The organism is Pseudomonas pseudonitroreducens (assembly GCF_021603645.1).
Lineage (GTDB): Bacteria > Pseudomonadota > Gammaproteobacteria > Pseudomonadales > Pseudomonadaceae > Pseudomonas > Pseudomonas pseudonitroreducens.
Genome location: NZ_BQHJ01000005.1, coordinates 171,487 through 286,829 on the forward strand (window position 1 = coordinate 171,487; position 115,343 = coordinate 286,829).

The 115,343-nt window shown below is 65.9% G+C and carries 83 protein-coding genes and 1 pseudogene (1 of these 84 running past the window's edge); 48 read left to right on the forward strand and 36 right to left on the reverse strand.

The window, feature by feature from the left end; all coding sequences use genetic code 11:
* Positions 1-170: 170 nt before the first annotated feature.
* The 3 genes from L6D89_RS13885 to L6D89_RS13895 all read right to left on the reverse strand — a co-directional run bounded on the left by L6D89_RS13885 (position 171) and on the right by L6D89_RS13895 (position 2,269).
* Positions 171-419: a hypothetical protein gene (locus L6D89_RS13885; RefSeq protein ID WP_236200121.1), complete on the reverse strand. Its 249-nt coding sequence runs from the start codon at positions 417-419 to the stop codon at positions 171-173.
* A 372-nt stretch (positions 420-791) separates the two neighbouring features.
* A complete protein-coding gene (locus L6D89_RS13890) occupies positions 792-1,232 on the reverse strand; it encodes a GNAT family N-acetyltransferase (RefSeq protein ID WP_236200122.1) in 441 nt (146 codons plus the stop codon).
* 119 nt (positions 1,233-1,351) lie between these two features.
* Complete coding sequence (locus tag L6D89_RS13895; protein ID WP_236200123.1) at positions 1,352-2,269, reverse strand: LysR family transcriptional regulator; 918 nt, start codon at positions 2,267-2,269, stop codon at positions 1,352-1,354.
* Positions 2,270-2,351: 82 nt separating this feature from the next.
* Here L6D89_RS13895 and L6D89_RS13900 point away from each other — a divergent pair, with 82 nt between their 5' ends.
* The 9 genes from L6D89_RS13900 (at position 2,352) to L6D89_RS13940 (ending at position 14,272) form a co-directional block, all read left to right on the forward strand.
* On the forward strand, positions 2,352-3,413 hold the full coding sequence (locus tag L6D89_RS13900; RefSeq protein WP_236173521.1) for an LLM class flavin-dependent oxidoreductase: 1,062 nt from the start codon (positions 2,352-2,354) through the stop codon (positions 3,411-3,413).
* A 64-nt stretch (positions 3,414-3,477) separates the two neighbouring features.
* Positions 3,478-4,476, forward strand: a complete 999-nt coding sequence (locus L6D89_RS13905; protein WP_236200124.1) for a flavin reductase family protein — start codon at positions 3,478-3,480, stop codon at positions 4,474-4,476.
* A gap of 69 nt (positions 4,477-4,545) precedes the next feature.
* Positions 4,546-5,961: an MFS transporter gene (locus L6D89_RS13910; RefSeq protein WP_236200125.1), complete on the forward strand. Its 1,416-nt coding sequence runs from the start codon at positions 4,546-4,548 to the stop codon at positions 5,959-5,961.
* A complete protein-coding gene (locus L6D89_RS13915; RefSeq protein WP_236200126.1) occupies positions 5,958-6,371 on the forward strand; it encodes a GFA family protein in 414 nt (137 codons plus the stop codon). The genes L6D89_RS13910 and L6D89_RS13915 overlap by 4 nt, the downstream gene beginning before the upstream one ends.
* A gap of 219 nt (positions 6,372-6,590) precedes the next feature.
* Positions 6,591-8,195 (forward strand): response regulator, encoded by a 1,605-nt coding sequence (locus L6D89_RS13920; protein ID WP_236200127.1) that lies wholly within the window; start codon positions 6,591-6,593, stop codon positions 8,193-8,195.
* Positions 8,196-8,297: 102 nt separating this feature from the next.
* The gene (locus tag L6D89_RS13925) at positions 8,298-9,128 is read left to right on the forward strand and encodes a hypothetical protein (protein ID WP_236200128.1); all 831 of its coding nucleotides are present in this window, start codon (positions 8,298-8,300) and stop codon (positions 9,126-9,128) included.
* Between the two features lie 45 nt (positions 9,129-9,173).
* Entirely contained in the window at positions 9,174-12,530 is a 3,357-nt protein-coding gene (locus L6D89_RS13930; RefSeq protein ID WP_236200129.1) for a YadA-like family protein, read from the forward strand.
* Positions 12,531-12,580: 50 nt separating this feature from the next.
* On the forward strand, positions 12,581-13,411 hold the full coding sequence (locus L6D89_RS13935) for an OmpA family protein (protein ID WP_236200130.1): 831 nt from the start codon (positions 12,581-12,583) through the stop codon (positions 13,409-13,411).
* Between the two features lie 3 nt (positions 13,412-13,414).
* The gene (locus tag L6D89_RS13940) at positions 13,415-14,272 is read left to right on the forward strand and encodes a hypothetical protein (protein WP_236200131.1); all 858 of its coding nucleotides are present in this window, start codon (positions 13,415-13,417) and stop codon (positions 14,270-14,272) included.
* A gap of 132 nt (positions 14,273-14,404) precedes the next feature.
* Here L6D89_RS13940 and L6D89_RS13945 read toward each other — a convergent pair whose 3' ends face one another.
* Complete coding sequence (locus L6D89_RS13945) at positions 14,405-14,833, reverse strand: hypothetical protein (protein ID WP_236200132.1); 429 nt, start codon at positions 14,831-14,833, stop codon at positions 14,405-14,407.
* 600 nt (positions 14,834-15,433) lie between these two features.
* Here L6D89_RS13945 and L6D89_RS13950 point away from each other — a divergent pair.
* Positions 15,434-16,342 (forward strand): alpha/beta fold hydrolase, encoded by a 909-nt coding sequence (locus L6D89_RS13950; RefSeq protein ID WP_236173511.1) that lies wholly within the window; start codon positions 15,434-15,436, stop codon positions 16,340-16,342.
* 66 nt (positions 16,343-16,408) lie between these two features.
* Here the strand turns inward: L6D89_RS13950 and L6D89_RS13955 are convergent, their stop codons facing one another.
* The 3 genes from L6D89_RS13955 to L6D89_RS13965 form a co-directional block, all read right to left on the reverse strand.
* The gene (locus L6D89_RS13955) at positions 16,409-17,593 is read right to left on the reverse strand and encodes a GGDEF domain-containing protein (protein WP_236200134.1); all 1,185 of its coding nucleotides are present in this window, start codon (positions 17,591-17,593) and stop codon (positions 16,409-16,411) included.
* A gap of 227 nt (positions 17,594-17,820) precedes the next feature.
* Positions 17,821-18,855 (reverse strand): AraC family transcriptional regulator, encoded by a 1,035-nt coding sequence (locus L6D89_RS13960; protein ID WP_236200135.1) that lies wholly within the window; start codon positions 18,853-18,855, stop codon positions 17,821-17,823.
* A gap of 97 nt (positions 18,856-18,952) precedes the next feature.
* Complete coding sequence (locus L6D89_RS13965; protein WP_236200136.1) at positions 18,953-19,888, reverse strand: LysR family transcriptional regulator; 936 nt, start codon at positions 19,886-19,888, stop codon at positions 18,953-18,955.
* A 97-nt stretch (positions 19,889-19,985) separates the two neighbouring features.
* Here L6D89_RS13965 and L6D89_RS13970 point away from each other — a divergent pair, with 97 nt between their 5' ends.
* The 5 genes from L6D89_RS13970 (at position 19,986) to L6D89_RS13990 (ending at position 27,073) form a co-directional block, all read left to right on the forward strand.
* Positions 19,986-20,831 (forward strand): AraC family transcriptional regulator, encoded by an 846-nt coding sequence (locus L6D89_RS13970; RefSeq protein ID WP_236200137.1) that lies wholly within the window; start codon positions 19,986-19,988, stop codon positions 20,829-20,831.
* A gap of 84 nt (positions 20,832-20,915) precedes the next feature.
* A complete protein-coding gene (locus L6D89_RS13975; RefSeq protein WP_236200138.1) occupies positions 20,916-22,745 on the forward strand; it encodes a DUF1302 domain-containing protein in 1,830 nt (609 codons plus the stop codon).
* A gap of 11 nt (positions 22,746-22,756) precedes the next feature.
* The gene (locus L6D89_RS13980; protein WP_236200139.1) at positions 22,757-24,094 is read left to right on the forward strand and encodes a DUF1329 domain-containing protein; all 1,338 of its coding nucleotides are present in this window, start codon (positions 22,757-22,759) and stop codon (positions 24,092-24,094) included.
* 225 nt (positions 24,095-24,319) lie between these two features.
* Complete coding sequence (locus L6D89_RS13985) at positions 24,320-25,663, forward strand: DUF1254 domain-containing protein (RefSeq protein ID WP_236200140.1); 1,344 nt, start codon at positions 24,320-24,322, stop codon at positions 25,661-25,663.
* Between the two features lie 3 nt (positions 25,664-25,666).
* Positions 25,667-27,073 carry a DUF1254 domain-containing protein gene (locus tag L6D89_RS13990; RefSeq protein WP_236200141.1) on the forward strand — a complete coding sequence of 469 codons (1,407 nt, stop codon included), beginning with the start codon at positions 25,667-25,669 and terminating at the stop codon, positions 27,071-27,073.
* 37 nt (positions 27,074-27,110) lie between these two features.
* Here L6D89_RS13990 and L6D89_RS13995 read toward each other — a convergent pair whose 3' ends face one another.
* From L6D89_RS13995 to L6D89_RS14005, 3 genes are all read right to left on the reverse strand, one after another.
* Positions 27,111-27,653, reverse strand: a complete 543-nt coding sequence (locus tag L6D89_RS13995; RefSeq protein WP_236200142.1) for a GNAT family N-acetyltransferase — start codon at positions 27,651-27,653, stop codon at positions 27,111-27,113.
* A gap of 93 nt (positions 27,654-27,746) precedes the next feature.
* Entirely contained in the window at positions 27,747-29,033 is a 1,287-nt protein-coding gene (locus L6D89_RS14000; RefSeq protein ID WP_236200143.1) for a glycosyltransferase, read from the reverse strand.
* 86 nt (positions 29,034-29,119) lie between these two features.
* A complete protein-coding gene (locus L6D89_RS14005; protein ID WP_236173500.1) occupies positions 29,120-30,052 on the reverse strand; it encodes a GntR family transcriptional regulator in 933 nt (310 codons plus the stop codon).
* 212 nt (positions 30,053-30,264) lie between these two features.
* On the opposite strand from L6D89_RS14005, the gene L6D89_RS14010 reads away from it, so the two are divergent.
* From L6D89_RS14010 to L6D89_RS14050, 9 genes and pseudogenes are all read left to right on the forward strand, one after another.
* A complete protein-coding gene (locus L6D89_RS14010) occupies positions 30,265-31,314 on the forward strand; it encodes a polyamine ABC transporter substrate-binding protein (RefSeq protein WP_236200144.1) in 1,050 nt (349 codons plus the stop codon).
* 109 nt (positions 31,315-31,423) lie between these two features.
* Entirely contained in the window at positions 31,424-32,296 is an 873-nt protein-coding gene (locus tag L6D89_RS14015; RefSeq protein ID WP_236200145.1) for an ABC transporter permease, read from the forward strand.
* The gene (locus L6D89_RS14020) at positions 32,289-33,092 is read left to right on the forward strand and encodes an ABC transporter permease (RefSeq protein WP_024762784.1); all 804 of its coding nucleotides are present in this window, start codon (positions 32,289-32,291) and stop codon (positions 33,090-33,092) included. Before L6D89_RS14015 ends, L6D89_RS14020 begins: the two co-directional genes overlap by 8 nt.
* Positions 33,085-34,083 (forward strand): annotated as a pseudogene (locus tag L6D89_RS14025) (ABC transporter ATP-binding protein); the annotation flags it as partial. The gene L6D89_RS14020 and the pseudogene L6D89_RS14025, both read left to right, overlap by 8 nt.
* 58 nt (positions 34,084-34,141) lie before the next feature.
* The gene (locus L6D89_RS14030) at positions 34,142-35,395 is read left to right on the forward strand and encodes a glycosyltransferase (protein WP_236200146.1); all 1,254 of its coding nucleotides are present in this window, start codon (positions 34,142-34,144) and stop codon (positions 35,393-35,395) included.
* On the forward strand, positions 35,388-35,768 hold the full coding sequence (locus L6D89_RS14035) for a cupin domain-containing protein (RefSeq protein ID WP_236200147.1): 381 nt from the start codon (positions 35,388-35,390) through the stop codon (positions 35,766-35,768). The genes L6D89_RS14030 and L6D89_RS14035 overlap by 8 nt, the downstream gene beginning before the upstream one ends.
* 265 nt (positions 35,769-36,033) lie before the next feature.
* On the forward strand, positions 36,034-36,378 hold the full coding sequence (locus L6D89_RS14040) for a cupin domain-containing protein (protein WP_017519228.1): 345 nt from the start codon (positions 36,034-36,036) through the stop codon (positions 36,376-36,378).
* A gap of 4 nt (positions 36,379-36,382) precedes the next feature.
* The gene (locus L6D89_RS14045) at positions 36,383-37,435 is read left to right on the forward strand and encodes an aminoglycoside phosphotransferase family protein (RefSeq protein WP_236200148.1); all 1,053 of its coding nucleotides are present in this window, start codon (positions 36,383-36,385) and stop codon (positions 37,433-37,435) included.
* On the forward strand, positions 37,432-38,934 hold the full coding sequence (locus L6D89_RS14050) for an aldehyde dehydrogenase family protein (protein ID WP_236200149.1): 1,503 nt from the start codon (positions 37,432-37,434) through the stop codon (positions 38,932-38,934). Before L6D89_RS14045 ends, L6D89_RS14050 begins: the two co-directional genes overlap by 4 nt.
* Before the next feature lie 7 nt (positions 38,935-38,941).
* Here L6D89_RS14050 and L6D89_RS14055 read toward each other — a convergent pair whose 3' ends face one another.
* Both L6D89_RS14055 and L6D89_RS14060 read right to left on the reverse strand, forming a co-directional pair.
* Positions 38,942-39,538, reverse strand: coding sequence for a GNAT family N-acetyltransferase (locus L6D89_RS14055; RefSeq protein WP_236200150.1), 597 nt, complete (start codon positions 39,536-39,538; stop codon positions 38,942-38,944).
* A 435-nt stretch (positions 39,539-39,973) separates the two neighbouring features.
* Complete coding sequence (locus tag L6D89_RS14060) at positions 39,974-41,296, reverse strand: CapA family protein (RefSeq protein ID WP_236200151.1); 1,323 nt, start codon at positions 41,294-41,296, stop codon at positions 39,974-39,976.
* 283 nt (positions 41,297-41,579) lie between these two features.
* Here L6D89_RS14060 and L6D89_RS14065 point away from each other — a divergent pair, with 283 nt between their 5' ends.
* The 6 genes from L6D89_RS14065 to L6D89_RS14090 all read left to right on the forward strand — a co-directional run bounded on the left by L6D89_RS14065 (position 41,580) and on the right by L6D89_RS14090 (position 49,886).
* Entirely contained in the window at positions 41,580-43,433 is a 1,854-nt protein-coding gene (locus L6D89_RS14065; RefSeq protein WP_236200152.1) for a DUF1302 domain-containing protein, read from the forward strand.
* Positions 43,434-43,473: 40 nt separating this feature from the next.
* Positions 43,474-44,832, forward strand: coding sequence for a DUF1329 domain-containing protein (locus L6D89_RS14070; RefSeq protein WP_236200153.1), 1,359 nt, complete (start codon positions 43,474-43,476; stop codon positions 44,830-44,832).
* A 388-nt stretch (positions 44,833-45,220) separates the two neighbouring features.
* The gene (locus L6D89_RS14075) at positions 45,221-46,126 is read left to right on the forward strand and encodes a LysR family transcriptional regulator (RefSeq protein WP_236173488.1); all 906 of its coding nucleotides are present in this window, start codon (positions 45,221-45,223) and stop codon (positions 46,124-46,126) included.
* A gap of 106 nt (positions 46,127-46,232) precedes the next feature.
* The gene (locus L6D89_RS14080) at positions 46,233-47,438 is read left to right on the forward strand and encodes a M20 aminoacylase family protein (RefSeq protein ID WP_236200154.1); all 1,206 of its coding nucleotides are present in this window, start codon (positions 46,233-46,235) and stop codon (positions 47,436-47,438) included.
* The gene (locus L6D89_RS14085) at positions 47,435-48,709 is read left to right on the forward strand and encodes an MFS transporter (protein WP_236200155.1); all 1,275 of its coding nucleotides are present in this window, start codon (positions 47,435-47,437) and stop codon (positions 48,707-48,709) included. The genes L6D89_RS14080 and L6D89_RS14085 overlap by 4 nt, the downstream gene beginning before the upstream one ends.
* A 67-nt stretch (positions 48,710-48,776) precedes the next feature.
* The gene (locus tag L6D89_RS14090; protein WP_236200156.1) at positions 48,777-49,886 is read left to right on the forward strand and encodes a M14 family metallopeptidase; all 1,110 of its coding nucleotides are present in this window, start codon (positions 48,777-48,779) and stop codon (positions 49,884-49,886) included.
* On the opposite strand, the gene L6D89_RS14095 is transcribed toward L6D89_RS14090, so the two are convergent.
* From L6D89_RS14095 to L6D89_RS14115, 5 genes are all read right to left on the reverse strand, one after another.
* A complete protein-coding gene (locus L6D89_RS14095; RefSeq protein ID WP_236200157.1) occupies positions 49,856-50,371 on the reverse strand; it encodes a GNAT family N-acetyltransferase in 516 nt (171 codons plus the stop codon). The two genes, L6D89_RS14090 and L6D89_RS14095, sit on opposite strands and share 31 nt — an antisense overlap.
* Before the next feature lie 107 nt (positions 50,372-50,478).
* The gene (locus L6D89_RS14100) at positions 50,479-50,658 is read right to left on the reverse strand and encodes a hypothetical protein (RefSeq protein ID WP_024762799.1); all 180 of its coding nucleotides are present in this window, start codon (positions 50,656-50,658) and stop codon (positions 50,479-50,481) included.
* Between the two features lie 165 nt (positions 50,659-50,823).
* Complete coding sequence (locus L6D89_RS14105) at positions 50,824-51,270, reverse strand: hypothetical protein (RefSeq protein WP_236173483.1); 447 nt, start codon at positions 51,268-51,270, stop codon at positions 50,824-50,826.
* Between the two features lie 367 nt (positions 51,271-51,637).
* A complete protein-coding gene (locus L6D89_RS14110) occupies positions 51,638-52,987 on the reverse strand; it encodes an OmpA family protein (RefSeq protein WP_236200158.1) in 1,350 nt (449 codons plus the stop codon).
* Positions 52,988-53,190: 203 nt separating this feature from the next.
* Positions 53,191-53,535, reverse strand: coding sequence for a hypothetical protein (locus tag L6D89_RS14115; protein WP_236173481.1), 345 nt, complete (start codon positions 53,533-53,535; stop codon positions 53,191-53,193).
* Positions 53,536-53,655: 120 nt separating this feature from the next.
* Between L6D89_RS14115 and L6D89_RS14120 the strand changes: the two genes are divergently transcribed.
* On the forward strand, positions 53,656-54,429 hold the full coding sequence (locus L6D89_RS14120; RefSeq protein WP_236200159.1) for an ABC transporter ATP-binding protein: 774 nt from the start codon (positions 53,656-53,658) through the stop codon (positions 54,427-54,429).
* Between the two features lie 331 nt (positions 54,430-54,760).
* Here L6D89_RS14120 and L6D89_RS14125 read toward each other — a convergent pair whose 3' ends face one another.
* The 7 genes from L6D89_RS14125 to L6D89_RS14155 form a co-directional block, all read right to left on the reverse strand.
* Positions 54,761-56,386, reverse strand: a complete 1,626-nt coding sequence (locus L6D89_RS14125) for an alpha/beta hydrolase family protein (protein WP_236200160.1) — start codon at positions 56,384-56,386, stop codon at positions 54,761-54,763.
* Complete coding sequence (locus tag L6D89_RS14130; protein ID WP_236200161.1) at positions 56,383-57,579, reverse strand: MFS transporter; 1,197 nt, start codon at positions 57,577-57,579, stop codon at positions 56,383-56,385. The genes L6D89_RS14125 and L6D89_RS14130 overlap by 4 nt, the downstream gene beginning before the upstream one ends.
* A gap of 1 nt (position 57,580) precedes the next feature.
* Positions 57,581-57,772 (reverse strand): hypothetical protein, encoded by a 192-nt coding sequence (locus L6D89_RS14135; protein WP_054909294.1) that lies wholly within the window; start codon positions 57,770-57,772, stop codon positions 57,581-57,583.
* On the reverse strand, positions 57,769-58,920 hold the full coding sequence (locus L6D89_RS14140; RefSeq protein WP_236200162.1) for a PepSY-associated TM helix domain-containing protein: 1,152 nt from the start codon (positions 58,918-58,920) through the stop codon (positions 57,769-57,771). The genes L6D89_RS14135 and L6D89_RS14140 overlap by 4 nt, the downstream gene beginning before the upstream one ends.
* 18 nt (positions 58,921-58,938) lie before the next feature.
* A complete protein-coding gene (locus L6D89_RS14145; RefSeq protein ID WP_236200163.1) occupies positions 58,939-61,347 on the reverse strand; it encodes a TonB-dependent receptor in 2,409 nt (802 codons plus the stop codon).
* A gap of 124 nt (positions 61,348-61,471) precedes the next feature.
* Complete coding sequence (locus L6D89_RS14150) at positions 61,472-62,410, reverse strand: FecR domain-containing protein (protein WP_236200164.1); 939 nt, start codon at positions 62,408-62,410, stop codon at positions 61,472-61,474.
* Positions 62,407-62,913, reverse strand: a complete 507-nt coding sequence (locus tag L6D89_RS14155; protein WP_236173474.1) for a sigma-70 family RNA polymerase sigma factor — start codon at positions 62,911-62,913, stop codon at positions 62,407-62,409. Before L6D89_RS14155 ends, L6D89_RS14150 begins: the two co-directional genes overlap by 4 nt.
* 473 nt (positions 62,914-63,386) lie before the next feature.
* Between L6D89_RS14155 and L6D89_RS14160 the strand changes: the two genes are divergently transcribed.
* Together L6D89_RS14160 and L6D89_RS14165 are read left to right on the forward strand one after the other, a co-directional pair.
* The gene (locus L6D89_RS14160) at positions 63,387-63,743 is read left to right on the forward strand and encodes a type VI secretion system contractile sheath small subunit (RefSeq protein ID WP_236200165.1); all 357 of its coding nucleotides are present in this window, start codon (positions 63,387-63,389) and stop codon (positions 63,741-63,743) included.
* Entirely contained in the window at positions 63,743-64,975 is a 1,233-nt protein-coding gene (locus tag L6D89_RS14165; RefSeq protein ID WP_236200166.1) for an OmpA family protein, read from the forward strand. The genes L6D89_RS14160 and L6D89_RS14165 overlap by 1 nt, the downstream gene beginning before the upstream one ends.
* Before the next feature lie 58 nt (positions 64,976-65,033).
* Here L6D89_RS14165 and L6D89_RS14170 read toward each other — a convergent pair whose 3' ends face one another.
* The 6 genes from L6D89_RS14170 to L6D89_RS14195 form a co-directional block, all read right to left on the reverse strand.
* Positions 65,034-66,650 (reverse strand): gamma-glutamyltransferase family protein, encoded by a 1,617-nt coding sequence (locus L6D89_RS14170; protein ID WP_236200167.1) that lies wholly within the window; start codon positions 66,648-66,650, stop codon positions 65,034-65,036.
* A 17-nt stretch (positions 66,651-66,667) separates the two neighbouring features.
* Positions 66,668-67,753: a polyamine ABC transporter substrate-binding protein gene (locus L6D89_RS14175; RefSeq protein ID WP_236200168.1), complete on the reverse strand. Its 1,086-nt coding sequence runs from the start codon at positions 67,751-67,753 to the stop codon at positions 66,668-66,670.
* Between the two features lie 21 nt (positions 67,754-67,774).
* Complete coding sequence (locus L6D89_RS14180; RefSeq protein WP_236200169.1) at positions 67,775-68,554, reverse strand: amino acid ABC transporter ATP-binding protein; 780 nt, start codon at positions 68,552-68,554, stop codon at positions 67,775-67,777.
* A 1-nt stretch (position 68,555) separates the two neighbouring features.
* Positions 68,556-69,323: an amino acid ABC transporter permease gene (locus L6D89_RS14185; RefSeq protein WP_236173445.1), complete on the reverse strand. Its 768-nt coding sequence runs from the start codon at positions 69,321-69,323 to the stop codon at positions 68,556-68,558.
* Between the two features lie 11 nt (positions 69,324-69,334).
* On the reverse strand, positions 69,335-70,141 hold the full coding sequence (locus L6D89_RS14190) for an ABC transporter substrate-binding protein (RefSeq protein ID WP_236200170.1): 807 nt from the start codon (positions 70,139-70,141) through the stop codon (positions 69,335-69,337).
* Positions 70,142-70,267: 126 nt separating this feature from the next.
* Positions 70,268-70,933, reverse strand: coding sequence for a GntR family transcriptional regulator (locus L6D89_RS14195; RefSeq protein ID WP_236200171.1), 666 nt, complete (start codon positions 70,931-70,933; stop codon positions 70,268-70,270).
* A gap of 730 nt (positions 70,934-71,663) precedes the next feature.
* Between L6D89_RS14195 and mqo the strand changes: the two genes are divergently transcribed.
* From mqo to L6D89_RS14220, 5 genes are all read left to right on the forward strand, one after another.
* A complete protein-coding gene (mqo, locus tag L6D89_RS14200; RefSeq protein ID WP_236200172.1) occupies positions 71,664-73,298 on the forward strand; it encodes a malate dehydrogenase (quinone) in 1,635 nt (544 codons plus the stop codon).
* A gap of 823 nt (positions 73,299-74,121) precedes the next feature.
* Positions 74,122-85,707 (forward strand): Ig-like domain-containing protein, encoded by an 11,586-nt coding sequence (locus tag L6D89_RS14205; protein ID WP_236200173.1) that lies wholly within the window; start codon positions 74,122-74,124, stop codon positions 85,705-85,707.
* A gap of 15 nt (positions 85,708-85,722) precedes the next feature.
* Positions 85,723-86,967, forward strand: coding sequence for a TolC family protein (locus L6D89_RS14210; protein ID WP_373874950.1), 1,245 nt, complete (start codon positions 85,723-85,725; stop codon positions 86,965-86,967).
* Complete coding sequence (locus L6D89_RS14215) at positions 86,967-89,126, forward strand: type I secretion system permease/ATPase (RefSeq protein ID WP_236200174.1); 2,160 nt, start codon at positions 86,967-86,969, stop codon at positions 89,124-89,126. Before L6D89_RS14210 ends, L6D89_RS14215 begins: the two co-directional genes overlap by 1 nt.
* Positions 89,116-90,306 (forward strand): beta-barrel domain-containing protein, encoded by a 1,191-nt coding sequence (locus L6D89_RS14220; protein WP_236200175.1) that lies wholly within the window; start codon positions 89,116-89,118, stop codon positions 90,304-90,306. Before L6D89_RS14215 ends, L6D89_RS14220 begins: the two co-directional genes overlap by 11 nt.
* Positions 90,307-91,227: 921 nt before the next feature.
* Here L6D89_RS14220 and L6D89_RS14225 read toward each other — a convergent pair.
* A complete protein-coding gene (locus tag L6D89_RS14225; RefSeq protein WP_236200176.1) occupies positions 91,228-93,939 on the reverse strand; it encodes a cation-transporting P-type ATPase in 2,712 nt (903 codons plus the stop codon).
* Between the two features lie 242 nt (positions 93,940-94,181).
* Positions 94,182-94,739: an AraC family transcriptional regulator gene (locus L6D89_RS14230; protein WP_236200177.1), complete on the reverse strand. Its 558-nt coding sequence runs from the start codon at positions 94,737-94,739 to the stop codon at positions 94,182-94,184.
* A 233-nt stretch (positions 94,740-94,972) separates the two neighbouring features.
* Here L6D89_RS14230 and L6D89_RS14235 point away from each other — a divergent pair, with 233 nt between their 5' ends.
* Positions 94,973-95,884, forward strand: coding sequence for a LysR substrate-binding domain-containing protein (locus L6D89_RS14235; RefSeq protein ID WP_236173437.1), 912 nt, complete (start codon positions 94,973-94,975; stop codon positions 95,882-95,884).
* A gap of 165 nt (positions 95,885-96,049) precedes the next feature.
* Here L6D89_RS14235 and L6D89_RS14240 read toward each other — a convergent pair whose 3' ends face one another.
* From L6D89_RS14240 to L6D89_RS14250, 3 genes are read right to left on the reverse strand one after another with little or no spacing between them, the layout of a single operon-like run.
* Positions 96,050-97,315 carry an OprD family porin gene (locus L6D89_RS14240; protein WP_373874951.1) on the reverse strand — a complete coding sequence of 422 codons (1,266 nt, stop codon included), beginning with the start codon at positions 97,313-97,315 and terminating at the stop codon, positions 96,050-96,052.
* 2 nt (positions 97,316-97,317) lie between these two features.
* Entirely contained in the window at positions 97,318-97,728 is a 411-nt protein-coding gene (locus tag L6D89_RS14245; protein ID WP_236200178.1) for a DoxX family protein, read from the reverse strand.
* A 60-nt stretch (positions 97,729-97,788) separates the two neighbouring features.
* Positions 97,789-98,445, reverse strand: coding sequence for a hydrolase (locus L6D89_RS14250; RefSeq protein ID WP_236173435.1), 657 nt, complete (start codon positions 98,443-98,445; stop codon positions 97,789-97,791).
* Between the two features lie 346 nt (positions 98,446-98,791).
* Here L6D89_RS14250 and L6D89_RS14255 point away from each other — a divergent pair, with 346 nt between their 5' ends.
* From L6D89_RS14255 to L6D89_RS14285, 7 genes are all read left to right on the forward strand, one after another.
* Positions 98,792-99,748 carry a GlxA family transcriptional regulator gene (locus tag L6D89_RS14255; protein WP_236200179.1) on the forward strand — a complete coding sequence of 319 codons (957 nt, stop codon included), beginning with the start codon at positions 98,792-98,794 and terminating at the stop codon, positions 99,746-99,748.
* A 204-nt stretch (positions 99,749-99,952) separates the two neighbouring features.
* Positions 99,953-101,323 (forward strand): ATP-binding protein, encoded by a 1,371-nt coding sequence (locus L6D89_RS14260; protein WP_236200180.1) that lies wholly within the window; start codon positions 99,953-99,955, stop codon positions 101,321-101,323.
* A gap of 735 nt (positions 101,324-102,058) precedes the next feature.
* Positions 102,059-102,628 carry a putative antibiotic biosynthesis monooxygenase gene (locus L6D89_RS14265; protein WP_236173432.1) on the forward strand — a complete coding sequence of 190 codons (570 nt, stop codon included), beginning with the start codon at positions 102,059-102,061 and terminating at the stop codon, positions 102,626-102,628.
* A 72-nt stretch (positions 102,629-102,700) separates the two neighbouring features.
* Entirely contained in the window at positions 102,701-103,519 is an 819-nt protein-coding gene (locus tag L6D89_RS14270) for an alpha/beta fold hydrolase (protein ID WP_236200181.1), read from the forward strand.
* An 11-nt stretch (positions 103,520-103,530) separates the two neighbouring features.
* A complete protein-coding gene (locus tag L6D89_RS14275; protein WP_236200182.1) occupies positions 103,531-105,372 on the forward strand; it encodes an amidohydrolase in 1,842 nt (613 codons plus the stop codon).
* A gap of 328 nt (positions 105,373-105,700) precedes the next feature.
* A complete protein-coding gene (katG, locus tag L6D89_RS14280; RefSeq protein ID WP_236200183.1) occupies positions 105,701-107,893 on the forward strand; it encodes a catalase/peroxidase HPI in 2,193 nt (730 codons plus the stop codon).
* A gap of 313 nt (positions 107,894-108,206) precedes the next feature.
* Positions 108,207-109,295, forward strand: coding sequence for a glycerophosphodiester phosphodiesterase (locus L6D89_RS14285; protein ID WP_236200184.1), 1,089 nt, complete (start codon positions 108,207-108,209; stop codon positions 109,293-109,295).
* A 242-nt stretch (positions 109,296-109,537) separates the two neighbouring features.
* Here L6D89_RS14285 and L6D89_RS14290 read toward each other — a convergent pair whose 3' ends face one another.
* On the reverse strand, positions 109,538-111,349 hold the full coding sequence (locus tag L6D89_RS14290; RefSeq protein WP_236200185.1) for a response regulator: 1,812 nt from the start codon (positions 111,347-111,349) through the stop codon (positions 109,538-109,540).
* Positions 111,350-111,535: 186 nt separating this feature from the next.
* On the opposite strand from L6D89_RS14290, the gene L6D89_RS14295 reads away from it, so the two are divergent.
* Positions 111,536-114,610, forward strand: coding sequence for an autotransporter family protein (locus L6D89_RS14295; RefSeq protein WP_236200186.1), 3,075 nt, complete (start codon positions 111,536-111,538; stop codon positions 114,608-114,610).
* A gap of 91 nt (positions 114,611-114,701) precedes the next feature.
* Positions 114,702-115,343 carry the 5' portion of an aquaporin Z gene (aqpZ, locus tag L6D89_RS14300; RefSeq protein WP_236200187.1) on the forward strand. 45 nt of this gene lie beyond the right edge of the window, so the window shows 642 of its 687 coding nt (coding positions 1-642); it begins with the start codon at positions 114,702-114,704; its stop codon lies off the right edge, out of view.

Here is a 115,343-nt window from a genome sequence, read left to right on the forward strand (position 1 = left end):
AGTCCGTGCTATATGAAACCAGAAATATACGACGTGGTCTGATCGGAAACGACGCGTGTACGACCGCAATTCCATCCGGTCACGCTCGATTCTAGCCGCGTTCTGCCGAGCAGAACCAGTTAAAGTCGACTCAGGCGGACGTTCACAAGCATCATTGGGCACTTGTCGAGCTAGCAGGCAATGCGCCTCAGAAGTTGAGAAAAGCGGTAGATAGCCGTGTTGATGTCATCCCTCGTTTCACCGTCCCAATCTTCAATTTTTTCGAGTTCGGCTTTGAGAAACACTATCCGCTCCCTGATTTCAGCTGCCTCTGCAGCCCCGCATTGTGAGGCAATCGCCTCCCATTTTTCCTCAGGGATCCGCTCCTGGATCGAAATTCCGGCCTGAGCTTCTGCAATTAGTGCGGCGAGTTTGCTCATCGATTCACGCTCCGAGTAAGACTATGTCAGCGCTATAGCTTTCCAGATTTTATATGTCCGCTTCTGGCCGAAAGCTGCCTGCAGGCAATGCCAAACGCCGGCGCGGCATGTGGTGCGGACGGCCTCGCCTTCGACGCCGCGTGCTATTCAAGTGCGTAAATCTCCAGGAGAAAGGGTTCTGTCACAACCCGATACTGGGCATCCGCACTGAACGTCGCGACAAAGCAGTTTTCTGAGAAGGTCCTGAAATTCAGCGTCTCGTTTCCTGAGGCTGATCGGAGGGTGATTTGCTGAAAATCTCGTCTTCAAGGGCAAGCACAAATGATCCGTACGGTCTGCTCCGTGCCAGTTGTCTGCGCTCCTGCAGCGATGTCAGTAGCGGAGTTTCACCAATACCAGCTCGGGATCGCCCTCATCGAGATTCTCGATCTGACCACTGGCGATGAAACCGTGCTTGTCGAGCAGCCTGCGCATGGGCTCATTCGAGGCATTCGTCGACGTGAACAATTTCGCGGCTCCGCACTGAGACTCCAGCGCGAGGAGGATTGCGGATCCGATTCCGCGGCGTCGCGCCGAATCCCTCACCACGATGAGCGGGATGAAGGCTTGTTCGAAGAACGAGTCGTTCAACACGCCATAGCCGAGCAACATCGAGGCATCACGTGGCTCCACGGCGACCCAGCATTGGCCGGCCGAGACGGCTTGTGCGATGAACTCCCGGCGGCGCGCTTCACGTCTGGCGATGGCGTCCAGTTCAATCAGCGAATCGAGGTCGCTGCTGACGGCGAGGCGCACGTTTGATTGTGCAGTCATTGTTGTACCGGGTCATGAGCTGGAAGTGGCCAGTGTAATCGCCTGTTCGACGTCCAGCGCACAGCACGAGGGCGACTCCCGGCTGCAATGACTCACGGGGTGTTTGGCTGAGCTTCCGGCTAGAGCGGAAGAGCGTGCTGCTTCACCTGTTCGCGCAGCCACAGCATTCCCGGGCCGGCATCGAACCGCGAGTGCCAGTACGCCACCAGCTCCGGTGCCGGGAAGTCGACTGGCGGTTCATGACAACTCAGGCCGAAGGTTGCAGCGAACGTCTCTGCGATCGGCCCTGGCAGGTTGCAGATGTAGCCGGTTTGCGAGGCAATCACCGGCATTGCCATGAAGTTCTGCACCAGTACCCCGATGCGTCTGGCCAGGCCCCGAGCCCGCAGCGCCTGGTCGATGAGGTTGATATCGCGCTGATGGGTTTCGATCACCACATGGGGCCGTTGCAGATAAAGCTCCAGCGGGAATGGGCCAGGCAGCAGACCTTCGCGCTGCCAGATCAGGGTGCGCAAGGGAACAGTGGTGATCAGCTCATGGCGCAAGCCTGCTCCAAATGTCATTGGCGCGCTGATGACCAGGTCGATCTCGCCGCTTTCGAGCAGCGCCGAAACCGCGCTGTTGGGGGGCAGGGGGACCACCTCGATCATCACCCCCGGCGCCGCGCGCGCGATGTGCTGGATCAGCCGCGGCAGGATCAGGAACTCGACGAAATCGCCGGAAGCGATGCGGAACTTGCGCTGTGCCGCCGTGGGCACGAAGGGCGCGGCTCCCTCCAGAGCCTCGTCGAGGCGGGCCAGCGCATCGCGCACCGGGCCAATCAGCTCGATGGCGCGTGCCGTCGGGACCAGGCCGCCACGGCCGATGACGAACAGTTCGTCGCCCAGCCGCTCGCGCAAGCGGCGCAATGCATGGCTGACGGCTGACTGGCTGAGTGACAGGCGCTCGCTGGCGCGGGTGACATTCTGGGTTTCCCACAGCGTGGTGAAAACCACCAGCAAGTTCAGGTCGAGGTTTCTGGTATTAATTTTGTGCATTCGTGGAATTCTAGATATTCACTTCCTTCATCGCAAAGGCTTTGTTGTAGTCGCGTCCAGGTCCACTGCGTGAGAGTCCAACATGAATAACAAGAAACCCCTGCAGATGGGTTGGTTCATCCCGACCATCGGCGACACCACGGCCTTCAGCGATCCGAACAAGAGCATTGCCCAGTCTCTCGAGCATTTCGAGCGAGTGGCGGTGGCTGCCGAAGAGGCCGGTTTCGATTACGTCCTGGTCCCCGTTACGCCATTCTGCTGGGATGCCTGGGTAACCGCTTCGTTCCTGATCGCCCGTACCCGCAAGCTCAAGGCGCTGGTGGCGGTGAAGCCTGGCTTCATACATCCGGTTGCACAGGCCAAGATGTTCGCCACTTTCGACCAGTTATCCCAGGGGCGGGTGTACATCAACCTGATTGCTGGCCTCAGCGAGAAAGACGCCTATGCCGAGGGGCAGATCGTCTCGAAGGAAAGTCGTTACGAGCAGCTCGAGGAAGAAGTCGAGCTGATGAAACGCCTGTGGACGGAGGAGGGCGTGGAGTACCAGGGCAGGTACCACCAGGCGCATGCGCCAAAAGTCATCCCGGCGCCATTCCAGCAGCCGCATCCGCCGTTCTTCCTCGGCGGCGGTTCGGAGCATGCGGCGGAGATTTCCGCGAAGCACTCCTCCGTGCACCTGTTCTGGGGCGATTACCCGGAGCGCATTGCCGAGCAGATCGGCGAGATGCGCGAGCGCGCTGGCAAATATGGCCGCGGCGATGAAATCGAGTTTGCGATGCGCCTGCAGATCATCTGCCGGGAAACCGAGGAGGAAGCCTGGGCAGCGGCCGATACGCTGGTCAACGGGGCGGACCCGGGCTGGGTCGATCAGGTCAGGGACATGATGGCCGAGTCGGTTGCAAACCAGCGGATGAAGGAGCTCTCCCGTACCGTTGGGCGCAAGATGACCCCCCATCTGTGGACGGGCATCACCGAGGTTCGACCCGGTGCCGGTATCGCCGTGGTGGGCAATCCGCAACAGGTCGCCGATCAGTTGCTGGCATTCGTCGATGCTGGCTGCAGCGGATTCTGCCTCTCCGGATACCCGCACCACGAGGAGGCCGAACGCTTCGGCCGCCTGGTCATGCCGCTGCTCAAGCGCTGAGCCGCCCCGCCCTGAATGCAAGCAACCGCTGCCTGCCCGGCAGGCAGCGGTGGAGTCGTAATCGATGAATACTTCCAACTTCGATCCCAGGCATTTTCGCCAGGCGCTGGGCTGTTTCACGACTGGCGTGACCATCGTTACCACCCGTGGCGCGGATGGCCAGGACTACGGGTTGACCGCCAACAGCTTCAGCTCGGTGTCGATCGATCCGCCGATGGTGTTGTGGAGCATCAACCGCACGTCCTCTTCTGCGTCGGCCTTCACTGAAGGCGCCTACTTTGCCGTGCATATCCTCGCCACTGATCAGGAGCCCCTGTCCAACCGCTTCGCCAGGAGCGGCCGCGACAAGTTCGCTGAGCTCGAGGTGCAACGCGGGCCCGCTGATATTCCGCTACTCGCTGGCTGCGCAGCACGTTTTCAGTGCAGGACGACCTATCAGTACGAAGGGGGCGACCACATCATCCTGGTGGGCGAGGTGCTCGCATTCGATCGCTTCGAAAAGCCTCCCCTGGTGTTTCATGGCGGCAGTTATCGACGCCTGTTGCCAGCCACCGCTGCCGACACGCCGAGCGTGACCTACGGCGAAAGCTGGCTTGGATTCCTCCTCGGGCGTGCCTACTACCAGCTGCAATTGCCGATCCGCGAGCTGCTGAAGACGATGGGGGTACAGGATCAGGACTTCGAGCTGCTGGGCATTCTCAGCTTCAGCGAAGGACGGACGCTCGATGAGCTGCGCCGTGTCTTCGAGTTCACCGGCAAGACGTTGTCGGATGCACAGCTGCAGGCCTGGCAGGAAAAGGACTTGCTGACGCTGCAGGACCGGCGAGTGCTGTTCACCGAGCGAGGTCGGCAACTGGCTATCCAGTGGCTTGCCTGCGCCAAGGCGGCAGAAATCGGCGCCCTGGAGACGCTGACCGGCGATCAGGCGCAACAGCTCAAGCAATTGATCGGCGGCGTCATCCAGCGCACCGGAGCGGAGTTGCCGGCTCACTGGCGCAAGGAAAATCTCTGGCAGGACAACAACCTCTGGCAGCAGCCCGCCATGACCCCGGCAGCGAGCTGACCCAACGCCGCGGCGGCGGACTGCCGCCCGGCCTCGACTACAAGAACAAGCCAGCGAGGCGAAGCGTCGATGTCCAGCACAACGACTATCCAGACGACGGATACACCCTACCGCGTGCGCGCGTTACCCAGTCGACGCAGAGCCAATTACGCTCTCGGCGTACTGGTGCTCGCCTATGTTTTCTCGATCATGGACCGACAGGTTCTCAGCCTGCTGGTCGGCCCGATCCAGCAATCACTTCAGGTCAACGATGCCTGGATGGGGCTGCTGCATGGCTTCACCTTCGCTGCCTTCTACTCGCTGGCCGGCTTGCCGATCGCGCGCTTGATCGACCGCGGCAACCGCCGCCGGGTGATCATCGTCGGTATCGGCCTGTGGTGCCTGGCCACGGCTGCCAGCGGGCTGGCCACGCAGTTCTGGCATCTGCTCCTGGCGCGAGTCGGGGTGGCTGTGGGGGAGGCGGTTTTGCTGCCCGGTGCCGTATCGCTGCTCAGCGATCTGTTCGCTGCGGAACGTCGCGGGCGCGCGCTCGGCATGTTTGGCGCCGGCGGGCCAGTCGGCGTCGGCGCTGGCCTGCTCGCCACCGGCCTGGTGCTCGGCTACTTCAACGCCCATCCCCTGAGCCTTCCCCTGATTGGCGCTCTGCAACCCTGGCAGAGCACGCTGATGTCGATCGGGCTGCCAGGCCTGGTTGTGCTGGTGCTGATGTTCGGCGTACCGGAGCCGCGACGTGAGCGCGGGGCAGGGGGCATGCCGGCGCCGCGGGTGCCGGGTGTGCCACTGGCTGAGGTGCTGGCTTTCCTGCGCGCCAACCGCCGCACCTTCGTGGCGGTCGTCGCCGGCATCGGCTTCTACAACGCCGCCGTGTATGGAAGCGGTGCCTGGGTTCCCACTTACCTGGTCCGCGAGTTTGCCTGGAGCTATGCCGAAGCCGGCATGGCGATGGGACTGGTCATGTGCGTCAGCTCACCGCTGGGCGTGATCGCCGCCAGCTGGCTGGGCGAATACTGGCGCCGGCATGGGGTGGCCAATGGCAATCTGCGTGTGGCGATCATCGCCAGCCTGCTGCTGCCGCTATGCGCCACACCGCTGCTGCTGGCGCCCAGCGGCGCATTGGCCTTGCCGTTCCTGGCGCTTTCCGCAGCCTTGTGGGTCTGCCTGTTCGGCATCGGTCCGGCACTGATCGTCGAGATCGCTCCCGCGCCCATGCGCGGGCAGTTCATCGCGCTGTTCACCGGTGCGCTCAACCTGCTCGGTGTCGGCATAGGCCCCTTGGCTATAGGCATTATCACCGACTACGTACTGGCCGACCCTGGCGCCATTCGCTACTCCATTCTGATGGTCACGCTTGCTGCCTGCGCACTGGCATGCCCACTCCTGCTGCGTGCACGCAAGACCTTCCAGGCCACGGCAGTGCAGGCGCGGGAGTGGGATTCCTGCCGCAACGCCACTATCACCCCTTGCAATCCACGAGAGCACTCATGAGCACTATCCAGGGTAACTGCCTGTGCGGCAGCGTTCGTTATTCCAGCTCCCAGCGTCCCAGCATGACGGCCGTCTGCCACTGCAGCGATTGCCAGAAACAGTCCGGTAGTGCTTTTTCAGTCAACCTCATGCTACCGGCCGAGGGCTTCCAGGTAGATGGGCTGACCCTCGCCAGCTACCGGGTCCGCGGTGGCAGCGGTATGCCGGTGCGTCGGTTCTTCTGCAGCCACTGCGGTTCGCCGCTGTACACCGAAATGGCGGCCCTGCCGGGCATGCTGGCAGTCAAGGCCGGCACGTTGGCGGACCCCGCGAGCATCGCGCCGAATCTGCACCTGTGGTGCGCCTCCGCGCAGCCCTGGGTAGCCATTGACCCCAGCCTGCCGCGCTTCGACCAGCAGGTACCGGACTGATGCGCGCGGGCACCCCGAAGGAGTGAAGGGTTTCAGGGGCTGACAGCGCCTGCTGGCGTCGAACCGGCTGCCCCGGACGCCGGTGAAAGCAGGCGCGCTTGAGTGAACGGCTGCTCCCTGCACTGGCCGTTTCCGGGGCTGCCCAGCAATGCTGGGTTGCCAATCGTGGCGCTCGCCTATGCTCATCTGTCGAAGGACGCGTCAGGACGGAGGTAGGGAATGATCACGGTGCTCCTTGTCGACCCGACAACCATCGTGCGCAGCGCATTGCGCGACCTGCTGGAGAGCATGGGCCTCGCCAGCGTCGCCGAGGCGACCGACGTGCCTTCGGCACTCCTGCTTGCCCGCGAGCACCGACCAGGGCTGGTCATCCTCGAGATGGCGCTGCCGGGGGCGGGCGGTCTCGATCTGTTGCGCCGGCTGCGCGCACGCGATCCATTGCAGAAGCTGCTGGTGTATAGCCGGCAGAACCCGGCGCATTTTGCGCCGTTGTGCTTCCAGGCCGGCGCCAGCGGTTTCGTCAGCAAGGACGAAGACCTTGCCGGCCTGCGCAAGGCCATCGCCGACGTCCTGGCCGGCCGCGCCCACTTCGCACGGGAATACATGCAGCCGGGGAATGGTGGAGAGCTGGCGAGCCTGACGCCCCGCGAACTGGCGGTACTGCAGTTGATCGCCGAGGGTCACACCAATCTGCGCATAGCCGAACAGTTGCGGATCAGCTTCAAGACGGTGAGTACCTACAAGGGCCACCTGCTGGAGAAACTGCATGTGGGCTCCAGTGTGGAGCTGGCCGAAATCGCGCGACGCAATGGTCTGGTGGCGGGGCAGGAGAGCCACGTCGGCGCTCTTTCGGCAGAGGCCCTGCCCCTGGAACTGGGCATGTTGCGCGGCCTGGTGGATGCCGCGCCGAATCCGATGTTCGTGCGCACCATTGATGGCAGGTTGCTGTTCTGCAACCAGCGCTTTCTCGATTACTACCACATCACCGCGGAAGAGGCGTTGAACTCGGGGCTTGCCGATGCGCGCTGGTTTCCGCCCGCAGTACGCAAGACGATTCCCGAGGCGTTTCGGCGACTGGTCAACGATGGCGTGCCCATTGCCATAACCAATCGGGTCGAGATATTCGGCGTGCCGCGCGTGCTGCATTACTGGATGGTGCCTTATCGCGATTCCAGCGGTCAGCCGGCGGGCATGCTCGGCGGACTGCAGGACATCACCTCCAGCGAAGAGCATCTGATCGAACTGCGTGACCGGGCGCTCGGCGCCGAGGCGCGCCTGCGCCAACGCAGCGAGTTCTACCTGTCATCGCTCTCCGAACTGGCCGGGCGCCTGGAGGGCATGGGATTGCATCCGGCTACCCCCGGCCTGGCGGACCTGACCGCGCGTCTGGCGCGGCTTCGGCGCATCTGCAACCTGGAGGATGGTCAGGTGCCTTCGATGCCGGTGGCCTGTGAGTTGCGCGCCTTGATCGGGCGTTGCCTGGCCGGGCAGCCAGCGAGCCTCTTCGGTGCCCCCGACATCGATGTCGACCGGGTCTGGCTCGACGTGAAAGTGTTTTCCGAATGGATGGCGAGCGCCCTGGCTCTGGTCCAGGCGGACAGCGACACACCAGTCACCCTGCGCCTGGGCATGTCCGCGCGGGATCATGGACGGCTTGGCGCTCAGCTGACAATTCACGGCCGGATGGCTCCGCAGAGCATCATCGATCGCTGTCACGCCGAGCGGCTCGCCGAGCATCTCAACGGGCGTTTCAGCTATGCGAGCGAAGGCGATGACGTCACCGTTACCCTCGAACTCGAACTGCTCATGGCCAGCCTGGAGTGACTATCGAAGAAGTCTGATGGCGCTGCCTGAAGGACTCTGAGTTCGCTCCGACTCCAGCCTTCCTAGCATGTGCGCAACCCGATCACTTCCGGAGTTGCCACCATGAAGTCCAGCTCGAAAATCAATGCCCAGCGCCGTGCCGGCGCACTCTCAACGCTTGCCATTGCCCTGCTGATCGCCAGCGGTTCTGCTCTGGCCGCACCAGCGCCGACGCCGCAGAAACCTGCCCAGCCGCTGGTGATGCTGGCCCATCAACAATTGCTCGAAGGCGATCTCGCCGCTGCCCAGGCTTTGCTCCGCGAAGCCGGAGCCAAAGGGCAGGGCGGTACCCGTGCGCTGGCCGAGCAGGCCTTCCTGGAAGACGCCAACGGCCGTCATATGCGCGCCCGGCAGTTCTACGATGCGCTCAAGGACAGCGACCAGGCAGCGGTCATCGCCGTGCCGTCGGCGGTGAACCTGACGGCACTGGGGCGATTCGACCAGGCCCAGAGGGCCTTTGCCGATCTGCAGAAGCGCTCGCCCAGCCCGCAGGTGAAGGCCTATGCCGGGCTGTGGAGCCTCTGGCTTGGCGCGCGTGGCGCCAGTGACAGCGGGCTCAAGCCTGAGGCGGCCAAGGCGCGGGTGCAGAAGCTCGCCCGCGCTATCAAACCGGTCACGCCACAGCAAAGTGCGCTGGTCGCTCTCTACCTGGGCAAGACCGACAGCGCGGCGGTGTTCGCCGAGATCGATGCGCTGCAGGTCCCCGAGGCCGTCAAGCGCGACCTGCGCAGTGAAGCCGGATTGTTCGCCGGCGCCTACCTCGACTACGTCCGCCAGGACCACCAGGGCGCCCTGCGCACCTACCAACTGGCCCTGGGGCAATCGCGCCCAGCAGCCATGGAGCGCCAGCTGCTGATCCAGTCCAGCCGCGCCCTGGAACTTTCTTCTCGCTGATTTCCCCTACCCATGCCAGGGCCAGTCCCTGGAAGGAGTCCCCTCGTGAACAGGATTTATCGTCTCGTCTGGTCGAGAGCACAGCATTGCTGGTGCGTGGCCTGTGAGTTCGCCCGAAAATCGGGCAAGGGCGGCCGCGCGCTGGCGGTCCTCGGGCTGGGCGCCCTGGGCGGCCTTTTCTTCGGCGACGCCTTCGCTGCCGGCGGCTCGGCCTATGAGAAAGGTATCGCCGGTAACGCCGGTATCTACGTCAACGACAGCACCGACTCAGGCTGCGTGTTTGTCCACGACACCGGCGTAAGCGGCGACCAGGGCTGGAAGTACGACGGCAACAACAGCAATTGCAAATCCTCCGACAAGTCCACTCAGACCGGCCGGGTGCTCTTCTACGGAACCGGTACCCAGAGTGATGGCACCAACTCGCTGACGCTGGGCAACGAGCTGTACGTGAACGGGGGCCGCATCGGCCTGAACAACAAGATCGATGGCACCAACTCTCTGGCCATCGGCAACGTCGGCACCGATGCCGCGGGCGCTGCTACCGGCACCCAGGCGATTGCCGTGGACTCGGTGGCTATCGGCAACAACGCCATAGCCAGCAAGCAGAATGCGCTGGCTCTCGGGACCGCAGCGCAGGCGCTGGCCCAGGACAGCGTTGCGCTGGGTTCGGGTTCGGTGGCCGGGAAATCGGCCGGAGTGCCCGGATTTGTTCCCGGTGGTGCCAGCCAGGCGCAGGCCGCCGCGATTGGCGCCACCACCAGCACCCTCGGGGCGATTGCCGTCGGCGACGCCGCTACCGGCAAGTTCCGCCAGATCACCAGCCTCGCCGCCGGCACCCAGGACAGCGACGCGGTCAACGTCGCGCAGCTCAAAGGCGTGGTCGGTAGTGCTACCGCCGATGCGGTGATGTACGACAACAGCACCCACAACAGCATCACCCTCGGTGGTGACAGCTACGACAACAGCACGCACACCGGCGGCACCACCATCACCAACGTGGCCAATGGCGTAAACAACAGTGATGCGGTCAACGTCGCGCAGCTCAACGACCTGGCCAACACGCCGATCACCTTCGTCGGCAACTCCGGCGCAGTGGACAAGAAACTGGGCGACACCTTCGTTATCGAAGGGGCTGCCACCACTGGCGGCACCTACTCTGGCTCGAACCTGAAAACCGAGGTGGATGCCGACGGCAACCTGCAGTTGCAGATGGCCGACAACCCGCTGTTCGACTCGGTGACCACCGGCAACACCACGATCAGCAATGACGGCCTGACCATCATTGGCGGCCCGAGCGTGACCACGGTCGGCATCGATGCCGGCAATCAGAAGATCACTAACGTGGCGCCGGGCGATGTCAGCGCCGGCTCCACCGACGCGATCAACGGTTCACAGCTGAACGCGACCAATCAGCAGGTGGAGCAGAACACCACCGATATCAGCAACTTCAACACCAACATCAGCAACGGCACGGTGGGTCCGGTGCAGCGTACCGGCACCGATCAGCTGTCGTTGATCGCCGCCGGTGGCGATGCCTACGCACCGGGCGCGGCGCAAGTGCTGACCAACGTGGCGGCGGGTTCGATCACGGCCACCTCCACGGATGCGATCAATGGTTCGCAGCTGCACGAGACCAATCAGCAGGTGGACGCCAACACCACCCACATCACCAACCTCGATGGCCGTGTGACCAACGTGGAGGGCGATGTCACCACCCTGCAAGGTGACGTGACCAACCTCGGCGACCACGTCGAGAACATCTACAGCACCGGCACCAAGTACTTCCATGCCAACTCCACCGGTGTCGACTCTTCCGCCACGGGCGTGGATTCGGTGGCCATCGGCATGGGCGCAGTTTCCAGCCATGACGGCAGCGTCGCCCTGGGCGCTGGCTCCGTCGCCGATGGCAGCACCCTTGGCCACCAGGCCTACCTGGTAGGAGGCACGGCCACGGGCGAAGTGAATATCGGCGAGCGCCGCGTGACCGGGTTGGCTGCCGGTGCCGACGATACCGATGCGGTGAACGTCGCCCAGCTCAAGCAGGTATCGGGCGCCGCTACCGAAGGCTCGGTCAAGTACGACCTGAATGGCGATGGCAGCATCAACTACAACAGCGTGACCATGGGGGGAACCACCTACAACAGCGTCACCAGGACTGGCGGCACCAAGATCACCAACGTCGCGCGCGGCGAGAACGACAGCGATGCGGTGAACATGTCCCAGCTCAACGAGACCAACGCCCAGGTCACCAACATCGACGGCCGCGTCACCACCGTCGAGGGCAGCATCAGCAACATCAACAATGGCGGGGGCATCAAGTACTTCCACGCCAACTCGAGCAAGGCCGACTCGGTCGCCAGCGGTGCCGACTCGGTGGCCGTAGGGCCGAACGCCCAGGCCAGCGGCAAGGGCGCCATGGCCATGGGCGACGGCGCCAGTGCCGCGGCCGACGGCAGCGTCGCCCTCGGGCAAGGTGCCAGCGACGGCGGACGCGGTGCGGAAAGCTACACCGGCAAGTACTCCAACGCGGAGAACGCCAGCGTTGGCACTGTCTCGGTGGGCAACGCCGCAACCGGCGAAACCCGTACCCTCAGCAACGTCGCCGACGGCAAGGAGGCCACCGACGCGGTCAACCTGCGCCAACTCGATGGTGCCGTGACGGAGTCCAAGCAGTACACCGACGACTCCATCCACAACGTCAACACCGAAGTCGCCAACGTCACCACCAATGTCAACAACCTCGACAACCGGGTGACCCATGTCGAAGGCGACGTGAGCAACGTGCAGAACGGTACCGACGGCATGTTCCAGGTGAACAACAGCAGCCACCTGCCCAAGCCGAAGGCGGCCGGCGCCGACTCGGTGGCCGGCGGTGCCGGCGCCGAAGCGCTGGCCGACAACAGCACGGCGGTGGGCTCCAACGCCAAGGCCAGGGGGCGCAACTCGGTGGCCATCGGCGCCAACTCGGTGGCCGAGCGCGACAACAGTGTGTCGGTCGGCAGCGTCGGGGCTGAGCGGCAGATCACCAACGTCGCCGCCGGGACCGCGTCGACCGATGCGGTGAACCTCGGCCAGCTGAACAAGAGCATGGGCGACATCTCCAACCAGTTCTACGACTACACCGACTCCCGCTACAACGCGCTGCGTCACGACCTGAAGAAACAGGACGACATCCTCAGCTCGGGCATCGCCGGCGCCATGGCCATGGCGACCCTGCCGCAGCCGTACTCGCCTGGCGCGAGCATGACCAACGTCGGGCTGGGCAACTTCCGCGGCCAGGGGGCGCTGGCAGTGGGCGTGTCGAAAATTTCCGACAACGGCAAGTGGGTCACCAAGCTGCAGGGCAGCACCACCAGCCAGGGTGAAACCGGCGTTGCCGTCGGCGTCGGTTACCAGTGGTGAGTCATTCCATCCAGGCCCGGCTATGGCCGGGCCAGTTCCAGGAGATCAACATGAATACGTTCAATTCCGTCGTGCTGCGCCTGCTGACCCTCTCGTGTGCGGGGCTGCTGCTGTCAGCCTGCGGCTCGCTCAGCCAGGTGGATGATCAAGGCCACAGCAGCGAACCCAGATTCCCCGCCGTCAGCGAGTCCTACCGTCCGCAGGGCAGCTACGCGAATCTTGAAAACCTGGCGAAGATCCAGCCGGGCATGAGCAAGGCGCAGCTCTACGAGCTGATCGGCGCACCGCACTTCCATGAAGGGATGTTCGCCGTTCGCGAATGGGACTACATCCTGCGCTTCCGCCGTGCCGGCCAGGCCGATCTGGTCTGCCAGTACAAGGTGCTGTTCGACAAGGACCTGCAAGCCCAGAGCTTCCTGTTCTCGCCGGCCAATTGCCTGGATCAGCTCAAGCCGGTGGCCAGTCCTGTTGTCCAGCCTGCCCCGTCGGTGCAGCAGGTAACGCTGTCCGCCGATGCCAGCTTCGCCTTCGACCGGGCGGACCTGAGCGCTGCCGGTCGCGGCAACTTGGATCGCCTGGCTGCGCAGATTCGCCGTGCACAGCCGCAACGCATTGCGGTTACCGGGCACTCCGACCGCCTTGGCTCGCGCGCCCACAATCTCGACCTCTCGCGACGCCGCGCCGAAGCGGTGCGCGATTACCTGGCCGCGCTGGGCGTACCGGCGGGGCTGATGCAGGTGCGTGGGGTCGGTGCCGCCGAGCCGCTGGTGAGCTGCCCGGATGCACCGCGGGAGCAGTTGATCCAGTGTCTGGCGAATAACCGCCGGGTCGTCGTCGAACTCGCCGCCAGCGCGGCTCAGCCCATCTCGAGTGAGGAATGAATCATGAGCATTTCCAGCAAGTGGCTGGTCGCCAGCCTGTTGCCGCTTTGCCTGCTGGCCGGCTGCAATGACAGTGCGCGCAACGCCAGCAGTACCCAGGTGAAGGACCAGGCCCTCGGTACCCTCGAGTATCCTGCGCTGCCGGTAATCCGCAATGCGGTCTTCAGCATGTCGCCGCTGGTGGACGGCAAGCGCAACCCGGCAGTGATGCAGCACATCTGCGGGCTGGCCCGTGGCGAGCTGAAGCAGGCCGATGTCGACCGCTTCGTCAGTGCCAGTGGTGAGACCGCCGAGACCCTGAAGCAGAAGGGCGGGGTGACCGCGCTGCTGGTCAACGGCAATCACCAGGCCCAGGAGATCGCCTGCGCCGCGTTCCTGGCGACAGCACCGCTGATCCAGGCCAACAGCCAGGACTTCGTCGCTGCGCAGAAGACGGCCGATGGCAAGCTGCAGGTCGATCCGCGTCGTCTGGGCGAAGTCATGGCAGTGCGCATGGCCCTGGCGCGCACCGATGCCGAGTACTTCACGCTGATCGCCGAAAAGCTCCAGCGGACTCCCGGCCTGACGTCTGCCCAGTACCAGAGCAAAGCCCGCGAGCTGTTCTCCGAGCTGGCGCCGGCCTACCTCAAACGGGCCAAGGAGCAGATGCCGTTGCCCGGCACGCGCTATCAGATCAGGCGCCTGGACGATCAACGCTTCGCCTTCAGCACCTCCAACGGCGGTGAGTACGAGTATGGCAACGATGGCATGACCCTGCGCCAGGACAACATCACCTGGTATGGGGAAGGTCACTTGATGGGGCTGCGTCGGACCCTGCAGATCGCCTATTACCCGGATGGCGTGGTCAAGCGTATTGACTAGGTGCGGCGACGCTGGAGGCGTCGATAGCCAGGCCTCGACGAGGACTTGTTTCACTGCAGGAAAAGCGCTGAATCCGCTGGCCCGTACCCCATGCAAGTGGAGTGCGGGCTCCCGGCTATCCGGGGCGTGCGGCTACTTTTTCGGGTAGGAGAACGAGTAGGAGTTACAGGCGTCGCCCACGCTTTTCCAGGTCTTGAAATCGGTAATGACGTTCTGCGAATTGAAGGTCAGCTCCAGACGGCATTCCTTGCCGTAGGACTCCTGGTAGGAGTGCGGCGTAACCATCACGCTCCCGGCTGTCGGGCCGGCTGACAGTTCGTTATAGCCCTGCGTACGGGTGAATTGTTCACTGTAGATCCAGCGGGCAACCGAGTTGTTCTGCTCATCCTTAACGACATCGGTGGGCTTGCCGAAGGTATCGATGGCCTCCTGCAGGGGCCGTCCTTCCCAGTCACTCGCCGCCATGATGTCCGGGATGCTCTGGAAGTAGTGGGAGCACCCGGCGAGTGCGGTGAGGCCGAAGCCGAGCGCGCCGATGCGCAGAAGCGCTTTTGCAGACATGAACGATCCTTCGTCAGTGGTGATTTCTCTCGGTGGCAGGACGTGGAGTCTATCGGCTACGGGCTTTGCGGATAACCCGTGGCGTCTGGCCCCCACGCCCTCCGTGCACCGACATGCGGAAGCCTGTCCTCGTCAAGGTTCCACCTGAAGTGGCATATGCACCGATGATATTGCCCGCCTCAGGCTGGAGTCAGGCACCGGCTTCAAGCGAGCCGTCTGCCCGTGGTCCCTGCGGGTTCTCGATTGGCGAGATGAACCCGTTCAGGTTGCAGTACGTGCGGCCAGGCCTCATGTGCGGCAGAGGCCTTGCCAGGCTTCAGCGTGGTATGGATGTCCCGGCCAGTCGCTGCCGGTGATCCATAGCCACGGCAGCGACAGTCATGAGGATGGCGAGTGTGTAGGCGAATAACCCCAGATTGACGCCGAGGATCAGTTTCTCCGATCTGTCGCTGAGTGCCATCGATCCGCCGTAGTCTTGGCTGGACGCGCTGGTCGATCGCCTGTTGTCCGCCGGCCTGACACCGAACCGGCAGGGCGAGCCCGCATGGGATTGGCAAACCGGACTACGCTCCTCCAGTCGATACCCCTGGAGAGAACATGATGATCCGCATTCTGCTGGCCGCTTCTCTGCTGTTGACTCTGAGCATCCCCGCCCAGGCCGGGGTGGTGGCGTTCCCGGCCGCCTTCCGTACACAGGAGGTCGCCGTGGACGGTGGCACCATTCACGTGCGCGTTGGCGGAAGTGGGCCGGCGGTGGTGCTGCTGCACGGGTTTGGCGATACCGGCGACATGTGGGCGCCACTGGCCACGGACCTCGCCAGGGACCACACCGTGGTGGTGCCGGACCTGCGTGGCATGGGCTTGTCATCGATCCCGGCCGGTGGTTACGACAAGAAGACCCAGGCCGGCGATATCCGCGCGGTGCTGGCGTCGCTGGGTATCGAGCATTCGGTGGTGGTCGGCCACGATATCGGCACCATGGTGGCCTACGCCTATGCGGCGCGTTATCCGCAGCAGACCGAGCGCCTGGTGGTCATGGACGCTCCGGTACCCGGAATTCCGCCGTGGAATGAAATCGTCCGTTCCCCGCTGCTCTGGCACTTCGACTTTGGCGGGCCGGATATGGAACGGCTGGTGGCAGGGCGCGAACGCATCTACCTGGACCGCTTCTGGAACGAATTCGCCGGCGACCCGCGCAAGGTCGACGAGGCGACTCGCCAACACTACGCCAAGCTCTACGCCCGCCCTGGAGCGATGCACGCGGCCTTCCTGCAGTTCCGCAGCATTCGCCAGGATGCCGTGGACAATGAAGCGTCGAACAAGACTCGCCTGACGATGCCGGTGCTCGCCGTCGGCGGCGAGAAGTCGTTCGGCGCCAACGAAGCCATCGTCATGCGCAATGCCGCCGACAACGTCACCGAAGTGGTGGTGCCGGGTGCCGGGCACTGGCTGATGGAAGAAGCGCCGGCGCAGACGATCCAGGCGGTTCGCCAGTTCATTTCGCCCTGACGCGCAGTTCCATGTTCGGCCTCGGCCGCCTTCTGTCGTGGCGGCCTGCGGTCGGGCGGCGGCTGGTCATGTCCTGGCGCCCTGGGCCTCCTGTGCGCTGGCGCACTCGACGCGGTTACGCCCGGCCGTCTTGCCCCGATAGAGCGCGGCATCCGCCTGCTGCATGCAGGCATCGAGAGCCTGGGTGCTGCTGAACGCTTCCGAGACCCCGATGGTTACGCTGCAGCGGATCGGCTGCTTCAAGTGGAGGCCAGGCACCTCGCTGTGCTCGATCGCGGCGCGGGTGCGCTCGGCCAGTTGCACGGCTCCGGCCCTGTCGGTATTGAGGCCGACGAGCACGAACTCCTCGCCGCCGAGCCGGCAGGTCAGATCGCCTTTGCGCGCAGTGGCCTTGAGGATATTGGCGACGTGGCAGAGCACCAGATCGCCCACCTTGTGGCCGTGGCTATCGTTGATCTGCTTGAAGTGATCGATATCCACGATCAGCAGGTAGGCGGGCCCGGCAGAGCGGGATCGGAAATGCCCATCCAGCCCCTCGATCAGCCCACGCCGGTTCAGCAGTTGGGTGAGCGGGTCGTGGGCCGCCATGGTCCGCAGTTCGTCCGTGAGGCGGCGCAGCACCAGCCAGACGGCGCAGGGGGGAAGCACGGTGCCGAGGAACGACATGTAGATGTAGAAGACCTTCTGGAAGCCGCTGTTCATGTCGAGGGCGGCCAGCCCGCCCTGGACAATCATCAGCAGTTTGGCGGCGTTCAGCGCGCAGATGCCGCCGATCAGGATGGCGCACACGATCATCTCGACGCGCAGGTCCCGGGCGACGGTTCGCCGGGCGTACAGCACGGCCAGCGTCATGAGCAGGAAGAGCAGGGCGCACGAGCCTGCCAGTAGCGCATGACGTGCCTCGGTCCCGAGTGTCGCTTGCACCACCAGTTGCAGCGCCGTGTAGAGCGCCGCCAGTGCCAGCAAGGGGCGCCACACCCGGGTCGGGCGGTCGAAGAAGCGCATGGCGCCCAGCACGTAGGCGAACGGAGCGCAGAGCGTCAGCGTGTGATTGACGATACTCATCGCCGTGCCGTTCGCCGGTCCGCCGAGCAACTGCAGGATGTACGCCATGCCCAGCAGGAAATTGCCCAGGGCGAAGACTTCCATGCCCATTTTCTTGCCATTCAGCCGTGTGCTGATCAGCAGGAACATCACGCAGAAACACAACAGGTGCACGCAGAGCATGCTGAGGATGACAGTGGTGACCATGGGCTCGCGTCAGGGAAGGTGCAGCCAAGGGAGTCGAGCACGGTCGGCGGGGTGAATGCGCGGCGGGGTTCCCGGCTGCACCTGGCGTGCTCGACGAAGTTGTTCGGGGTCGCGGAACCTAACCATATGCGCTGCGGGAAGGCAATCCGCCAGTACGTCTGCCAGCGTAGCGCAAGGTTGCGTGGCAACCTGCTTGCGCTGCCGTCACCGGGCTTGGCCGTGAAGGTTCAGCGCAGCTGAGCTTCGCGCCAGGCCCCCGGGCTGCTGTCGTACCAGCGGCCGAAGGCGCGGGAGAAACTCTGCAGGTCGCCGTAGCCGAGCAGGTCGGTGATCTGTGCCAGCGACAGCTCGGCGACACCCAGCAGGTCGAGCGCCTTGTAGCGGCGCTGCTCGTCGAGCAGCTCGCTGTAGCGCCAGCCCTGGCTGAGCAGCCGGCGTGCGGCGGTGCGCTCGGTCAGGTGGCGCGTCCTGCAGAAGGACTGGAAGCTCGCGCCTTCCGCCAGGGTGCTGGCGATATGCTCGGTGGCTTCGTCGAGCAGGGTTCGCTGGGTCTGCCCGCGCGCGGCCTCGACGATGCCGACCAGGATCGCCTCCAGCTCGGGGTTGGCCGGCGACAGCGGCTGGCGAAACAGCGCCGGTTGCAGGTGCAGCACGACCTCGGTGGTATCGCTGCGCCAGTGCAGCGGCGCGCGCAGGGCCTGTGCGTAGAGTTCGGTGTGCGCTGGCGCGTGGCCGGGCAACTGGATGCCGAGCAGCGCGTCCTGGGCAACGCCGCTGGCCAGCAGCTTGCGCCGCAGCAGGCTGCAGATGCCGACCACGGTGTACTCGCGGCTCTGCCGACCGGACAGCAGGGCACCGCACTCGGAGAGAACCAGGGCAACCTGCTCACCCTGGGCGCGCAGTTCGACGCGCAGTGATCCGTTGAAGTAGGGAAAGTACTCGGCGAAATAGGTGCAGGCGGCTTCCAGGGTCGGTGCCACGTCGAACAGGTAGGTCAGGCCGTTGGTCAGGGTCGACACGAAGCGCTTGCCCGCCAGCAGGCCGATGGCGGTTTCGCCGCTGGCTCGCTCGGCGAGGTCCCAGAAGCGCCGGGAGAGGAACAGCGGCACGCGCACCAGCGGCGTGCGCAACTCCAGCAGGGGCCGGCGCATGCAGGCTTCCAGCTCCGCGGCGGCAATACCGCGCGCCAGCAGCTCTTCCACGGCCGGCAGTAGCGTCGGGGCGTAGAAGGCGTTGGACGGAGGGGCGGCAGCTGGGCTCATTGCGGACCATGACTCGGCGGGGCTGGCGGACGACCATACGCATTGCGCCTGGCAGCGACAAGGGAGTCGCGGCGAGTGTGCTCAAGTACGCAGGTTGCTAGGGCGCAATGGTCCGTCCGAGCACGCGCGGCAGGCGCTCATCCGCCGCGAAGATGGCCTCGATCATGGCCTGCGCCGCCGGCGACAGGCCGAAGCCGGCACGACTGACGATACCGTAGTGCAGGCGCAGCTCGGTGCGGTCCTGGGGAATGTCGGCGATCTGCAGCAAGGCGACTTCGCCGCGCTGCACCGGCGCGTGCAGCGCCTCCACCGCCGCGAGGCCGACCGCGTCGGAACGCGCGACGATATGCAGGATCGCCGCGAACTGTGCGCATTCGATGTTCATGTGGAAGTCGCGCTCGCCGATCACTTCGGCCAGCACCTTGCGCAGCGGTGGCGGAATGCGCGTACCCACGCGCGGGTAGTCGAGCAGGTCGGCCAGTTGCAGATGCTCAGCGGCCGCCAGCGGATGGCCGGAGCGGCAGAAGAAGCGCCCGGGGCGGAATTCCATCCAGCGCACCTGGTAATCAGGGTCGCCGGCGAATTCGCGGGCGTCGCCGACGAAGAATTCCACCTGTTCTTCCTTGAGCAACTGCGCCATCTGTTCCCAGTCGCCCATCAGGAAGCCGACATGGATAGCCGGGTGGGCGCGGATGAAGTCAGCCATGGCTTCGGGCACCAGCAGTTGCGCCGGATAAGGCCCGCAGCCAAAACGCAGCTCGCCGGCATCCAGGCCGTTGTACTGCTGCAGTTCGTTGCGCAGCGAACGGGTACCGGCGAGCAGGCGCCGCGCATGCTGCAGCACCAGTTCGCCCTGGCCGGTCAGGCGGAAGTCGCGGCTCTGGCGGTCCACCAGCAGGCAGTCGAGGTCGCGCTCCAGGGACTGGATGCTGCGGCTCAGCGCCGACTGGCTGAGACCGATGGCGTCGGCGGCGCGCTGGTAGTTCTGGAAGTCCGCGAGGGCGGCCAGGTGGCGGAGCTGTCTGAGTTCCATGATGCGTCCTGCGCATAGAAGTGTTGAGTCGAATGAATTTGATGGATAGCAGAGGTGGCTGGTCTAGTAAACAGCCCGTCGAGCCGGAACCCGCCCCATGTCGCCCTTGCTTTTCGCTTCCAGCGCCTTCGCCAGTACCATCCTCCTGCACGCCGCCCGCGTCGGACTGTGCGCCGCAGAATTGCGCCTGCGCGCTGGCATTGCCGAAGCGCAACTGGCGGACCATCGGGCGCGCATCCCGGCGGAACAGGTGGAGCGCCTGTGGAGCGAGTGCGAGCGTGCCAGCGGCAATCCGCGGTTCGGCTGCGAGCTGCTCAACAGCATGGCGACCCATTGCCTGCAGGGCTTGAACATCCTGCTGGACTCCGCCCCGGACCTGGGCACCAGCCTGGCTGCGTTCTGCCAATACCTGCCGACGGTGACCAACTGCGTGCAAGCGCGCCTGGAGGAAGAGGGCGACGTCACACGCCTGACCCTGCAACTGGTCCGCGATGACCTGCATCACTTCGGCCTGGATGCCGCGGTGCTGACCCTGATCCGCAATATTGCCCGGCGCGTCGGGCTGCCGGCGGCGCTGGTGTGCCAAGAAGTCGGCATCGCTGCGCAACAACGCTGCACGACGACGCTGGGCGAGTGGGGCGTGCCCTGGCGGGTGGCGCCTTCGCCCTTCCTGCTGCTGCCCACGGCACTGCTGGCGACGCCGTTGGCGGGAGCCAACGAGTTCCTCTACCAGAGCCTGCGGCGCCAATGGGGTGATGCGGCGCAGACCGGCAATGGTGATGGCCTGAACCTGGCGCGCATCTGGCTGCGCTCTTCCGACCAGCCGATCGAACGCATCGCCGAGCGTATCGGCTACCGGCAGAGCGGCAACTTCATCCGCGCCTTCCGCAAGCGTTTTGGGGTCACGCCCAAGCAGTTCCGTCTCGGCCAATACTCGACATGATCGAAAATTGTCGGCCCCGGCTTGTGGTCGCCGTGCTCGTCCCCCTCAAGGTTGAGCGGCGGTACCACCCATCCGGAGCCAATAATGACAAGAATCCATCTGGCCCCCGCTCCCCATGCATACATGGGGCGGCGCCAGCACTGCATCGCCAGACCTCTCCTGCTTGCCCTCGCGGTCGCTGGCGCGTTCGACGCGCAGGCCACCACCTTTGAGCTGAACGACGACTGGAACCTGTCGACCAAGACCACCCTCAGCCTGGGGGCGAGCTGGTCGGCGCAGGACCCCGATCGCCATCTGATGACCCACGCCAACGCCGTCCAGGCGCAGCACATCGGCAATGCCGATGGCACCAGCGTGAGCGCCGACGACAACCGCCTGAACTTCAAGAAGGGCGATCCGATCTCGCAGATGTTCAAGGGCCTTACCGATTTCAGCCTGGAGGGCGACGGGCAGGGCGCCTTCGTTCGCTTCAAGTACTGGTACGACCACGCCTACGAGACTGGCGATGGCCGCTTCAAGGACTTCGACGACGACGGCTGGCCGACCCTGGCGCGCTTCCATGGCTTCGACACGCTCGATGCCTATGTGTGGAAGGACTTCGACGTTGCCGAACACCCGCTGAACCTGAAACTCGGCAAGCAGGTGATGTCCTGGGGCGAGGCGGTACTGATCCAGAACGGCATCAACGTGATCAACCCGCTGGACTACAGCGCCTTCAACAAGCCCGGCGTGGACATCAAGGAAGGCCAGTTGCCGGTCGAAATGCTCTCGTTCAACCTCGGCCTGACCGACAAGGTGAACCTGGAAGGCTTCTACCAGTACAACTGGCGGCCCAGCGTGCTCGACGGCTGCGGCACCTTCTTCGCCACCAGCGACGCCGTCCAGCCCGGTTGCGGCCCGCTGTACCTGAGCCAGGTGCAGACCGACGCGCAGATGCAGGCCAGCGGCCTGTATGCGTCCCACGGCGACGACCAGGACCCGTCCGACCAGGGCCAGTGGGGCGTTGCCCTGCGTACGCTGATCAGCTCGCTGAACGATGCCGAGGCGGCGTTCTACTACGTCAATTACCACGCGCGCCTGCCTTACCTGCAGCTCACCGCGCGCGACGCCAGCAAGCCCGGCAGCTTCCCCATCGGCCGCGTACAGGGGCCGGTTTACGCCGCTGCCTTCCCGGAGAACATCCACCTCTACGGCATGAGCATCAACGGTGCGCTGCCCGGCTGGGGCACCTCGCTGGCAGCGGAGCTGAGCTACCGGCCGAACATGCCGGTGGCCTACAACGGCCCCGACATGAACGTGGCGATGATCACCGGCCCATCCGGCAGTTCGGCCATCGAGGGGATTCCGGCCAGCGCCACCACCACCGGCCAGACCCTGGACGGTTGGGTGCGCAAGCCGGCCTGGCAGATGACCGCCTCCGCCACCCAGATCGTCGACAACGTCCTCGGTGCCACCCGCCTGACCCTGCTCGGCGAGGCGGGCGTGGTGCACGTGGGCGATGTCGGCGACGAGCGCCTGGGGCGCAACTCCGCCTTCGGCCGCAGCGCGCCGCTCAACGGCACGCAGTGCAACACCGTGGCCAGCGGCGTGACCAACCGCTACTGCACCGATGACGGATTCACCACGCCCTGGTCCTGGGGCTATCGCCTGCGCGCCGGCCTGGAGTACAGCGATGTGCTGCCGGGGGTGAACATGCTGCCCAGCCTGAACTTCCGCCACGACGTCGAGGGTTACTCCTACGATCCGGGCGGCCCGTTCCAGGAGGGGCAGATGGCGGCCGGCCTGTCGCTGGCCTTCAACTACCTCAACGATTACAGCCTGGAGTTCGGCTACAACAGCTTCTTCGGCTCCAACAAGTACAGCACGCTCGACGACCGCGACTTCTACAGCGTCAGCGCCAAGGTCGACTTCTGAGGAACCGCACCATGCATTTCATGAAATTTTCTGCCCTGGCGCTGGCCATGGGCCTGGCGTTCTGCGCCCATGCCACCACCCCGGCCGACCTCGGCAACAGCCTGACGCCGGTCGGTGCCGAGAAAGCCGGCAACGCCGACGGCAGCATTCCGGCCTGGACCGGAGGCCTCAAGCCCGACGCCGGGCAGGTTGACGCCAAGGGCGGTTATGCCGACCCCTACGCCGCCGAAAAGCCGTTGTTCACCGTCACTCCGGCCAACGCCGCGCAGTACAGCCAGTGGCTCAGCCCCGGTGAGCAGGCGATGCTCAAGCGCTACCCCAATACCTACAAGATCAACGTCTACCCCAGCCACCGCAGCGCACGGCTGCCCGACGAGATCAACGCCGAGACCCGCAAAAACGTCGAGCAGAGCAAGCTCGCCGACGGCGGCAACGGCGTGCTGAATTACCATCGTGGCGTGCCATTCCCGCTGCCCAAGGCGGGCGTCGAGGCGATCTGGAACCACATCACGCGCTACCGTGGCGGCAGCCTGGAGCGCACGTTCAGTTCGGCCAACGTGAAGGAGAATGGCGTCTACAGCCTGGTCCGCTCGCAGACCGAGATGAACTACGCGGAGACCGTCGACGACCTGCCGCAGAACGCCAACCTGCTCTTCATGTTCAAGACCCGTGTGCTGGAGCCGGCCCGGCTTTCCGGCGAAGCGGTGCTGACCCACGAGCCGATGGACCAGGTTGCCGAGCCGCGCGCGGCCTGGCAGTACATCCCTGGCCAGCGCCGGGTACGCCGGGCGCCGCTGATTGCCTATGACAACAGTGCGCGCTACAGCGATGGCATGGTCACCGCCGACAGCCTCGATGGCTTCAATGGCGCACCGGACCGTTACGACTGGAAACTGGTGGGCAAGCAGGAGCTGCTCGTCCCCTACAACAGTTTCCGCCTCTACGATCGCTCGGTGAAATATGCCGACATCCTCAAGACCGGCCACCTCAATCCGGACCTGATGCGCTTCGAGAAACACCGCGTCTGGGTCGTCGAGGCAACCCTCAAGCCCGGCGCGCGGCATGTCTACAGCAAGCGCCGCTACTACCTTGACGAGGACAGCTGGAACATCCTGCTCGGCGAGCTCTACGACAGCCGTGGCGAGCTTTGGCGCAACTACCAGTCCCACGCCATGCCCTACTACGACAAGCAGTTCACCTACGAGGCGCTGGCAGCGGCCTACGACCTGATCAGCGGGCGTTACTTCGTCAATGGCCTGATGAACGAAGAGAACAGCGCCCTGAAGACCGGGCAGCGCGCCAAGATGAGCGACTACACTCCATCCGACCTGCGTCGCTGGGCCAAGTAACCTTGCGCTCACCCCCCGACCACTGTGGCCGGGGCTACAGCGCCATCCCGGCAAGGCCGGGGTGGCGTTGTCGTTTCTGCGCTGGCCGTCAGGCGCGGGGGCGCCCTGATCGCTTTTTGTCCGCTGGCGCTAACCAGCGCCAGCCGGAGATGCCGCACTCTGCTCCAGCACCCGCTCTCGGCGCCGCATGGCCGGGCGGTCCAACAAGAAGAACGAGGAACTCCCATGCGTCATTGGCTGCCTGCACTCGCCATCCTGCCGCTGTTCGCCGGTCATGCCTGGGCCGCCGCGCCCACTGCGCAAGACGCCCGCGAGCTGGCCGAGCAGGCCTACCTGTTTGCCTTCGCCACGGCCGAGCACGGCAAGACCCTGCAAGCCATCGCCGCCAAGCTGCCGGTCAACTACCTCTACAACAAGACCACGCTGCTCGGCCCGGAAGACCGCACCGTGGTCTCGCCGAACAACGACACGCTTTACTCCTACGCGCTGCTCGATCTGCGCGAGCACCCGGTGGTTCTCGACGTACCGGCGGTGCCGCAGCGTTACTACAGCTTCCAGCTGATCGACATGCGTACCAACAACCTCGACTACATCGGCACCCGCGCCACCGGGCGGGCGGCCGGCAGCTTCCTGATCGCCGGCCCCGACTGGGATGGCCAGGCGCCTGAGGGCTTCCACGGCAAGGTGATTCGCTCGCCCAGCCGTATCGTCTTCCTGCTCGGCCGCACCGCGGTTGACGGCGAAGCCGACCTCGATGCCGCCAAGGCCGTAATGGACGGCTACAAGCTGCGCAGCACCAAGCCCACGCTGCTGCCGCACAAGATCGAGGTGCCGGCGTATCTGCCAACCAAGGAAGGCCCGGCGGAGAACGCCTTCATCGACTTCAACGGCCTCTCCGCCTGGCATGCCTGGAGTGCCGACGAGCAGGAACGTCTGAAGCAGTTCGCGCAGATCGGCGTGGGCACCGGCAAGCCGTTCGACGCTCGGCAATTGCCGGCGGATATCGCCCAGGCAGTGGAGCAGGGCGCCGAGGCCGGGCGAGAGAAGATTCGCGCCGCCACCGAGCGTTTCGCTGCACCGGTCAATGGCTGGCAGAACTCGCCGATCAACATCGGCCACTACGGCAACGATGACCTGACGCGGGCGGCGGTCGCCTGGAAGTACATCTACGCCAACGACCCGGCGGAGGCGATGTACCCGCTCACGCGCGTCGATGCCAGCGGCCAGGCGCTCGACGGCAGCCGGTCCTACACCCTGCATTTCGCGCCCGGCGAGTTGCCGCCCGTGGATGCGTTCTGGTCGGTCACGCTCTACGACGGCAAGACCCAGATGCTTTCTGCCAATGAGCTGAACCGCTACGCCATCAACAGCGCGAGCAACCTGAAGAAGGATGCCGATGGCGGCCTGACCCTGAGCATCCAGCATGCCCGTCCGGCCAGCAGCGACAACTGGCTGCCGGCGCCGCAGGGAGCGTTCAACCTGATCCTGCGCATGTACCTGCCGCAGGCAAAGGCCCTCAAGGGCGACTACCAGCCGCCGGCCGTTCAGCCCGTTTCCAGCCAGGAGTAAGCCATGTCCGCGATTCTCACCCGCCGCCGTTTCCTCGGCGCCAGCGGTGCGCTCGGCTTCGGCCTGGGCTGCGCGCCGAGCTGGTTGCTGGCCGCCCCCGTCGCGCTGGAAAGCGACCCCGTGGCGTTCCAGGATATCGTTCGCCAGGCATGGATCTATGCCTACCCGATGCTGATGCACTACCAGACGATGCAGAAGCAGGCGCTCGATTCCGCCTCGCCCGAGTACGTCGGCGGCTTCGGCGTATTCCGCCACTACAGCGAACTCTTCACCCCGAAGAACCGCGACGTGGTAACGCCCAACAACGACACGCCGTACTCCTGGGCCTGGCTCGACCTGCGCGCCGAGCCCTGGGTGCTCAGCGTGCCGGCGGTGGCCGAGGACCGTTACTACGTGCACCAGTTGGTGGACCAGTACACCTTCAACTTCGGCTATGTCGGCGTGCTCAGCACCGGCCGCGAGGCGGGCGACTACCTGATTGCCGGGCCCGACTGGAACGGCGCGACGCCCGCCGGCATCCGCCAGGTGCTGCGCAGTGAAACGCAGATCGCCATGCTCCTGGGTCGCACCGGCCTGCGCAGCGCCGCCGACCTGCCGGCGGTGCGCGAACTCCAGCAACAGTACCGTCTGTGCCCGCTGCATGAGTTCGCTGGCGGCTCGGCGCCGGCTGCCGCGCCAGCGGTGCAATGGCTGCCCTGGGAGCTGCCGCGCGATCTCGGCGCGGGATTCATTGCGCACCTGAACCAGATCCTCGCGTTCTGCCCGACGGACCCGAGCGAGGTGGAGTTGCGCCAGCGTTTTGCTGGCGCCGGCATCGGTGCCGGGCTCCTGTTCAACCCCGCGGCGCTGAGCCCGGCCCAGCGCCAGGCGCTGGCCGCCGGCATCCAGCAGGGCGTCGAGGAGCTGAAGGCCAAGGGCGCCACGCTGCGCTCATCCGCCGGCCTGTTCGGCACCCGCGCCGCGATGCACAACGACTACCTGAGCCGCGCCGCAGCGGCGGCCAGCGGCATCTATGGCAACAGCGTGGAAGAGGCGATCTACCTGGGCAGCCGCAAGGACAGCAGGCAACAGCCGTTACAGGGCGGGCAGCGCTATCGCCTGCGTTTCGCTCCCGGCCAGTTGCCGCCAGCCAGGGAATTCTGGTCGCTGACCCTGTACGACCTGCCTGACCGACAGCTGGTCGACAATCCGATCCAGCGTTACTGCCTGAGCAGCCGTGACCCGCTGGTGCGCGATGCCGACGGCGGGGTGACGCTGTACATCCAGGCCGATGCTCCCGCGACGGCAGAGCAGCCGAACTGGCTGCCGTCGACGCGGCAGGGGCCGTTCAACGTCATCCTGCGGATCTACGGGCCGGAGCAGCCGGTGGTGGCCGGGCAGTGGACGCTGCCGTCCATCGAGCGGGTCTGACCTCGGCCAACTGGGCGAGCCGGCTCCGCGGGCTTGCCTAGCTGGCCGCGACGCTTGCCCAGCGCTCGCGCGGCAGTGCGTAGCACAGCCATTGCGCGGGCGTGCCGGAGAGGTCCAGCGTGGCCTCGTAGGCCAGTACTGCCCCCAGCTTCGCGGTACCTTTCTGCGAGCGGATATTGCTCGGCGCGATGTGGAACCAGACGCGCTCGAAGTGCCCGAAGGCGTGGCCGAGCATCAGCGTCTTCAGCTCGCGATTGGTCGCGCCGCCCCAGTAACGGTGGTGGATGAAGGTGAAGCCGATGCCGATGTCGTCCGGCTGGTCCGGCACCGGGTAATAGCGTGAGCAGCCAATGGCCTTGCCGCTTGCCCGGTCGAGGATCAGCAGGCAGCCGCCGGCCTGCACCAGGAACTGGAAGTAGGGCTCGAAGACTTCGCGGCGATAGCGGTCCTTCGCCGGGTGGCCGGCCCAGGTTTCCGGCGAGCCGGCGGCGGCGAACAGTGCCTCGAAATCATCGGCGCGCAGTGGGCGCAATTGCAGGTTTTCGCCGAGCAGGCTCGGCTGGTCATCGAAGGCGGTCATGCCGGGCTCCAGGTTGCTGCAGACCAGCTTACGGACGCGGCGTCGCCTTGCAGAGAGCCAATGCGCGGCGCTTCGAAGGTGCCATTGCCACCCTCAGTCGGCACAGACTTCCAGGATCGCCCGTGCCGCTGTCTCGGTGCCACGCGATGCCTGCATCTGTTCGCGCACGGCGGTCAGGCGTTGCTGCATGGCTGTGTCCGCAAGCAGTTCGGCGAGGGCAGTGGGCAGCGCCGCCAGCGGGTTCTCGAAGCGTGGCAGGTAGCGCGCCACGCCGACTTCCTCGGCGCGCCGGGCGTTGTCGTGGCCGTCCCAGCAGTAGGGGATGATCACCGATGGCAAGCCGAAGTACAGCGCTTCGCAGAAGCTGTTGTTGCCGCCGTGGTGGATGAACAACTGGCACTCGCGGAGCACCGCCGGCTGTGGGTACCAGCTGTCGAGGTAGACGTTGTCCGGCACCGTGTCGTAGTGCTCGCGGTAGGCGCCGACGTTGATCAGGAAGCGGTAGGGCAGTTGCGCCACGGCGTCGATCAAGCGGCGCATCATCGCCACGTCGGCAGCGCCCAGGCTGCCAAAGCTCACGTAGATCAGCGGTGCGTCGTCATGCCGGGGGAACTGCGGCGCAATGTACGGTGCCTCGCTGCGCACGCAGCCATCGAGGTACAGGTAGCGCTCGGCCGGCAGGGGGGTCTTGCGCTCGTAGCGCACCGGCGTCGGCGACAGCAGCAGGTTCAGCCAGGGCGAGTCCTCGAGGAACTGGCCGGCGGGCAGGGCCGGGTGGCCGCATTCGGCGAGGAAGCGGGCAAAGCGCTCATGGGCCGGTCTGGTTGCCTGCAGGTAGTGTTCGCGGAAGCTCGTGCAGGCCTGCGCATCGCTGCTGCTGGCGCCGGACAGGTAGGGCGGCACGGCGGCGTCGGGCAGTTCGGTTTCCGCACAGGAGACCATGCGCACCCAGGGGCAGCCGGCGGCGGTGATAGCCGGGAAGGTGACCACGTTGTCCAGCACGATGGCGTCCGGCTTGAGCCGGGCAAGCAGCTGCTGCAGCGGCTTTTCCGACTCGATGGCGGTGTCGATGATGGCTTCCCAGGCCGGCGCCACGTAGCTGTCGATCTGCGCCAGGGGCGGTTGGTCGAAGTAGGGCACGTTGCGCTCGATGAAGCGCTCCCAGTAGTGCTGGTGATCGGCGGCGGAGAGTGGCGAGTCCAGTTGCAGCGGGTATTCGGCGAATCCGTATTCAGCAAAGATGCCCTGGAAGTGCGCATGGCAGATGAACACCGGGCGTGCGCCGAGTTCGCGCAGGGCCTGGGCGATGCCGATGCAGTTCAGCGCGGCGCCGAAGCTGGCCTCGGGGAAGAAGGCGATGGTTCTTGTTCTTTGCGTCATGGGCACATCCGGGTGTTGCTCACGGGCACTGGGTGAAACTGATACTGCATTTTTTCGTTAAAAAAAACACCGTGAGTGAAAAATACTTAGCGGCGCGTCCCGCCGAATGACTGTGGAATCCCGCGGTTGGCGGTCTGCGGACGCTGCGCGAAGGACAGCCGCAGGTGCAGGCGCATCAGGTCGGCGGCGACTTCCAGCTGGCCGCGCTCGATCTGCTCGATGATCCGCAGGTGCTCGCGCAGGGCTTCCTGCAGGCGGTGCACGCTGACCATCGGCAGCAGGTTGGGCAGGCGGCGCAGGCGCTGGTGCTGCAGCAGGGCATCAGCGACGAAGCGATTGCTGCAGGCCTGGGCGATCAGCTCGTGGAAGCCGATGTCCAGTTCGCGGAACTGCGCTACGTCGAAGCGTTCGATGGGCGCGCCGAGCAGTTCCTCCATGGCGCCGCGGAGCAGGGCAAGGCGCGCCAGGTCCGGGTCGAAGCCTGGGGCCAGGAGGGCTTCGGGCTCGAGAATGAGGCGATAGCGCAGGCTGTCTTCCAGCGCCGCGAGGTTGTTCAGCAAGGGGCGGAACGACCAGCTCTGCCCGGCGCCGCGCTCCAGTACCTGATCCTCGCTGAGCTGCGCGAGCACCTTCTGCGCAGCGGCGCGGCCGATGTCGTAGCGACGCATCAGCTCGCTGGCGCTGAGGCTGTTGCCGAGCCTTCCGGCCATGCGGTCACGCAGCACCGAGGCGGCCAGCGCCTGTTCCTCGGCCTGGGGCAGGGCGGGCCCAAGCACCTGGGCGGCGGGGTCGGCGGCGAGACGGTAGCCCTTGCCCGGCTCGTGGGCGACCAGTTGCTGCTCCAGCAACAGGTCCAGGCCGGCGCGGATCAGTGTGCGCGAGACGCCGAAGGTGCGCGCCAGTTGCTGCTCTGACAGCCCGTCGCCATCCCCGAGGCCGCTGTCCTGGGCGTGCTCGATGATCCGCCGGGCCAGCTCCAGGTGGTTGGTGCGGGGTTTTTTCTCGGTGTCCTTGTTCAAGCGGCTTCTCTCCGGCAGGCCCCGGCGGGCTGGTGGTCGCGGGGCGAACCCTTATGCCACAGCGAGGGTGGTCCAACAAGAATGTGGGAAATGGTTGTAGGAAATTGTTGACTTCGCCATCGGTTCGGTTTTTATTTTGAAAAAAAGACATGTAGTACGCTTTTCGTTCCGCTGCCGTCGACACAACAACAACCAATCGTCAGGTGCGCAAGATGAAGCTGAAGACCATGCTCTACGCAGGGGCGACCCTCGCGCTCACGCTGTCCGCGACCACGGCCAGCGCCAAGGATCTGGTGATCTCCATCTGGGACGGCTACATGGCCCCGGATAACCTGGAGAAGTTCCAGAAGGCGACTGGCCTCGAAGCCGACAAGTCGCTCCACGCCACCAACGAAGAGATCATGGGCAAGCTCATGGCCTCCGGCGGCGAAGGCTACGACGTGGTGTTCGTCTCTTCTCCCTTCGCCGAGATCCTGCACAAGCAGGGCCTGCTCGCCGACATCGATCCGGCCAAGGTGCCGAACCTGAAGAATCTCTACCCCGAGGCGCAGAAGCTCGAGTACGACCCGGGCAACCACTTCTCCGTGCCCTACACCTGGGGCACCACCGGTATCTGCTACCGCTCGGACAAGGTCAGCCCGGCGCCCTCCAGCTGGAGCGACCTGCTCAAGCCTTCCGACGCCCTCAAGGGCAAGACCACCATGCTCGCCACCGACCGCTGGCTGCTCGGCGCCGGCTTCCTGGCCAATGGCTGGTCGGTCAACGACGGCAACCCGAACCAGATCAACGCGGTGCGCGACCAACTGATCGCCACCAAGAAGCGCCTGCTGTCCTTCGACGACACCACCTTCTACTCCAAGCTGGCTTCGGGCGAGGCGCTGATGGCCCACGCCTGGGACGGCTGGTGCAACTACGGTACCCAGGCCAACGACGCGATCAAGTTCGTCGTGCCCAAGGAAGGTTCCGACCTCTGGGTGGACACCATGGTCGTGCTGAAGAGCTCGAAGAATCCCGACGCCGCCTACCGCTTCATCAACTACATGCTGGAGCCGGCGAACCACGCCTGGGTTGCCGAGAACATCCTCTACAAGGTGCCCAACCAGGCGGCGATGGCGACCCTGAAGCCGGACCTGCTGGCCAAGTATCCCAACCTCACCACCACACCGGCCGAGCTGGTCAAGCAACAGCAGCTGCGTGACGTAGGCGGTTCGACGCAGAAGGCCTATACCCGCGCGGTAACGGAAATCATGGCTGCGCAATAAGTCGCGCCAACGGGGCGCTGCGATGGCGCCCCGGTGATTCAGCGAAGAATCGCACCGAAGACAACCACCCTGAAGCACCCCGCCTGGCGTGGGGTTGGGGGAACTACACATGACCGCTTTATCCGCCGACCGCAAATTGTCGGCCTGGCTGCTCGCGCCCGGTCTGGGCTGGCTGGCCCTGTTCCTGTTGCTGCCGTGCCTGCTGGTGCTGGTCTACAGCTTTCTCGAGCGCGGTGCCTATGGTGGCATCGACTATGTGTTCACCTGGGAAAACTACCGTCGCGCGGTCGACCCGCTGTACCTCGACATTCTTCTGCGCTCGGCGAAGATCGCCGGTCTTGCCATGCTCTTCGCGGTGCTCATCGGCTACCCGGCGGCCTACGCCATCACCCGCACCACGCCGCGCCGGCAGGCGGTGTACCTGTTCCTGGTGATGCTGCCGTTCTGGAGCAACTACCTGATCCGCACCTACGCCTGGATCGTCCTGCTCAACCGCGAAGGCCTGCTCAACCGCCTGTTCAGCCTGCTGGGCTACAGCGGCGAGCCGATCAACCTGTTGTACACCGACGCCACCGTGGTACTGGGGCTGGTCTACAACTACATCCCCTTCGTCATCCTCGCCATCTACAGCTCGCTGTCGCGCATCGACAACGAACTATGGGAAGCCTCGCGCGACCTCGGCGCGTCCGGTTGGACCACCTTCCGCCGGGTGATCCTGCCGCTGTCGGTGCCCGGTGTGGCGGCCGGCGCGGTGTTCGTCTTCGTCCTGTCCATCGGCAACTTCATCACCGCCGACCTGCTGGGCGGCAAGCAGGTGCAGATGGTCGGCAACCTGATCTACGCGCAGTTCCTCACCGCGCGGGACTGGCCGTTCGGCGCGGCGCTGAGCTTCTTCCTGATCGGCATCATGCTGCTGCTGTTGTTCATCCAGGCCATGGTCTCGCGCCGGGCCCAGGGCGCGGAGGGCGAACGCCATGCGTAATCCGTCCGGCATCGCCCTCGGCACGCACCTGTGGCTGGTGTACGCCTTCCTCTATGTACCGATCCTGGTGCTGATCCTGCTGTCGTTCAACGCCAGCGGCCTGCCCACCGCGTGGGGCGGCGCATCGCTGAAGTGGTACGCCAAGCTGCTGGCCAATGCCTCGATCCAGCACGCGGCGCTGAACACCCTGATCGTCGCACTGACCTCCACCTTTATCGCCTGCGTGCTTGGCACCTTGCTTGCGCTGGGCGTGGAGATGCGCGCGCGCAGCAGCGGCAAGAAAGGCAGCAACATTGCCGACACCCTGCTGATGGCGCCGATGATCATCCCCGACATCGTCCTGGCCATCGCGCTGCTGAGCTTCTTCAACCTGCTGAAGATGAGCCTGGGGCTGCACTCGATCATCCTCAGCCACGTGGTGTTCAACATCGCCTTCGTCTGCGCGGTGGTGCGCACGCGCCTCAAGCACTTCGACTATTCGATCCTCGAAGCGTCCATCGACCTCGGTGCCGGCTGGTTCACCACCGCGCGCCGCGTGCTGCTGCCGGCGATCTTCCCCGGCGTACTGGCCGGCGGGCTGCTGGCGTTCACCCTGTCGGTGGACGAATTCATCATCGCCTTCTTTAACTCCGGCTCCGGCAGTGCCTCCACCACGCTGCCGATGCAGATCTACTCGATGATCCGCTTCGGTGTGACCCCGGAAATCAACGCCCTCGCCACCCTGGTGATGCTGGTCAGCTTCACCGCGCTGTTCGCCTCCCAACGTCTGAACAAGGTGCCCAAAGCCCATGACTAAGTCTTCCGACCTGCTGGTGCTGGACCAGGTCAGCAAATCCTATGGCGAGGGCCTGACGGCGGTGGACCAGGTGTCGCTGGCGATCCGCGAGAACGAGTTCTTCGCTCTGCTCGGCCCGTCTGGCTGCGGCAAGACCACGCTGATGCGGATGATCGCCGGCTTCGAGACGCCCAGCTCCGGCGCCATCTACCTGGGCGGCCAGGACATCTCGCCGCTACCGCCGAACAAGCGCCCGCTGAACCTGATGTTCCAGTCCTACGCGCTGTTCCCCAACATGACCGTGCGCAACAACATCGCCTACGGCCTGGAGATGGAGAAGCTGCCCGCCGGCGAGATCCGCCAGCGCGTGGATGCAGTGCTGGAAACTGCGCAGCTCGGCGCGCTGGCCAACCGTCGCCCGGACCAACTCTCCGGCGGCCAGCGCCAGCGTGTCGCCCTGGCCCGCGCGCTGGTCAAGCGCCCGCGCGTGCTGCTGCTGGACGAACCGCTCGGCGCGCTGGACAAGAAGCTACGCGAGAAGATGCAGCTGGAACTCAAGCGCCTGCAGCACGAGAGCGGCATCACTTTCATCATGGTCACCCACGACCAGGAAGAAGCCCTGGTGATGTCCGACCGCATGGCCGTGCTGCGTGACGGCAAGGTCTGCCAGTGCGGCAGCCCCAGCGAACTCTACGAGAACCCGGGCAGCCGTTTCGTCGCCGATTTCATCGGCGTCAGCAACCTGATCGAGGGTCGTCGCCTGGGCACCAATCGCCTGCAGGCGGGCGACCAGGTGCTGAATATCGAGACTACCGCCGAGTCCAGCCCCGAAAGCGTGACCCTGGCGCTGCGCCCGGAACGCCTGCGGGTGCTCACCGACGCCACGCCGGCCACCGACAACCAGATCCATGGCGAGGTGGCGGAGGTCGCCTACCACGGCCTGGACACCAACCTGCACGTGAACACGGCGCTGTCCAGCAAGCCGCTGATCGTCCGCGTGCCGTCCTCGGACTACGACTTCTTGCGCCTGGCCGCCGGCATGCCGGTGCGCCTGGGCTGGGATGCGCGGCATGGCCCTGAACTCCGTGGGTATTGCCCAGGCCTGCGAGGCGCTGGGGCACAAGGCGGTGTTCCTCACCGATCCGGGGATGACCGGGGTGTACTCGGCCTACGGCTTCGAGGAGCACTACGTGAACATGTCCGAGCCGATGCCGGCGGAGGAGATGGCGCGCTACTGGACCGATTTCATCAACGGCCACATCCCGAACTTCCGCAAGGCGCCGATCGACCAGCTCGACAACTACGTGAAGGAGTGCTGGGAGGCCATCGTCTCCACCTCCAAGTGGGCGCAGAAGGAGCTGCCGGCGATCCTCGACAAGATCAAGCCGGACCTGATCTGCGTGGACAACGTGATCCTCTTCCCGGCCATCAAGCATTACGGCAAGCCGTGGGTGCGGATCATCTCCTGTTCGGAGAACGAAGTGCACGACCCGGACATCCCGCCGTACCTGTCGGGCATGAGCGTGGAAGACAAGGAGGGCCACGCGCGCTTCCAGAAACGCTTCGAGGAAGTGATCGCGCCGATTCACGCCGACTTCAACGACTTCCTCGCCGAGTGCGGCGAGCGGCCGTACCCGCTGGGCACCTTCTTCGAGGAGTCGCCCTACATGAACCTGCTGCTCTATCCGGACCCGGTGAAGTTCCAGCGCCGCCATGCGCTGCCGGCGCGGCAGTTCCACTACCTGCAGGGCTGCGTGCGCAGCGACAAGCCCTACGAGATTCCGCAGTTCAAGGCGCACAACGACAAGCCGCTGCTCTACGTCAGCTTCGGCAGCCTGGGCTCGGGCGACGTCGACCTGCTCAAGCGCCTGGTCACCACCATCGGCAAGTTGCCGTACCGCGCGCTGTTCAATGTCGGCGAGCACGTGGAGAAGTACACCGACCTGCCGGACAACGTGATCGTCTCCAACTGGTACCCGCAGCCCTCGGTGATCGCCCAGGTCGACGGGGTGATCCACCACGGCGGCAACAACAGCTTCACCGAGTGCCTGTTCTTCGGCAAACCGGCGATCGTCATGCCCTACGTCTGGGACGGCCACGACAATGCCATGCGTGCCCAGGAGAGTGGTCATGGCCTGCGCATGGACCGCTACGACTGGAGCGAGGAAGACCTGGCGCGCAACATCGCTCAACTGTTGGGCGACGAGTTGATGCAGGGGCGACTGGCGCGTACCAGCGACTACATGCGCTCGCGCAAGGGGCCGGAAGATGCCGCACGGATTCTCGACCAGCTCGTCCAGGGCAAGGCGGTGAACCATGCCTGAGTTCAAGGGCTCCTTCTTCAATGGAGCGGCCAGTGCGCCGCACATCCGCGGCGCACGTGACTACGACGACCTGGTGGACTGGGGCGTGCAGTCCGACGCCCTCGAAGGTGTCTCGCACTCCAGCGGCCGCCTGCTGTTCAAGGGTCCGAACAACAGCCCCGAGACCGGCCTGTGGGTCTGCACCCCCGGCCGCTGGCGGCTGTCGATCCCGCGCGACGAGCTCTGCCACTTCGTGTCTGGCCGGGCCACTTACCGCTCGGACGAAGGCGAGGTGACCGAGGTCGAGCCCGACACCCTGGTGCTGTTCCCCGCCGGCTGGACTGGCGAGTGCACCGTGCACACCACGCTGCGCAACCTCTACATGCTGGCCTGAACCCGTAGGGCGCATAACGCCCCAAGCGTTATCTGCCCTCGAGATTTGCGCCGAACCCATCGGCGGATAACCGCAAGCGGCTATTCGCCCTACGCCATAGCCGGCCGCCTGTGCAGGCGGCCACCGCAGTTCGTAGGGCGCATAACGCCTCAAGCGTTATCCGCCATCGACCTTGCGCCGAACCTGTCGGCGGATAACCGCAAGCGGTTATTCGCCCTACGCCTTAACCGGCCGCCCGAGAGGGTGGCCATTGTTGGAGAAAGACATGAAGACCCCCGTTATTCATCGCCCGCTGCAAGTCACCGAACTCAAGGACTGGGGCGTGATCCCGACCATGCTCGAGGGCGAGTCCCACGTCAGTGGCGTGGTCCTGCACAAGGGCCCCGAAGGCCAGTCCGAATGCGGCATCTGGCACTGCACGCCGGGCAAGTGGTTCTGCCATGTGACCAGCGACGAGTTCTGCCACTTCCTCGAAGGCCGCTGCACCTACGTGCACGAGTCCGGCGAGGTAATCGAGATCGAGCCGGACACTGCGGCCTTCTTCCCCAAGGACTGGAAGGGCGTGTGCACCGTGCACGAGACCATCAAGAAGGTCTACATGATCCGGTGATGCCATGAACCTGCCTTGCGAAACCACCCGCGCCGCCGCCCGCGAGACCTTCCTCGCCGGTAGCGGCCTGGCCGCCGCGCCAATCACGGCGCTGCCGGCGGATGCCTCGGCGCGGCGCTATTTCCGCGTCGACGGCAAGGGCCTGCTGCTGATGGATTCGCCGCCCGGCGCCGAGCCGCTGGCGCCGTACCTGCGGGTGGCGCAGTTGCTGCGCGACTGCGGGCTTTCGGCGCCGAATGTGCTGGCTGCCGACCGCGAGCTGGGCCTGGCGCTGATCGAGGACTTCGGCGACGCCACCTACACCCGGTTGTTGGCCGCCGGCCACGACGAGGTGGCGCTGTATCGCATCGCCGTGGAAGCCCTGGTGCGCCTGCACCGCGCCGGCCCCCAGGGCGCGGAAGGCGTGCCGGCGTATGACGGGCAGAAGCTGGCTGACGAGGCTGCCCTGTTCATCGACTGGTATGCACCGCTGCTGGTGGGCGAGACGTCCGCTGCGCAGATACGCGAGCGTTATCTGGCGGAATTCGCCGCACTCTGGCGCGCTGTGTCCCTGCGCCGGGAGGTGCTGGTTCTGCGCGACTACCACGTCGACAACCTGATGCTGCTGGAGGGCAGGGCGGGTGTCGCGGCATGTGGGCTGCTGGATTTCCAGGACGCCCTGTTCGGTGCACCAGCCTACGACCTCATGTCCCTGCTCGAAGACGCGCGCCGCGACATTCCCGAAACACTGCGCGTGACCCTGCTCAGCCAATACCTCAGCCAGCGCCCGGAAGTGGACGGCCGGCGCTTCATGGCTGATTTCCAGGTGCTCGCCGCGCAGCGCCACGCCAAGGTGCTGGGCATCTTCGTGCGCCTGGCGAAGCGCGATGGCAAGCACGGCTACCTCAAGCACCTGCCACGCGTCCTGCGGCTGTTCCAGCGCGCGCTCGACAGCGAGCAACTGCGCCCGCTGGCAGCGCTGCTCGACGCCCATCTGCCGAATTGGCGCCAGCCGCTGGAGAGCGACGTGATCGCCCAGCGCCTGGCTTCTTCCGAATCCCTGCGGAGCATTCCATGACCGACTTCCTCAGCGACGTGCCCCTGCGTTTCATCGGCCCGCACTACCAAAGTGTGGCCACGCAGCGCCGGCGCGACATCTTCAACCCCGCCGACCTCACGCCCGTGGGCCAGATTGCCCTGTGCGATGCGGAGGACGTGGACGCCGCCATCGATGCCGCCAACGCCGCCCAGCGCGAGTGGAAGCGCGTCGACGCGAAATCCCGCGCGGCGATCCTGCACCAGTTGGCCAATGCCATCGAGACCGACCAGGCGACCCAGCGCGAAGTGGCGCGGCTGATGACGCTGGAGATGGGCAAGCCGTTCCCCGAGGCCATGGGCGAGTTGGCCAACTGCGCGCCGATCTTCCGCTACTACGCCGAGATGGCCCGCGATGAAGCGGGCAAGGTGGCCGGCACCACCCAGCTCGGCTCGTTCCAGCATGTGCGCTACGAGCCCTATGGCGTCAGCGTGCACATCATGCCGTTCAACTTCCCGATCCTGCTGATGTGCTGGACCCTGGCCGCTTCACTGTCCGCAGGCAACGCCTGCATCGTCAAGCCGGCGGAAAGCACCACGCTGTGCACGCTGAAATTCATGGAGCACTTCAAGGTGCTGCCAGCCGGGATGGTCAGTTGCGTACCGGGTGATGCCGGCACCGCACAACGCCTGGTGCAGTCCGAACGCACCCACGCCGTGGCCTTTACCGGTAGCGTCGCCGCCGGCAAGGCCGTCGCCGTGGCCTGCGCCGAACGGATGAAACCGGCGGTGATCGAGGCAGGCGGCAGCGACCCGATGATCATCTCCCGCCATGCGCCACTGGAAGTCGCGGCGGCCGGCGCAGTGACCGCCGCCTTCCACCTGAGCGGGCAGATCTGCACCTCGGCCGAGCGCTTCTATGTGGTCGACGAAGTGCATGATGAGTTTGTCGCCCGCTTCGCCGAACGCACCCGTGCGCTGCGTATAGGCCATGGCCTGGAGCGCTCCGAGATCGGCCCGATGGTCAGCGAGGCGGCGCGCGCCAAGGTCATCCGCCTGGTGGACGACGCCATCGCCAAGGGTGCCACGCTGGTCTGCGGCGGGCGCATCCCGGCGCAATTCCCGGTGGGCTGGTACTACGAGCCGACCATCCTCACCGACGTCACCCCGGCCATGGCGATCTTCCACGAGGAATGCTTCGGCCCGGTGGCGGCGATCTGCAAGGTGAAGGACTTCGACGAGGCCGTGCGCCTGGCCAACGACTCGCCCTTCGGCCTGGGCGCCTCGCTGTTCTCCACTGACCTGGCCGAAGCCATGGAAGCGGCGGACCGCCTGGAGGCGGGCATGGTCTGGGTGAACAACCCGCTGATCGACAACGATGCGCTGCCGTTTGGCGGCTGGAAGATGTCCGGCATGGGCCGCGAACTGGGCCGTCAGGGCCTGGATGCGTTCCGCCGCTCGAAGATGGTGATCATCGATCACCAGCCGCAGATCCACTCCTGGTGGTATCCGTACAGCGACGAGGTGTTCTACCAGGGCTGAGTGGCTCTCAGGTCGGGGCGCGGCCCAGCCTTTGCTGCAGCCGCGCCTTCACCTCGGGCCATTCGCTGTCGATGATGCTGAAGCGCACCGAGTTGCGCTTGCGGCCGTCGGGCATGATGCGTTCGTGGCGGACGATGCCTTCCTGCACGGCGCCCAGGCGCAGGATGGCGGCGCGGGACTTCTCGTTCAGCTCGTCGGTGGTGAACTGCACGCGCACGCAGTCGAGTTGCTCGAAGGCGTAGCTGAGCAGCAGGAGCTTGGCCTCGGTGTTGATCGGCGTGCGCTGCGCCGACAGGGCGAGCCAGGTGTGGCCGATTTCCAGCTTGCGGTTGGCGCGGTCGACCTTCCATAAACGGGTGCTGCCGACGATCTGGTCGGTGCGCCGGTCGAGGATGGCGAAGGGCAGGACGGTGCCTTCCTCCAGGCCCTTTCCGGCCTTGGCGAGGTAACTGTCCACGGTGTCCGGGCCGGGCACGACCGTGACCTTGAGGTTCCACAGTTCGCCGTCGGTGGCTGCGGCGAGCAGTGCGTCGCGGTGTTCCGCGCGCAGGGGAATGAGTTCGACGTGCTGGCCGATGAGGTGGGGGCAGGTGAGGGCGGGCATTTTCCTGGGCTCTGCGTGGAACGAGCCCAAAGCGTACCGGATGCGGGAGGCTTTTCGTAGGAGCGAAGTTTCGCCGCGAAGCTTTTGGGTTTTCGTGTTTCTGCGCCGCTTCGGTGCGTGCGGATGTATTGGGTTTCGCCCCCTCGGGCGAGTCACTTCTTCCAAACGCCGAAGAAGTAACCAAGAAGGCTTGCCCCTCCATCCGGTTTTTCGCTTAGGCGAAAAATTCCCTCGTTGAAAGGGGCGGTCCGGAGCGTGCGGACGTTTCTCTGGAAGTCCAAATAGCCAGAGCCAGAGCCGGGATTGCGATGGAGAACGTCGTAGTTATTGCTGGAGTAGGAGCGAGCTTGCTCGCGAACCGCACGGCAGAGACTCATCGGCGAAGAGCTGTTCGCGAGCAAGCTCGCTCCTACAAGTGGAAGTGCGCGACGGCGATCAGAGCGCCACGCGAGCGACGTTCCCCTCCAGCACCAGGCGCGTACCGTAGGGCTCCGACAGCGCGGCGAAGCGCTGCAGGATCGCCTGTGCGTGCTCGCCTTCGGCCAGGCGCGGGCGGCCACGGCGGTGGACCGCCTCGCCCAGGCCCAGGCTTACCGGATGCAGCTCGATGCCGGTCAGACGGCGGCCATCGAACTGGCAGACCGGCACCAGGCTTTCCCAGAAGCGCGCATCGGACGGGAAGCTGCGGGTGTCGTTCTGCGTGCGTTGCAGGAAGACCTTCGACGGCGTCTGGTTGCGCTCCACGCGGAACTGCTCGTAGCTGTCCGCCGGCAGGCGCTCCACCAGCTCGTTCTGGCCGATGAAGTTGCCCAGGCTGTAGAAGATCGGTTTGCCGTTGTAGATCTCCATGCCGCGCAGCAGGTGCGGGCCGTGGCCGACCACGATGTCGACGCCGGCGTCGATCATCCGCCGAGCGACCGGCTGGATGAACTCGGCGGCGGCCTCCAGGTTCCACTCGCCGGTGGCGTCGTGGCCCAGCTCGTGGGCGTGGATGCTTAGTACCACGATGTCGGACAGCGTGCGTGCCTCTTCGACCCAGCGCAGGATATCGTCCATGTCCTTCTTGCGTGGCAGGGTGCGCAGGCGCGAACTCTCGCCCTGGCGGAACAGCAGCGGGGTGAAGGGACCGAATACCGCCAGCGCCGGGTCGGGAATCGGGTGGGCGAAGCCCAGGTCGACCGCGCCCTGGTAAAGGCGGTCGAGCCCCAGGCTGGCGATGATCCCGCGCATGGCTTCCATCTGCGTGCCGTCCAGCTGGTGCACGGTGTCGTAGCGCAGCGGGTTGAGGCCGGGGCGGCCGGGCATGTCGCGGGTCTGCTCGCTGGCCTCCTGGCCCTTGCCGAAGGTGGAGGTACAGGCCAGCAGCGAGACGGTGCCGGCAGGCTTGGTGCAGTACACCGGGCGGCGCGCTTCCTCGAGGTTGCGGCCGGTGCCGGCGAACAGCAGTTCGCGTTTTTCCAGCTGCGCGTGGGCGGCGTGCAGGCCGGCAATGCCGTAGTCCAGGCTGTGGTTGTTGGCGGTGGAGAACAGGTCGAAGCCTCCGTCCACCAGCTCATCGAGAATCCACGACGGCGCGCCGAAGTGCGAGCCGCCGCTTTCCAGCACTGCGTCGCCCTGGAAGTCGTTGGGCAGTACTTCCAGGTTGGTGAAGCTGACATCGGCGCCGCGCAGCAGGTCGAACAGCGGGCGCAGGGTTTCATCGTCGCGGCTGTTCAGGCGGCGCTGCAGGATGCTGTCGCCGGTCAACGCAATCTTCATGGTCCACCTCAGGGTTGGGGAGTCGCTGATGGCGGCGGACTTTAGGCCAATGCGCGGCGGCGGTCGGCTGAATCCTGGGTATCGCGATAGCTACTGGTTATCACCCGCGAAACCTCACGGGCTGCTGGTCGAAGGCGTTTCGATTCTGGCTATGGGCATCACTTTTTTTCAGCAGTCAGCTTTGTGACAGCGCTCTTACCATGCGACCGCCTCCCGGCTTGAGAACCGGGACGCAGGAGTGGCACGGCTTGCCGTGACCAGCACGTTCCAGGCGGAGAGCAGCATGAAAAAAACAATAACCGGCGCCGCAGGCTTCAGGCCGCACGCGCTGGCGCTGGCAACCAGCATGGCCCTTGGCGGGGCATCTTCGGCTCAGGCAGTGAGCTTCAACGTGGGGGAAATCGAGGGGCGCTTCGACTCGACCCTGTCCATCGGCGCGAGCTGGGCAATGGACAGCCCGGACAAGAAGTTCATCGGCTCGCGCAACGGCGGTACGGCCTCCAGCCAGACCTCCGATGATGGCCGGCTGAACTTCAAGAAGGGCGAAACCTTCTCCAAGATCTTCAAGGGCCTGCACGACCTGGAGCTGAAGTACGGCGACAGCGGCCTGTTCCTGCGTGGCAAGTACTGGTACGACTTCGAACTGAAGGATGAACACCGCCCGCTCTACGACATCGACGACAACGGCCGCGACATGGCGGCGCGTTCCTCCGGTGCGCAGCTGCTCGATGCCTTCATCTACCACAACTACGACTTTCGCGACCTGCCCGGCACCGTGCGCCTGGGCCGCCAGGTGGTGAGCTGGGGTGAGAGCACCTTCATCCAGAACGGCATCAACTCGATCAACCCGGTGGACGTCGCCGCGCTGCGCCGGCCGGGTTCCGAGGTGAAGGAAGCGCTGATCCCGGTGAGCATGCTGTATTTCAACCAGGGGCTGACCGATACCCTGTCCATGGAAGCCTTCTACCAGCTCGAATGGGAGAAGACCGTGCCGGACAACTGCGGCACCTTCTTCGGCAGCGACGTGGCCGCCAAGGGCTGCGACATCAACATGGCGGTGAACGGCAGCGACTTCGACCGCGATATCGATGGCACCGGCGTCAAGGGCGGCTACGGCTACGTGCCGCGCACCGGCGACCACGATGCCCGCGATGGCGGCCAGTTCGGCGTGGCGCTGCGCTGGATGGTCAACGACACCGAGTTCTCCGCCTACGCGATGAACTACCACAGCCGCACGCCGACCAGTAACTGGGTGGTGGGCAAGGGCGCGCTGGCCGACCCGGTGGGCGGCCTGATCGGCCAGGGCGGGCGCAGCACCGCCAGTTGGTACCTGGATTATCCGGAAGACATCCGCCTCTACGGCCTGGGCTTCAACACCACCTGGGGCAGCACCGCGGTGCAGGGCGAGATCAGCTACCGGCCGAACATGCCCATGGGCATCAACTCCAGCGACGTTTCCGGCGCCGCAACGCTGGGTTCGGCTTCCACCAGCGCCATGGTCAACGCCGGTTTGCCGATCTTCGCCAGCGGCTGGGCGGATTCGAGCTACGGCTCGCTGATCCAGGGTTACAAGCGCATGCCCTATACCCAGGCGCAGATGACCTTCACCAACACCTTCGACCAGATCCCGGTGATCGCTGCCGAGCGCCTGACCCTGGTCGGCGAGATCGGCTTCGGCCATATCGGCGACCTGGGTTCCACCGATGGTTCCGACCTGCGCTTCGGGCGCAGCAGCGTGTACGGCAACGGCGAACTGGCCAGCGCCGGCAGCTCGTCGCTGCTGGGCCTGTCGGGCAACGCGCTGTGCGAGAAAGTGGTGAATACCGCCAACCCTGGGCAGTGCAACGACAAGGGCTTCTACAGCCAGAACTCCTGGGGTTATCGCCTGCGCGCGGGCCTGGAATACAACGACCTGATCGGCGGCATCTCGCTGCGCCCGAACCTGGCCTTCTCCCACGACGTGGAGGGTTACGGGCCGACCTTCAACGAGGGCGACAAGTCGGTGAGCGTCGGCGTCGATGCCGAGTACCTCAGCCGCTACACCGCGAGCATCAGTTACACCGACTACTTCGGCGGCGATTACAACGTCAACACCGACCGCGACTTCCTCGCCGTCAGCCTGGGCGTCAGCTTCTGACGCCCGTCAGTCTCTTCGATACAGAGCCAGAGGTATCAGCATGAACAACAAGCAATGGTTGCAGGCCGGCTGCCTGACCCTGGGCCTGCTTGCCGGGCCAGTGATGGCCGCGGTGGGCGCCGACCAGGCCGCGCGCCTGGGCAATCAACTCACCCCCATCGGTGCGGAGAAATCCGCCAATGCCGATGGCAGCATCCCGGCCTGGACCGGCGGCCTGGCGCCGAACGCCGGCAAGGTCGATGCCGGCGGTTTCCTCGCCGACCCTTACGCCGCCGACCAGCCGCTGTTCACCATCACCGCGCAGACCGCCAGCCAGTACAAGGAGAAGCTGACGCCTGGCCAACTGGCGATGTTCCAGCGCTTCCCCGAGACCTATCGCATCCCGGTCTACCCGAGCCACCGCAGCGCGAGCTATCCGCAAACGGTGCTTGATGCGGCGAAGAAGAACGCCACTGCAACCTCGCTGGCCGAGGGCGGCAACGGGCTGAACAACTTCACCATGACCATCCCGTTCCCGATCCCGCAGAACGGCCTGGAGGTGATCTGGAACCACGTCACCCGCTACCGCAGCAACGCCATGCTGCGCACCACCGCGCAGATGAACCCGCAGACCAATGGCGACTACACCATCAGCTACATGAAGGAGCAGTTCGCCTTTCCGTTCGGGCTCAAGGACTACGATCCGGCGAAGATGGACAACATCCTCTACTACTTCCGCCAGGAAATCCTCTCGCCGCCGCGCCGTGCGGGCAGCGTGATGCTGGTGCTGGAGACCATCGACCAGGTCAGGGAACCGCGCATGGCCTGGATGTACAACGCCGGCCAGCGCCGCGTGCGTCGCGCTCCGCAAGTGGGCTACGACAGCCCCGGCGCGGAAGGCATGCGCACCTACGACGACTTCGACATGTTCAATGGCGCGCCGGATCGCTATGACTGGAAGCTGGTGGGCAAGCAGGAGCTGTACATCCCCTACAACAGCTTCAAGCTCGACTCGCCGGCGCTGAAGTATGACGACATCGTCAAGCCCGGCCACCTGAACCCGGACCACACCCGCTACGAGCTGCACCGCGTCTGGCACGTGGTGGCGACCCTGAAACCGGGCCAGCGCCACATCTACAGCAAGCGCGACCTGTACATCGACGAGGACAGCTGGCAGATCGCCGAGGCCGATGCCTATGACGGTCGCGGCAATCTCTGGCGTGTCTCCGAAGGCCATGCACGGCCGTTCTACGACCAGCAGTTCACCTGGCTGACGGCGGAAACCCACTATGACGTGCTGTCCGGCCGCTACACGGTGTCCGGCCTGCGCAACGAGGAGAAGAGCAGCTACGACTTCGCGGTGAAGTCCAGCAGCAACGACTTCACCCCCAACGCCTTGCGCGCTACCGGCATCCGCTGACGGCGGGCTGTACTGGCGCTCACCGGCGCTCCTTGTGTTGACTCAGCGGCCTTCGGGCCGCTTTTTTTCGTTCGCCATTATCCCGGACTGACTCGTAGGGCGAATAACCTGGAACAGGTTATCCGCCACTCCCCAATGGCGGATAACGCTGGCGCGTTATGCGCCCTACGAACTGACCCCTGCGCAATTTGTAGGATGGGTGGAGCGCAGCGATACCCATGCTGCCGGCGCAACGGATCGATGGGTATCGCTGCGCTCCACGCCATCCTACGAAAAGCACGCTACGCGACCCGTCGGTCTGCGTCCGTTTACCAACCGTTACTCACGCCGGCCTCGATTTTGCTTTATGTTCCGACCTGTTACCGATCTGCGAGCCGTCGTCCACGCCATGAAGTTGCATCAACTCCGCGCCATCGTCGCCATCTGCGAGAGCGGCAGTATCCAGGAAGCTTCGCGCCTGCTGCATATCTCCCAGCCAGCCCTGTCCAAGAGCATCAAGGAGCTGGAGGCCGAGCTGGGCGTACCGTTGCTGGTGCGTTCCAACCGCGGTATCACCGCTACCGAGTACGGCGAACGCCTGGTGCGCCGCGCTCGTCTGGTGGTGGAGGAAGTACGCCGCGCGCGGGACGAAATCGAGACACTGAAGGGCGCCATGGACGGCCGCGTGGCGATCGGCGTGTCACCGGTGACCCCGAGCCAGCAATTCGCTGCCAGCCTGCTGCGTTACCGCAAGCGCTACCCCAAGGTGCAACTGCAGATCAACGAGCTGCGCCCGGCCAAGCTGCTCGAAGGCCTGCGCGAAGGCCAGCTGGACCTGGTGCTGACCTCGCAGCCGTCTTCGCGCAACGTCGACGGCTTCCACTGGCAGGAGCTCTACGCCCAGCCCACCACGCTGGCGGTGCGCAAGGGTCATCCGCTGCGTAACGCGCGCTCATTGCATGAACTGCTCGACGAGGAGTGGCTGGTGCCCGATTCGCTCGACGTTTCCCTCGCCGGGCAGATGTTCGAGCAGTATCAGGTGCGCCATCCCGAGCGCGTCATCGAGTGTGCCTCGGTGGTGCTCTATGCGGAACTGGCGGCCAATACCGATGCGGTGAGTTTCTGGTCGCGGCGGGTGTTCGATCTGCCTATCGTGTCCAGCACCCTGGAAGCACTGGACATCGCCGAAACCGTGCCGGGCACCGACATTTCCCTGGTCTGCCGGCCGCCGGAGCTGATGACCCGCGAGGCGCAGACGCTGGTGGACGAACTGGTCTATGCCTTCAAGGGCCCGCACCTGCGCAAGGGTGAATGACGGTCATCGATAACCAGCTTCGATAAGCATGCGCGAACGTCATTATTCAGCGTCGCGCCCGTGGGGCATCCTGCCGGCCACAGCAGAACAATGAGCAGGATGCGGCATGAGTCAGCACCCCACGATAGAAAGGCTTGCGGCAAGCACCGAGGATTTCGCGCGGATTCGCCGGGACCTTCACCAGCACCCCGAACTGGGCTTCGAAGAGGCGCGCACCAGCGCCATCGTCGCCGGCTACCTGCGCGAATGGGGCTATGAAGTCCACGAGGGCGTTGGCGGCACCGGCGTGGTCGGTGTGCTGCGCCAGGGCAGCAGCGCCCGCAGCATCGGCATTCGCGCCGACATGGACGCACTGCCCATCGATGAGGCCAGCGGCGTTTCCTACGCCAGCCAGCACGCCGGGCGCATGCATGCCTGCGGCCACGACGGGCATACCGCGATCCTGCTCTGTGCCGCCCGTGAACTGGCTGCATCGCGCAATTTCGACGGCACCCTCAACCTGATCTTCCAGCCCGCCGAGGAAACCCTGGGCGGCGCCGTGGCGATGATGGATGACGGCCTGTTCGAGCGCTTCCCCTGCGATGCGGTCTACGCGCTGCACAATGCGCCGGGCCTGCCGGTGGGCTGCTTCCTGACCCGCGAGGGCGCGCTCACCGCATCGTCCGATCGGGTGTCGATCCGCCTGGTCGGTGTCGGCGGGCACGGCGCCATGCCGCACCTGACCAAAGACCCGATCGTTGCCGCCGCCGAACTGGTGCTGGCGCTGCAGAGCATCGTCGCGCGCAACGTGCCGTCCACCGAAGTCGCCGTGGTGAGCGTGGGCATGCTCAAGGCGGGGGAGGCGGCCAACGTGATTCCCGACCATGCCGACCTGCGCCTGAGCGTGCGTGCCACCCGGCCTGAAGTACGCGAGCTGCTCAAGCGGCGCATCGGCGAAATCACCCGTGGCGTTGCCGCCGTGCACGGCATGGAGCTGCAGTACGAATACGAGGAGCTGGTGCCGGTACTGGTCAACACGCCGGAAGAAACTCGCCTTGCACGCCAGGTGCTGACCGAGCTGGTCGGCCCGCAACGCCTGTTGTCGGAAGTGCCTTCGGGCTTCCTCGGCAGCGAGGATTTCGCCTGGATGCTGGAGCGCCGTCCCGGCTGCTATATCGCCCTGGGCAATGGCGACAGCGGTCCCAGTGGCTGCATGGTGCACAACCCCGGTTATGACTTCAACGACGCAGCCATTCCCTTCGGCGCGGCCCTCTGGGTGCAGCTTGTGGAAGCGAGCCTGTGCACGTCCCCCCGCAGTGGAGCCCCGGCATGAATCGTCGCAACGCCGTGCTCCTGCTGCTGATGCTGATGATGGTCATCAGCGTGCTGGACAAGACCATCTTCGCCTTTGCCGGTGCGCAGATCATCGACGAGCTGAAGCTCTCGCCGACTGAGTTTGGCTTCATCGGCAGTGCCTTCTTCTTTCTCTATTCCATTTCCGGCGTACTGGTGGGCTTTCTCGCCAACCGCTTCCCGGCGCGCTGGATTCTCGCCGGCATGTCCGTGGTGTGGATGGCCTCGCAACTGCTGGTGGCGCTGTCCAGCGGATTTGCCGCACTGGTTGCCGGGCGCCTGCTGCTGGGGGCCGGCACCGGGCCGGGCACTGCGGTCACCCAGCACGCCTGCTTCAAATGGTTCGGCCCGAAGGAGCGCGTGCTGCCTTCGGCGCTGATCCAGGTGTCGATCATGCTCGGCGCCGTGCTCGGCGCGCTGAGCCTGCCGCTGGCGATCCAGCACTTCGGCTGGCGCACCGCGTATTTCCTGCTGGCGCTGCTCGGTCTGGTCTGGCTGGTGGTCTGGCTGATCTTCGGCCGCGAAGGGCAGCAGACCGAGGAAGAGGGGCCGGGATCGACGCTGCGCCTGCCCTACAGCCGGCTGCTGCTCAACCGCAGTTTCGTCTGGATCACCCTGATGGGCTTTCTCAGCTACCTGCCCACTGCGCTGGTGTACAGCTGGGTACCGGTGTACCTGCAGAAGGGGCAGGGCATGACGCCCATGCAGTCGGGCTATACGGTCATGGTGGTGACGGTCGGGGTGATCCTCGCCAACCTGCTGCTGTCGACGCTGTCGCAGCGGGCAATGCAGCGCGGCGCTTCGGTGCAGCGCGCCATGGTGCTGCCGCCGATGGCTTGCGCGGCGGTCGCGGGTGTCGCCTTCTGCGCACTGACCCTGCTGCATGGTGATCGCCTGGCGATCCTGGTGCTCTACGCTCTGGGCGCGATCCTGGTGAATGTCCTGCCGACCTTCTGCAACACCCTGGTCGCGTATATCGCGCCGAGTGCGCAGCGTGGTTCGATGCTGGCCATCCATATCGGTGGAATGACCAGCGCCGGCATGCTCGCGCCGTGGATCGTCGGCCAACTGGTCGAACTGCGCGGTGGCGACATCGCCCATGGCTTCGAGACGGCGCTGGGCTTGTTCGGCGTGCTCACCGTGGTCTGCGCCATCCTTGGCTGCCGGATCATCGCCCCCGAGCGCACCCGCCAGTCCCTGCAGGGCGAGCACAGCGAAGCCCCGCTGCCGGGCGCCGTCAGCCACGCCTGAGTTTCCACGGAGGGCCCGTGCGTCGGGCCCGTTTCCCCTGACTTGAATGCGATCATCCGGAGCGGTGATGACCCCGTCTGCCTGCTTTTCCCAGAGCTACGCCGAAGCGCGTGGCAAGTTCCTTGCGGCCTGCCTGTCGGCTGGCCTGGTCGTCGAATCCCACCGGCATCCGCTGCCTGGCCGCGAAGGCGAGCCCCTGGCACTGGATGTGGCACGCAGCGGCCCTGCCGATGCGCAGAACCTGCTGATCATCAGCAGCGGCTGCCACGGGGTGGAGGGCTTCTGCGGCTCGGCAGTGCAGATCGCGCTGCTCAACGACCCTGACTGGCTGGAGCTCTGCGCCAAGACCGATTGCGCGGTGCTCTACCTGCATGCGGCCAATCCCTATGGCTTCTCCTGGTGGCGCCGCTGGACCCACGAGAACGTTGACCTCAACCGCAACTTCCTCGACTTTTCCCAGCCGCGCCAGCGCAACCAGGCCTATGCGGCGCTTGACGCGATCCTGGTACCCCGTCGCTGGCCATCCATCGGCAGTCACCTGCGTCTGTTGCGCTATACCATGCGCCATGGTCGCAAGCAGTTGCAGGCCGCCATCGCCAGTGGCCAGGACAGCCACCCGCGGGGCCTGTTCTACATGGGTGATCAGCCGACCTGGAGCAACCTGGCGGTGCGCCAGGTGCTGCGCCGGCACGCGCGGGAATGCGCGCGGATCGGCTGGATCGACCTGCACACCGGGCTTGGCCCCAAGGGCCACGGCGAGCGCATCCATGTGGGCGAGAACGCTGGCGAGTCGCTGGAGCGCGCGCGACGCTGGTGGGGGGCGCAGGTGACGTCTTCGCAGAAGGGCGATTCGGTGTCGGTGCCGCTCAAGGGGCAGATGATGCTGGCCGCCGCCAGCGAATGCCCGCAGGCGGAGCTGACCGCAATCACCCTGGAGTACGGCACGCTGCCGGGCATCCAGGTGCTCAAGGCGCTGCGGGCGGAGCAGTGGTTGAACAACAACCCCGCAGCGCCGGCGCAACAGGCGCAGCGCATCCGCAGGCAATTGCGCGATGCTTTCTACGTGGATGAGGACGGTTGGAAGCGCCAGGTGCTGACGCAGGCCGGTGAAGCGGCGCGCCAGGCTCTGGCGGCGTTGGCTGAGGTTCAGACGGAGGCTGCGCGGGCATCCAGGTAGCAGATCGTCGTGCGCCGCGAGCCATTGGGGCGGCGCTGCGGGTCGTCGAAGGTGGCCAGTTCGCGGAAACCGGCCTTGCGCATCATGCCGGCGGAACCGGGATTCTCTTCGTGGCGCTCGCAGTAGATGTCCGGCAGGCCGCGGGCGCTCAGGTCGGCGATGGCGGCGCGCAGCAGGCGCGTACCGAGGCCGCGCCTGGCTTCGCCTCGATGCACCGTGGCCTCGGCGATGTAGGCGTGGCGGCCGCCGCCATCGCGCTGGAAGCGGCTGAACGCTGCGCTTTCATGGTAGGTGACCAGCCCGCGCAAGTCGTCGCCAGCGACGGCGACCAGGGCCTGGATTTCCCCTCTGGCGATAGCCTCGAAGTGCTCACGCACCGGCCCCGCGGGCAGGAAGTTCCAGTCATTGGGGCCGTGCTCGAGAATCAGTGCCAGCATGGCGGGCACGTCTTCGGCGCTGGCGGGGCGAATCTGCAGGTCGGCCATGGCGTATTCCTGTAAGTCGGCACGAAATCGGGACGAACGACTCTAGCCACGGCTGGCCGCGCGAGGCAGGCACAGTGGCGCAGGAAAACTGTACGGGTGCCGGCGGATCAGCGGCCGGGCAGCATCGGCGTCAGGTGCAGGATGTTCAGCAGGTGCGGAACACGCAGCGGGTAGCAGGCCTGCAGGCGCACACGCGCCTCGGAAAGGGTCATCTGACGGGAAAACGAACGCAGCACGGTCTTGCCCAGGCAGTGACCGTCCTGAAAATGCACGAGGAATTCATTCATGGCGAAGCGACGACGAGGAAACACGCACGAGGTGGCGCACAGGGCGCGAATAATAGCGACTTCGGCGCGTTCATCGTTGCCATAAATCATCCTTCGCAGGAACTGTCCGACGGAACGCTCGGTCCGCCACCGGCCGAACCGACGACCGGTGGTGTCGGATAAGGCCTAAAGCCCGGAAACATGCTCGTAAGAGTAGTCCAGGCGCAGGACGTTGTAGTCCAGGCGCATGCCGAAGGCATGCATGAAGAAGGCCTCCAGTTGCAGTTCCAGCGAGCGCGAGGTCAGCGTCGACAAACGCGCGCCCTGGCGGCGCGTGCGTCGGTTAACTGCGGTGAACTCCTCATGCACGACGCCTTGCGACGCCGGATCGGCGATCAGACGGTAGCAACTGTCCGGCAAGTCGTTGCGCTGGGTGGCCGACAGGCTGAGTTCGGGGTGCCCCTCGGCATTGGTGATCAGTTCCACGCTGCAGCGCAGACCTCGGTCGCGGGCGAAGCGCGAGGCCTCTTCGAAGGCCGGCAGGGCCTTCTGCAGAACCTGGATCTCGAAGGCAAGGAAGAATTGCTCGTCGAATTCAACGTCCTGGGTATCGCGGGGTGCCTGGTTCAACATCGCCGGCATCTCCTGTGTCGATGAAACCATGAAACGTCCGGAAGCGACCGTCGGGATCGCCGAAGTTTCGTCATCGCGGCATTGCAGACACAACGCACACACAGTCAGTCGGCAATGCCATTTGCCTGAACGAAAGGCCATCTCACTGAAGCCCCATCAGGCTGTCAATGATCATTCCGGCATAACGGCAATGGATTTCAATAGCCAGGCAAGCATTTCGCTGTTGCCGGCAGGCGCGGGACTGATGGTGCGCCGGGGTTGCCGGTGTAACGAATGTTTTACGAAATGGGCGGCTGGCGAGCGCTTTCAGATGAGCGGTGTGAGGCGCCATCGGGCCTCAGGCGAGGCCCGATGGCGCCGGTGACGCTTACTGCGTCAGCACGGTGAACTCGATACGGCGGTTCTTCGCCCGGCCTTCCTCGGTACTGTTGTCCGCCACCGGGCGCGATTGCCCGTAACCCTTGGCGATCAACGAATCGGCCGCCACACCCAGCTGCGCCAGCCTGGCGGCTACCGCGTCGGCGCGCTTCTGGCTCATGGTGAGATTGGCCTCATCGGTGCCCACGCTGTCGCTGTGGCCGCCTACCTCGATGCGCGTTCCCGGTGCAGCGGCCTGGATAGCGTCTGCCGCACGCTCGAGGATGTCCTGGCTGTCGGCGGAGATGCGATCGGAGTTGCTCTCGAAGTGGACCTGCATCAGGTTCAGGGCGTTGACCAGGTCCTGCGCACCGAAGCCCTGCTTCAGGCCGGCCAGGGCGGCAGTGGCGCGCTCCCACAGGCCGCTGATGGAATAGCCGCTGAATAGCTCGCGCAGTTTCTGGCTGAGATCGAAGCGCTGATCTTCCGGCAGTGCCGAGGTATCGATGTTGAGCTTGTCGCCGTCGAAGCCGATCTTCAGACCGTTGACGCCAAGTGCCGGCAGCGCTGCGATCAGCTTGTCCAGCCAGCCGGCCGGGAGAGTCTGCGGATCGATCTGGATGTCGCCGCTGACCTTGTCTGCGCCGAAGTGGGCTTGCAGGGCATCGATCAGCCGCTGCTTCTCACCTTCGTCACCCAGGCGACCGCTGATGGCCACCTGGCCGTCGGTGCTCTGCAGTTCCAGTTCGGCGGGCAGGTGCGCCACGGGTTCCTGGACGGCGGCCTGCTCGACCGGCGCGGGCACTTCGGCGGGGGCGGGCGTGGGTTGCGGCGCAGCCGGTGTTGGCAGCGGTGCGGCGACCTGCTTGGGCTGCGGCTGGCAGTTGCTCACGGCGAGGATGAACAGCCCAAGCAGGCCGGCGAGCAGCAGCCAGAACAGCCAGCCCAGGCCCTTGCGCTGTTTGACTGGCGCGTTGTGCAGCAGGGCGGAGAAAGCCGGCGGGAGGGTGACGGGGGTTCTTTGCTCGCGGGTCAGCAGGCCGATCACCTTGGGCAGTGCCTCGGCGCCGGCCATGTTCACCGCGCCGACCGGGACGTCGAGCAGACGAGCGATGCGGTTGCACTCATCACTGCCCAGACCGGCATTGAACTGGTCCGGTTGCAGCACGTTGTCGGCGGGTTTGATGCCGATCCATTGCTGCAGCAGGTCGGCCAGGCCAGCCGCCTCGAAGCGATTGCGGAATCCAGCGAAGCCACCGGTGCGCGTGTTGACGATGGATTCGGCCAACAGACCGATGAAACGCCCCGCCTTGTGGTGCATGCCGCGCTCGGCGGCCTGCTGGATGATTGCTTCTAACATCTGAGTCTCCAATCGATGGAAAATTCGACCCGGCGTGGCCGTTTGGGCCTTGGCGCGCGCAGGGGCGGAACGGCTCCGGCAGCCAGTGCCAGGAGTGCGGCGATTGTCGAGAGGAGGGCGAGACGAAACAGTCGGTATTTTCCCAAAGACCCGCCTGTTATTACCTCTGCGGACCAGATGCAGGGGCTGGGCCCGCGGACGGTTCAGGCAGGCGTGGGCGCGGAGGTCATCATCCAGGTGATGAACCCGGCATTGACGGCAGTGAACACCAGCGCTGCCAGAAAGGTCGCGTCTGCGACCCGCATCATCCGCCAGCCGCGCAGGGTGCGGTGGGTACGTAGGCTCCAGTAGGAGCAGAAGGCCGCGACCAAGTAGAACATCATGTTGACGGCCACCAGGTCATCGATGATCAGGTCTTCCCGGCGCAGCGTGAGGATCACCCGGATGATGCCGATCACCGTCAGGCACACGCCAACCATGGTGGCCGAGACGGAGAAGATATGGACGCAGATATCGTCATCTAGGCTGGGCGGTTCCTGTTCACTCATCGCGGCGCGCTCGTGGCTGGGAAATGTGGAAAGCGTAGTTGCGATTCGATGAAGGCTTGAGTAGGAAGCCCAAGGCGCCTAATGTCAGCGGCTGCCCCAGGCCCGGACATGAATTGCCCAATGATCGATTTCAACAATGTCACCGTCTACCAACAGCAGACCTGCGTGCTGGATGGATTTTCCCTGCATATCGGCGAAGGCGAGAAGGTCGCGATCCTTGGCCCCAATGGCGCCGGCAAGAGTACGCTGCTCAAGCTGATCAGCCGCGAACTCTATCCGGTGGATCGCCCGGGCAGCTCGCTGGACCTGTTCGGTCTGCAGAATGTCACCCTGTGGGACCTGCGCAGCCGCATCGGCTTCGTCTCCCAGGATCTGCAGGAAGACTACACGCCGTTCACCCAGGCGCTGGATGTGGTGATCTCCGGCTTCTTCGGCGCCATTGGCAGCCACGGACACCTGCAACCGACGCCGGAGCAGGTCGCGAAGGCCCATGAACTGCTCGCCACGGTGGAAATGGATGGCTATGCCGAGCGCATGTTCCAGCGCCTGTCCACCGGCCAGAAACGCCGTCTGCTGCTGGCTCGCGCGTTGATCCACGGGCCTCGTGCGCTGATCCTCGATGAGCCGGCCAACGGCCTGGACATGGGCGCCAGCCTGCAGATGCTCACGCTGCTGAGACGCTTCTGCGGCCCGCAGCACGCCATGATCATCACCACCCACCACCTCGACGAGATCATCCCGGAAATCGAACGGGTGGTGCTGATTGCCAATGGCAAGGTGGTGGCCGACGGGCCGAAGGCGGAGATTCTGACCAGTGAAAACCTGTCGGCGCTGTACCAGGCTCCGCTGAAAGTGACCGAGCAGGATGGCTGGTATCGCTGCTGGCATGCGTGATTCGCTGCTGGCTTTCTGAGCCAGGCGCGCCCAATCGCGGACGGAGTCCGCTCCTACGCTCATGGAGGCTCGTGTAGGAGCAACTGTCTTTTCCTGGGGAGTCCGTACCAATGTATCCCCTTCACCCCAGCCCTGGCTGCGCGCCCCGCTCCTCAGGGAGAGGGGGCAGCCCTATCCGGCTGGCACTGAGGTTTCATCCTGCACCTGACGGTTCCCTCTCCCCCTGAGCGGGGCGCGCAGTCAGGGTGAGGGCCGAGCCGAGCGCAGAACTTTCACGTAGGAGCGGACTTCGTCCGCGATGGGGGGCCTTACGTGCCGATCCGTGATCGGACTATTGGTCCAGCGCCTGCCGCTGCGCCTGCATAGCGCGAATGCGCTCCTGCCATTGTTCCCGTTCGGCTTCCGGCAGGCCCGCCCACCATTGGCTCACTGCGCGATTGCTGTAGGGCGTCAGCCAGGCGGCATAGGGCGCCATTTGCGCCTGCGGGAAGCCGTTGTCGCTACCGCGCAGGTAGTGGTCGAAGAAGCCCAGCACCAGCGCCGCGGGCGCCTCGATCAGCACATCGGTGGGCGCGCTGCCGATCAGCCTGTCGCGCAGTGGCCGGCGTATGTACAGCGCATTGTCGGTGAGGCCAGCATGCAACGCATCGCGCATGACCAGACGATGGATGCGCGGATTCTGCCCGGCGTGCTCGATACGTTCGTAAGAGAAGTCGTTGAAGCTGCGAGGTTGCGCCGGTGGCGCAAGACCCAGCATGCGGTAGAACAGCGCCAGGTCCGAATGCAGCATCAGCAGCGGCACCGGCAGGTCGGCATCGAATGGCGTGAAATCGAAGTCGCCGCCGTCGAGGTTGACCGCCGCGGCGCAGCGCTTGTCGACCATGCACACGGCGCCGGTAGTCGAGCCGCCGAAGGACATGCCCATCTCGCCGACGCGGCTGAAATCGCTGGCGGCCACCAGGTCAGCCACATTCGGCGGCACTTCGCCGGCCTGCAGGCGATCGTGGACGAACAATCGGTCGGCGAGCCAGATCGGCGCGCTGAGGTGGATGGCACGGTCCGCCGGCGGCTTGAGCTCGGTGGCGAAGCGCAACTGGCCGTCGAGGCGACGGGCCAGGTCGTCCTCGCCGTAGCCTTGCAGCAGGAGCGGCGAGAAGCCGTGTTCAAAGGCATCACGCAGGTGGTCGTAGAGCGCCGGGTCGGTGGGCGCCACTTCGCCGTTGGGGAACAGCGTGGGCGAGGCATCGCCGGTGTGCTGCACGGAATAGACCGCATAACCGTGGCTGGCCAGCTCTTCCATGATTCGTCCGTTCATGCCGGCGAACGAGCCGTAGCCGTGGCTGTAGAGCACCACGGGCAGACGGCCGAGGTCATCCCGCAGTGGCGCGCTCTCGTAGGAATTGGTGCGCAGGTGGCGGAGGTGCGTGAGCAACGGTGGGAAATGCAACAGCTCGCCGAAACCGTGTGCGGTGCTGCGGCTTTCGGCTTCGCTGAAGTAGTTGCGGGGCTGTGCGCCCATGGCCGGCCTCGCGGGATACCAAACGCGCACCAGGAGCCGGCGCGCCTTGCCGGCGGGGGCGCCGAGCAGGCCGGTGCGACTGGGGTCGATCAGCTCGAAGTCACGCACGCCCACCGGATAGGGCCCGCTGGGCTTGGGCATTGGCGACAGCGGGAAGAAATACAGGGCGGCGACGGCCACACCCACCAGCAGGGTAAAGAATACCCCTGACCAGACCGCTACCCGAACCGGGCGCTTTCTCCGCAACAGCAGCCCGAGAACCAGCAGCAGGGCGGTGGTGGCTGCCATGCCGGCTTGCCAGCGATCATCCCAGAGGTCGTAGAGCGCCAGAAGCAGCGCCAGCAGGCCAGAGCCGAGCACCAGCGGGCGGCGGCGCAGCCACCAGCCCAGCAGGGCGACGGCGAGCAGCACCAGCAGCAGGCCGTCGGCGATCGTCATGCAACCGCGCCCTTGCGCGGCAGCACGGTCCAGGCCACGCCCAGGACCAGCAGCACGGCAATCAGCAGGTAAGGCGCGCGGCTGTCGACCTGGTGCAGCAGGGTACCCAGCAGCGGGCCTGTGATCATGCCCAGGCCATGCACGGCGACCAGGCTGCCGGCGGCGGCGCCCTGTTCGTCGGCTTCCACGGCGTTGGCGTTGAGCGCCGAGACGGCGGGGAAAACCCAGCCCATGCCGGCAGCAGCGACGAAGCACGACGCGTAGAGCATCCACGGTGCAATGGCGAAGCACACCGAGGCGAAGCCTAGTGCCGAGATTACGCCGCCCACTCCGATGAGCCGCAGCGGTGCCCAGTTCAGCTTGCGCACCAGCATCTGCGCGCAGATCAGCGCCACCCCCACCGAGGTCAGGGCGATGCCGGCGACGCGGGCGGCATCAGCGGGCGGCAGTTGCAGGCGGTCGAGGGCGAAGAAGCCGACGGTCATCTGCGCGACGGTGACGCAGACCATGGCAATGAAGCCCAGGGTCAGCGAACGACGCAGGCGCCGGTCGCTGATCGCCAGGGCCGGGCCCTTGCGTTCGCTGAGGCGCTGGCTGTCGGGCAACCACTTCCACAGCACCCCCAGGGCCAACAGCGGCAGCAGGCAGGTCAGCAGCAGCGGCAGGGCCAGGCCGAGCATGGCCAGCAGGCCGGCGAAGCTCGGCCCGACCACCATGCCCACGGCGCTGGCTGCACCGAGCCCGGCCATGGCCGAGGCGCGCTTGTCAGCGCTCACATGGTCGGCCACCAGCGCCGCCGAGCAGGCCGGCACGGCGGCATAGAAGCCGCCTGCCAGGCCGCGCAGCGCAACGATGCCGATGAATGCCGGCAGCGGTGACATCGAGGTGTTCAGGGCCAGGGCCATGAAGGCGCAGAGCAGGGCGTAGGTCAGCGCAAAGCCGGCCAGGCCGCTGAGCAGTACGCGGCGGCGGCCCAGGCGGTCGCTGGCGATGCCCCAGACGCGGGCCATGAGCATCCAGGCGATGCCGCCGACGGTCACCGTCATCCCCGCCTGCCAGGGCGCCAGGCCCAGGGTGCGCGCCACCGGGCCGATCAGCGCGACGAAGGACATCACGGCCACCGTGCAGACGAAGGTTTCGAACATCAGCGGACGCAGGTTGAGGGTCGGCGCCTGGGGTGGCATGGCGGTCATTTCAGCGGGGCTCCTTGGGTCGGCGGGGCATTCTCATCCCTACAAAGACGATCAGCAGCAGCGGAACACCAAGGGAAATCCACGACAGCACATCGAAAACCCCGTCGCCAAGCAGTGCCGAGAGCAGCCCGAAGGTACTCAGCACGGCCAGCGCGATGGGCCAGCGGAAGATCATCCAGAGTCCGCGTCTCATGCCTTGCCCTCCGTTGCCAGGCCGCCGGAATCCAGTTCCGCCAGGCGTTTCTCGATGGGCGTGCGGCGCCGGCCAAGCCACAGGTAAAGGCCGCTGGCGAGGATGACGATGCTGACGATGTCCAGCAGCGCCCAGACGATCTTCAGCGGCATGCCGCCGTAGTCGCCGAAGTGCAGCGGCTGGGACAGCAGCAGGGTCTTCACGTACAGCGGCATCTCGCGCATGTCGGTCAGCTCGCCGGTTTCGGCATCCACCAGCGCCGGCTTGAGCAGGCGCTCGGTGAGCGGCGTGTTACCGCGCATGAATACGGCGTAATGGTGCTTGCTGCTGAACTGCGTGCCGGGGAAGCCGACGAAGCTGACCTCCATATCCGGCGCAGCTTTACGCGCGGTATCGATGGCTTTATGCACTGAACCGAGCCGCTCCAGCGGTGGTGCGTCCTTGTACGGCGCGGTCATTTCCGCCAGCTGGCCGCCTTGCCAGAGCATCAGGATCGGCAGCGCCAGGGTGTTGATCACGCCGGTGACGCCAACCACCAGCACCCAGGCGAGGGTGACGATGCCCAGCACGTTGTGCAGGTCCAGCCATTTCAGCCGTGAGCTGCGCTGGGAGCGCACGGTAGCGAAGTCCAGCTTGCGCATGAACGGTGTGTAGACCACCACGCCGGAGACCAGCGAGGCTACCAGCAGCAAGCCCATGACACCGAGGAACAGGTATCCGGGCAGGCCCATGAACAGGTCGGTGTGCAGCTTGAGCATGACGTACATGAAGCCGCCCGGCGGCGGCAGGGCGTCGAAGAATTCCCCGGTGCGCGCATCGAACGGCTGCACGTGCCCATCGTCCGGCGGCGGCACCAGGGTTGGCGCGGTGATGACCGCTCCGAGCGGGTCGTCCTGCTCCCAGAACACGAAGCGCACCACCTCGCCGGGGCGCGCGGCCAGTGCGCGGGCCACTACGTCGTCGTAGTCGATCTGCGGCGACTGCTCGGTGAGCGGCTTGAGCTCCGGGTGTGGCTCGAAGGTGTGCTCGATCTCTTCGTGGAAGATCAGCGGCAGGCCCGTGAGGCAGAGCATCAGCAGGAATACCGTGGAGATCAGGCTGGTCCACTTGTGCACCAGGTACCAGGTGCGGAGGGCTTTGGCGGTCATCGTCAGGCTCTTTCTTCGTTAGAAGTCCACGCTCGCGGACAACTGCAGGGTGCGCCCTTCGCCCAGGTACAGGTACCCGGCGGTGGAGGTGCCCCAGTAGTCCTTGTCGAACACGTTGTCGAGGTTGGCGCGCAGTACCACGGGCTTGCCGAGGGTGTCGAAGCGGTAGCGTGCGCCCAGGTCCAGGCGCCACCAGTCGGGGATGCTCAGGTTGTTGGCCTGGTCCACGTACTGCTCGTCGGTGTAGACAGTGCGGGCGGTGACGGTCAGGCCCGGCACCTGGGTGATGTCGTACTCGCCGCCGAGGTTCAGCTGCCGGCGCGGCACGCCGATGCCGTTGTTGCCGTCGTACTGGCCGTCCTGGGTTCTGGTCAGCTTGGCCTGGGTATAGGACGCGCCGCCGAGCAGGCGTACACCCTCGCTCACTTCACCGAACAGGCTCAGCTCCAGGCCACGGTTGCGCTGTTCACCGCCACGGGTGAAGCGGCCGTTGTCGTTGACGCTGCTCGGGCGCTTGATCTCGAACGCCGCCAGGGTCGCGCCGAAACCGTCCCATTCGCCCTTGACGCCGACTTCCTTCTGCTTGGAGACGTAGGGCGTGAGCATCTCGCCGGCGTTTACGCTGCCGACGGGCGCGGTTTCCCCCGGGCTCAGGCCCTCGATGTAGTTGGCGTAGAGCGAGATGTTCTGCCACGGCTTGACCACGATGCCGCCCATCGGCGTGGTCTTTTCCTCGTCGTAGCCGTCGCCCGCCGGAGTGCCGACGTTCATCTCGTAGTTCTGCGATTCGACACGCTGCTTGCGGGCGCCGAGGGTCACTTCGACGCGCCCGTCGAGGATCGACAGGGTGTCGGCCAGGGCATAGCTGGTGAGGGTTTGGGCGGTGTACTTCTGCACATTCTTCGGGTAGCCGTCGGTGCTCGGCGTGCCTTCGTAGACCGGGTGGTAGATATTCGACGCACGCGACGGGAAGGCGGTGTAGAGGAAGAAGATGTCCGAGTTCTGCACCACGCGGGTCGCGCCGAAATTCAGCCTGTGTTGCACCGGGCCGGTGTCGAAGGTGCTGCGCAGGCCGGCTTCGGCGGAGTGCGAGCCAACGTCGTAGACCTGCCAGGCCGGGCTGGAAACGAAGTCGCCGTGGTTGCCCGTCAGCACCGGGTTGCCGGCCAGCGCATCCATCTCGCTGCGGCGGTCGCCATAGCCGGCGTAGCCGGTGAGCCAGTCGGCAATGTCGTATTCGCCACGGAACACCAGGGTGCGGTCGGTCATCTCCGAATCGCCGTAGCCGGGATAGTTCAGGTCGTTGTCCGGGGCATGCGGGATCTTCGTCACACCGGGGCCGGCGGTGAACTGGCGGACCACGTTGGTGAGGTCCTCGCGCTGCCAGATGTAATCGGCGGAAAGGCGCAGACGCTCGCCGGCGTAGTCCAGGCCAAGGGAGCCAAGGCCGTCTTCCAGTTCCTGCTTGTCGATGGCGGTATCGCCATTGCGGTACACGCCGTTGAAGCGCACGCCGAACTCCTTGCCTTCGCCGAAGCGGCGGCCGGCGTCGACATGGGTGCCGAATACCGAATCCGACAGGTAGTCCATGGTCACGCGGGTCAGCGGCTCGTCGCCGGCACGCTTGGTCACCAGGTTCACCGCGCCGCCGACGTTGCCGCTGGGCGGCATGCCGTTGAGCATGGTGCTCGGGCCCTTGACCACTTCCACGCGCTCGGCCATTTCCACTGGAACGCGGAAGAATGGCGCCAGGCCGTACATGCCGTTGAGGGCGACGTCGGCGCTGACCACCGGGAAGCCGCGCAGGGAGAAGTCTTCGTTGAGGTTGGTGCGCGCACTGCCGATCTGCGCCGAGGGCTCATTGCGCAGTACATCGGCGACGCTGCGCGCCTGCTGGTCCTGGATGGTCTTCTCGGTGTAGCTGGTGATGCTGAATGGGGCATCCATCAGATCGGTGTTGCCCAGCAGACCCAGGCGTCCGCCGCGTGCCACCTGGCCGCCGGCGTACTCCGCCGGCAGGTCTTCCGGCCCTGCGGCCTGGCCGGTAATCAGCGACGGTTGCATCTGCAAGGCATCGGGGCTGGGCGAACGGATCAGGGTAAAGGTGCCGTCACCGCGCTGCTCCAGCTCCAGGCCACTGCCTTGCAGCAAGCGCTCGAGGGCGCTGCGAGTGGAAAAATCGCCCATCAGGCCAGGGCTCTGCAGCCCATCGGTCAGCGCCGGATCGAAGGACAGGCGCACGCCGGTTTCGGCGGCGAACGAGGCCAGTGCACGGCCCAGCGGGCCGGGAGCAATACTGTAGCTGCGCACTTCGCCGGCGGCCGGCGCGGCCATCACCGGGGCTGCGACGGCCACCGCCAGGGAGAACAGGGCGGTGCGCACGGCGAGGGACAATGACGAGGGTTGGGCGTTTCTGCTGCTGGACATGGACGGGGTACCTTCGGGCCTCTGCGGGCTTGGTGTCGGGAGATGTTCCCCTGTTGCCAGCTGAAATGAGAAAAAGTCTCAGTTATTTTTGTGATTATTTTCCATCAACACTTCGCGACAACTCTCAGGCCGCCGTGAGGGTGATCCAGAAGTCTGTTACCCGGCGGATTCGCAACGGGTAGGTGGACTGCAGCATCGCTAGCGCGAGATTGCTCTCCAGCAGCGGGAAGGCCCCGGAGACCGCCAGCTGCGCCACCACCGGATCGCAGCGCAGCACGCCACGCCGATAGCGGCTCAGCTCGCCCAGCAGTGCCTGCAGAGGCATGCGGTCGGCCATCAGCATGCCGTGGGTCCAGGCATCCGGATTTGGCATGGGCGCTGTTGCGCTGATGGATTGGGCGGAAAGCAGCACTGATTCCCCGGCCCCCAGCCATTGGCCGATACCGCGTAGCGGCGAGACCTGCACGCGCCCGTGCTGTACCGCAACACTGGTGGCGTCGTCGCCCTGGCGCACGTTGAAGCGTGCTTCGGCGGCCTGCATCCGGCCCTCGCGGGTGGTAACCAGGAAAGGCTGGCGGTCCGCGCGGGTGTCGAGGAAGATTTCGCCGCGCAGCAAGCGCACCAGGCGCTGCGCCGGGGTGAAGGCGATGTCCACGGCAGTGTCGGTATTGAGCGTGAGCAGACTGCCGTCGGGCAACGGCAGCTTGCGTTGCTCGCCCACTGCTGTGTGCTGGTCGGCCAGCCAATCCCGCCAGGGCTGCGCGCGCCAGGCGGTCAGGCCGACCGGGGCGATGGCCAATAGCACGGCAAGCTGCTTGAGCGCGCGGCGGCGGTCGAGTTGCCGTTCACGCCCTAGGGTCGGCAAGGCCAGTGCCGGCGGCAGGCTGCTGAGATGCCCCATCAGGCGCTCGGCGCGATCCCAGGCGCGGGCGTGCTGCGGGCTCTGGCGTTGCCAGTCGGCGCAGGCGCGGCGGGTTTCCTCGCTGGCGTCCTGGTGCAGGCGCACCAGCCAGTCCGCCGCCTCATCGAGGATGCGCGGGGCAATGGGCTCCGCGGCGCTCACTCCATCAACTCCAGGCAGTGGCGGAAGGCCTGCTGCATGTAGCGTTTCACTGAGCCAAGGGAAACGCCCAGGCGCTCGGCGATGGCCTCGTACTTCAGCCCCTCGATCTGCGCCAGCAGGAAGGCCTGGCGCACCGGGTCCGGCAGGCGGGCGAGCAGGGCGTCGATCTCATGCAGGGTCTCCAGCACCAGGTAGCGCTGCTCCGGGGAGGGCGCAAGTGCCTCCGGCAGGCCGGCGAGGGCTTCGAGATAGGCGCGCTCCAGCGACTGGCGCTGGAACCAGTTGATCATCAGCCCCTTGGCCACCGTGGTGAGGTAGGCCCGTGGCTCGCGGGCCTCCAGCACCCGGCGCGAGCCGAGCAGACGGGTGAAGGTGTCCTGGGCCAGGTCCGCTGCCTGTTCGTGACAGCCCAGGCGCCGGCGCAGCCAGCCTTGCAGCCAGCCGTGATGGTGCTGATAGAGCTCACTGACGGCGGCGTGTAGCGGAGCGTCGAGCGGGTGCATGGCGGAATATTTATCATTTGAGAATGCTTCTCATGATAGTGGTTGCCCAGCTCGGCTCACAAGCCCTGCAGCGAGACAATTTGCACGAGGTGAATCTTGCCGTCGGGGGCTTGGGGAGATGACGCGTTTCCCGAATTTTTATTGAAGATATGGGAATGAATAAATCTGAATTTTCAGACGAACAATTTCTTCCCGGTATTTTAAAAATCTTATTTCTTGAAGAGATTTTCGAATTAGACCTGTAAGGCGATTCCCAAAGTCCTCCAAGGTTAATGGCCACGGTTGAATTAGTTTCGGATCGTGGCAGTCTCCAACAGCTCTTCGAGAATGTCCGCCCGCAGGCATGTAACGGGTGAGCGGGGCATTTACCTGGAGTGGCTTGAAGTACTGATTCGTCGCGCGCGTTGGCTGTTTAGAAACTGCAGTTGGTTGGCGTGCTTGCATTAACAAAGGGATTGTAAGGCAGAGTAATCATGGCATCTGATAGTTTCCAGAATGAAGTTCCCAAGGCACGGGTCAATATAAAGCTCGACCTGCACACAGGCGGGGCGCAAAAGAAAGTCGAGCTGCCGCTGAAACTCATGGTCATGGGTGATTACAGCAATGGCAAGGAGCAGCGCCCGCTGTCCGAGCGAAGCAAGCTCGATATCAACAAGAACAACTTCAACAGTGTGCTGCAGCTGCTGCCACAGAGGCTCCCGGGGCATCTGGAGTACAACCTGGAAGTCGAACTTCGCGACGGTACCCGCGCTACTTTCGGCACGACGCTGGACCCTCAGGGCAAGGTGCTCATGCGCCATCCGAGGCAGCACGATCATCTGGTGCACTGATGGCAACGCAACTGGATGACGAAGGGGCGGTAGTCGAGGAGAAACTGCGCCTGGGCGGCAATCCCCAGGGGCATGCCCTGTTTCTCGCCTTGGGCTCCGAGCTGGCGAAACTGAGCCACCCGGCGCAGCCGGATGTCGATTGGGCGCGGGTAGAACACCTCGGTCTGGTGCTGTTCCGCGAGCACGGCATGGAGTTGCAGTCGGTGACGGCCTTTGCCCTGGCCAGGGCGCACCTGTATGGGCTGCCGGGGGGCAGCCAGGGCTTGCGGCTGACCTGCACGCTGCTGGCCGGCGAATGGAACAGCCTCTGGCCACGTGCTGCGGCAGTTCGCGTGGAGATTCTCGATTGGTTGTTTGCACAGCTGCGCGCGTGGCTGCGCAGCCTGCCGTTGTCCGACGCGGACCTGCCGGAGCTGCTGCAACTGGGGCAGCCACTGGAGGAGCTGGAGGCACTGCTGCAACGCCGGGCGGAGGTATCCCCGGCCTCGCTGGAGGCCCTGCGCAGCCAGGTGCAGGGGCTGATCAGGCGTCTGTCGGCCGAAGTGGACCCGCCGGCCTCCCGGGGAGCCAGCGTTGCAGCGTCGCTGCCGAAGGTCGATCCGCCAGCGGCCACAATGCCTGTGGCGTTGCCTGCGGTGCTGCGTGAGCCTGATGCCGAAGTGCCCGCAGCAGAGGCGCTGGAGCCGGAGCAGGGCGATTTGCCGGCCGGGCGCAGGCGTCGCTGGCTCTGGCCATGGCTGTTGGCGCTGGTTGCGCTGATGCTGCTGACGGGGCTGTTTGCCTGGGCGTACAGCCGCGGCTGGCAGACTGTGCAGGTCGAACCTGCTTCGCCGCAGCCAGAACCCCGGGCGCTGCGGTTGGACGGCCAATTGCTGTTCCCGCCGGGCAGGGCCGTGCTGCGCCCCGAGTCGGACAAGGTACTGGTCAACAGCCTGATCGACATCAAGGCGCAGCCCGGCTGGCTGATCATCATCACCGGCCACAGTGACTCGACCGGCGATGCCCGGCGCAACCTGGAACTCTCGCGAAATCGGGCAGCCGCTGTTCGCGACTGGATGCAGCGAATGGGCGACATCCCTGACGATTGCTTCGAGGTCCGCGGCGCCGGAGACAGCCAGCCGGTGGCGAGCGACGAGACGGAGGAGGGGCGCAATGCCAACCGGCGAGTCGAGATCACCCTGGCTCCCGAGGGCAGAGCCTGCCGCAAGGACAAGGCGCGCCCGGAAGGCTGAGGCTTGCACCGCAGCGGAAGTCAGCCGTGGCTGGCGTCCGTTGCGGCGCAAGGTGGCATCAGCACACCGCGATGTGCGAATCCGCGCGCGGTTCGGTGCCACCGCAGAGCACGCCGGTCTGCGGGTCGCGGACGATGATCTGGCCGCGCCCGTAGTCGGTGAGGTCGCAGGCGATCTCCACCTCGTGGCCGCGCCGGGCCAGGCCGAAGGCCAGGTCGCGGTTGGCGTGCTGCTCGATGCCGACTTTCATGCCGCCCAGCCATTGCCAGCGCGGGGCGTCCAGCGCTGCTTGCGGGTTGAGGCCGAAGTCCACCAGATTCATCACCATCTGCACGTGGCCCTGGGGCTGCATGTAGCCACCCATCACGCCGAACGGGCCGACGGCCACGCCATCCTTGCTGAGGAAGCCGGGGATGATGGTGTGGAAGGTCTTCTTGCCCGGCGCCAGGGCGTTGGAGTGCGCCGGGTCGAGGCTGAACTCCGAGCCACGGTTCTGCAGGCCGATGCCGCTGTCGGGCAGCACCACGCCGGAGCCGAAGCCGTGGTAGGCGCTCTGGATGAAGGAGACCATGTTGCCTTCGCCATCGGCGGTGGCGATGTACACGGTGCCACTGGAGTGCGGGTCGCCATGCCTGGGCTCGGCGGCGTGCTCGCCGATCTCGGCACGGCGGCGCGCGGCATAGTCGTCGGAGAGCAGCGCGGTGGTGCTGACGCGCATGTGCTCGGCGTCGGTGATGTAGTGCAGGCCGTCGGCGTAGGCTTTCTTCATCGCTTCGAGCTGGCGGTGCCAGGTGAGCTGGCTGTCGCGCTGGTCGAAGTCGTAGCCCTGAAGGATGTTCAGGGTCATCAGGGCGATCAGGCCCTGGCCGGCCGGCGGGATTTCCCAGATGTCGTAGCCACGGTAGTTGGTCTTGATCGGCTCGACCCACTTCGGCTTGTAGCCGGCCAGGTCCGCAGCGCTCAGCTCGCCACCGGTAGCGGCGGAATGTGCGGCCAGGCGCTGGGCGAGGGCGCCACGGTAGAAGCTCTCGCACTTCGTCTCGGCCAGCTCGGCGAGGGTTTTCGCCTGGGCCGGATTGCGGAACAGCTGGCCGGCGCGCGGCGCTGCGCCGTCAATGGTGAAGGTGTCGAACCAGGCTTCCAGCACCGGCACGGCGGCGCGGCTTTCCTGGTATTCGCGGCGGGCGATTTCCCATTGGTGGGCGACCACCGGGGACACCGGGAAGCCGTCGCGGGCCAGGGCAATGGCTGGTTGCAGCAGGTCGGCGAAGGGCAGCTTGCCAAAGCGCGCGGACAGCTCGGCCCAGGCCGAGGGAATGCCCGGCACGGTGACCGGCAGCCAGCCGTGCACCGGCATCTTGTCGTGCCCGGCGGCTTTCACCTTGTCGATGGAAATGGACGCCGGAGCGTGGCCGCTGGCGTCCAGGCCGTGCAACTGGTCCTTGACCCAGACCAGGGCGAAGGCGTCGCCGCCGATGGCGCAGCCGGTGGGTTCGACCACGGTCAGCGCGGCGGCGGTGGCGATGGCGGCGTCGATGGCGTTGCCGCCGGCACGCAGCATGGCGATGCCGGCCTCGGCAGCCAGCGGCTGCGAGGCGGCGACCATGCCGTTGCGGGCGAACACGCTCTGGCGCTGGGAAGCGTAGGGGTACTCGTGGGCAGAGAAGCTCAGCATGGATAACTCTCTTCGGTTCAGCGGTCAGTCTTGATACGGGTCCATTCGCGGGTGATCACGCGCTGGATTTTCGGCGGCAGGTCGGCGGAGACGTAGAGCTTCTCGATCACCGCGTCGCTGGGGTAGATGCCGGGGTTGTCGCGCACTTTCGCATCGAGCAGCGGCGTGGCATCCGGGTTGGGGTTGGCGTAGCCGACGTAGTCGCTCACCGGGGCGATCACTTCCGGGCGCAGCAGGTAGTTCACCAGCTCGTGGGCGCCCTTGGGGTTCTTCGAGTCACGCGGGATGGCGAGCATGTCGAACCACAGGTTGGCGCCTTCCTTGGGGATCACGTAGCGCACGTCGATCTTCTTGCCGGCTTCCTGGGCGCGGGTCTGCGCCTGCATGACGTCGCCCGAGTAGCCGACGGCCACGCAGATGTCACCGTTGGCGAGGTCGGTGGTGTACTTCGAGGAGTTGAAGTAGGTGATCGACGGACGCAGCTTCTGCAGCAGCGCCGAGGCCTTGGTGTAGTCCTCGGGATTCGTGCTGTTCGGGTCGAGGCCCAGGTAGTGCAGGGCCTGCGGGATGATCTTCACCGGTGCGTCGAGGAAGGCCACGCCGCAGCCGTGCAGCTTGGCCAGGTTCTCAGGCTTGAAGATCAGGTCCCAGGAGTCCAGCGGCGCGCTGTCGCCCAGCGCGGCCTTGACCTTGTCGTAGTTGTAGCCGATGCCCACGGTGCCCCACATGTAGGGCACGGCGTACTGGTTGCCCGGGTCGGCGGCTTCCAGGCGCTTCATCAGGCGCGGGTCGAGGTGCTTCCAGTTGGGCAACTGGGCGCGGTCGAGCTTCTGGTAGACGCCGGCGTTGATCTGCTTGGTGAGGAACTGGCTGGACGGCACCACCAGGTCGTAGCCCGAGTGCCCGGAGAGCAGCTTGGCTTCGAGCATTTCGTTGGTGTCGAAGACGTCGTACTGGACCTTGATGCCGGTGTCCTTCTCGAAGTTCTTCAGGGTGTCCGGGCCCATATAGTCGGACCAGTTGTAGAAGCGCACCAGCTTGTCGTCGGCTTGCGCGGCGGTGGCGCAGGCGAGAAGGGTGAACAGCAGAACTCCATTACGCATGAGCTTTCCTTTCTTCATTAGTCAGAGAACACGGCTGAGGAATTCCCGCGTACGCGGGTGGTGCGGATTGCCGAAGACCTGCGCGGGCGGGCCTTCTTCGATGAGTTCGCCCTGGTGCAGGACCACCACGCGGTCGGCCACTTCGCGGGCGAAGCCCATTTCGTGGGTGACGACCACCATGGTCATGCCTTCGTCGGCCAGCTCCTTCATCACCTGCAGCACTTCGCCAACGGTTTCCGGGTCGAGGGCGCTGGTGGGTTCGTCGAAGAGCATCGCCTGGGGTTTCATCGCCAGGGCGCGGGCGATGGCCACGCGCTGCTGCTGGCCGCCGGAAAGCTGGCCGGGATAGTGCTCGGCCTTGTCCGACAGACGCACGCGGGCGAGCAGCCGGCGCGCCTGCTCCAGCGCTTCGCCACGGGGCATGCCGAGTACCTGGGTCGGCGCTTCGATGATGTTTTCCAGCACGGTCATGTGCGGGAACAGGTTGAAGCGCTGGAACACCATGCCGATGTCGCGGCGACGGTGGGCGATGTTGCTTTCCGAGTCACGTACCAGCTTGCCGTCGGGGCGCTCGCGGTAGCCCATCAGCTCACCGTTGACGCGGATGCTGCCGCCCTGAATGTCTTCCAGGTGGTTCATGCAGCGGATGAAGGTGGTCTTGCCCGAGCCGGAGGCGCCGATCAGCACCACCACTTCGCCACGGTGCACTTCCAGGGAAACGCCCTTGAGGATTTCCAGCTCGCCGAAGGCCTTGTGCACGTCGCGGGCCTGGATCACCACGTCTTTCATGTCCGGGATCATCTCAACGCCCCCTCAGCAGTTTCATCGCCTGGCGACCGAACATGCGGTTCGGTGCGGCGGCCTGGCCGTCGGATTTGCCGAAGCGCACTTCCAGCCAGCGCTGGAAGAAGCCCCACAGTGTGGTCAGGGCGAGGAAGTAGATCGCCACCACCAGGTACAACTCGAACACGCGGAAGGTCGCCGAGGTGACCATCTGGGTGCTCAGCAGCAGTTCCTGCACGCCGATCACGCTGACCAGTGTGGTGTTCTTCAGCATCACGTTGAACTCGTTGCCCAGCGGCGGAACGATCACCCGGAAGGCCTGTGGCAGCACGATGCGGCGCATCAGCTTGGGGAAGGTCATGCCGAGGGATTTGCCGGCCTCATACTGGCCCTTGTCCACCGCGCCGATGCCGGCGCGGATGATCTCGGCCATGTACGCACCTTCGTTGAGGCCCAGGGCGATGATCGCCGCCTGGATGTTGCCGGGCAGGATGAACAGCCCCAGGTCGAGGTCCTCGAAGCGGAATAGGCCGCCGGCGGCCAGTGCGGTGTAGAGGAAGACGATCTGCACCAGCAGCGGCGTACCGCGCATCAGCCACACGTAGAAGCGCACCGGGTATTGCAGCAGAGGGTTGGTGGAAAGGCGCATCAGCGCCGCCAGCAGCCCGAGCGCGCAGCCCAGGAGCATGGCGCTGACGGCGATCACGCAGGTCAGCCAGAGGCCGTAGAGGTAGATGTCGCTCGGCCGCAGCAGGTATTGCCAGAACACGTCCCAACTGAAGTTCATGTCTCGTTACCTCAGTCCAGTTTGTCGCCTTCGATGTGCCACTTGGCCAGGAGCGCGGCGTAGCTGCCGTCGGCCTGCATGTCCTTGATGATCTGCGTGACCGCTTCGCTGAGCTGCTTGTCTTCCTTGCGGATGCCCAGGCCGGTGAGGATGCGTGCGAAGGCCGGCACGCCGATCTCGAACAGGTCCGGGGCCATGCTCTGGTAGTAGCCGGCGGTTTCCACGGTGGTGCCGTAGGCGTCGGTCTGGCGGATACGCAGGGACTGGAAGGCGTCGGTGTCGGTGTTGTAGACCACCACCTTCATCGGCGGCTTGCCGGCCTTGGCCAGTTTCTCGTTGTGCGCGTCGAGCAGGGTGCGGATGGTCGAGCCGTTGAGCACCGCGACCTTCTTCCCGGAGAGATCGTCCAGGGTGCGAATGCCCTCGGGGTTGCCCTTGCCGACCACCACCGCCTGGCTGGAGTACATGTAGTTGACCATGTCGATCACTTCGCGCCGCTCGGGCTTGTCGAACAGCTGATCCACCAGCATGTCGCACTGGCCGGCGAGCAGCGCCGGGATCAGCCCGGAGAAGGGCGTGATGCGCCAGTCGATCTTCTTGTCGCCCAGGCGCTTGGCGATCGCCTCGCCGAGGTCGATGGTGACGCCGGTGAGCTTCTGGTTGGCGTCATAGAAGCCCATGGGCGGGGAGTCCATGCCGCCGCAGAAGGTGACCTTGCTGGCGTTCTGCAAGCGGTCGGGAATCTTCACTTCGGCGTGCGCCAGTGGGGCGGCCAGGCAAAGGGCGAGAAGGCACTGCGGGATCCTGCGTTCGAACATGTTGCTCTCCGGGGTGGGGTTGCCAGGGGCAGTTCAGGGACACAGAAGTACGGGTCTAGGCGCCCGTTGCTTCGATTCTCTTCGGTGGATAGCTCGTCGGTGGATTGGGCTTCGGTGGATCGCGGCTCAGGAGGCCTGCGCCTCGAGGAACTTCGCCAGGGACGGGATGGTTCCCTCGATGTGATCGCAGATCACCCGCTCGGCTTCGCGGGCATCGCCCGAGCGCAGGGCGTCGAGGATCACCGCGTGTTCTTCGCGGGCGCTCATGGGTTTGTCGACGTGCTGCAGCCACAGGCGCATGTGCGGCTCGATCACCGAGTACAGCGCGGTGATCTGGCGCAGCAGGCGCGGGCGCCCGGCGAGGCTGCAGAGGTATTCGTGGAAGGCGCGGTGGCGGCTGACCCACTCGGCGCTGTCGTCGCGGTAGTCGTCCATCTCGTCGAGCATGCGCTCAAGGCGCGAGAGGTCGCGGTCGCTCAGTTGCGGCACGGCAATGCGGATGGCCAGGCCTTCGAGGGCGCTGCGCATCTCGAAGACTTCGCGCATTTCCTCGATGTTCAGGCCGCTGACGATGGCGCCGCGGTTGGGCCGCAGGGTCACCAGGCCTTCGGCGTCCAGGCGCTTGAAGGCGCCGCGCACGGGCATGCGGCTCATGCCGATTTCGCTGGCGATGTCCTCGGCCACCAGGCGGTCGCCAGTCTTGTAGCGGCCGGTGCAGATGGCCTGGAGGAGGTAGTCGTAGGCCTCGTCTTCGGCACTCATCGGTGGGCGGGCAGTGGGCACCAGGCGCATGGGGTGTGTCCTCGTGGATTTTTGGATCCAATTATCCATGCATGCAATCAAGCAGTTGCCGTGCCAATGATGGCGAAATGATTGGAAGTGACCGGAATAGAGCGGCGGGCCCAGGAAAGTGGCGTAGGAACTATGGCGGGGAGCGGGGCGGAACGGTAACGGACGGTGCGATTCGTGCGCGCTTGCGGTGCGTTTCGGTAACGTTGTGGTGCAGCAAGGGCGCCGCATTTTGTAGGAGCGCTGGCGAGGTGTTCGGCACCTGAAGCAGACATCTACGTAGGAGCGGACTCTGTCCGCGATCGATTCAAAATCGCTCCGATTGGTCAAGGAAATGGGCCGGCCCATCGCGGACGGAGTCCGCTCCTACGCGCCGAGGGAAATATTGGAGGCAATAACCTGAAACAGCTTACAGGCATACCGGCTGGTCGATAGTTGACTACGGCGCTTGGTGAATGGCCGCCGCTTTCTATAGAATGCACAAACGTTTCAGCAGACCATGCATCCCTCCCACAACAAAAGCCAAAGCCGAAGGCTTTGCGTGTCTCTCTGCGCAGGACGTCCCTCATTCCATCAAGCAGGTCTCAGAGCCGGCGGAGGAGGGAACTGAGTCCCGACTCATCCTCGTCATCTGTCGCCTTGCCCATCGCTCGCACGTTGCGCGCCGGGTTCGGCCTTCACGCTGAATGACGCCGGTGGGGAAGGCCAAGCCCTAACGACGAGAAACCTTTCGATGATCAAGAAAGTTAGCGGGGCGCTGCTGGGCCTCGCTCTGGCAGTGAATTGCGCGCCCGCCTTTGCGGATACCAAGAAAGTCGACGTGCTGCTGATCGGCGGCGGCATCATGAGCACCACCCTGGGCGTCTGGCTCAACGAGCTGGAGCCGGGCTGGTCGATGGAGATGGTCGAACGCCTCGACGGCGTCGCCCAGGAAAGCTCCAACGGCTGGAACAACGCCGGCACCGGCCATTCGGCCCTGGCCGAGCTGAACTACACGCCGGAAGACAAGGACGGCAACGTCACCATCGCCAAGGCCGTGGAGATCAACGAGTCGTTCCAGATCTCCCGTCAGTTCTGGGCCTGGCAGGTGCAGAACGGCGTGCTGAAGAACCCGCGCTCGTTCATCAACTCCACCCCGCACATGAGCTTCGTCTGGGGCGACGACAACATCGCCTTCCTCAAGAAGCGTTACGAAGCGCTGCAGGCCAGCCCGCTGTTCCGCGGCATGCAGTACTCCGAGGACCCGGCGCAGATCGCCAAGTGGGTGCCGCTGATGATGCAGGGCCGCGATCCTTCGCAGAAGATTGCCGCCACCTGGACGCCGATCGGCACCGATGTGAACTTCGGCGAAATCACCCGCCAGTTCGCCGGCTACCTGCAGACCAAGCCGAATTTCAGCCTGAAGCTCTCCAGCGAAGTCGAGAACATCACCCGCAACGACGATGGCACCTGGCGCGTCGAGTACAAGAACCTCAAGGACGGCAGCGTTACCGAGACCGACGCCAAGTTCGTCTTCATCGGTGCTGGCGGCGGCGCGCTGCGCCTGCTGCAGAAATCCGGCATCGAGGAAGCCAAGGACTACGCCGGCTTCCCGGTGGGTGGTTCGTTCCTGGTCACCGAGAACCCGACCATCGCCCAGCAGCATCTGGCCAAGGCTTACGGAAAGGCATCCGTCGGCGCACCGCCGATGTCCGTGCCGCACCTCGACACCCGCGTGCTCGACGGCAAGCGCGTGATCCTGTTCGGGCCGTTCGCGACCTTCTCCACCAAGTTCCTCAAGGAAGGTTCCTACCTCGACCTGCTGGGCAGCACCAACGTGCATAACGTCTGGCCGATGACCCGCGTGGGCATCGACGAGTACCCGCTGGTGGAATACCTCGCCGGCCAGTTGATGCTCTCCGATGACGACCGTCTCGCCGCGCTGCGCGAATACTTCCCGGAGGCCAAGGCCGAGGACTGGCGCCTGTGGCAGGCCGGCCAGCGGGTGCAGATCATCAAGCGTGACGCGGACAAGGGCGGCGTGCTGAAGCTCGGTACCGAGATCGTCGCTTCCGCCGATGGCAGCATCGCCGGCCTGCTGGGTGCCTCGCCGGGCGCTTCCACCGCCGCGCCGATCATGCTCAACGTGCTGGAGAAGGTGTTCAAGGACAAGCTCGCCACGCCCGAGTGGCAGGCCAAGGTCCACCAGATCGTTCCGAGCTACGGCAGCAAGCTCAACGACAGCCCGGAGAAAACCTTCGAGGAGTGGAGCTACACCGCCAAGGTCCTGCAACTGGACCCGCCGCCGGCCATCGACCAGGCTCCCGCCGCGCCGTCGGCCGCCGATGTACCCGCGGCGGAAAAGGCCTCCAGCGACATGGCGCTTTAAGTTGTCGCGCTGAATAAGCAAGTTTCGAAGGCCGGATTTAAAACCCGGCCTTCGGCATTTCCCGCTCAATATCCATCCACTATCGTAGTGGCCGAACTAAAGTCGGGTGCCAGTGGCCGGATAATCTCCCGGCTCTCACGCTGTATTCCCGCATCAACCATGACGCCTGGTGTGTATTTGCGCAGGGACGGGCCATCTCGCGAGTGCCGATCGGGCACGACTGAATATCGACACGAAGTAATCCGCGCATTAGTCGAAGTTTCGCGCTCACGCACTCGCTGACGACGAGCTGTTGCCCATGCCATTGCAGCGCCGGAATTTACATTCATTTTTGCATGTCCAGCTGTCTATTCCGCCGCTTCGCTCTGGAGCGCGCACCGGCGGTGGGCGGCAGCCTGGGAATGGCATGACCGTACCGACAGGTTTTCCCAGTGGAGTTTTCCGACGAACGGTAATTTTGTAGTCCCTGGATTACGACCATGTAAGCCATCGGTGATAGCTGGAGCAGTGACTGAATATTGTCATGACGATATCGAGGCCGCGAAGTGAAGCAGGCAATCGATGATATCGGGAAGATCTTCCCGGATTGGCGCTGCCTGCAGCTAATGTCAATTAATTGTCGAGAGTGAAATAGGCAGATAACAGCGCTTATATCTGTCGCTGTGCAATGAACTCAGAACTTTTCGGCGGGTGCTTAGGCTACTACCTTTCGATTAAACCTTTTGTCCAAGAGCCTATTGGAGTGCCTCCGGCGACTTGTACAGAAGCTGCTATTTCTTTCAGGCCATAAACAACAACATTGTTCTGGTCAGAGGAAGTCAGCATGGCGATCCAGGCGAAGGTCGTGGCATCTCAGGTGGAGGTAGCCACCGCCACGCAGCAGACGGTTCAAGGAAGCATCGTTCTCGAGCAGGCCAGCAACGTGGCCCTGGATGTCACCGCGGATGCGGTCGCCAGCTACCAGCAGGTCGGCGCAGACCTGGTGGTACACCTGAAGGATGGCGAAACCATCCGCATCGCCAACTTCTACGCGCCGAACCAACCGCCCAGCCAGCTTTACCTGGTGAATGAGAAGGGCGACCTGGTGGTGACCGACCTGGACCAGGTCGCAGCCGATGGCACGCTGACGCCGACCTATGCCGCCGAACCCATCGATGGCGGATTCGAATCGCTTACCGGCGCCGAGGCGGGCGCCGCCGCAGGAACCGCCGGTGGTATCGGCGGCCTGGGCCTGGCCGGAACCATCCTGGCCGGCGTGGCGGTAGTCGGTGCCGGTGCCGCCATTGCCAATAGCGGCGGCGGTGGTGGCGGTGGCGGAGGTGGTGGCAGCACTCCGCCGCCGGCACCGGCTACGGAAGTCTCCGTCAGCGCCGACGGCTCGATGGTCAGTGGGCGTGCCGCGCCTGGCTCGACCGTGGACGTCGACGTCAATGGCGACGGCACCCCGGACTACAGCGCGCCAGTGGATGGCAACGGCAATTTCCAGATTCCGCTGAACCCGCCGTTGAGCAACGGTGAAACGGTCACCGTCGTTGTGCGCAATCCCGGCGGCAGCAGTTCCGCTGTATCGACCAGCGCGCCGGACACCACCGCGCCCGGCGCGGCCACGGGCGTCGTGGTTTCTGCAGATGGCAGCAGCATCAGCGGCAGCGCCGAGCCAGGCTCGACCGTCAAGGTCGACACCAACGGCGATGGCATTCCCGACGCCACGGGGGTGGCCGGTTCCGACGGGCACTTCCAGATTCCCCTGCCCACGCCGCTGAGCGATGGTCAGAGCGTGTCGGTGACGGTGACCGATCACGCCGGCAATACCGGCCCGGCCACCGTGGTCAGCGCGCCCGATACCACGCCGCCGGCGCCGGCCAGCGGCCTGGCCATCAGCACCGACGGCAGCCAGCTGACGGGCCATGCCGAGCCAGGAAGCTCGGTGTCCATCGACCTGAACAACGATGGCGTACCCGATATCACGCTCACCGTGGGGGCGGATGGTGGTTTCAGTCTGACGCTGAATCCGCCGTTGCTGAACGGCCAGCCGGTTTCGGTGATCGTCCACGATGCCGCCGGCAATGCCAGCCCGCAGGCACAGGTGATCGCGCCGGACCCGAGCAGCCTGCCCTCGCCGGTGATCGAGGCGAGCAACGGCCACGTCATCCAGGGTACCGCCATGGTCGGCACCACGGTGTACCTGAGCAATGCGCAGGGCGTGGTGATCGGGGTGGTGCTGGTCGGCGGCGACGGCCACTGGAGCTTTACGCCCGCCGCGCCGCTGCCCGATGGCACGGTAGTCACTGCGATGGTGCGTGGCCCGATGGGCAGCAGCGGCACCTCGAGCGTGACGGTGGACGCGCTGGCGCCGAACGCGCCGAGCATCGCGCCGAGCAACGGCAGCCTGCTGGAAGGTACTGCAGAGCCGGGCAGCACTGTGGTGCTGACCGGGCCCGGTGGAGTCCCGATCGGCACCGTACAGGCCGACGGCAGCGGCCACTGGAGTTTTGCTCCGGGTTCGGCACTGCCCAATGGTACCGAGGTCACTGCTACGGCACGTGACGCTGCTGGCAACACCAGCCTGCCAGGGCATGTCACCGTCGACGCGCTGGCGCCTGCGGCGCCGCTGGTGAACCCGAGCGATGGCGGACTGTTTTCCGGCACCGCTGAGCCAGGGGCGACGATCCTGCTGTTGAATGGCAATGGCCAACTGATCGGCCAGACCCAGGCCGACGGCGGCGGTGCCTGGTCGTTCACCTTCTCCCCGCCGCTGGCCAACGGCAGCGAGGTGAAAGTCCTCGCCAAGGACGCTTCCGGCAATGTCGGCGCTCCGACCACGGTCGTGGTCGACGACGGCACGGTGCCCGCTCCGATTGTCGAGCCCAGCGACGGCCACATGATCTTCGGCCATGCCGAGCCCGGACTGCGGGTGGAGATCCGCGATGCCAACGGTACGCTGCTCGCTGCGGTCACCGCCGACTCGAACGGCAGCTGGAGCTATACCCCCGGCACGCAGTTCCCTGATGGCACGCAACTGCAGGTGACCGCGGTCGACACCACCAACAGCCACCAGAGTAGTGTGGTCCTGGTGACCACGGACTCCGTGGCGCCGGCCGCGCCGCACGTCGACGCGAGCAATGGCAGCGTGATCGCCGGGACCGGCGAGATCGGCGCGACGATTATCCTGCTCGATGGCAATGGCAATCCGATCGGCCAGACCACCGTCGACGCCAACGGGCACTGGAGCTTCAGCCCGCAAACACCACTGGCCAACGGCACGCTGGTCAATGCCATTGCCCGGGACGCCGCCGGCAACTCCAGCTTGGCCGGTACGGTAACGGTGGACACCATTGCACCACCGCCGCCCATCGTGGCGCCGAGCAATGGCCTGGTCCTGACCGGCACCGCGGAGGCGGGCGCTACCGTGCGGATTCTCGATGCCGGCGGCAACCTGATCGGTCAGACCAGCGCCGATGGTTCCGGCAACTGGTCGTTCACGCCGCCCACACAGATCCCCAATGGTTCAGTGCTGAGCGTGGTCGCCGTCGATCCGTCGGGTAACCCGAGCCTGGCCAGCAGCGTCACGGTGGATGGCCTGGCGCCGTCCGCGCCGGTCATCGCTGCGAGCAACGGCAGCGTGATTTCCGGTACGGCCGAGGCGAATGCCAGGGTGATTCTCACCGATGGCAGCGGCAATCCGATTGGCCAGGTCACTGCTGACGGGACGGGTCACTGGAGCTTCACTCCGGGCGTCCCGCTGGCCAACGGCAGCGTGGTCAATGCCGTGGCGCGCGACGCTGCCGGCAATACCAGTGTGTCGGCACAGACCACCGTGGATGCCGTGGCGCCGCCGGCGCCGCAGGTGAACCCGAGCAACGGCCTGCAGCTCAGTGGTAGCGCGGAGCCGGGAAGCACCGTGCTGATCAGCGATGGCAACGGTAATCCGCTGGGCCAGGTGACGGCGGGCGTGAATGGCGCCTGGTCATTCACCTTCGGCCAGCAACAGCCGGACGGTACGCTTCTGCAGGTCACGGCGCGCGATGCCGCGGGCAATACCAGCATCGCCGCCAGTACTACGGTGAACAGCGCGCTGGTCTCGCCGCCGCAGGTGGACGCCAGCAACGGCGTGGATTTCAGCGGCACTGCGGAAGCGGGCCAGCAGATCGTCATCCGCGACGGCAACGGCAACCTCATCGGCCAGACCTCCGCTGACGGCAATGGCCATTGGAGCTTCTCGGCCGGCGCGGCGCTGGCCAACGGTGCGGCCTACCAGGTGGTCGCGGTCGACCCCGGCAGTGGCCGCAGCAGCGTGCCGGTCAGCGGCACGGTGGATTCGGTCGCCCCGGCCGCGCCGACCATCGACGGCAGCAACGGCACGTCCCTGAGCGGCAGTGCCGAAGCCGGCTCGACGGTGACGCTGCGCGATGGCAGCGGCAACCTCATCGGCCAGGTCAGCGCCGATGGTACTGGCCACTGGAGCTTCACCCCGGCCACCCCGCTGGCCAATGGCACGGTGGTCAACGCCGTGGCCAGCGACGCTGCCGGCAACGCCAGCGCGCCGGTCAGCACCACGGTGGACAGCGTGGCGCCGCCAACGCCCACGGTGGAGCCGAGCAACGGTGCGCTGGTCGAGGGCAGCGCCGAAGCGGGCGCGACCATCCTGGTGCGCAATGCCGGCGGCAACGTGATCGGCCAGGTAACGGCCGATGCAGGCGGGCACTGGTCGTTCGCGCCGCAGCCGGCGTTGGCCAACGGTACCCAGTTGACGGTGCAGGCCCGTGACGCCGCCGGCAATGAGAGCGGCACGGCCAGTGTGACGGTGGATGCCCAGGCGCCAGCCGCGCCGGTGGTCGAACCGAGCAGCGGCAGCGAGCTCAGTGGCACCGCCGAAGCCAATGCCGAGGTAGTGATCATTTCCGCCAATGGCCAGGTGATTGCCCAGGTGCCGGTCGGCCCTGGCGGCACCTGGAGCTATACGCCGGGCACCCCGTTGTCTGACGGCGCGACCCTCAGCGTGGTCGCTGTGGATGCCGCCGGCAATCGCAGCGGCACCACCACGGTCACGGTGGACAGCACGCCGCCGGCCGCACCCGTGGTCAATCCCAGCAATGGCAGCAGCATCAGCGGCACCGCCGAGCCGGGCAGTACGGTCACCGTGACCGACAGCAGCAACAACCCGGTCGGCCAGACCACCGCCGATGGCCAGGGCAACTGGAGCGTCACACCGAGCACACCGCTGCCCAACGGCAGCACGGTCACCGTGGTCGCCACCGACGCCGCCGGCAACCCGAGCCAAGGCACCAGTACGGTGGTGGACTCCAGCGCGCCGAGCACGCCGCTGGTCAATCCCAGCAACGGCACCAGCCTCAGCGGCACGGGCGAGGAGGGCAGCACGCTGGTCTTCACCGATGGCAGTGGCAACACCCTCGGCCAGACCACCGTGGGGGCCGGCGGCGCATGGTCGTTCACGCCGCACCAGCCGTTGGCCGATGGCACTGTGGTGACGGTCGTCGCCAAGGATGCGGCGGGCAACCAGAGCGGCACGGTGCAGGTCACGGTCGATGCGATTGCGCCCGCCAATCCGATCCTGGATGCGAGCAATGGCCTGGTGCTCAGCGGCACCGGCGAGATCGGCAGCACGGTGATCATCAGCGTCGCCGGCAGTGAGGTGGCGCGGGCCGTGGTGGGCAGCGATGGCCACTGGAGCTACACCCCGGGCAGCCAGCTGGCGAACAACACCAACGTCTCGGTGGTGGCGGTGGACGCCGCCGGCAACAGCAGCCAGACGGTCAGTGGCGTCATCGACGGCGTGGCGCCGCCGACCCCGACCATTCTCCCCAGCGAAGGCCTCACCTTCTCCGGCACCGCCGAAGCAGGCGCGACGGTGATCCTCACCGACACCGGCGGCAATCCGATCGGCCAGACCACCGCCGATGCCGATGGCCGATGGACCTTCAGCGCCGGCACCCAGGTGCCCGACGGCACCGTGGTCAACGCAATCGCGCGCGATGCGGCGGGCAACAGCAGCGGCGTCGCCAGCACCACCGTGGATGCCGATGCGCCCGCGGCACCGCTGATCAACCCGAGCAATGGCTCCAGCGTCAGCGGGACGGCGGAGATCGGCAGCACCATTACCCTGGTCTACGCGAACAATGTGCTGATCGGCCAGGCGACCACCGACTCCAACGGCAAATGGACCTTCAGCCTGATCCCGTCGCTGCCCGATGGCACCGTCATCACCGTAGTTGCCCAGGACGCCGCCGGCAATACCAGCAACTCGGCGAGCATCGTCATCGACAGCATCGCTCCGTCGGCGCCCACGGTCTTGCCGAGCAACGGCAGCAGCCTGAGCGGCACCGCGGAGGCAGGCAACACGCTGATCGTCAGCCTGGGTGGCGTGGAACTGGGGCGTGTCCAGGCCGACATCAACGGTCATTGGACGCTCCCGCTCAGCCCGACCCTGGGCGACGGCACGCAGCCGAGCGTGGTGGCAGTGGATGCCGCGGGCAATGCCAGCGCGCCCACCACGGTCACTATCGATGCTGTCGCTCCAGCTGCGCCGACCATCAGTGACAGTAACGGCACCGTGCTGATCGGCACGGCGGAGGAGGGCAGCACGGTCATCCTCACCAACGGCAGTGGTACTGTCATCGGCCAGGTCACCGCCGATGGCTCCGGCCACTGGAGCTTCACGCCTCCCGTGCCGTTGCCCAACGGTACGAGTGTGACTGCCGTGGCGCAGGACGCCGCGGGCAACACCGGCCCGAGCGCCAGTATCGTGGTCGATACGACGTTGCCCAACCCGCCCGTCATTGAGCCGAGCAACGGCGCGACGATCAGCGGGAGCGCTGACGCCCTGGCGCTGGTGCGGATCCTTGACGCCGGCGGCAACGTGCTGATCGAGGTCAACGCGGACGGCGCCGGCCACTGGAGCTGGACGCCGAGCGTGCCATTGGCCGACGGCGTGGAGGTGCGCGCCGTGGTGGTGGACGGGACGCGCGTCAGCGGCGTCAGCAGCGTCACCATCGATGCGCAGCCCCCGGCCCAGCCGGTGGTTCAGCCCAGCAATGGCATCCTTCTCAGCGGTACCGCAGAGGCCGGCAGCATCATTACCCTGCTCACTGGCGGCAGCCAACTGATCGGCCAGACCACCGCCGATGCAACCGGGAAGTGGAGCTTCAGCCCCGGGGCCCCGCTGGCTGACGGTACCCAGGTGCAGGTGCTGGCGACGGATGCCGCAGGCAACACCAGCATCCCGGGACTCACCACCATCGACGCGGTGGCGCCTGCTGCACCAGTCGTTGCGCCGAGCAATGGCAGCGTGCTCGCCGGTACCGCCGAGGCCAACGCCACGATCCTGCTGACCGATGGCAACGGCAACGTCATCGGCCAGACCAGTGCCGATGGCAGCGGCAACTGGAGCTTCACCCCGATCGCGGCGCTGGCCAATGGCACCGTGGTGAATGCCGTGGCACGGGATGCCGCGGGCAATACCAGTGTGCTCGGCAGCACCACGATCGACAGCGTTGCGCCGGGCGTGCCCACCGTCGATCCGAGTAATGGCGTCGTACTCAGTGGCACCGCCGAGGCCAATGCCACCATCCTCATCACCGACGGCAACGGCAACCCCATCGGCCAGACCGTAGCCAATGGCAGCGGGCAGTGGACCTTCACGCCTGGCACACCGCTGGCCAATGGCGTCGTGGTGGATGTCGTGGCGCGCGATGCCGCCGGCAACACCAGTGGCGTTGCCACTACCACCGTGGATGCAGTTTCGCCGCCCACTCCCAGCATCAATCTCAGCAACGGTACGTCGCTCAGCGGCACCGCCGAGGCCAATGCCACGGTGATACTCACCGATGGCAACGGTAATCCTATTGGCCAGGTACACGCTGATGGCTCCGGCAACTGGAGCCTGGCAGTCAGCCCGGCGCTGGCCAACGGCACCCAGGTCAATGCTGTGGCCCGGGATGCCGCCGGCAACACAAGCGGGCCGGTCAGCACTACCGTCGACTCGGTGGCACCTGGCAATCCGACCATTGCTGCCAGCAATGGCACCGAGCTGCACGGCACCGCGGAAATCAACGCCACGGTGATCCTCACCGATGGCAATGGCAACCTCATCGGCCAGACCACTGCCAATGGCAGTGGCGTCTGGAGCTTCACCCCGGGCACTGCGCTGGCCAATGGCAGCGTGGTCAACGCGGTGGCGCGCGATGCGGTCGGCAACACCAGTGGCGCCGCCAGCACCACCATCGACAGCGTGGCGCCGGCTACCCCGACCATCGACCCGAGCAACGGCTCGCTGCTGTCCGGCACGGCCGAAGCCAATGCCACGGTGATCCTCACCGATGGCAACGGCAATCCGATTGGCCAGACCACCGCCAATGGCAGTGGCAACTGGAGCTTCACGCCTGGCGTTGCGCTGCCAGACGGCGCCGTGGTCAACGTCGTTGCGCGCGATGCCGCGGGCAATAGCAGCGGCGTGGCCACTACCACCGTGGATACCGTGCCGCCGCCGACACCGACCGTGGAGCCGAGCAACGGCACGCACCTGGCCGGTACCGCCGAAGCCGGCGCCAGGGTGATTCTCACCGATGGCGGCGGCAATCCCATCGGCCAGACCACCGCCGATGGCAGCGGTCACTGGAGTTTCACTCCCGGCACGGCACTGGCCAACGGCACCGTGGTGAATGTGCAGGCGCGCGATGCCGCCGGCAACGGCAGCGGTATCGCCACTACCACGGTGGATTCGGTGGCGCCGCCGACGCCGACCATCGACCCGAGCAACGGCACGCAACTGGCCGGCACCGCCGAGAGCAGCGCGACGGTCATTCTTCACGATGGCAATGGCAACCTGATCGGCACCACCCAGGCCGACGGCAGCGGCCACTGGTCGTTCACCCCGAGCCCGGCGCTGGCCAACGGCACCACGGTGAATGCCGTGGCCCAGGATGCCGCCGGCAACACCAGCGGCGCGGCGTCCACCGTGGTCGACAACCTGGCGCCCAATCCGCCCGTCTGCGACCCGAGCAACGGTACCCTGCTGAGTGGCACCGGCGAGGTGGGGGCAACCATCCTGATCAGTGTCGGCGGGGTAACGCTGGCGCAAGTGCAGGTGGATGGAAGCGGCCACTGGAACTACGCGCCACCTATCGGGCTGCAGAATGGCGTCCAGGTAAGCGTGGTGGCGCGCGATGCGGCGGGCAACCTCAGCAGCGCCGTGAGCGTCACGGTCGACGCCGTGGCACCGCCGCCGCCGGTCATCGCCGCGAGCGATGGCACGGTCTTCGCCGGCACCGCAGAGGCCAACGCCACCGTGGTGCTGAGCATCGGCGGCAGTGTGCTGGCCGAGGTGAAGGTCGACGCCAACGGCAACTGGCAATACGTCCCGGCCGTCCCGGTGGGCGACGGTGTGCTGGTGAGCGCCAGTACGCGTGACGCCGCAGGCAATGTCGGGCTGCCAAGCGATGTCACGGTCGACGCCAGCCTTCCGGCCATCCCGGTCATCAACCCGAGCAACGGCCTGTCCATCAGCGGTACCGCGGAGGCCAATGCGACGGTCCTGATCAGTGTCAACGGCGTCCAGGTCGCGCAGGTGTCGGTCAATGGCGCCGGCAACTGGAGCTATGTCCCCGGCCTGGCGCTGGCCGATGGTGCGGTGGTCACCGCGGTCGCTCGCGATGGCAGCGGCAACCTCAGCGCTGCTGCCGTGGCGGTGGTCGATGCACTGGCACCGGCGGTACCGGTGGTGACACCGAGCAACGGCAGTGCCCTGAGCGGTACCGCCGAGGCGGGTGCGACGGTGATTCTCAGCGTGGGCGGAGCTCCCATCGCCCAGGTCACTGCCGATGCCAGCGGGCACTGGAGCTATGCGCCGGGTACTGCGCTGGCCAATGGCGTGCAGGTCAGCGTCGTGGCCCGCGATGCCGCCGGCAATACCAGCGGTGCCGCCAGCGTCACCGTGGACAGCGTCGCACCCAACGCCCCGAGCATCGCTGCCAGCAATGGTGTCACCTTCAGCGGTACCGCCGAAGCCAATTCGACGGTGATCATCAGCGGCGCCAACGGCGCGCTGCTCGGCCAGGTCACCGCCAACGCCAGCGGCATCTGGAGCTTCACCCCCGGCGTGCCGCTGGGCAATGGCGTGGTGGTCAGCGTGGTGGCCAAGGATGCCGCGGGCAATATCAGCGTCGCCGCCAGCACTACGGTGGATGCCCTGGCGCCCAGCGTACCGGTGGTGACGCCGAGCAATGGCGCGTTGTTCAGCGGTACCGCCGAGGCGGGTTCGACAGTGATCCTCAGCGTCGGTGGCGCCGTCATCGGCCAGGTGACCGCCAATGCCCAGGGACAATGGAGCTTCGCCCCCGCTACGGCAGTGGCGAACAACACCCAGGTGAGCATCGTCGCCAAGGACGCGGTGGGCAACACCAGCGTCGCCGCCAGCGTCACCGTGGATGCCGTGGCGCCCACCGCGCCGATCGTCGCGCCGAGCAATGGCACGCTGCTCAGCGGTACGGCGGAGATCGGCTCGACGGTGATTCTCAAGGTCGGCGGCGCGATCATCGCGCAAGTCACCGCCGATGGCAGCGGGCACTGGAGCTTCACGCCGGGTACGGCGCTGGCCAACAACACCCAGGTCAGCGTTACCGCCAAAGACGCCGCCGGCAACGTCAGCGTGGCGACCACGGTCAGTATCGACAGCGTCGCCCCGGTGGCGCCCAGCGGCTTGAGCGTCAGCGCCAACGGCACGCTGCTCACCGGCATCGCCGAAGCCAACAGCACGGTGAAGGTGATCATCAACGGCGACACGAACAACCCGATCACCGTACAGGCCAACGGCAGCGGCAACTTCACGGTCAACCTCAGCCCGGCGCTGACCGCCGGCCAGGTGCTGACGGTGAACGCCGTGGATGCCGCCGGCAATGTCGGTTCGGCGATCCAGATCCAGGCGCCGGACCTGACCCGGCCGGTGCTGAGCATTGCCGAAGCGGCAGACGGCTACATCAACAAGACCGAACTCTCCGACGGTATCCAGGTGCGTGTGGGCCTGACAGCCGGGGCGCAGGCCGGGCAGACCCTGACCCTGCGCTACAGCGGCGCGGGCGGTTTCACCTACACCCAGGCGCATGTACTCACGGCGGCGGAAATCCTTGCCGGAGTGGCGCTGGTGACCGTATTGCCGGGCGCCGGCGTCGGGGTGTTCCCACAGGGGGCGGCGAGCATCACCGCCGACGTCAACGGCGGCCTGACGGCGACTCCGGCGGCCTTTACCGTCGATACCCTGGCGCCGACCGCACCGGTGCTGGCGCTGGTCGGCAGCGTGCTGGGCATCACCGATGAGGCCAACAGCACGCTGCTGGTGGATGTCAATCTCGGCGGGTTGAGCTCGCATACGGAAGTGCCGGCCGGCAGCAGCGGTGCCACTACGCTGGACCTGTTGACTGGACTGACCGGCGTCAGCCTGACCTGGGACCAGTTACTCGACGCCAGCATCGCGGTGGCGGCGCGTGACGCCGCCGGCAACGTCGGCACCGCAGCGAGCCTCAACCTGGAGAGTGTGCTCACGCAGAACACCGTGACCATCGGCGGCCTCGGCCTCGCCGTGGGCCTGCTGCCGCCGACCCTGGGTATCAGCGGTGCGGCGATTGCCGGCGGCAGCCTGGCCGTGCAGGTGATCACCCCGGCGCTAAACGTGACGCTGCATCCCACGGTCGACGCCACCGGGCACTTCACCATCAACCTGCTGGCACCGGACCTGCTGGCGCAGCTCGGCCTGTCGGTGACCCAGATACTCAACCTGGGCAGCCAGCTCAGCCTGCAGCTGATCGCCTATGACGCCGCCGGCCACCCGAGCGCGACCTATGGCCTGTCGCTCACCGGCTCCGGCCTGACCCTGGCTATCGGCGAGGTCAGCGTCACCGGCACGGCAGGCGCCGACGTGTTCGTCGGCCAGAGCGGCGCCGAACACTTCTACGGCAACGCCGGGGCGGACCTGTTCCTCCACGTTGGCACCAGCGACATCGTCCAGGCCGGTGATGGCAACGACACCATCCAGTTGCAGGCCACCAACTTCAAGAGCATCGATGGCGGTACCGGCTTCGACACGGTGATGCTCGGCAATGGCATCAACCTGAACTACGGCGCGGTCGGTACCGGCACCTTCACCAACATCGAGCGCTTCGACATGGTCAAGGGTGACGCGGGCAGCAACCTGACCCTCACCGCCGCCCAGGTGAACGCGGTGACCGATGCCAACCACACCCTGCAGATCACCGGCGACGCCAACGACACGCTGACGGTCAGGGGCGCGGTGGACACCGGCGTCAACCAGGTGCATGGCGGTATCAGCTATGACGTCTACAGTTTTGGCACCAGCACCCTGCTGGTGGAGGAGAACACCGTCCACGTCGTCGTGTCCTGAACAAGGAAGTACTGCATGACATTACGCAACGCCTGGTTGTATGGCCTGCTGCTGGTGAGCGCGGCAGGCCAGGGGCAGACACTGGAGGAGGCCGTGCGCGCAGGCCTCGCCATCCATCCTGAAGTCCGCGCCGCAGTGGCGGAAGCGGAGCGCGGCAAGACCGACGTGGAGATCAGCAAAGGTGGCTACTACCCGCAGGTGAGCATGTCCGGCGGGCCCGACGAATTCGACTTCGGCGAAGTCGTCTATGACCTGACCGCGTCGCAGATGCTCTACGACTGGGGGCGCATGAAGAGCAAGGTGGACAGCGCCAAGGCGACTCACCGCCAGCTCGACGAGAGCGCGCTGGTGAGCCGCGAGGACGCGGCGCTGGACATCGTCGAGACCTACCTCGACGTGCTCGCTGCGCAAGCGCGGATCGAGACCGTGCGCGAGCATATCCAGCGCCTGGGCGACATCCGCGAGATGACCCGGGCGCGCGGCGGCGACGGCTATTCCGACCGCAGCGAGCTGGACCGCGCCAACCTCGAGCTGTCCCGCGCTCAGGAGCAGCTGGCGCTGGAGAAGGGCGCCCTGCAGGACGCCCGCAACCAGTACGAGGTGCTGGTCGGCAAAGCGCCCGCCGACCTCGCCGAACCGGAGCCGCTGTCCATGCAACGCTACCTGGTCGGGACCGACATGAATCGTCTGATCGTCGACAGCCCGCTGTATCGCAAGGCCGCCGAGGACGCCGAAGTGGCCGAGGCCAAGCTGCGCGAGAGCAAGGCCTCGCTACTGCCGCAGGTGAACCTGGAGGCCTCGTCGTTGCGCCGCGAGATCGGCGGGCACCTGGAGAATGACTCCGTGGTATCGCTGCGCCTGCGCATGGATACCTTCGAAGGCCTCTCCAACTTCCGCCGGCCCACCGCCGCCCAGCAGCACCTGGAGTCCACCCGCTGGACGCGCGACGCCATGCAGCGCGATATCAGGCGCAAGCTGCAGACCCTGTTCGACACCGACGACACCCTGCGCTGGCGGCAGGACTCGCTGGTCCAGCAGGTGCACGAATCCGACCAGGTCAGCGGCGTCTACCGCGACCAGTTCGAAGTCGGCCGACGCGACGTGATCGACCTGCTCAATGTGCAGCGCGAACGCTTCGAGGCCGAACGCCAGTTGGCCAACCTGCGCTTCGAACGCAAGCGCGTGGAGTATCGCGCCGCTGCGCAGATCGGCCTGCTCGGGCCACTGCTGGAAAATCACCTCGCTCCGGGAGCCTCCTGATGAACGCCGACAACGTGGTACTGCTGGCGGAACACGAAGCCCAGACCGACCCGCTGCGCCTGGGCCTGGCCCTGCTGTGCCGGCAACTGGGCCGCCCGCTGGGCGTGGCCGAGCTGGGCGAGGGCATGCCGCTGCAACAGGGTCGCCTGCCGTTGCGTTTCGTACCCCGCGCGCTGCGCCGTGCGGACATCGTGGCGCGGGTCGAGCGCCTGCCGCTGGCGAAGATGGACAGCTACCTGCTGCCCGCGCTGCTGGTGCTGGAGGACGGCGCCACCCTGGTGCTCTGCGAGCTGGACGGTGAGTCCGCCAGCGTCCTGGTGCCGCACAGCGACGGCGGCGTCGAACGCCTGGCGCTGGCGGCATTGCAGAGCCGCTACAGCGGCCTCGCGGTCTTCGCCAAGTGCCGCTACCGTGCCGACGGCCGGGTTGGCGACTTCGCCAAGCGGGCCCAGCAGCACTGGTTCTTCGGTCCGCTGCGACAGCTCTGGCGCTCCTACTTCGAAGTGGCGATGGCGGCGATGATAGCGAACCTGCTGGCCATCGCCTCGGCGCTGTTCGCCATGCAGGTGTATGACCGCGTGGTGCCCAATGCGGCCATGGACACGCTGTGGATCCTGGCCAGCGGTGTCGGCCTGGCGATCATCCTCGAAGGCGTGATCCGCTCGTTGCGCGGCCACCTGCTGACCACCATGGGCAAGCGCATCGACCTGCAGCTGTCGACCTTGCTGTTCGAGCGCGTGCTCAATACCCGGCTGGCGGCCAAGCCTGCCTCGGTGGGCGCCTTCAGCACCCAGGTGCGCGAGTTCGAGGGCGTGCGCGAGTTCTTCACCTCGTCCAGCGCAGCGATGATCAGCGACCTGCCGTTCGTCTTGCTGTTCCTGCTGATCATCGCGCTGATCGGTGGTCACCTGGTCTGGGTGCCGGCGGTGGCGGCTGTGCTGATGCTGTTGCCGGGCCTGCTCTGCCAGGGCCTGCTGGCGCGGCTGTCGCGGGAGAACCTGCGCGAGGGCGCGGTGAAGAACGGCATCCTGCTGGAGTCGATCGAGAACCTCGAATCGGTCAAGGCGACCCATGCCGAAGGCCGTTGCCTGCACCTCTGGGAAACGCTCACCGCGCAACTGGCGGGCAACGCCATGCGCACCCACACGCTGACCACGGCGTTGTCCTATGGCGCGAGCATCGTCCAGCAACTGTGCTACGTCGGCGTGGTGGTGTTCGGTGTCTACCGCATCAGCGCGGGCGAGCTGAGCGTCGGCGCCCTGGTCGCCTGCTCGATCCTCGCTTCCCGCGCGGTGGCGCCGCTGTCCCAGGCGGCAGGCATCCTGGGTCGCTGGCAGCACACCAAGGTGGCCATGGAGGGGCTCGACCAACTGATGCAGGCGCCGATGGAGCGCCCCCAGGACAAGCGCTTCGTCAGCAAGGAGCGCCTTGCCGGGCATTACCGCCTGGAGCGCGTGCGCCTGGTGCACGGCGAGAACCCGCCGGCGGTGGACATCGCCGCGCTGGAAATCCGCCCCTACGAACGCATCGCCCTGCTGGGTGGCAATGGCGCCGGCAAATCCAGCCTGCTGCGCTTGCTGGCCGGGCTGTATGACCCGGAATCCGGGCGCCTGCTGCTGGATGACGTGGCCCTGGCGCAGATCGATCCGTCCGATCGCCGCCGCCATATCGGCTACCTGCCGCAGGACGTCGCGCTGTTCTACGGCACACTGCGCGACAACCTCAACCTGGAGGGCGCGGCAATCAGCGACGAGGAGATGTTCGAGGCACTGGATGGCGTCGGCCTGGGGGATTTCGTCCGCGCCCATCCGCTCGGCCTGGACCTGCCATTGCTGGGCAACGGCAGCCTGTCCGGCGGCCAGCGCCAGGCCGTCGGCCTGGCCCGGGTGCTGCTGCAGGACCCACCGGTGGTGCTGCTCGACGAACCCACCGCGAGTTTCGACCAGAGCACCGAGCTGCACGTGATCGGCTACCTGCAACGCTGGCTGGAGGGCCGCACCCTGATCATGACCACACACAAGAAGAGCATGCTGGCAGTGGCCACCCGCGCGGTGGTGCTGAGCCAGGGCCGGGTGGTGATGGACGGTGCGCTGGAGCAGATCGTCCAGGACCGCACGGTGCAGATTCCCGAGCAGGAGGGCGCTGCCCATGGCCAGTGAAAGCCGCGCCGCCGCGCGCCTGCGCCGCGAACTGCAGGACCCGCTGCTGGCCGCCAGCCATCCGCTGTCGCGCCCGCTGCTGTGGGCATTGCTGCTGAGCCTGGGGGCGGCCATCGCCTGGGCCGCGCTGGCGCAATTGGACGAAGTGACCCGCGGCGATGGACGCGTGGTGCCGTTCAGCCGCATGCAGAAGATCCAGAGCCTGGAGGGCGGGATCCTTGACCGCCTGCTGGTGCAGGAGGGCGAGCTGGTGCAGGTCGGCCAGCCGCTGGTGCGGCTGGACCGCACGCACTTCGAAACCTCCTGGCAGGAGGCCGCCAACCAGGCCGAGGTGCTCAGTGCCGCCATCGCCCGGCTCGACGCCGAGGTGATGGGCCAGGACCATATCGTCTTCCCCGACAGCATCGCCGCCGATGGCCCGGTGGCACGCTCGGAGCGCGAACTGTTCAAGTCGCGCCGCGACAAGCTGGAGGAAAACACCCGTTCGCTGCAGAAGCAGATTCGCCTGGCACAGAGCCAGCTGGCGCTGGTCGAGCCGCTGGTGGCGCGCCGTGCGGTGAGCCAGATGGAGGCGCTCAAGCTGAGCCAGGACATCGCCACCCTGAGCGGCAAGCTCACCGAGCTGAAGAACACCTACTTCCAGGACGCCTACACCGAGCGCCAGGAGAAGAAGGCCCAACTGGCGCAGATCGAACCCATCGTCCAGCAGCGCAAGGACCAGTTGCGCCGCACGGAAATCCTCTCGCCGGTGCGCGGGCGGGTGAACACCGTGCTGATCAGTACCCGCGGCGGCGTGGTGCAGCCGGGCGAGCCGATCATGGAAGTGATCCCGGTGGAGGAGCGCCTGCTGGTGGAGGCCAAGGTCAAGCCACGCGACGTGGCCTTCCTGGTGCCGGGCATGCCGGCGAAGGTCAAGATCACCGCCTATGACTACAGCATCTACGGTGATCTGAAAGGCACCCTGGAACAGATCAGCGCCGACACCATCGAAGAAGATACGGTGCATGGCAAGGAGTACTACTACCAGGTACTGATCAAGACCGACGGTAGCCAGTTGATGCGCAACGGCGAGGTGCTGCCGATCATCCCCGGCATGGTCGCCGAGGTAGACATCCTCAGCGGCAAGCGCAGCGTGCTGAACTACCTGCTGCGGCCGCTGCTCAAGGCGCGGTTGATGTAGCGGCCATCGTGCACGGATCGCCCTGGTAGGGGCGGACTCCGACCGCGATGGTTTCACCCTGCGTCGGGTTTGGTCGGAGCGGGGATGAGTCGATCGCGGACAGAGTCCGCTCCTACGCCAGGCTTGCTAACTGGCAGCAATCGGAACACCCGGCGTACGCCTCCTTCCCGCGACAGGAAAGGGCCGGGGACCTGGGGAGGGAAAGGCGTGGCACTGTAGGGGCGAGCCCGCCGGCCATGGGTATCCGGGCGGGGCTTGCCGCCGGGCTCGCTCCTACGGCGGCCAATCAATCCTCCCACCACTCTGGCTGTTCCTGTAGGAGCGAGCTCGCTCACGAACCGCCCAGCGCCGGCGTCACCGGGAAACTCGTTCGCGAGCAAGCTCGCTCCTACAGGGCATGGCCAAGCGTAGGAGCGGACTCTGTCCGCGATCGGCTCGTCACCGCTCCAATCTCCCAGGGAGTTGATCGCAATCATCGCGTACAACGTCCTCTCCCACGCGAGAAACACCTGCTGCTTCGGCCCTTCCTGTAGGAGCGAGCTCGCTCGCGAACCATCCAACGCCGGAGCCACCGGGAAACTCGTTCGCGAGCAAGCTCGCTCCTACAAGGGCATGGCCAAGCGTAGGAGCGGACTCCGTCCGCGATTCACTCATCGCCGCTCCAATCTCCCAGGGAGCTGTGCGCGATCATCCCGGACAAAGTCCGTTCCCACACGAGAAGCTCCTGCCGCCGCTGCGGCTCTTCCTGTAGGAGCGAGCTCGCTCGCGAACCGCCCAGCGCCGGAGCTACCGGGAAACTCGTTCGCGAGCAAGCTCGCTCCCACAAGGGCATGGCCAAGCGTAGGAGCGGACTCCGTCCGCGATCGACTCATCGCCGCTCCAATCTCCCAGCGAGCTGAGTTCGCTCCTGCGCGCGCCACATCAGCCGCGCGCCGCTTTCCAGCGGCGGATCACCAGTTTCTCCAGCTCCACCGCGAAGAACACCGCGATGCCGATGCCCAGCGAGATCATCCAGCCGCTGAAGGGCAGGGCGACGGTGTGGAAGGCGGTCTGCATGAACGGCACGTAGATCACCAGGCACTGCAGCAGGATCAGCGCCAGGGTCACCGTGAGCAGGGCGCCGTTGCGCAGCAGCGCCAGGTTCAGCGAGAACTCTTCCTGCAGGCGGCAGTTGAACAGGTACGCCCACTGCGCGGTGACCAGGGTGTGCAGGATCATGGTGCGGATGTAGTCGGTGTCGTGGCCGTTGCTGACCAGCCAGGCTTCCAGCAGGAAGGCCGCGGCGGTGAGCAGGCCACCGACGTAGAGCACCCGCCAGACGGCGAAGCCGTTGAGGATCGACTCCTTCGCGTTGCGCGGCGGCCGGCGCATCATGCCCGGCTCGCCAGGCTCGAAGGCCAGGGCGAAGGACAGGGTGGTGGAAGTCGCCATGTTCATCCAGAGAATCTGCAGCGGCGCCAGCGGAATCACTGCGCCGGCGAGGATCGCCATGACGATCAGCAGGCCCTGGGCCATGTTGGTCGGCAGGATGAACAGCACGGTCTTCTTCAGGTTGTCGTAGACCCGACGCCCCTCGCGCACGGCGCCGGCGATGGTGGAGAAGTTGTCGTCGGTGAGCACCATGTCGGCGGCCTCCTTGGTCACCTCGGTGCCCTTGATGCCCATGGCGATGCCGACGTCGGCCTGCTTCAGTGCCGGGGCGTCGTTGACCCCGTCGCCGGTCATGCCGACCACTTCCTCGTTGGCCTGCAGCGCGCGCACCAGGCGCAGCTTGTGTTCGGGGCTGGTGCGGGCGAACACCGAGTACTGCAGGGCGAGGGATTTCAGCTGCGTATCATCGGCCTGTTCCAGTTCCTGGCCGGTCATGGCGCGCAGGTCGTTGCCCATGCCGAGCATGCCGGCGATGGCGACGGCGGTGTCCGGGTGGTCGCCGGTGATCATCTTCACCTGGATACCGGCGCGCTTGCACAGGGCGATGGCCTCGATGGCCTCCGGGCGCGGCGGGTCGAGCAGGCCGGCGACACCGAGGAAGATCATGCCGTCCTGCACGTCCTCGTGGTCGATCACGCCGTCATCGGGCTGCACCGGCTTGTAGGCGGCGGCGAGCATGCGCAGGCCTTGCCCGGCGATGAAGCTCATCTCGCGCTCCCAGTACTGCCGATCCAGCGGCTCCACGCCATTGCCGCCGAGCTGCTGCTGGCACATGCGCAGCAGCACGTCCGGCGCACCTTTGAGGTAGACCAGGCTCTGCCCGGCGACGTCGCAGCGCCGCGCCATGTACTTGTAGGCCGAGTCGAAGGGGATCTTGCCGAATTTCTGGAACTCGATCTCCGGCAGGTTTGCCTTGCGCGCCAGGACCTTCAGCGCGCCCTCGGTTGGGCCGCCGACCACGCCCCAGCGGCCTTCGTCGTTGAGCGCAAGGCTGCTGTCGTTGCAGATGTCCACCGCGCGGATGAAGTCCTGCAGGGCGCGATGCCGAGACCAGTCCAGCTCGTCGCTGGTGCTGCCGAAGGTAATGCGGCCCCTGGGCTCATAGCTCTGGCCCTCGACGGCGTAGATACCGTTGGCGAGCAGCACGCTCTTCACGGTCATCTCGTTCATGGTCAGGGTGCCGGTCTTGTCCGAGCAGATCACGCTCATGGCGCCCAGGGTTTCCACGGTCGGCAGCTTGCGGATGATCGCCTTGTTCTGCGCCATGCGTTGCACGCCCAGCGACAGGATGATCGAGACGATGGCCGGCAGGCCTTCGGGCACCGAGGCCACGGCCAGGCTGATCAGCGACAGCAGCAGCTCGCCGAACGGATAGTCGTGCCAGAAGAAGCCGATGATGAAGAGCACCACCATCATGCCGACGATCAGCTGGAAGATGCGTTTGCCCAGCTCGGCGATCTGCCGCAGCAGCGGGGTTTCGCTTTCGTCGACGTTGGCGATCAGCTTGTTGATGCGGCCCAGCTCGGTGTTGCCGCCCGTCTCGATCACCACGCCACGGGCGTTGCCGGCGCTGACGTTGGTGCCGGAGAAGCCGAGGTTGGTGCGGTCGGCCAGCAGCGCGTCCTTGTCCAGCGCAGCGGCGTGCTTGCCGACGGTGAGGGATTCACCGGTGAGCATGGATTCCTCGACCTGCAGGTGATGCACGTCGAACAGGCGCACGTCGGCGGGGATCTTGTCACCGGGGCGGAGGATGACGATGTCGCCGGGCACCAGCTGGGCGGCGTCCATCTCGATTTTCTTGCCGTTGCGCACCACATGGGCGGTGCTGCTGAGCATGCCGCGCAGGGCGGCGAGGGATTTCTCCGCCTTGTTTTCCTGGAAGAAGCCGATGCCGGCGTTGATTACCGCCACCAGCAGGATGACGATGGTATCGGTCCAGTGGCCCATCAGCGCGGTGGCGACGGCGGCGGCCAGGAGGATGTAGATCAGCACGTCGTTGAAGTGCCGGGCGAAGCGCAGCCAGAGTGGATCGACATCCTTGGCTGGCAGCGCGTTGGGCCCGACGCGCTGCAGGCGCGCCTCGGCCTCGTCGGGGGAGAGGCCTTCGGCGCTGGTCTGCAGATCGGCCATGGCCTGGTCGACGCTCTTGCGGTACCAGTCGGTGGTTTGCGGTTTGCCGTCGGTGGTTTGCTGTGCAGTCATGCGCTGACTCCCGGCTCCTGCCTGTTGGGAAATTAGGACTGCACCCAGACTAGACGGTGGGGATGACGTCGGACCTGTCATACCTCAAGGTTCTTCCCGTCCTGGCTGAACGCTTCCTGAACGGCGTAGGAATTGCCATCAGAAATGGCGACTGGCGTAGGAGCGGACTCCGTCCGCGATCGACTCAGCATCGCTCCGATCCGTCCCGGAGTGGGGCAAACCATCGCGGACAGAGTCCGCTCCTACAATGCCGACGGCTCCAGCTCCCGCGCGCCACCGACCCGGCTGGCCTGCCGCCAGCGCTTCGGCGTGCAGCCCACCAGCTTGCGGAAGCTGCGGCAGAAGTGCGATTGATCGGCGAAGCCGCACTCCTGGCTGACCTGGGAAATCGGCGCGGCGCCGTTGGCCAACAGCTCGCGGGCGCGCTCGATACGCAGGCGCAGGGCCCACTCCCGCGGCGCGAGGCCGGTGGCCTGCTTGAACGCGCGGGAGAAATGGCTGCGCGACAGGCCGCACTGCTCGGCGACGTCGGCAATGTACAGGCGGCTGAGCAGGCAGCCGGCGAGGATCTCCTTGGCCTTGCGCTCCTGCCAGGGGGCGAGGGCGAGGCGTTCGCCCTCGCTGGGTGCGTCGTAGCACGGCGGTGGCAGGCGGTAGTGTTCCAGCAGGTGCCGGCACAGGCGCTGGCTGGCCTGCCGGATGCCTTCTCCCTGGCTTTCCAGCTCCTCCATGAGCTGCTGTACCAGACGGTGGGTCTGGGGGGCGAGCATGGTCGCTACCTGGTGGGCAGGTGCGGGCATGATGTCTCTCTTCCGGTCGGCTTGCAGTGGCGGGAAAAACCGCCTTGGAAATAAAAAATTCAAGGTAAATCAAGGTGATCCGATCCTCAATCGAATTCGCCAGGCATTCCGTCTTCAAGCACATCCGTCCAAGAAAAACACCGTGAGGCATGCTCGACTGGCGTGACCTTTGTCTTGTGCAAAGATGCCCACTCCCACTCCCACTCCCACTCCCACAGCCCGAGCGACCAGCCATGAACCGAAACGACCTGCGCCGCCTGGACATGAACCTGCTGGTGATCTTCGAATCCCTGATGCTGGAGCGAAACCTCACCCGCGTCGGCGAAAAGCTGTTCATTACCCAGTCCACCGTCAGCGCTGCCCTGGCGCGCCTGCGCGACCTGTTCGACGACCCGCTGCTGGTCCGCGCTGGCCGCGCCATGGAGCCCACCAGCCGGGCGCTGCACATCTTCGAGGAACTGCGCCCGGCGATGGACGTGATCTCTGCGGCGGTCAGCCGCGCCAAGTCCTTCGAACCCGAGACCAGCTGCAACATCTTCCGCCTGGGCCTTTCCGACGATGCCGAGTTCGGCCTGTTCCCCGCCCTGTTGGCGCGTCTTCAGCAGGACGCCCCGAACATCACCGTGGTGGTACGCCGGGCCAACTTCCTGCTGATGCCGGCATTACTGTCCTCAGGCGAAATCACCGTCGGCGTCAGCTACACCACCGACCTGCCGGCCAACGCCAAGCGCCGCAAGCTGCGCGATATCGGCGTGAAGGTGCTGCGCGGCGACGACCGCCCCGGCCCGCTGACGCTGGATGAGTACTGCTCGCGGCCGCACGTGATGGTGTCGTTCTCCGGCGACCTGAACGGCGCCATCGACCTCGACCTGGAGCGTATCGAGCGCCGCCGCCGGGTGGTTCTCGCCGTGCCGCAGTTCGGCAGCCTGCGGGCGCTGCTGCGCAACACCGAGATGATCGCCACCGTGCCGGACTACGCCGCCTGCGCATTGGTGGAAGACAGCTGCCTGCGTGCCGAGGACCCGCCGCTGGACATCAAGCCGGCGGAGTTGTCGCTGGTGTGGAGCGCCGCCCACGACAACGACCCGGCCGAACGTTGGCTGCGCGAGCGGATGGTCGAGTACATGAGCGCGCCGCTGCCGTGAACGGAATTCATCGGCATTTGTAGGATGGGTGGAGCGCAGCGATACCCATGCCGTTGGAGCAGGGTAATGATCGGTATCGCTTCGCTTCGCTCCACTCCATCCTACAACGTGCTTTTCCAGTAACGCAGGGCGCATAACGCGCCCTGCGTAGGCGGCGCCGCAAGCTCAGAACACGCCCTTGAGCGGGTACTCGATGATCACGTAGATGCGGTCGATATCCGCGCCGCCCTGGGCGTCGTTGGCGCGGTGCGAGACCTGGGCGAAGCTAAGCGCCAGGTCCTTGGCCGGGCCGGACTGGACCACGTAGCGCACGTCGAGATCGCGCTCCCAGTGCTTGCCGTCGTCGCCGTAGGCCGGCTGGCAGGTGCCGCCCTGCATGGGGTTGTACGCGCCGCCGCAAGGCGCGTGGGTGCCGTCGATGCCACTGCCGCGCACGTAGCGTGCGGAAAGGGTCAGGCCGGCAAGTCCGGCGCTGGCCCCGTCCCACTGGTAGCGCGCCTGCCAGGAATGCTCGCCGGGGCCGTTGAAGTCGGCGTACTTGATGGAGTTGGCGAGATAGATGGAGTCGCCGCCGACGAAATCGAAGGGCGTGTCACCGTTGACCTTCTGGTAGGCAAGGCTCAGCGCGTGGCTGCCCAGGGCGACCTTGCCCAGCACGCTCCAGGCCAGGGTGTCGATGTTGCCGGCGCGGGCGCTGCCGGTGTCGCCGGTCTTGTAGAGGTTGGCGTCCACCGACCAGCGGCCGAGGTGGCCGTTGAGGTTGGCGTAGGCCTGGTGCCAGACATCGTCCAGTTGGCTGGCATAGAGTGCGCCGCCCCAGTTCGAACCCGGGGCGCTCCAGGTGGCGCCGGCCAGGCTCAGGCCGCCGAAGCGGGTGCTGGCGCCGTAGCCTTCGAATTCGCCGTGGCTGGAGCTGGAGTTCTGGTTCTTGAAGGCGGTGAAGCGCCCGGCTTGCAGGCGCAGGCCAGGCAGGCTGCGATCGTCGAGGAACCAGCCGGTGGCGTATTCGGGTTGCAGGCGTTTGTCGCCGGTGTCGAATACCGGCGTTTCCACTTCCATCTCGCCCCAGGCGAGGCTGCTCTTCTCATGCAGCAGGCGCAGCGCGGCGCCGGCATCGGAGTAGTCGCTCTCGCTGCGCCCGTCGCTGTCCAGCGGCAGCAGGCCGGTACCGGCATGGCCGCGCCCGCCATCGAGCTTCAGGCCGAGGAAGGCGTGGGCGTCGACGCCCAGGCCAATGGCGCCGGGCGTGACATCGCTGCTGAACTTGCCGATGAAGCCCTGCGCCCATTCACGGCGCAGGCTCTGGCCGTTGGGGCCGGGGCTGCGGTAGTCGTTGTCGAGGAAGTAATTGCGCGACAGCAACGACCAGTCGGCAGCGTGGGCCTGCGCGCAGGCGAGTGCCAGGGCGCAGGGAAACAGGACGTTTCTCACGCTCAGGACTCCGTGCGGAAAACAGCGAGGCGGGGCAGGGCGAAGCGATAGCGCCCCGGCCCGGCAATCGCCAGACCGGTGAAGAGAATCAGCATCCACCAGGCGAACTGGCCTTCCTCCAGCGACCACTGCGGGTGCACGAACAGCAGTGCCACCAGCAGCACGGCGATCACCGGCAGGCAGGCGAGGCGGGCGAACACGCCGAGGATCAGCAGGATCGGGCAGAGCACTTCGGCGAACACCGCCAGCGCCAGGGTTGGCACAGCGCCGAGGCCGAAGGGGTCTTCGATGCGCTGCAGCTCGCTCTGCCAGTGCAGCAGCTTGGGCAGCCCGTGTACCTGCAGGAGCAGCACGGCGGCGGCAACGCGCATCAACAGCAGCGCCAGGGCGCCGTTGCGGTCTTGGGTCGGCATGGTCTGTCCCTCGGGAATGAAAAAGGGGGCGGCCACGCCGCCCCCTTCTGGTGCGTCGGCTCAGTGGCCTTCGCTGGCGTTGAACATGGTCTTGGCATAGATCAGGCCGAGGCCGTAGGCGCCGCCGTGTTCGATGGAGGTCTTCACGGTGGCATCGTAGGTCTCGCCGCGGGCCCAGTCGCGTTGCAGTTCCAGCAGGTACTGCAGGGACGTCATCGGGCGCGCGCCCAGCTGGATCATTCGTTGCAGGGCCATCTCGTGAGCCTCGGTGGAGACGTCGCCGCAGGCATCGGCGATGACGTAGACCTCGAAGCCCTGGTCGATGGCCGACAGGGCCGGGCCGACGATGCAAACGGAGGTCCAGAGGCCGGCGAGGACGATCTTCTGCTTGCCGAACTTGTTCACTTCCACGGCGATGCGCGGGTCTTCCCAGGTGTTCATGCTGGTGCGGTCGATGACGTTGTGTTCGGGGAAGACCGACTTGATCTCGTCGAAGATCGGGCCGGAGAAACTCTTCTCGGCGACGGTGGTGAGGATGGTGGAGACGTCGAATTCCCGGGCCGCCTTCGCCACCAGGGCAGCGTTGTTGCGCAGGGTCACGGCGTCGATGGATTTGGTCGCGAAGGACATCTGCGACTGGTGGTCGATCATGATCAGGGTGTGGTCGGTGGGGTTGAGCAGGGTCTTGCCGGGAGTGGCTTTGGCGATGGCGGTCATGGCGATGGTCCTTGTGGATGATGTGGGTGGAGGCGCTTCGAGTGGTCGGTGGGTGCGGCCTGCGGAAGTCAGTGCCGAACCGTGGAGGCATCTTTGCCGATCGGCGAAAGGCGCGGAACAGACAGCCTTGCACGGCCACTTTGCAGTTCTGCAAGACCTGCCCGAAGGCGCCGAGGGGCAGACTATGGTTTCGCCGCCAGGGCATTTATTGGACCTGTGTGCTCGGCCCGCCTGGCGGAGAATGATGCAAACGTGCGATTCGCCAGGAGCGCGAATGGGTACAGTGGCGATTTCCGATACCGGGGCAGGCGAAACCGCCAAGCTCCGTTTGCGTGCGAGCAGAAGAATGAAAACAGTGGCCATGGTGCTGTACGACGATGTGCTGGCGCTGGATGTGACCGGGCCGATGGAAGTGTTCTCCATGGCCAACCGCTACCTGCCGCCGGAGCGGCACTACCGCTTGCTGACGGTGGCGGCGAAGCCCGAGGGCGTGCGCGCCTCCAGCGGCCTGAAGATGAGCGCCGACCTGCCGCTGGAAGCACTGCTCGCCGGCGTCGACCTGCTGCTGGTGCCCGGCGGGCCGGGCGCCTACAACGGCCGCAACGACGCGCTCACTGCCTGGCTGCCGGTAGCGGCGCGCGCGGCGAAACGCTATGGCGCGGTGTGTACCGGCGCCTTCCTGCTCGGCGCCGCCGGGCTGCTCGACGGTTACCACTGCACCACCCACTGGAACTATCTCGAGCGCCTGGCGCAGCTGTACCCGCGCACCCAGGTGCAGGCTGAGCGCATCTACGTCATCGACCGCAACCTGATCACCTCGGGCGGCGTTACCGCCGGCATCGACATGGCGTTGGCGGTGGTCGCCGAGGACCACGGCAAGGATGTCGCCCTGGAAGTGGCCAAGGTGCTGCTGGTGGTGCTCAAGCGCCAGGGCGGGCAGACACCGTTCGGCCCGCTGCTGGTATCGGTGGTGCGTGACGGCTCGGTGATCGCCCGTGCCCAGGCCTACGTGGTGGACCACATCGACGAGCCACTGACGGTGAACCGCCTGGCCGAGCAGGTGGCCATGAGCCCGCGCAACTTCGCCCGCGCCTTCCAGCGCGAGACCAGCATGACGCCCATGCAGTACGTGCAGAGCGCGCGCATCGACCACGCGCGCAAGCTGCTGGAAGGCAGCGACCTGCCACTCAAGCAGGTGGCCTGCCGCAGCGGCTTCGGCAGCCCCCGGCACATGCGCACGGTATTCGGCGAACGCATCGGCATGACGCCGAGCCAGTACCGCGAGCAGTTCGGCTTCGCCTGATGGCAGTGCGCCGCATTTCCTGCCGGTTGACCGTCCGGTGCACCCTGATTGGCCGAATCCTTCCCCCTGCGGGATTTGCGCTGTCACACGAGGACGGGAAAATACCCTGACCACCAATCAGGGGCGCGTCACCTCGGTACTGGCCAGATCGCCTGGAGGACCCGTAGTAGAGCGATCCGTCAGATCCGCAGACGTGAGCAGGACATGAGCGCAAGCACGGAAAACCGCACCGAGACCGTCCTGCAGTTCGGTCGCTTCCAGTTCCACCCCTACAAGCGCCAGTTGCTGCAGGGGGATCGCCCGGTGCGGATCGGCAGCCGCGCGCTGGACATTCTCCAGGTGCTGATCCGCCAGCCCGGCGAGATCATCGGCAAGGACAGGATCATCGCCCAGGTCTGGGGCGATACCGTGGTCGAAGAGATCAACCTGCGCGTGCACATCGCCGCCCTGCGTCGCGCCCTTGGCGAAGGTCGCACCGGCGAGCGCTACATTGCCAATGTGCCGTTGCGCGGTTATGGCTTCGTCGGCGTGGTGGAAACCGTCAGCGCGCCGCTGCAGGCCGTCGCACTGCCGTGCGAGGTGCGCGCCAGCAATCTGCCGGTGCTGCTGATGGGCCTGGTCGGGCGCCAGGCGCTGCTGGAGCGGGTGCTCAAGCAGATGCCGGCGACGCGCCTGCTGACCCTGGTCGGCCCCGGCGGCATGGGCAAGACCTCGCTGGCGATCCATGCCGCGGAACAGCTCGGCAAGCACTTCGCGCAGGTGCGTTTTCTCGACCTGTCCATTGACCCGGACGGCGTTTCCCTCAGCCAGAGCCTTGCCATCCTGCTGCGCGAACCGACCTTCGAGCCGACCCTGCTATTGCTGGATAATTGCGAGCACCTCGCCGAACGCTGCGCCGAGGCGGTGGAGCACCTGCTGCGCCTGCATCCCGCGCTGAGCATCCTGGCCACCAGCCGCGAGCCGCTGCGTGCGGAGGGCGAGCATGTGCTGCGCCTGCCGCCGCTGGAGGTGCCCGTGCGGGACGATGCGCCGCTGGCGCTGGCCATGTGCAGTTCGGCGGTGCAGCTGTTCGTGATGCGCGCGCGGGAGGTCTGCGACCGCTTCGAACTCAAGCCTGGCCAGGTGCGCGCAATCATCGACATCTGCCGGCGCCTGGACGGCATTCCCCTGGCCATCGAGATAGCGGCGCGGCAGGTAGGCATCCTCGGCCTCGCCGGCTTGCCGGCGCTGCTGGACACGCCCATGCAACTGCTGATGCCCGGCCGCCGCACCGCCCCGGCGCGGCAGCAGAGCCTGCGCGCGACCTACGACTGGAGCTATGGCCTGCTGGATGCTGCCGAGCAGCGCTGCCTGGGCCTGCTCGCGCAGATCGCCGATGGCTTCACCCTGGACGCGGCGGTCGCTTCGCTGGACGACAAGCGCTGGTGCCGCGAATGCGTGTTCGCCGCCGTGCGGCAACTGGCGGACAAGTCGTTGCTGTGGGTAGAGCAGGGCGACAGCGAGGTGCGCTACCGCGTGCCTCACACCGCGCGCGCTTACCTGCGGCAGGTCGACATGGCCAGCACTGCGGCCTGAAGGCGCGCAGGAGCGGACTCCGTCCGCAATAATTTTCGGCGCACTGCGGACCTATCGCGGACGGAGTCCGCTCCTACAAAAACCCGGCGTCCCGTTCTCCACGTCGCACACGTCGGCGCTTTTCGTAGGAGCGAGCTTGCTCGCGAACCGCCCAGCGCCGGAGCACCCGGGAAGAGCGTTCGCGAGCAAGCTCGCTCCTACAGGTCGCCCGGTCACCCATGCAGGGTCCTGACTCAGCGCATGCGTCCAATAGGGCAGCCGCTGCCGAGGCCAAAGCCGTGCGTCCCGTGCTTCACATCGCGCACGCTGACGCTTTTCGTAGGAGCGAGCTTGCTCGCGAACCGCACAGCGTCGGAACGCCCGGGAAGAGCGTTCGCGAGCAAGCTCGCTCCTACAGGTTGCCCGGTCACCCATGCAGGGCCCTGACCCAGCACATCCGTCCCATAGGCCAGCTGCTGAGGCTGAAGCCGTACGTCCCGTGCTTCATGTCGCACACGCTGACGCTTTTCGTAGGAGCGAGCTTGCTCGCGAACCGCCCAGCGCCGGAATGCCCGGGAAGAGCGTTCGCGAGCAAGCTCGCTCCTACAGGTCGCCCGATCAGCAGTGTGGGGCGGATAACCTGTTTCGGCTCAGGCGCCCGGCGAAAGCAAGGGCCATAACCCAGCACATGCGTCCAATAGGGCAGCCGTCGTCCCCGCCATAGTGACCGGACCTCAACTTGAGCCCGGAACAGCCATGAGCGCCGATGCCATCGATCTGAACAGCGTGGTGACGCTGGTGGTTCACCACAAGGTGCGTTGCGAAGCCCTGCCCAGCTACGAGGCCTGGCTGCGCCGCACCGTCGCCGCGGCGCGGCGGCAGCCGGGGCACCTGGGCGTCAACGTGATCCGCCCGGACGGCGAGGGCGCGATGTTCACTACCGTGGTGCGTTTCGCCCGCGCCGGCCAGCTGCAGGCCTGGATCGACTCCCGCGAGCGCGCCGAGCTGGTCGCCGAGGTCTTGCCGCTGCTGGAGGAGGGTGACCACCCGCTGATCCACAACGACGCCGAGTTCTGGTTCACCCCGGAGCACGGCAGCGTGCGCCAGCCACCGAAATGGAAGCAGGCGTTGCTCACCTATCTGGTGATCAGCCCACTGACCATGCTCATCCCGCCGCTCTGGGCGCCGGCGTTCGAGCGCTTCCCGGTGCTTGCCGGAGTGGTCCCGAGCAATCTGCTGGTGACCCTGTGCATCGTCCTCCTGGTGGTCTACCTGATCATGCCCTGGGTGACCCGCCGCTGCGCCGGCTGGCTCAACGCCGACTGAGCTTTCCCCTCCCGCGGCGCCTGCCTGGCGCCCGTACCCACATCGTCCTGCATGGCAGGCAGAGGAGTTTCCATGAGCACTTTCGTAACCCGCGACGGCACCGAGATCTATTACAAGGACTGGGGCAGCGGCAAACCCGTGTTGTTCAGCCACGGCTGGCCGCTGGACGGCGACATGTGGGAATACCAGATGCAGTACCTGAGCAGCCGCGGCTACCGCAGCATCGCCTTCGACCGCCGCGGCTTCGGCCGTTCCAGCCAGCCGTGGAGCGGCTACGACTACGACACCTTTGCCGATGACATCGCCGGCCTGATCGAGCACCTCGACCTGCGCGAAGTGACCCTGGTGGGCTTCTCCATGGGCGGCGGTGACGTCAGCCGCTACATCGGTCGGCATGGTACTGCCCGCGTCGCCGGCTTGGTGCTGCTGGGTGCGGTGACGCCGATCTTCGGCCAGACCGCGGACTTCCCGCAGGGCGTGGAGAAGGGCGTGTTCGACGGCATCAAGGCCGGCCTGCTGCAGGACCGTGCGCAATTCATCGCCGACTTCGCCGCGCCGTTCTACGGCACCAACCACGGCCAGAAGGTTTCCGCCGGCGTACTCACCCAGACCCTCAACATTGCCCTGCTGGCATCGCTGAAGGGCACCGTGGATTGCGTCACCGCGTTCTCGGAAACCGATTTCCGCGCCGACCTGGCCAAGGTCGACGTGCCGACCCTGGTGATCCACGGCGACGACGACCAGATCGTGCCGTTCGAGACCACCGGCAAGCTGGCCGCCGAACAGATCCCGGGCGCCGCACTGAAGGTCTACGCCGGCGCTCCCCATGGCTTCGCCGTTACCCACGCGCAGCAACTCAACGAAGACCTGCTGGCCTTCCTGCAACGCTGAGGTACCCGAGCATGAGCAACGCAGAACTGATCCTGTTCAACGGCAAGCTGCACACCGTCGACCCCGAGCGCCCGCACGCCACCGCCGTGGCCATTGCCGACGGCAAGTTTCTGGTGGTCGGCAGCGACGCCCAGGCGATGGCCTACAGCGACGCCTCGACAAAGCTGGTCGACCTCAACCGCCGCACCGTTATCCCCGGCCTCAACGACTCGCACCTGCACCTGATCCGTGGCGGCCTGAACTACAACCTCGAGCTGCGCTGGGAAGGCGTGCCGTCGCTTTCCGACGCCCTGGAAATGCTACGCCTGCAGGCCCAGCGCACGCCGTCTCCGCAGTGGGTACGCGTGGTCGGCGGCTGGAACGAATTCCAGTTCGCCGAGCGTCGCCTGCCGACCATCGAAGAGCTGAACAAGGCGGCGCCGGACACTCCGGTGTTCGTCCTGCACCTGTATGACCGCGCGCTGCTCAATCGCGCCGCGCTGCGCGTCGTCGGTTACACCAGGGACACGCCGAACCCGCCCGGTGGCGAGATCGTCCGCGACAGCAACGGCGAGCCCACCGGCATGCTGATCGCCCGCCCCAACGCGATGATCCTCTACGCGACCCTGGCCAAGGGGCCGAAGTTGCCGCTGGAGTACCAGGTCAACTCGACCCGCCAGTTCATGCGTGAGCTGAACCGCCTCGGGCTGACCAGCGTGATCGATGCCGGCGGCGGCTTCCAGAACTACCCGGACGACTACCAGGTGATCCAGCAACTGGCCGACGCCGACCAGCTCACCGTGCGCATCGCCTACAACCTGTTCACCCAGAAGCCCAAGGAAGAACTGGCCGACTTCAGGAACTGGACCTCCAGCGTGACCTACGGCCAGGGCACGGACTACCTGCGGCACAACGGTGCCGGCGAGATGCTGGTGTTCTCGGCAGCGGACTTCGAGGACTTCCTCGAGCCGCGCCCGGACCTGCCCGCCAGCATGGAAGCGGAACTGGAACCGGTGGTGCGCCACCTGGTGGAGCAGCGCTGGCCGTTCCGCCTGCACGCGACCTATGACGAATCCATTTCGCGCATGCTCGACGTGTTCGAGAAGGTCGACCGCGATATCCCGTTCAACGGCCTGCCGTGGTTCTTCGACCACGCCGAGACCATCACGCCGAAGAACATCGAGCGCGTGCGCGCCCTGGGTGGCGGCATCGCCATCCAGGACCGCATGGCCTTCCAGGGCGAGTACTTTGTCGACCGCTACGGCAAGCAGGCCGCCGAAGCCACGCCGCCGATCAAGCGCATGCTCGCCGAAGGCGTTCCCGTCGGCGCCGGCACCGACGCCACCCGTGTGTCCAGCTACAACCCGTGGACCTCGTTGTACTGGCTGGTCAGCGGCAAGACCGTGGGCGGCCTGAGCCTGTACCCGGAGGGCCTGTCCCGCGACGTGGCGATCCAGCTGTTCACCCATGGCAGCGCCTGGTTCTCCAGCGAGCAGGGCAAGAAGGGCATGCTCAAGGCCGGCCAGCTGGCGGACCTGGCGGTGCTCTCGGAGGACTTCTTCAGCGTCGAGGAAGAGGCGATCAAGACCATCGAGTCGGTGCTTACCGTGGTGGGCGGCAAGATCGTCCATGGCGACCGCGAGTTCGACAAGCTGGCGCCGCCGAGCATCCCGGTGGTGCCGGAGTGGTCCCCGGTGGCCATGGTCCCCGGCCACTGGCGCCCGCAGGCACCGCTGCAGCAGGCCGTGCACCAGTGCGTCGGCTCCTGCGGCGTGCATGGCCACAGCCACGAGCGCGCGCGCCAGTCGAGCGTGCCGGTGAGTGACTTCCAGGGCTTCTGGGGCGCTTTCGGCTGTTCCTGCTTCGCGTTCTGATGACGTAGCGGTCCGGCCAGCGAGGGCCGGACAGCAATCGTTCAGCCAATGGGCGAGGCTCTTCGTAGGAGCGAGCTTGCTCGCGAACCGCCCAATACCGGATCAACTCGGCGTGAAGCGGGTTCGCGAGCAAGCTCGCTCCTACAGCACCGATGACCACCGCGTGCGTTGCCGTCTCCCGGGATGAGGCTTTGCGCCATCTCCCATCGATAGCCTTTTACCGCTCGAGCCAATCAATAACTGCAATAGCAGCCTTCCCCAGTTGATCTATCTTCTGATGGGTTGTGCGAATACGAGGCGCCGCACAGGCGTCCACAAGGAGCCTGCAATGAGTGAAGAAAAGAAAGGTAGCTGCCCCTTCCACCAGACCGCCGGTGGTGGCACATCGAACCGTGACTGGTGGCCGAACCAGCTGAGGCTGGACCTGCTGCACCAGCATTCTTCCAAGTCCAACCCCATGGGCGAGGACTTCAACTACGCCGAGGCCTTCAAGACCCTTGACCTGGAAGCGGTGAAGGCCGACTTGCGCGCCGTGATGACCGACTCCCAGGACTGGTGGCCGGCCGACTTCGGCCACTACGGCCCGCTGTTCATCCGCATGGCCTGGCACGCCGCCGGCACCTACCGCATCGGCGATGGCCGTGGCGGCGCTGGCCGTGGCCAGCAGCGCTTCGCCCCGCTCAACAGCTGGCCGGACAACGTCAGCCTGGACAAGGCGCGCCGGCTGATCTGGCCGATCAAGCAGAAATACGGCGCCAAGCTGTCCTGGGCCGACCTGATCGTCCTCACCGGCAACGTCGCCCTGGAATCCATGGGCTTCAAGACCTTCGGCTTCGCCGGCGGCCGCGAGGATGTCTGGGAACCGGACATGGATGTCTACTGGGGCGAGGAAACCACCTGGCTGGGCGGCGACAAGCGCTACACCGGCGAGCGCGACCTGGAGAACCCCCTGGCCGCCGTGCAGATGGGCCTGATCTACGTGAACCCGGAAGGCCCCAACGGCAACCCCGACCCGGTGGCCGCCGCCCGTGATATCCGCGAAACCTTCGCCCGCATGGCCATGGACGACGAGGAAACCGTCGCCCTGATCGCCGGCGGCCACACCTTCGGCAAGACCCACGGCGCGGGCCCGGCGGATAACGTCGGGGTCGACCCGGAAGCCGGCGGCCTGGAAGACCAGGGCCTGGGCTGGGTCAGCAAGTTCGGCACGGGCTCCGGTGGCGATGCCATCACCAGCGGCCTGGAAGTCACCTGGACGTCTACGCCGACGCGCTGGAGCAACAACTTCTTCTGGAACCTGTTCGGCTACGAATGGGAGCTGACCAAGAGCCCGGCCGGCGCCCACCAGTGGCAGCCGAAGAATGGCGCGGGCGCCGGCAGCATTCCCGATGCCCATGACAAGTCCAAGCGCCGTGCGCCGTCGATGCTCACCACGGATATCTCGCTGCGTGTCGACCCGGCCTACGAGAAGATCGCCCGGCGCTTCTACGAAGACCCGGACGCCTTCGCCGACGCCTTCGCCCGTGCCTGGTTCAAGCTGACCCACCGCGACATGGGCCCGCTGGCACGTTACCTGGGGCCGGAGGTGCCGAAAGAAGAGTTGATCTGGCAGGACCCGATCCCGGCGGTCAACCACCCGCTGGTGGACGAGCAGGACATCGCCGCACTCAAGGCCAAGGTGCTGGCCTCGGGGCTGTCGGTCGCCGAACTGGTTTCCACCGCCTGGGCCTCGGCTTCCACCTTCCGTGGTTCGGACAAGCGTGGCGGCGCCAACGGTGCGCGCATTCGCCTGGCGCCGCAGAAGGACTGGCCGGTGAACCAGCCAGAGCAATTGGCCAGGGTCCTCGGCGTGCTGGGTGAAATCCAGTCCGAGTTCAACGCCGCCGCCGCCGGCGGCAAGAAGATTTCCCTCGCCGACCTGATCGTCCTGGCAGGTGATGCCGGCGTCGAAGAGGCCGCGCGCAAGGGCGGCCACAAGGTCAGCGTACCGTTCGCGCCGGGCCGCATGGACGCCAGCCAGGAACAGACCGACGTGCACTCGGTGGGCATGCTGGAGCCGGTGGCCGATGGCTTCCGCAACTTCCAGAAGTCGAAGTTCTCGGTGCCGGCCGAAGCGCTGCTGATCGACAAGGCGCAACTGCTGACCCTTAGCGCGCCGGAGGTCACCGCGCTGATCGGCGGTCTGCGCGTGCTGGGCGCCAACAGCGGCGGCTCGCAGAACGGCGTGTTCACCGCGCGTCCCGGCACCCTGAGCAACGATTTCTTCGTCAACCTGCTGGACATGGGCACCGTGTGGAAGCCGACCTCGGCGGACAACGAACAGTTCGAAGGCCGTGACCGCAAGACCGGCGAAGCGAAGTGGACCGGCAGCCGCATCGACCTGCTACTGGGTTCAAACTCTCAGTTGCGGGCGTTGTCGGAGGTCTATGGTTGCTCGGACGGCGAGCGCAAGTTCGTCGCTGACTTTGTCAAGGCCTGGACCAAGGTGATGAACCTCGACCGCTTCGACCTGCCGCGCTGACGGCAATCCTGTAGAAGCGAGCTTGCTCGCGAACCAGGCTCATCTGCCATGCGCTTCGCGAGCAAGCTCGCTCCTACGAAAAGCCCGCTGACAAGCGATTGTCAGCGGGTTTTTTCATGCTGGGGCATCCAGACGGAATTGCGCGGAGCGGGCAGGGTCCTATTCTCCAGGTTTCCGTTCTTGCAGGAGCTGCTCTCAGGGGAGGCCATGTTCCTGTGCTGTTGCCGCTTTACTTCGCGCCTGGATGCACGAGCGTCACGCTCACGCGCCAGACTGGTCCGCTTAGCCGTTATCGACCGAAGGGGTTTCGCCTATGCGCCGCCGCATCATCGCTGTACTGGGCAGTTTCACCCTGGCTTGCGCCAGCCTTGCCGCCAGCGCCGAGGAGTCGCCTGGCCGCGCTCTGAGCGAGGCCGCCGGCGTTCCCTGGCCGACGGTGATCGCCCACCGCGGTGCTTCCCACGATGCCCCGGAGGAAACCGCGCCGGCCTATCTCGCTGCCCGTGACCTGGGCGCGGACTACCTGGAAGCGGACCTGCAGCGCACCAAGGATGGTGTGCTGGTGGCCGTGCACGATGACACCCTGGAGCGGACCACCGATGTCGCCAAGGTCTTCCCCGGCCGCGAAAAGGCACCGGTGAGCCAGTTCACCCTGGCGGAGCTCAAGCGCCTGGATGCCGGCAGCTGGTTCAATGCCACCTATCCCGAGCGCGCCCGCTCCAAGTACGCGGGTGTGCGCATCCTCACCCTCGATGAGCTGATCGACATTGCCGAAGGCGGTGGTGAAACGCCCGGTCTCTACCTGGAGACCAAGGCCCCGGGGCAGTTTCCCGGTATCGAGGAAGACCTGCGCAAGGTCCTGGAAAATCGTGGCTGGCTGAACGCCGACGGCGAGCCTCAGGGCCGGATTGTGCTGCAGACCTTCGAGAAGAGCAGCCTGGAGCTGTTGCACAAGAGCCTGCCGAAAGTGCCCAAGGTCCTGCTGCTGTGGGTCGGCGATGGCTATATGGCAGCGAAGAAAGCGACGTCCTTTGCGCAGTCCGGCGAGAAGATCAAGGCGGACTTCTATGCCGGGCAGGAAGTGAAGTCCAGGGAGGAACTCTTTGCCTGGCTCGACTGGGCCAAGGCCCACGGCGCGCTGGGCAGTGGCCCTTCGGCAACCTTGAGCGCCCGTGGCGACCAGAGCTACATGGACCTGGTGCAACCGTGGATGAACCAGGCGGCCCATGAGCGCGGCCTGTTCGTGCATGCCTACACCGTCGATGACGCCGTGGACTTCGACAAGTTGAGCAAGGCGGGGGTGGACGGCTTCTTCACCAACCGCACCGACCAGTTGCTGCGCTTCCTTGGCCGCCCGCCAAGCCAGGGCGTGGACGAGGTGCTGAAGTCTGTGGGCTACTGAGCCCGCTATCTCGGGCGTCGTGAGAGAGCTCCCGCCGCCTGATCGGCCATCTGTAGGAGCGAGCTTGCTCGCGAACCGCACGGCACCGGCGCTATGCGTGGCTCCTGTTCGCGAGCAAGCTCGCTCCTGCAACGAACAGGTCGGCGCGATGGGGAGCGCCAGACTCGTAGGGTGGGTGGAGCGCAGCGATACCCACGCTGCCAGCAAGGAGGCTGATGGGTATCGCTGCGCTCCACGCCATCCTACAAGGGCGGATCGCTAGCGCGGGGCATCGATGCAGACAATGGCCGGGCCAGCGGCAGGGACAGGTGCAGGCTCACCGTGGTGCCTTCGCCCGGTGGGCTGGCAAGGACCAGTTCGCCGTGCAGCAGATCGACCAGGCGCCGGGCGACGATCAGCCCGACGGGCGCGTCCTGGAGCATCTGCCGTGCAGCATCGGCGGCCAGTTCCTCCAGCGAATAGACTGTCAACGGGTCAGGGCTGTTGCCGAGCAACGGGGCGGCGTTGAGACGGATCGCCAGCAACGACGCCTCGAGCTGCCCGTGCAGGCTGATGCGCAGGGTGCCGGCGGAGTTTTCACGGATCAGATACGCCAGCAGGTAGTCGAGGATTTTCCGCAGTAGCTGCGGATCGCCCAGCAGCGTCTGGCCCAGCTCGGCGGCGATCTGCAGGTCCACGGCCAGCTTCCTGGCCTGGAGCGCCGACGCGGCGGACTCGATGGCCTCGCGAAGCAGCTGGTCCAGCCTGAGTGGCAGCGCCTGCGCCTGTTCCTCGCCGTTCTCCAGCCGGGCGCTCTGGCGCAGGTCGGCGGTGAGCTTGAGCAGGTTGCGGCTGGTGCCGTCGATCCACTCCAGCGCCTCGCGGTCGGCAGGGGCCAGGCTGGCGCGCTGCAGGACCATTTCCAGCAGGCCGTGCATGGCGCCCAGGGGCAGGCTGAATTCATTGCTCGCGCGCAGCAGGAAGTTGAGTTTCTGCTGGTTGCTCAACTGCGCCTGCAACCTGTCCGCTTCGATGGCGCGCAGACGGTCCTGGCGGCCGGTGATGTCGGCGCTGCCGCAGATCATCCCGAGCAGCCGGCCCGCAGCGTCGCGGTAGGGTTTGCCCCAGTGGTGGAGCACGCGGCGCTGGCCGTGGATGCGCAGCTCGATGTCGCGGGCGAAGGCCTGTTCGGCGGCAACCGCCTGCAGGAAATACTGATGCAGCAGCTCGGCCTGGGCCGGTGCATACCAGTCCACGTCCATGGCGCGAGTGCCCAGCACATCGCCCAGCTCCACCTCATACAGGTGCAGGAAGGCCCGGTTGGCGTGCACCAGGCGGCCGCTGGTATCGCGCACGTAGAGCGCGTCGGGCAGGCTGTCGACCAGGCTGCGCAGCATCACCAGCTCGTCGCTGGCCGGTGCGGCCGGGACGGGGGCCGCCTGGGGCGCGGCGACCAGCGCGTTGCGCCGGGCGAAATCGATCAGCTCGGCCAGGCTGTGCAGGTTGAGCTTGTGCTGCAGGCGAGTGCGATAGGTGCTGACGGTCTTTTCGCTGAGGGTCAGCTCGTGGGCGATCTGGTGGTTGTTGCGCCCGCTGGCGAGGAAATACAGCACCGACAGCTCGCGGTTGGACAAGCTGGCAACCCGCTCGTGTTCGCCACTGCGCACTTCCTGGAGGTTGACCGTGCCCAGCAGGTGCATGGGGAAGTAGCTGCGCCCGCGCAGCAGCATGCTGACCGCCAGGCTCAGCTCGCGCAGGTCGTCGTGCTTGCTGACAAAGCCGGATGCGCCGCTCTGCAGGAAGCGCCCGACGATGTGCTCCGAGTCCTGTGCACTGAAAGCCAGCACCGGCAGGTTGACGCCACGCGCCCTGAGCCGGGCCATCACGTCCAGGCCGTTGAGGCGCGACAGGTCGATATCCAGGATCAGCAGGTCGGCGGGCTGCTCCAGGCCCAGGCGCAGGGCATCCACGCCATCCTCCGCCTCGCCGGCGATGCGGTGGCCTTCACTTTCCAGCAACACGCGCACGGCATGGCGGGTGACCGGATGTCCATCAGCGATCAGCACCTGCCCCATGACAACTCCTCAGTCGGATACTCGATCAACGCTAGGCCATTTCGCGTAGTCCTGCAGGATTTGTGTAGGAAGTTTCCTACTTAACGCTAAATGCTTTCCCATCTTCAGGCAGCCTTGTGCCGAGAAGAATTGCCCCCGGAGACCGGCTCCGAAGCCGGCCAGACATGGACTCTGGAGGGCAACCAGATGAATACCCGGACGATTTCTTTGGTGGGCCGACACGCGCCGCCATTCCTTCCCACACTGCTGGCTGTGATCATCACTTCGCTGACGGCCCTGCCGTCGCTGGCCGAGGATTTCGATACCCCGCAGTCGTTTTCCCCGTGGGACAACAACACCAGCGAACTGGACGATGCGCACGTCGATGTGCAGGCCAACCAGTCGGCGATCACCGTCAACGACATGGAATTCACCATGGACGGCGGCTGGGTCCACAACACCGGTAGCGGCGGTGGCCTGCTGTTCAACCTGTGGAGCGGCAAGCAGGACGAGATCGACCACGTCGAGGTCGACAGCGCCGGCAGCTTCGGCCTGCAGACCAATGGCGGCAAGGTGCACATCGTCGAATCGCAGATTCGTAGCCACGGCGACAATGATCCGGGGCTGGATGCCCAGAGTGGCGGCCAGGTCGAGCTGGTCGATGGCAGCGTGACTACCGATGGCGACAACTCCGCCGCCGTCCGCGCGCACAACAACGGCGGCGCGCAGATCAGTGGCAGCACACTGGCCACCCAGGGCGAGCACAGCGCCGGCGTGCTGCTGGACAACAACGGTACGCTGCTACTGGACAGTTCGCAGGTGACCACTGTCGGTGACGACAGCACCGCCATCCAGGCCAGCAACGGCGCTTCGCTGCAGGTCAGCGGCGCTACCCTCGAGACCTCCGGGCAGGGTAGCCATGGCGTGCATGTGTCCAGCAATGGCGCGGACAACACGCTGGCCGACTCCAGCATCACTACCCACGGTGCGGCCAGCATCGGCGTGATGGTCAACAACGCCAGCGGCTCGGCGAAGGTGCAGCACAGCCGGATCGTGACCGAAGGCGAGGGCAGCCACGGGCTCTACACCCGCCAGGGCACCCATATCGAACTCACCCAGGGCAGCCAGGTGCAAACCCATGGCGCCAATGCCGATGGTGCCTGGACGGCCGAGGGTGGCAGCATCGATATCACCGGCAGCCGCCTGGAAAGCAGCGGAGTCGGCTCGGCAGCCGTGCACGCTGCAGCGTCCGGCAGCATCAGGGTGGATGCCAGCCAACTGTCCAGCACTGGCAGCGACGGGGCGGGAGTGCATCTGGACAATGGCGGGACGATCACCGCCAGCAACAGCCAGATCGACTCGCGCAGCGGTTCGGCGATCCTTTTCAGCGCGGGTGCACAGCAAGGCGGCGGCGACGCTCACCTGCAGCTGAGTGCCAGCCGCGTCACCAGCGATGCGGCAGTGGTGACGGCGCAGACGGGCAGCTCGGGCAGCTTCAACGCCACGGGCAGCCAACTGCAGGCCGGCAATGGCGTGGGATACGCCATTGCCGCCGGCGCCAGGCTGCAATCCAGCCTGAGCGATTCCAGCCTGGATGTCGGCGACGCCGGCCTGCTGGCGGATGTCGCCGGCAACGGTTCGCTGCAACTGACCAGTGAGGGCAGCGACCTGCACGGCGATACCCGCCTGCAGGACGGGGCCCAGGGAGTGCTGGACATGACGCTGCACAACGCCCACTGGCAGCTGAACGGCGACTCCAGCCTGAGCCGCCTGGACCTGGACGGTTCGCGGGTTTCCTTTGGCGCCAACGGATATCACACGCTGTCCATGACCGGCGACCTCACCGGCGCCGGTACTTTCGACATGAACACCGACCTGTCCAGCCTGCAGACCGACCTGATCCTGGTCGGCGGGCAGGCCTATGGCGATCACACGCTGGTCGTCGCCGACAGTGGCAAGGAGGCCGGTGGCGATCAGCTTCGGGTAGTCGGCACGCAGGGCAGCCCGGGCGCTTTCAGCCTCTACGGCGAGCACGTGGACGCCGGTGCCTATCGCTACACCCTCGAACAGCAGGGCAACGACTGGTACCTGGTCGCCAGCGGCAAGAATGTGGTCGACCCGGGCGACCCGACCGATCCGGAGGACCCCGACCAGCCCTCCACGGGGACCGGTGACGGCGGCGACCCCGGGACGACCACACCCGATCCGGGCGACGGCGGCTCGGGGGGCGATGAAGGCGGCAATCAAGGCGGCTCCGACGGTGACAACCCTGGTGGCTCCGACGGCGGTAACCCCGGCGGCGACCAGGGCGGCAGCGACGGTGGCAACCCCGGTTCCCCGGGCGATGGCAGTACCAGCCAGCCCGACATCATCTCCAAGGGCTCCAACGTCGCCCTGGGCATGCAGAGTGCTGCGGCGAACCTGTACTACGCGGAACTCGGGACCCTGGTGCAACGCCTTGGCGAGCTGCGCCTCGGCCAGGACCAGGGCGGTGTCTGGGTGCGGGGCCTCGGCAAGCGCATGCACATGGGGGAAAACTACGGTCGCGCGTTTGAACAGAACCTCGACGGCATCGAGATCGGCGCCGACAAGGCTGTCCAGCTCGACGGCGCGCGGCTCTACCTGGGGGCCATGGTCGGTGCCAGCGAGTCGCGCATCCGCTTTACCGAGAACAGCCGCGGGCATATCGACAGCACCAGTGTCGGCGTCTATGCCACCTACCTGCGCGACGATGGCTGGTACCTGGACAACGTCATCAAGTACAACCGCATGGACGGCGACGTGAAGGTGCCGACCAACCTCGGTCAGCCGGTGAAGGGTGACTACAAGGCCAACGCCTATGGCGTCAGCGTCGAGGGAGGCAAGCGCATCGACCTGCAGGACCAATGGTTCGTCGAGCCCCAGGTGCAGCTCAGTGCCAGCCACTTCGAAGGGCCACGCTACACCAGCAGCGATGGCCTCAAGGTGCGCGCCAGTGATAGCGATTCCCTGCAGGGGCGGATCGGCCTGCGTGGCGGCAAGGAAATCCAGCTGGATCGCGATATGCGCCTGCAGACCTACGCCACCGCGTCCTACATCGATGAGCTGGCGGGCAACACCCACGTACGGGTCAACGGCGAGAAGCTCAACAACGAACTGCCCGGCTCGCGCGGTGAGCTGGGGGCCGGCGCGGCATTGCAGCTCAGCCGCCAGCAGAAGGTATCGCTGGAGCTGGACTACGCCAAGGGCGACCACCTCGAGCAGCCCTGGGCCGTGACCCTCGGCTACCGCTACCTCTGGTAGCCCGGCGACGGGGAGGGTGCTGGCACCCTCCCGCGTGGCCCATCCCCCGTTATTGCCAAGGGAACCGGTACCCGGTTCCACGGAGACAATCATGTACAGGAAACTTGCCGCCGAATTCATCGGCACCTTCTGGCTGGTACTCGGCGGTTGCGGCAGCGCTGTGCTCGCCGCCAACTTCGGCGCACACGGCATCGGCCTGCTCGGCGTAGCCCTGGCGTTCGGTCTGAGCGTCGTCACCATGGCCTATGCCATCGGCCCGATCTCCGGCTGCCACCTCAACCCGGCGGTGAGCCTGGGCCTGATGTTCGGTGGCCGCTTCCCGGCGGCCGATGTGCTGCCCTACGTCCTCGCCCAGGTCGCCGGCGGCCTGCTGGCTGGCGCTGTGCTCTACCTGATCGCCAGCGGCGCGGCGGGCTTCGACGCGGCTGGCGGTTTCGCCGCCAACGGCTACAGTGAGCACTCGCCCGGAGGCTACAGCCTGGGCGCGGTACTGCTCTGCGAATCGATCATGAGCGCCGTGTTTCTCTTCGTGATCATGGGCGCCACCGACCGCGATGCCCCGGCCGGCTTCGCGCCGCTGGCGATCGGCCTGACCCTGGCGCTGATCCACCTGATCAGCATTCCGGTCAGCAATACCTCGGTGAACCCGGCGCGCAGCCTGGCGGTGGCGGTCTACGCGGCGCCCTGGGCGCTGCAGCAGCTCTGGGCGTTCTGGCTGGCTCCGCTGGTCGGT

Excerpts from the sequence above, each read along its gene's own strand:
- L6D89_RS13885 (WP_236200121.1), bottom strand. The coding sequence starts at position 419 with ATGAGCAAACTCGCCGCACTAATTGCAGAAGCTCAGGCCGGAATTTCG.
- L6D89_RS13890 (WP_236200122.1), bottom strand. The coding sequence starts at position 1,232 with ATGACTGCACAATCAAACGTGCGCCTCGCCGTCAGCAGCGACCTCGAT.
- L6D89_RS13895 (WP_236200123.1), bottom strand. The coding sequence starts at position 2,269 with ATGCACAAAATTAATACCAGAAACCTCGACCTGAACTTGCTGGTGGTT.
- L6D89_RS13900 (WP_236173521.1), top strand. The coding sequence starts at position 2,352 with ATGAATAACAAGAAACCCCTGCAGATGGGTTGGTTCATCCCGACCATC.
- L6D89_RS13905 (WP_236200124.1), top strand. The coding sequence starts at position 3,478 with ATGAATACTTCCAACTTCGATCCCAGGCATTTTCGCCAGGCGCTGGGC.
- L6D89_RS13910 (WP_236200125.1), top strand. The coding sequence starts at position 4,546 with ATGTCCAGCACAACGACTATCCAGACGACGGATACACCCTACCGCGTG.
- L6D89_RS13915 (WP_236200126.1), top strand. The coding sequence starts at position 5,958 with ATGAGCACTATCCAGGGTAACTGCCTGTGCGGCAGCGTTCGTTATTCC.
- L6D89_RS13920 (WP_236200127.1), top strand. The coding sequence starts at position 6,591 with ATGATCACGGTGCTCCTTGTCGACCCGACAACCATCGTGCGCAGCGCA.
- L6D89_RS13925 (WP_236200128.1), top strand. The coding sequence starts at position 8,298 with ATGAAGTCCAGCTCGAAAATCAATGCCCAGCGCCGTGCCGGCGCACTC.
- L6D89_RS13935 (WP_236200130.1), top strand. The coding sequence starts at position 12,581 with ATGAATACGTTCAATTCCGTCGTGCTGCGCCTGCTGACCCTCTCGTGT.
- L6D89_RS13940 (WP_236200131.1), top strand. The coding sequence starts at position 13,415 with ATGAGCATTTCCAGCAAGTGGCTGGTCGCCAGCCTGTTGCCGCTTTGC.
- L6D89_RS13945 (WP_236200132.1), bottom strand. The coding sequence starts at position 14,833 with ATGTCTGCAAAAGCGCTTCTGCGCATCGGCGCGCTCGGCTTCGGCCTC.
- L6D89_RS13950 (WP_236173511.1), top strand. The coding sequence starts at position 15,434 with ATGATCCGCATTCTGCTGGCCGCTTCTCTGCTGTTGACTCTGAGCATC.
- L6D89_RS13955 (WP_236200134.1), bottom strand. The coding sequence starts at position 17,593 with ATGGTCACCACTGTCATCCTCAGCATGCTCTGCGTGCACCTGTTGTGT.
- L6D89_RS13960 (WP_236200135.1), bottom strand. The coding sequence starts at position 18,855 with ATGAGCCCAGCTGCCGCCCCTCCGTCCAACGCCTTCTACGCCCCGACG.
- L6D89_RS13965 (WP_236200136.1), bottom strand. The coding sequence starts at position 19,888 with ATGGAACTCAGACAGCTCCGCCACCTGGCCGCCCTCGCGGACTTCCAG.
- L6D89_RS13970 (WP_236200137.1), top strand. The coding sequence starts at position 19,986 with ATGTCGCCCTTGCTTTTCGCTTCCAGCGCCTTCGCCAGTACCATCCTC.
- L6D89_RS13975 (WP_236200138.1), top strand. The coding sequence starts at position 20,916 with ATGACAAGAATCCATCTGGCCCCCGCTCCCCATGCATACATGGGGCGG.
- L6D89_RS13980 (WP_236200139.1), top strand. The coding sequence starts at position 22,757 with ATGCATTTCATGAAATTTTCTGCCCTGGCGCTGGCCATGGGCCTGGCG.
- L6D89_RS13985 (WP_236200140.1), top strand. The coding sequence starts at position 24,320 with ATGCGTCATTGGCTGCCTGCACTCGCCATCCTGCCGCTGTTCGCCGGT.
- L6D89_RS13990 (WP_236200141.1), top strand. The coding sequence starts at position 25,667 with ATGTCCGCGATTCTCACCCGCCGCCGTTTCCTCGGCGCCAGCGGTGCG.
- L6D89_RS13995 (WP_236200142.1), bottom strand. The coding sequence starts at position 27,653 with ATGACCGCCTTCGATGACCAGCCGAGCCTGCTCGGCGAAAACCTGCAA.
- L6D89_RS14000 (WP_236200143.1), bottom strand. The coding sequence starts at position 29,033 with ATGACGCAAAGAACAAGAACCATCGCCTTCTTCCCCGAGGCCAGCTTC.
- L6D89_RS14010 (WP_236200144.1), top strand. The coding sequence starts at position 30,265 with ATGAAGCTGAAGACCATGCTCTACGCAGGGGCGACCCTCGCGCTCACG.
- L6D89_RS14015 (WP_236200145.1), top strand. The coding sequence starts at position 31,424 with ATGACCGCTTTATCCGCCGACCGCAAATTGTCGGCCTGGCTGCTCGCG.
- L6D89_RS14020 (WP_024762784.1), top strand. The coding sequence starts at position 32,289 with ATGCGTAATCCGTCCGGCATCGCCCTCGGCACGCACCTGTGGCTGGTG.
- L6D89_RS14030 (WP_236200146.1), top strand. The coding sequence starts at position 34,142 with ATGGCCCTGAACTCCGTGGGTATTGCCCAGGCCTGCGAGGCGCTGGGG.
- L6D89_RS14035 (WP_236200147.1), top strand. The coding sequence starts at position 35,388 with ATGCCTGAGTTCAAGGGCTCCTTCTTCAATGGAGCGGCCAGTGCGCCG.
- L6D89_RS14040 (WP_017519228.1), top strand. The coding sequence starts at position 36,034 with ATGAAGACCCCCGTTATTCATCGCCCGCTGCAAGTCACCGAACTCAAG.
- L6D89_RS14045 (WP_236200148.1), top strand. The coding sequence starts at position 36,383 with ATGAACCTGCCTTGCGAAACCACCCGCGCCGCCGCCCGCGAGACCTTC.
- L6D89_RS14050 (WP_236200149.1), top strand. The coding sequence starts at position 37,432 with ATGACCGACTTCCTCAGCGACGTGCCCCTGCGTTTCATCGGCCCGCAC.
- L6D89_RS14055 (WP_236200150.1), bottom strand. The coding sequence starts at position 39,538 with ATGCCCGCCCTCACCTGCCCCCACCTCATCGGCCAGCACGTCGAACTC.
- L6D89_RS14060 (WP_236200151.1), bottom strand. The coding sequence starts at position 41,296 with ATGAAGATTGCGTTGACCGGCGACAGCATCCTGCAGCGCCGCCTGAAC.
- L6D89_RS14065 (WP_236200152.1), top strand. The coding sequence starts at position 41,580 with ATGAAAAAAACAATAACCGGCGCCGCAGGCTTCAGGCCGCACGCGCTG.
- L6D89_RS14070 (WP_236200153.1), top strand. The coding sequence starts at position 43,474 with ATGAACAACAAGCAATGGTTGCAGGCCGGCTGCCTGACCCTGGGCCTG.
- L6D89_RS14075 (WP_236173488.1), top strand. The coding sequence starts at position 45,221 with ATGAAGTTGCATCAACTCCGCGCCATCGTCGCCATCTGCGAGAGCGGC.
- L6D89_RS14080 (WP_236200154.1), top strand. The coding sequence starts at position 46,233 with ATGAGTCAGCACCCCACGATAGAAAGGCTTGCGGCAAGCACCGAGGAT.
- L6D89_RS14085 (WP_236200155.1), top strand. The coding sequence starts at position 47,435 with ATGAATCGTCGCAACGCCGTGCTCCTGCTGCTGATGCTGATGATGGTC.
- L6D89_RS14090 (WP_236200156.1), top strand. The coding sequence starts at position 48,777 with ATGACCCCGTCTGCCTGCTTTTCCCAGAGCTACGCCGAAGCGCGTGGC.
- L6D89_RS14095 (WP_236200157.1), bottom strand. The coding sequence starts at position 50,371 with ATGGCCGACCTGCAGATTCGCCCCGCCAGCGCCGAAGACGTGCCCGCC.
- L6D89_RS14100 (WP_024762799.1), bottom strand. The coding sequence starts at position 50,658 with ATGAATGAATTCCTCGTGCATTTTCAGGACGGTCACTGCCTGGGCAAG.
- L6D89_RS14105 (WP_236173483.1), bottom strand. The coding sequence starts at position 51,270 with ATGTTGAACCAGGCACCCCGCGATACCCAGGACGTTGAATTCGACGAG.
- L6D89_RS14110 (WP_236200158.1), bottom strand. The coding sequence starts at position 52,987 with ATGTTAGAAGCAATCATCCAGCAGGCCGCCGAGCGCGGCATGCACCAC.
- L6D89_RS14115 (WP_236173481.1), bottom strand. The coding sequence starts at position 53,535 with ATGAGTGAACAGGAACCGCCCAGCCTAGATGACGATATCTGCGTCCAT.
- L6D89_RS14120 (WP_236200159.1), top strand. The coding sequence starts at position 53,656 with ATGATCGATTTCAACAATGTCACCGTCTACCAACAGCAGACCTGCGTG.
- L6D89_RS14125 (WP_236200160.1), bottom strand. The coding sequence starts at position 56,386 with ATGACGATCGCCGACGGCCTGCTGCTGGTGCTGCTCGCCGTCGCCCTG.
- L6D89_RS14130 (WP_236200161.1), bottom strand. The coding sequence starts at position 57,579 with ATGACCGCCATGCCACCCCAGGCGCCGACCCTCAACCTGCGTCCGCTG.
- L6D89_RS14135 (WP_054909294.1), bottom strand. The coding sequence starts at position 57,772 with ATGAGACGCGGACTCTGGATGATCTTCCGCTGGCCCATCGCGCTGGCC.
- L6D89_RS14140 (WP_236200162.1), bottom strand. The coding sequence starts at position 58,920 with ATGACCGCCAAAGCCCTCCGCACCTGGTACCTGGTGCACAAGTGGACC.
- L6D89_RS14145 (WP_236200163.1), bottom strand. The coding sequence starts at position 61,347 with ATGTCCAGCAGCAGAAACGCCCAACCCTCGTCATTGTCCCTCGCCGTG.
- L6D89_RS14155 (WP_236173474.1), bottom strand. The coding sequence starts at position 62,913 with ATGCACCCGCTCGACGCTCCGCTACACGCCGCCGTCAGTGAGCTCTAT.
- L6D89_RS14160 (WP_236200165.1), top strand. The coding sequence starts at position 63,387 with ATGGCATCTGATAGTTTCCAGAATGAAGTTCCCAAGGCACGGGTCAAT.
- L6D89_RS14165 (WP_236200166.1), top strand. The coding sequence starts at position 63,743 with ATGGCAACGCAACTGGATGACGAAGGGGCGGTAGTCGAGGAGAAACTG.
- L6D89_RS14170 (WP_236200167.1), bottom strand. The coding sequence starts at position 66,650 with ATGCTGAGCTTCTCTGCCCACGAGTACCCCTACGCTTCCCAGCGCCAG.
- L6D89_RS14175 (WP_236200168.1), bottom strand. The coding sequence starts at position 67,753 with ATGCGTAATGGAGTTCTGCTGTTCACCCTTCTCGCCTGCGCCACCGCC.
- L6D89_RS14180 (WP_236200169.1), bottom strand. The coding sequence starts at position 68,554 with ATGATCCCGGACATGAAAGACGTGGTGATCCAGGCCCGCGACGTGCAC.
- L6D89_RS14185 (WP_236173445.1), bottom strand. The coding sequence starts at position 69,323 with ATGAACTTCAGTTGGGACGTGTTCTGGCAATACCTGCTGCGGCCGAGC.
- L6D89_RS14190 (WP_236200170.1), bottom strand. The coding sequence starts at position 70,141 with ATGTTCGAACGCAGGATCCCGCAGTGCCTTCTCGCCCTTTGCCTGGCC.
- L6D89_RS14195 (WP_236200171.1), bottom strand. The coding sequence starts at position 70,933 with ATGCGCCTGGTGCCCACTGCCCGCCCACCGATGAGTGCCGAAGACGAG.
- mqo (WP_236200172.1), top strand. The coding sequence starts at position 71,664 with ATGATCAAGAAAGTTAGCGGGGCGCTGCTGGGCCTCGCTCTGGCAGTG.
- L6D89_RS14205 (WP_236200173.1), top strand. The coding sequence starts at position 74,122 with ATGGCGATCCAGGCGAAGGTCGTGGCATCTCAGGTGGAGGTAGCCACC.
- L6D89_RS14210 (WP_373874950.1), top strand. The coding sequence starts at position 85,723 with ATGACATTACGCAACGCCTGGTTGTATGGCCTGCTGCTGGTGAGCGCG.
- L6D89_RS14215 (WP_236200174.1), top strand. The coding sequence starts at position 86,967 with ATGAACGCCGACAACGTGGTACTGCTGGCGGAACACGAAGCCCAGACC.
- L6D89_RS14220 (WP_236200175.1), top strand. The coding sequence starts at position 89,116 with ATGGCCAGTGAAAGCCGCGCCGCCGCGCGCCTGCGCCGCGAACTGCAG.
- L6D89_RS14225 (WP_236200176.1), bottom strand. The coding sequence starts at position 93,939 with ATGACTGCACAGCAAACCACCGACGGCAAACCGCAAACCACCGACTGG.
- L6D89_RS14230 (WP_236200177.1), bottom strand. The coding sequence starts at position 94,739 with ATGCCCGCACCTGCCCACCAGGTAGCGACCATGCTCGCCCCCCAGACC.
- L6D89_RS14235 (WP_236173437.1), top strand. The coding sequence starts at position 94,973 with ATGAACCGAAACGACCTGCGCCGCCTGGACATGAACCTGCTGGTGATC.
- L6D89_RS14245 (WP_236200178.1), bottom strand. The coding sequence starts at position 97,728 with ATGCCGACCCAAGACCGCAACGGCGCCCTGGCGCTGCTGTTGATGCGC.
- L6D89_RS14250 (WP_236173435.1), bottom strand. The coding sequence starts at position 98,445 with ATGACCGCCATCGCCAAAGCCACTCCCGGCAAGACCCTGCTCAACCCC.
- L6D89_RS14255 (WP_236200179.1), top strand. The coding sequence starts at position 98,792 with ATGAAAACAGTGGCCATGGTGCTGTACGACGATGTGCTGGCGCTGGAT.
- L6D89_RS14260 (WP_236200180.1), top strand. The coding sequence starts at position 99,953 with ATGAGCGCAAGCACGGAAAACCGCACCGAGACCGTCCTGCAGTTCGGT.
- L6D89_RS14265 (WP_236173432.1), top strand. The coding sequence starts at position 102,059 with ATGAGCGCCGATGCCATCGATCTGAACAGCGTGGTGACGCTGGTGGTT.
- L6D89_RS14270 (WP_236200181.1), top strand. The coding sequence starts at position 102,701 with ATGAGCACTTTCGTAACCCGCGACGGCACCGAGATCTATTACAAGGAC.
- L6D89_RS14275 (WP_236200182.1), top strand. The coding sequence starts at position 103,531 with ATGAGCAACGCAGAACTGATCCTGTTCAACGGCAAGCTGCACACCGTC.
- katG (WP_236200183.1), top strand. The coding sequence starts at position 105,701 with ATGAGTGAAGAAAAGAAAGGTAGCTGCCCCTTCCACCAGACCGCCGGT.
- L6D89_RS14285 (WP_236200184.1), top strand. The coding sequence starts at position 108,207 with ATGCGCCGCCGCATCATCGCTGTACTGGGCAGTTTCACCCTGGCTTGC.
- L6D89_RS14290 (WP_236200185.1), bottom strand. The coding sequence starts at position 111,349 with ATGGGGCAGGTGCTGATCGCTGATGGACATCCGGTCACCCGCCATGCC.
- L6D89_RS14295 (WP_236200186.1), top strand. The coding sequence starts at position 111,536 with ATGAATACCCGGACGATTTCTTTGGTGGGCCGACACGCGCCGCCATTC.